Below are 110,547 nucleotides of genomic sequence, written 5' to 3'. Positions count from 1 at the left end.
GCGCTGCACGACCCCGCGGCCAACGCGTTGCCCGCGGCGGTGCTGATCGCGGCCTTCGTGGGGACCGGATCGTCGTTTCTGGCCTTTGCCGCCATCGCCGCCCGGCGCGGCGACCGGGCGGCGGCCTTTCCGACCAAGGGCATCTACTACCTTGGCGGCCTGACCGAGGGGTTCGAGACGATCGTCCTGTTCCTGGCGATGTGCCTGATCCCCGCATCCTTTCCGCTGCTGGCCTGGATCTTTGCCGCGGCCTGCGGCGTCACCACGATCCTGCGGTGGCACCAGGGCTGGACCGCGTTCCGGTAAAACCTGGGGCCGACCGGTCCGGCGCAGGTCCGAGGCTGTCACCCACAGCCGGCAGGCGGGGTGCAAAGCAAGCCTCAGGTGTGACGTTGGTCAGCAGATCGACGGCTCTGCCGCCAAGGTGAAACATAGGGTCAGTTTCGAGCCGCATGGTCGAACCCCTTCTTGGAAGGCCTGCCGCGGCCACGGCTGTGCCGATCCGACAGGGGCAGGTGCTTTCGATCCCGGGCTGCGGTGAAGACCGAGCCCGTGGCGCGTGACGGTGACGATCATGGCCCCGGGCTTTCCCTCTCCAGGGGATGTCACGCCGAACCAAGGCCATGTCATTGATGTGCCGGCCAAGATAAGCAGATCAGCATGCCACAAGGCAAATCATCGTCGCGGCTGGCTCCCTTCTGCCAGACGCGTGCCATGCAACCGCCAGACAGCACGGCGGGTGCTTTGAGATCCACTGCTTGCCGCATCCGCCCATCTTTCGCCCGCGGACCGGCATTCGCGACAGAAGGATCCGATCAGGGTCCGGCGGCCGGTTTATTACCGCCTTCACGGGATCACGGCGCAGGTCTCTGATCAGGGTGCCAGACGTGCGATCGCGCGGTCAAGGTGCGCGGCGCGGGCGGGGTTGGTGCCGCGTTCGGCCCGCGCGCGGACGCCTGCCAGATAGTCGGGCAGGTGCCGGCAGGCGCGGTAGTGCTGCATCATCCTCGGCAGGGTCGCCCGGCCGGTCGCGATGTCGCGCATCACGTCGCTGAGCACGCGGCCGTTGCGCAGCATCAGCGCCGTCTTGTGATCGGCATGGCGCAGCGGAACCCGCGTCACGTTCGGACCGTCAAAGCGCTGCACGTGGCGGCGGTCATGGTCGATCGCAGGGTCATAGAACAGCCAGACCTGGGACGCCCTGCGCGATTCGGCGGCGGCATCGGCGAACGGTCCGGTCCAGTCAGCCCGCTTGCCGGTCGGATAGCGCTGGTCCCATCCCGCCAGACGCGGCGACAGCGTCGACTGGGGCGAAAACGCGGCCACCCGGCATCCCGGCGCCAACGAGGCAAAGGCCGCCGCCCCATAGCCCCCCATCGACGTCCCGAACAGCGTCACCTGGTCGAACTGTTCGAAAAAGCCGCTGTCGCGCAGCGACATCAGATAGCGATGCAGCGCGGCGTCGCGGAACCATCCGGGCACATAGGACAGGATGCCCATATGCGACCAGCCCTCCTTGCGGATGAACTTGTAACCCCAGGGTTCGCGGGTCACCGGGTGTTCGCGCACCGACGCCAGATTGTCGAAGGACACCAGCAGATGTTCGCGCGACCGCGCCACATAGGTGCAGGCATAATTCGGCATCGAATGATAGAATCCGTGCGCCTGTCCCGACAGCCGCAAGTCGCTGAGCCATGCGGGCGCCGCGATCTGGGGCGCGCCGTCGGGGGTGGCGATGCCGGGCTGTTGGGGCGCGGCGTCGTGGCCCTGGGTGTCGTCATCGGTGTCGTCCCAGTCCTCCTCCGGTGGGGCATCCTCTTCGGCGGGTCGGGACAGGCGTTCGGCCCAGGCCGAATCCATCTCGGACAGGGCGGGGGGCGTCGCGGCCACGCCGAAGGGCACGGACCAGTCGAAGGCCAGGCCCTGGATCGGGCGCCCCTCGACGAAGGCGGTGATGATCCTGGCCGCCTGGGGGTCCTGATGCGCCAGCAGGCGGTCCAGCCGCCCCGCGAATTCGGTCACCGCCGCCGCATGGCGCGCCGCGACCTTGGGATGGCTGGCCAGGAACTCGGCGCGCCGCGCGCGGTGGGCCTGAACGAACGCCTGGTCAGGACCGGTATCGGCCATCGTGAAGTTCAGGCGCTGATACTGCTGGATGGTCATCCGCAGGTGGTCGGGCGTGACGAAGGGCAGCGTCCTGCCTGCCCCGGTGCGGCGCAGCAGGAACGTCTCGCGGTCCTGGGCCATGAAGGCGATGACATGCGCCAGGCCCAGCCCGGGCTGGTCGGGCATCGTCATCCAGCCCTTTTGCAGATAGCGGTCGGCCACGTCCTCGGCCGCGCCGTTCAACCAGGTCACGGGCTCCTTGCCGCGGGCGAACTTGGGCTTCAGCGTGGGGCGCGCGGGCTTCAGCCCCCGAGCCAGCTGCGGGCGAAAGATCGTGCGCAGGGGCGTGGCCACCGTCATCCTCCCTGCCGCCCCGCCGGTGCCGCGGCGAAAGCGCTCGACCAGCGGCAGATCGGCATAGCGGTTCTGACCCGACCCGCCCGCGACCTGAACGGTCAGCGACAGGAGGTCGGGGAACCGTTCCAGCCCCTGGGCCAGGTCGGCAAGGGTGCCGGCCCCGGTGTCGATCATGACGAAATCGTCCGATTCCAGCCACAGCAGGTGATCGTGGCGATCGCGCAGCGCCGTCTCCAGCGCCAGGTCCAGTGCGCGAATCTGGCGGGCCTTGTCATGGGCGATGCCGGGACGGGTCGTGGGCACGAAGTCGATCAGGCCTGCCGCGGCCAGGGCCTGGGCCAGCGCCGTGGCCTGCGCGTTGGCGCCGTCGCCGTGAACGGTGATGCTGCGAAAGCCCGCGTGACGGTGATGCAGCACCCAGTCCAGCAGGACCGGCGCGCTGTCGTTCATCAGCATGTGCAGCGCGATGTCCGGGCCGGCCGGGACGGGTTGAGGCTGCGGGGCGGTCTTGCGGGGCATGCGGGCGCTTTCGGTTGCGGCGTGGGTCAGGACGGGTGCGGCACGGGGGCGGCGGCGCGCGTCTCCAGCGCCTTGGCCATGCCGGGCCGGCCGTTGCGGGCCGCGATGTCGGACAGCCGCCGCAGCCAGGCGGTCCGGCCCCGCGCCTGCAGGCGCTGGCCAAGCGTGTCCAGGTACCACGGCTGAAGGCGCGACTGGCGATAAAGGGCGTGGAACGCCGCCGCATCCATCGTGCGCGTCGCAAGGCCGCGGACCACCGTGGACAGCATGTCGGTCTGGCGCAGCCGCAGCGCGGTCTTGTGGCCTGCCCGCGGAGTCCGCAGCCGCACGATGTTGTCCCCGGTGAACCGGTCCGCATGGGCGGCGTCCGCGGGTTCCGTCGGGTCATAGACCAGAAAGACCGTCCGCGCGGAGGCGGTCTGGGCCGCGGCATCGGCGAAATCGCCGCTCCAGTCCGCGGCGCGGCCGCTGGGAAAGCGCGCCTCCCACGGGACCAGGGCCGGGGACAGCGTCGACTGCGGGGAAAAGGCGATCACCTGCGCCCCCGGCGCGACCGAGGAGAAGGCGCAGGCCGCATAGGCCCCCATCGAGGTTCCCGCAAAGGTCACCGTCTGATAGCGCGCGAACAGCCCGTTGTCGCGCAGCTGGCGCAGATAGGCGAACAGCGTCGGATTGCGGAACCAGTTGGCGCGGAACGCGAAGATGCCCAGCTGGGACCAGCCCGACTTGCGCGCGAATTCGTATCCCCAGGCCTCGCGGTCGATCTGGTCCTGGCTCACTTGGGACAGGTTGTCGAAGCTGACGAACAGATGCGCCCGTTCGCGTTCGACGTGCAGCGCCGCGAACTCCTCCTCCGAATGGTAGAAGCCCCGGCGGTAGGGCGAGCGCCGCAGGTCGACCAGCCATTGCGGCGGCACCTCGGGGGCGGGTGGATCGGCGGGGGCGGCGGGTTCGGGCGTCTCGGGGATGGTGGCCCAGGGGGTCATCGACAGCAGCGGCATGGTCGGCACCGGCGGCCCATCGGGCAGCGGTGCCAGCAGGATGGCCGATGCGATCACCGGGCGCGCGGGCAGCTTGGCCGGGGGCGGCGGGGGCGGGGTGGCCGCGATCGACGCCTGCCGCGCGCGGCGCGCGGCCAGTTCGGCCTGGCGGCGTTCGGTCTCGGCCTGCAGGACCGCGGGGTCGAACAGGCGGGCGTGCTGGTCCGGCGCCTCGGCCAGCAGCTGTGCGGAGAGGACGTCGATCTGGCGGCGGAACCGGCCCACCGCCTCGGCATGTAGCGCGCCAAGGGCGGGCATCAGCCCGACCAGCTCGGCCCGCGCCTGCGCCACGCGGTCGGCCCATGCGGTGATGCCGGTCTCCTCGACCACATTCAGATTGTGCTGGTCATAGTAGTCGAAGTTGATCCGGTCGGCATCCGCACTGTTGGCGGTGCCGCGCCAGCGCTTCATCAGGAAGACCTCGCTGGCGCGGATCATGTAGTGGTTGACGTGGCACAGATCATACCCCGCCATCTTCGGGGAGGTGGTCCACCGCTGCCGCAGAAGGTCGCGGGTCACGTCCTCTCCCGAGCCGTTCACGATCAGCAGCGGATGCGCGGGCAGGCCATAGAAGTTCTTGAAGACCGGTCGGTGGACGCCCAGGTGCTGCACCGGCAGCGGTCGAAAGATGGTCTTGATGGCGAACTGGCTGTGCGTGAACGGAATGTCCGTGGGCGAGGCCATGGTGAACTGGCGGATCTGCAGCTCGTCCCTAAATGTGATCACGCCGCCATTGCCGAAGATGCGCCACTGCGCGGCGACCGCGTCGGTGCGGTCGGGCAGGGCCGCGAACAGCGCGTCCAAGGTGCCGTCGCCGGTGTTGACGTGAAAGAACTCGTCCCCGTCCAGCACCGCGATCCAGTCGCTGCCCGTCACTTCGGGCAGGGCCATGGCGCGGGCATAGGCACGGCGCTGCGGGTCGTCGGGCAGGCCGGCGATCAGGTCGCTGTTGTCGAAGTGGATGACGATCCCCGCCTGGTCCAGCAGCTGCAGCATCTGGTGCGTGCCGTCGGTGCAGTCGTTGGAATAGATGACGAAGCGGTTGAACCCGATCAGCCGGTGATAGCACAGCCATTCCAGAAGGAACGGCCCCTCGTTCTTGACGGTCGTGACGATGGTCCGCGTCGCGTTCGATTTCCAGCGGAACGAAAGATCGGGGGACAGGCTGTTCATGGCCGCACGGGTTTCCTGTGTCGTGACCCCGTCCATATCAGAGCGGCGCGGCTTCCTCAAAGGGATATGCCACCCTGCGGTTGTCGGCGCGCGCCCGGCCTGCCCCATGGCGTGCCCGCCTGCCGCGCGGCATGGCATCGGCCCAAATCCTGTGCGCTTTGTGCAACAGCGCCGCCCGCTGCGTCGTTATCCCCTTCACAGGATGCAAGGGGCGGCTTCAAGTCGGATCTGTGACGGCCCGCACGGGCAGCCCGGAAAGGGATGGTAGAGGCACATGGCATCGATTCTGGGGTTCCTGCAGCTGGCAGGCGCGGTGGCGCTGTTGCTGTTCGGTCTGGGACTGGTGCGCGACGGCATGGTCGAGGCCTTCGGCCTGCGGATGAAGCTGATCCTGGGCGCGGGCACGCGCACGGGGCTGCGGGCCTTCGCATCGGGGCTTGTCGCCACCTTGGGTCTGCAATCGTCGACGGCCACCGCCCTGCTGACCGCGTCCTTCGTCCAGCGAGAGATGATCGCCACCCGCCGCGCGCAGATCGTGTTGCTGGGCGCGAATGTCGGCACGGCGATGACGGCGGTGATCGTGTCGACCGACATCACCGCGGTTGCGCCGGTCCTGGTGCTGCTGGGTTACGGCCTGCGCCGCCGGGGCACGACGGTGACGTCGGGGGTGGGCACGGCGCTGATCGGCGTGGGGCTGATGCTGGTGTCGCTGACGTTGCTGGATCAGGCGACCGCGCCGCTGCGCGCCTCGCCGCAGATGGCCGCCTTCCTGCCGATGCTGGATCAGGCCTGGCCCGTGGCCCTGGCCTTTGCGGCGGGAATCGCACTTTTGTGTTCGTCATCGCTGGCGGCGGTGCTGCTGATCGGATCGCTGGTGCTGCCGCCCGACCTGACGGTGGTCATGGTGCTGGGCGCGAACCTGGGCGGCGCGATGGCACCGGTGCTGGCGGGGGCCACGCTGGACATCGCCGCGCGGCGGGTGCTGCTGGGTAACCTGACGGTGCGCGCCATCGGCTGCCTGATCGCGCTGCCGCTGGCGGGGCTGGCGGCGGACGCGCTGAATGCCATGCCCCTGGCCGTGGGGCCCTTGGCGGTCAGCGCCCACCTGGCGTTCAACCTGGCGCTGGCGGCGTTGATCTGGCCCTTCAACGGGCTGGTCTGCCGTCTGGTGGCGGTGCTGATGCCGCAGGACGCGCATGCGGCCTCGACCGCGCCGCGCTGGCTGGATGTGCAGGTTCTGGACGCGCCGCCTCTGGCCCTGACCGGCGCCCGGCGCGAGGTTCTGGACATCGGCGACAGCGTCGAGCGGATGCTGGCCCAGACCCGCGCGGCGTTCCGCAAGCACGATCCCGCCCCCCTGGCCGAGGTCCGCGCGATCGAGGATCAGGTCGACCGGCGACAGCAGCAGGTCAAGAACTATCTGTCGCGCCTGACCGGCGACGCGACCGAGGCCGAGCGTCGGCAGGCCATCGACATCCTGGATTACGTCATCAACCTGGAACATATCGGCGACATCATCGACCGGGGCCTGTCCCCCGAGGTGGCCAAGAAGATCGGCCTGGGCCTGCGCTTTTCGGGCGAGGGGTTCCGCGAACTGGACGCGCTGTTCCTGCTGACGCAGGAGAACCTGCGCATGGCGCAGACGGTGTTCATGACGCGCGACCGCGACATGGCCCGCCGCCTGATGGAGCAGAAGGTCACCATCCGCAACCTGGAACGCCAGTCCGCGCAACGCCACCTGATCCGCCTGCGCGAAGGCCAGACCGAAAGCCGCGAGACCTCATCCCTGCATCTGGACCTGCTGCGCGACCTCAAGCGGATCAATGCCCATGCGGTCTCGGTCGCCCATCCGATCCTGCAGGACGAAGGGCTGCTGATCGAAAGCCGGTTGCGCGGCAGCTAGGCCCGGGGCGCGCGCCAGCCCGCGCCGTCGCGGATGCCGGTCAGGTGCAGGTCCGCGTCCAGCAGGATCAGGTCCGCGGCGCGGCCCGGCGCGATGCGCCCGGCCTTGGCGCCGATCAGGCCGGCCGGGACCGACGTCGCCATCGCCAGCGCCTGCGCCGGGTCCGCGCCCGCCGCCACCGCGACGCGCACCGCGCGGTCCAGCCGCAGATCCGCGCCGGCCAGCGTGCCGTCCGCCAGCGTCAGCCGCCCGTCGCGCCGCAGGATGCGACGGCCCTGCAATGGAAATTCGGTCAGCGTGGTGCCCGCGACCGCCATGCAGTCGCTGATCAGGAACAACCCCCCAGGCCGTGCGCGCAGTGCGATGCGCAGCGCCGCCGGGTCGACATGGGTGCCGTCCGCGATGATCCCGGCCTGCGCATCGCCCGACAGGACCGCGCCGACCAGGCCGGGCTGGCGGTGGCCAAGCGGGCTCATGGCGTTGAACAGATGCGTGGCGCAGCGCGCCCCCGCCGCAAAGGCCGCCTGCGCCTGATCAAGCGTGCAGTCGCTGTGGCCAAGGCTGACGATGATCCCCGCCGCGGTCAGGGCGGCGATCTGGGCGGGGGTGGCGGCCTCGGGGGCAAGGGTCACCATCAGCGCGGGCAGGTCCGCGCGGGCGGCGATCAGGACGGCCATGTCGGCATCGGTCATCGGGCGGATCAGGGCTGCGTCATGCGCCCCGGCGCGGCGCGGGTCCAGATGCGGCCCCTCCAGGTGCAGGCCCAGAAAGCCCGGCGTGTCGACGCGGGCGGCGGCGATCCCGGCGGCCAGCACGCGCGCCGTAACCTCGGGTCCGTCGGTGATCAGCGTCGGCAGGATGCCCGCGCAGCCCAGATCACGATGCACCGCGCAGATGCGTGCCAAGGCTGCGGCGTCGGTTCCTGCGCCGACCATCAGCCCGGCGCCGCCGTTCACCTGAAGGTCGACGAAACCGGGGGCCAGGATGCCGGGCATCGGAACCACGCCTTCCGGGCGCGGCACGATGGCCTCGATCACCCCGTCGCGCAGCATCACCGCCATGTCGTCCAGCAGCTGCGCGCCGTCGAACAGGGTGGTGGCGGCCAAGGTCTGCAGGGTCATGGCGCCCAGGCCCGTGCCATGTCCAGCGCACCATCCACGCCTGTGCCGCGGGCGGGAACGACGGGCCAGTCCGCCGCCAGCGCCGTGGCATAGAAGGGGCCCAGCCCGCCGGTGCAGACCACCGGCAGGCGGTCGCCATCCTGCAGCACGCGCACCGCGTCGCCGATCTGGGCCACCGCCTGGTCCAGAATCGCACGGGCCGCGGGATCGTCCGAGGCGACCAGGCGCGGGGCCAGTTCCGCAAAGCGCGCGGGCGCGGCGCCGGTGCCGAAGGCGATGATCCCCTCGAACCCGCCGAATTCGTCGCGCAGAGCGGACAGCAGGGGCGTGTCCGGAACCAGCCCGTCTCCCGCCCGCATCGCCCGCGCCAGCAGGGTGCGGCCCAGGACGGCACCGCTGCCCTCGTCCCCCATCAGAAAGCCGCGCCCCCCAATCTGGCGCAGCTGGCCGCCGCGCTGGACCGCCAGCACCGACCCGGTGCCGACCGCGACCAGGATGCCGTCATCCGCGCCAAGCGCGCCACGCGCGGCGGTGACGGCATCGTTCACCACCAGGCTGCGCGCGAAGGGCAGGCGCGCCTGCATCGCGCGGGCCGCGTCCTGCATGCCGCCCCCGGCCAAGCCCAGCACCGCGGTCAGGTCCGCAGGCGAGGCGCCGGCCTGAGCCATCGCCGCCGTCGCCGCGGCCAGCACGCTGGTCACCGCGCCGAATGGATCGGAATTGATGTTTGCCGGCCCGCCCTGACCGCGGCCCAGCACGCGGCCCGCCGCATCGGCAATGGCTGCCCGGCAGCCCGTGCCGCCCCCGTCGATCCCCAGATACAAGCTCATCACGTCCCCATGTTTCGCCAGAGGGAACGCGACCGACGCGGAAATGAAAAGCCCCAAGGTCGGATCGTCCCGCCGGACAAGCAAAACCCCCGAAAACACGAGGTTTTCGGGGGTTTTGTTTTTGGTGCCCAGGAGAGGACTCGAACCTCCACACCTTGCGGCACACGGACCTGAACCGTGCGCGTCTACCAATTCCGCCACCTGGGCAGGTGGTATGAGCGGCTGATTAAAGCGAGTGCGGGGGGGCGTCAATGGGGGTCGTGAAAGTTTTTCGACAGTTTTTTGCCAAGACCTGCCAAGGCGGTGCGCGAAGCTGCCCGCGACCCTGCGCAGCCTTGCCCGGAACGCGCGTCGGGGGTAAGGATCACGCGACATTCGGCCTATCAGAGGGAGGCGAGACGCCCATGGCGAAACTGGTCACGATCTTTGGCGGATCGGGCTTTGTCGGCCGGCAGGTGGCCCGGCTGATGGCCAAGGAGGGCTGGCGCGTCCGCATAGCCGTCCGCCGCCCCGACGAGGCGCTGTTCACCCGCACCTATGGCGCGGTCGGGCAGGTCGTCCCCGTGATGTGCAACATCCGCGACGAAAACTCCGTCCGGGCTGCCCTGACCGGGGCGGATGCCGCGATCAACTGCGTCAACATCCTGAACGCGCAGGGCAAGAGCACCTTCAAGACCGTGTTCGAGACCGGCGCCGACAACATCGCCCGCCTGTCGGCGGAGATGGGCGTCGCGCGGCTGGTCCACATCTCGGGCCTGGGGATCGATCCCGAATCGGACAGCACGTACATCGCGTCGAAATCGCGGGGCGAGGCCGCGGTGCTGGCCGCGCGTCCCGATGCGGTCGTGCTGCGCCCGTCGGTGATCTTCGGTGCCGACGACAATTTCTACAATCGCTTTGCGGGCATGTCGCGGATGGGGCCGGTGATGCCCATCGTGGGCGGCAACACCCGGATGCAGCCGGTATTCGTGGGCGACGTCGCCCGCGCGGCGGTGATGGGCGCCACCGGCGCCGCCGCCCCCGGCATCTATGAGCTGGGCGGCCCCGAGATCCTGACCACGCGCCAGATCGTGGGGCAGGTGCTGTCCGCCGTCCATCGCCGCCGCGCGGTGGTGAACCTGCCGTTCCCGATCGCGCGACTGGCATCGGCCGCGATGGGCGTGGCGCAGGCGGTCACCGGCGGCCTGTTCACCAGCCCGCTGAGCCGCGACCAGCTGGCCCTGCTGCGCAAGGACAACGTCGTCACGCCCGGCGCCCGCGGTTTCGCGGATCTGGGCATCGTGCCCACGGCGGCCGGGTCCGTCCTGGACGACTATCTGGTGCGCTTCCGCCCGTCGGGCCAGTACGATTCGATTAAACGGTCGGCCAAGAACCTGCGCGAGCACTGATGGATCACAACACGATCGTCGCCGCCGCCCTCGGGGTTCTCGAGGGCCTGACCGAGTTCATTCCGGTGTCGTCGACGGGCCACCTGCTGCTGGCCGGTCATTTCCTGGGCTTCGATTCGCCCGCCCGGTCCTTCGAGGTGCTGATCCAGCTGGGCGCCCTGCTGGCGATCCTGGGCCTTTACGCCGCCCGGCTGGTGCAGGTGGTGCGCGACGCGCCCCACGATCCGGTCGCCCGGCGGTTCATCGGCGCCGTCCTGCTGGCCTTTGCCCCGGCGGCGGTGATCGGCGCGATGGCGCACGGCTTCATCAAGACGGTGCTGTTCGAGACGCCGATGCTGGTCGCGGTCATGCTGGTCCTGGGCGGCTTCGTCCTGCTGTGGGTCGACCGCCGCGCCGCCACCCCCCGCTATACCCGGGCCGAGGATATTCCTTTGTCGATGGCCTTCCGCATCGGCCTGTTCCAGTGCCTTGCCATGATCCCCGGCGTGTCGCGGTCGGGGGCCACCATCGTCGGTGCCCTGCTGATGGGCGCGGACAAGCGGTCGGCCGCCGAATTCTCGTTCTTCTTGGCGATGCCCACGATGCTGGGCGCCTTCAGCCTGGACCTGTGGCAGAATCGCGCGGTGCTGGATGCGGGCGCGATCAACGACATCGCCGTGGGCTTCATCACCGCCTTTCTGGCCGCCGTCGTGGTGGTGCGCTGGCTGCTTGGTTACGTGTCCCAGCACGGATACGGGCTGTTCGCATGGTGGCGCATCATCGTCGGAAGCCTTGCGTTGCTGGCACTTGCACTGGGTATGTAAGCAATGCTGACCTAATATCACGGGTGTGCGGACAAAAACTTGGCCCGCGCACCGAAAAAGTGGCTATTAGGTCAGTACTGCTGACTTTTCATCGCAAAAGCCTTGGTTTATTGCGGTTGCCGAAGTCCTTTCAGGGAAGGTAGCGCAGCCATGGCCACGCAGAAGATGCTGACATTCGTCTCGACCCCGCGCGAGATGCCCGAAAAACGCGCCGCTGCCGACCGCAGCGAGGATTTCCACGAGATCTATCGCGAATTCGCCGCAGCCAAGGCCGCCGAACAGTCCAGCCGCTGCAGCCAGTGCGGCGTGCCCTATTGCCAGTCGCATTGCCCGTTGCACAACAACATCCCCGACTGGCTGCGTCTGACCGCCGAGGGTCGCCTGGAGGAGGCCTATCGCGTCAGCCAGGCCACCAACACCTTCCCCGAGATCTGCGGCCGCATCTGTCCCCAGGACCGCCTGTGCGAGGGCAACTGCGTGATCGAGCAGTCGGGCCACGGCACCGTCACCATCGGCGCGGTCGAGAAGTACATCACCGACACCGCCTGGGACAACGGCTGGGTCCAGCCCTTCAAGCCCGCGCAGGAGCGTGCCGAATCGGTCGGCATCATCGGAGCCGGGCCGGGCGGCCTGGCCGCGGCGGACATGCTGCGCAAGCAGGGGTTCCAGGTCACGATCTATGACCGCTATGACCGCGCGGGCGGGTTGATGACCTATGGCATCCCCGGCTTCAAGCTGGAGAAGGACGTGGTGATGCGCCGCAACCAGCTGCTGGCGGACAGCGGCGTCGAGTTCGTGCTGAACTGCAACGTGGGCGAGGACATCAGCTTTGACGCGATCCGCGGCAAGCACGACGCGGTGCTGATCGCCACGGGCGTCTACAAGACCCGCGACCTGGACCTGGACAACGCCGATCACGGCGGGATCGTCCGCGCGATCGACTATCTGACCGCCTCGAACAAGGTCGAGTTCGGCGACGATGTTCCCGATTTCGACGACGGAGAGCTGAACGCCAAGGGCAAGCGCGTCGTCGTCATCGGCGGCGGCGACACGGCCATGGATTGCGTGCGCACGGCCATCCGCCAGGGCGCGCAGTCGGTCAAGTGCCTTTACCGGCGCGACCGCGCCAACATGCCGGGGAGCCAGCGCGAGGTGCAGAACGCCGAGGAGGAGGGTGTCGAGTTCGTCTGGCTGTCGGCCCCCGGCGCCTTTGCGGGCCACGTGACCGGCATCGCCGCCGAGGCGCAGGAGCGTGACGTCGACGGTCTGCCGCAGATCGCCTCGGTGCGCATCCAGAAGATGCGCCTGGGTCAGCCCGACGTTACCGGCCGCCAGTCGCCCGAGCTGATCGAGGGCGCCGATTACGACGAACCCGCCGACCTGGTCATCAAGGCCCTGGGATTCGAACCCGAGGACCTGCCCAAGCTATGGGGCGTGGACGGGCTGGAGGTCACGCGGTGGGGCACCATCAAGGCGAACTTCCAGACGCACCAGACCTCGATCCCTGGCGTGTTCGCGGTGGGCGACATCGTGCGCGGCGCCAGCCTGGTCGTCTGGGCGATCCGCGACGGGCGCGAGGCCGCGGACGCGATCGCGACCTTCCTGACGGGCGATGCCCGCATCGCCGCCGAATAGGGGCAGGGCGATGGCGCACCACCATGACACGGGGCGTGCAGCGTGCGGACGGCGGCACAAGGCAGCGGCGGCGCGGGCCGTCCCCGCTGTCGGGATCATGTCGGGCCTGTTGACGCGTCTGGTGCTGGCGGGCGGGATGCTGGCGGCGGGGCAGGCGGGGGCGGCCAGCTTCACGCCGCCCGCGGGCTGCACGCTGAACGTCACGGTGCAGAACCGCAGCTGCACCGTCAGCCAGTACTATACCTGCAGTGCCGATCCCCAAGGCTATCAGCACAGCGCCCATTTCGGGCGCGAGGGGCTGTACCACCTGTCCACCATCGACGCCGAGACGCGCTGGATCGAGAGCCAGAGCATGTCGTCCGGCCTGGTCGACCGGCTGGTCGAGGAGGCCGAGGACCATGCCAGCTTCAGCGAGCTGCTGGCCACGGGGCGCGATGATTTCGATTTCTGGACCCAGACCGATGACGGCCAGCGCCTGCACCACCAGGGCGCCGACACCCTGACCGGAGAGACCGTCACGATCGATGGCCAGGCACTGGAACGGACCCGCTTCCGGCTGACCACCCGCGACGCCGGCGGCGAGGTTCTGATCACCCGCGAGGGCAGCCAGTACATCAGCCGCGAGTTCAACCGCTTCTATGGCGGGACCGAGACCGGCAGCGACTGGACCGGCACCAAGACCGAGACCGACGACAGCCCCGTGCTGTTCACCTTTCCCGGCGAGGCCGGGTTCGGTTCCACAACCCCACAATTCGACTGCGATCAGTTGCTGACGCAGATCCCGCAGGAAAGGGCCGCATCATGACCATGGACTGGCAAGCACAGGAAGAAGCCCGCCGCGCATGGATGGACCAGAACAGCCTGTACCGCGAGGAGGACGAGCATTCGTCCTGCGGCGTGGGCTTCGTGGTCGATCTGGACGGCAAGGCCAGCCGCCGGGTCGTGCAGAACGGCATCGACGCGCTGAAGGCCATCTGGCATCGCGGCGCGGTGGATGCGGACGGCAAGACTGGCGACGGCGCGGGCATCCACGTCCAGATCCCGGTGCCGTTCTTCTATGACCAGGTGCGCCGCACGGGCCACGAACCCGATCAGAACAAGCTGATCGCGGTCGGCCAGGTGTTCCTGCCGCGCACGAACTTTGCCGCCCAGGAGGCCTGCCGGACCATCGTGGAATCCGAGGTCCTGCGGATGGGGCACTATATCTATGGCTGGCGCCATGTGCCGGTGAACACCGCCGTGCTGGGCGAGAAGGCGAACGCCACCCGCCCCGAGATCGAGCAGATCCTGATCCGCTGCGAGAAGGACATCGACCAGGTCCGCTTCGAGCGCGAGCTGTACATCATCCGCCGCCGCATCGAGAAGGCCGCCATCGCGGCGCAGGTGCGCGAGCTGTATTTCTGTTCGCTGTCCTGCCGGTCGATCATCTACAAGGGCATGATGCTGGCCGAGCAGGTCGCCGAATTCTATCCCGACCTGAAGGACGAGCGGTTTGAATCGGCCTTCGCGATCTATCACCAGCGTTACAGCACCAACACCTTCCCGCAATGGTGGCTGGCCCAGCCTTTCCGCATGCTGGCCCATAACGGCGAGATCAACACGCTGAAGGGCAACCTGAACTGGCTGCGCAGCCACGAGATCCGCATGGCATCGTCGGCCTTCGGCGACGCGGCCGAGGATATCAAGCCGATCGTGCCGGCCGGGTCGTCGGATTCGGCGGCGCTGGATGCGGTGTTCGAGGTTCTGGTGCGGTCCGGGCGGTCCGCGCCGATGACCAAGACGATGCTGGTTCCGGAAAGCTGGTCCAAGGCCACCACCGACATGCCAAAGGCCTGGGCGGACATGTACGCCTATTGCAACGCGGTGATGGAGCCGTGGGACGGCCCCGCGGCGCTGGCCATGACCGACGGGCGTTGGGTCTGCGGCGGCCTGGACCGCAACGGGCTGCGGCCGATGCGCTATGTCGTGACGGGCGACAACCTGCTGATCGCGGGCTCCGAGGTCGGCATGGTGCCGGTGGAGGAGACCGGCGTGCGCGAGAAGGGCGCGTTGGGACCGGGGCAGATGATCGCGGTCGATATGTGGGACGGCAAGCTGTACCACGACACCGAGATCAAGGACCGCCTGGCCGGCAGCCAGCCTTTTGGCGAGTGGATCGAGAAGGTCACCGAGCTGAACGACATCATGCGCGACCTGCCCGAGGTCGTGCGGTATCAGGGCGACGCCCTGCGCCGCCGGCAGAGCGCGGCCGGGTTCACCCATGAGGATCTGGAGCATGTCCTGGCCCCGATGGCCGAGGACGCCAAGGAATCCATCGCGTCGATGGGCGACGACACGCCCCCCGCGGTCCTGTCGAACCAGTACCGCCCGATGAGCCATTTCTTCCGCCAGAACTTCAGCCAGGTGACGAACCCGCCGATCGACAGCCTGCGCGAGACGCGGGTGATGAGCCTCAAGACACGCTTCGGCAACCTCAAGAACGTGCTGGACGAAAGCAGTGCCCAGACCGAGATCGTGGTGCTGGAGAGCCCGTTCATCGCCAACGGCGAATACGATGAGATGGTCAAGATGTTCGGCGACACCGTCACCGTCATCGACTGCACCTTCGCCGAAGGTGCCGGGCCGGACGCCTTGGGCGAAGGCCTGGCACGCATCCGCGCCGAGGCCGAGGATGCCGTGCGGTCGGGCGCGGGCCATCTGGTGCTGTCGGATGACGCGCAGGGCCCTGGCCGGGTCGCGATGCCGATGATCCTGGCGACCAGCGCGGTGCATTCCTGGCTGACCCGCAAGGGCCTGCGGACCTTCTGCTCGGTCAACGTGCGGTCGGCGGAATGCATCGACCCGCATTACTTTGCGGTGCTGATCGGCTGCGGCGCGACGACGGTGAACCCCTATCTGGCGCAGGATTCGATCGACGACCGGATCGCGCGCGGGCTGCTGACCGGGACCCTGGTCGAGAACATGCGCCGTTATCGCACGGCCATCGACGCGGGCCTGCTGAAGATCATGGCCAAGATGGGCATCTCGGTCCTGTCGTCCTATCGCGGCGGTCTGAACTTCGAGGCGGTGGGCCTGTCGCGCGCCATGGTCGCCGAATATTTCCCCGGCATGCAGTCGCGGATCTCGGGCATCGGCCTGCACGGGCTGCAGGCCAAGCTGGAGGCGCTGCACCAGGTCGCCTTCCGCACCGACAACGTGGACATGCTGCCGGTCGGCGGCTTCTACAAGCTGCGGCGGACGGGTGAAAAGCACGCCTGGGAAGCCAACACCATGAAGCTGCTGCAGGTGGCCTGCGAAAAGGCGTCCTATGACATCTGGAAGCAGTTCAGCGCCACGATGCGGACCAACCCGCCGATCCACATCCGCGATCTCTTGGACATCAAGCCCTTTGGCAAGCCGGTGCCGATCGAGGAGGTCGAATCGATCACCTCGATCCGCAAGCGCTTCGTGACGCCGGGCATGTCGCTAGGGGCGCTGTCGCCCGAGGCGCACATGACGCTGAACATCGCGATGAACCGGATCGGCGCAAAGTCCGATTCGGGCGAGGGCGGAGAGGACCCGGCGCATAGCCACCCGCTGCCCAACGGCGACAACCCCTGCGCCAAGATCAAGCAGGTCGCCTCGGGCCGCTTCGGTGTCACCGCCGAATACCTGAACGCCTGCGAGGAACTGGAGATCAAGGTTGCCCAGGGTGCCAAGCCCGGCGAGGGCGGCCAGCTGCCCGGCATGAAGGTCACCAAGCTGATCGCGCGTCTGCGTCACTCGACGCCGGGCGTGACGCTGATCAGCCCGCCGCCGCACCACGACATCTATTCCATCGAGGATCTGGCGCAGCTGATCTATGACCTCAAGCAGATCAACCCGCGCGCCAAGATCACCGTCAAGCTGGTGGCATCGTCGGGCGTGGGTACCATCGCGGCGGGCGTGGCCAAGGCCAAGGCCGACGTGATCCTGATCAGCGGCCATAACGGCGGCACGGGCGCCTCGCCCGCCACGTCGATCAAGTTCGCGGGTCTTCCGTGGGAGATGGGCCTGACCGAGGCGCATCAGGTCCTGGCCATGAACCGCCTGCGCGAGCGGGTGACGCTGCGCACCGATGGCGGTCTGCGCACGGGCCGCGACATCGTCATGGCGGCGATGATGGGCGCCGAGGAATACGGCATCGGTACCGCCGCGCTGATCGCGATGGGTTGCATCATGGTCCGCCAGTGCCAGTCGAACACCTGCCCGGTGGGCGTCTGCACCCAGGACGAGAAGCTGCGCGCCATGTTCACCGGGTCGGCGGACAAGGTGGTGAACCTGATCACCTTCTATGCCCAGGAGGTGCGCGAGATCCTGGCATCCATCGGGGCGCGCTCGATCGACGAGATCATCGGGCGGGCCGATCTGCTGACCCAAGTCAGCCGGGGTGCGGCGAACCTGGACGATCTGGACCTGAACCCGCTGCTGATCACCGTCGATGGGGCGGACAAGATCGTCTATGACCGCACCAAGCCGCGCAATGCCGTGCTGGACACGCTGGACGCCGAGATCGTCAAGGACGCCGCCCGTTTCTTCGAGGACGGCGAGAAGATGCAGCTGTCCTATGCGGTCCGCAACACCCACCGCACCATCGGGACGCGCACGTCGTCGCTGATCGTGCAGAAGTTCGGGATGCGCAACAACCTGCAGCCCGACCACCTGACGATCCGCCTGACCGGCAGCGCCGGGCAGTCGCTTGGCGCCTTCGCGGCCCCGGGGCTGAAGATCGAGGTCTCGGGTGATGCCAACGACTATGTCGGCAAGGGTCTGTCGGGCGGCACCATCGTGGTGCGGCCGCCGATGGCCAGCCCGCTGGTCGCGGCCGACAACACGATCATCGGCAACACGGTCCTCTACGGCGCGACGAACGGGCATCTGTTCGCGGCGGGCCGGGCGGGCGAACGCTTTGCGGTCCGCAACAGCGGTGCAAGCGTGGTGATCGAGGGCTGCGGGTCGAACGGCTGCGAATACATGACCGGCGGCGTGGCCGTCATTCTGGGCCGGATCGGCGCGAACTTCGGCGCGGGCATGACCGGGGGGATGGCCTATCTGTACGACCCCGAGGGGCTGGCGCGTGATTACATCAACCCGGAAACGCTGGTGATGTGCGCCGTGACCCAGGACCACTGGGAGGATCAGCTGAAGGGCCTGATCGAACGGCACCTCAAGGAGACCGGATCGCGTCGCGCCGACGAGATCCTGTCGAACTGGGACCGCGAGAAGGGCAACTTCCTGCAGGTCTGCCCCAAGGAGATGCTGCAGCACCTGTCCCACCCCATCGAGGCGGTGGACCAGACCCGCGCGGTTCCCGCGGAATGACATCCGGCGCGGCCCCCTTGCGGGGCCGTGCTGCGTTTCAGGGCCGGGCGGTACAGGTGACGGGGTCCGCGTCCGACATGGCGTCGGTGAACGTCACTTGGTCGCCCTTGGTCCACCATTCCAGCGCCCCGGAGACATAGCGCGCGCCCGATGCCGCGATCACGTTGACGAAGATCCGCGGGCCGTCCTCCAGCGTGACCAGCGCCAAGGCATCGTCCCCCGACGTCACATAGGTCACCGCCACCTGACGCCCGTCGTCGCAATCATGCGTGACGCTGGTCATGGTGGCATCGGGCGCCAGCGGCAGGGACAGCATCGGCTGTGCCAGCGCGGGGGCGGCAAGGGCCAGCAGCAGGGGCAGGATCGGCGCGGCATGTCGGGGCATGGCATCCTCGGGGCGGTTGTTCGCGGGCAGCGTGGCGCGGGGCCGCGCGGCTGGCAAGGTGCGCTTGACGCAAAGCGCCGCACCATGAGACATGCGGGCATGATCCTGCGCCGCGCCCACCCCTCCAAGACCGAACCGGCCCGATCCGCCCGCAGGCGCGGCAGGCCGATGTTCTGGCTGCGCTTTCTGGCGCTGCGGGCGGTGCTGGTGATGCTGGGGTCGGTGGCGATCTATGGCGTCGTGAACCCGCCGCTTACCTGGACGATGGTCGGCGCCGCGCGTCAGCACCCGTTGACCCCGCGCGAATGGACGCGGCTGGCGGACATCGCCCCCGTGATGCGCCGCTCGGTGGTCGCGGCCGAGGACGCGAATTTCTGCAGTCACTGGGGTTTCGACATGGTCGAGATCCGCAAGGTGGTCGCGTCGGGGTCGTCGCGGGGGGCGTCCACGATCACCCAGCAGACCGCCAAGAACGCGTTCCTGTGGCAGACGCGCAGCTGGCCGCGCAAGGCCGCCGAAACGATCCTGACGCCGCAGATCGAGGCCTTGTGGTCCAAGGCCCGCATTCTTGAAGTCTATCTGAACCTGGCCGAATTCGGGCCGGGCATCTTCGGCATCCATGCCGCGGCGCGCGACCATTTCGGCACCACCCCCGACCGGCTGACCCCGGTGCAGGCCGCGCGCCTGGCCGCCGTCCTGCCCAACCCGCGCCAGCGCAGCCCGTCGGGGCCGTCGGCGCGGTCGCGGGCCATCCTGGACGGGGCGGAGACGATCGCGCGGGACGGGCGGGCCGCCTGCTTCTGAGGGCTGCGGTTGAAAGCGGCGGGGTCGGGGCGTATCAACGGGGCGTTGCGACAATAAGAAGAAGGTCTCGAGCAGCCATGAACACCAACACGCAGACCACGCGACTGTACCACACCGCCCTGTCCCCGTTCTGCCGCAAGGTGCGGCTGGTTCTGGCCGAGAAAAAGATCGAGGTCGAACTGGTCGAGGAGCGGTACTGGGAGGGATCGCCCGATCTGAAGCGCCGCAATCCGGCGGGCAAGCTGCCGGTGCTGCGCTATCGCGGCAACCTGCTGGCGGAAAGCCAGGCGATCATCGAATACCTGGACGAGGCGGTGCCCGCCCCGTCGCTGATGCCGCAGACCCCGCTGGAGCGCCACGAGGTGCGCCGCCTGTGTGCCTGGTTCGACGACAAGTTCCATACCGAGGTCACCCAGCCCATCCTGAACGAGCGCGTCTGGAAGAAGATCACCCGGTCGGGGTATCCCGACAGCCGCGTGGTCAAGGACGGGCTGCGCGCGGTCAAGGACCACATCGACTATCTGTCGTCCCTGCTGGAGACGCGGCGCTGGCTGGCGGGCAACACGCTGAGCCTGGCGGATTTTACGGCGGCCGCGCATTTCTCGTGCCTGGATTACATCTCGGACGTGGATTGGGACCGGTCCGAGGGTCTGCGCGACTGGTATGCGACCATCAAGTCCCGCCCCGCGTTCCGGTCGGTCCTGGCTGACCAGGTGCCGGGCATCCATCCCGCTCCGCATTATGCCGAGCTTGACTTCGGCTGAGGGCGGGGGGGGCAGCCCCCCATCGCCTGACGGCGATCCCCCCCGGGGTATTTGGGCAAAGCAGAAGACCCGGATGCAGGCCGAGGCGCGCGCGGTGGGATTTGCCGCGATGGGCGTCATGCGCCCGGACGGCGTGCCGGAGCTGGCCGGGCGGCTGACGGATTTCGTGGCCCAGGGGCGGCACGGGCAGATGGGCTGGATGGCCGAACGCATGGGCTGGCGCGGCGATCCGGCGGCGCTGTGGCCCGAGGCGCGGTCGGTGGTGATGCTGGCCGAGCTGTACACCCCCGAGGGCGATCCGCTGGCGGTGCTGGATCAGCGCGACCGCGCCGCTGTCAGCGTCTATGCGCAGGGGCGCGATTATCACGACCTGGTCAAGAAGCGGCTGAAGCGGTTGGGGCGCTGGCTGCTGGAAACGGCGCCCGAGTCGGGGCACCAGATCAAGGTCTTTGTCGACACCGCGCCGGTGATGGAAAAGCCCCTGGCGCAGGCCGCGGGCCTGGGCTGGCAAGGCAAGCACACCAACCTTTTGTCGCGCGATCTGGGCAGCTGGTTCTTTCTGGGCGCGATCTTCACGACCATGCCGCTGCCACCGGACGCGCCGCAGGTCAGTCATTGCGGGTCCTGTCGCACCTGTCTGGACGTCTGTCCGACCGGGGCCTTTCCTGCGCCCTATCAGCTGGATGCGCGGCGCTGCATCTCCTACCTGACGATCGAGCACAAGGGGCCGGTGGACCCCGACCTGCGGGCGCTGATGGGCAACCGGATCTATGGCTGCGACGACTGCCTGGCGGTCTGTCCGTGGAACAAGTTCGCGCAGGCAGGCTCCGAGATGCGCTATCGCGGGATCATCGATGCGCCGCCGCTGGCGGAGCTGGCGGGACTGGACGACGCGGCGTTCCGGGCGCGGTTTTCGGGGTCGCCGATCAAGCGGATCGGGCGCGACCGCTTTGTCCGGAACGTGCTGTACGCGATCGGCAATTCCGGCGATGCCGCACTGGCACCCGTGGCGCGGGGACTGACCGGGGACGCCGATCCGGTCGTGGCCGAGGCCGCGTCCTGGGCCGCGGCGCGGCTGGCGCGCTAGAGCAGGAAGTCGTCGCCGTCCAGCGACAGCCGACCGTCCAGCCGGATCAGCATGTCGGCCTGTCGGTCGCCGTTCACGTCGATCAGCAGGTGCGTCTGCTGGCCCACATGCTCCCACCGCAGGGATCGCTGGCCCTGATGCCCGCCCGATCCGGCATAGGTCAGGTTCATCGCGCGCAGGTCCAGCAGATCCTCGCCCGTTCGGAAATCGGTGATCAGGTCGGGGGCACGGCGCGGGCTGTCCATCGCGCCGAAGAACCGGAACGTGTCGCGCCCCATGCCGCCCTGCATCACATCGCCGCCCGTCCCGCCGACCAGCACGTCGTTGCCCGGCCCGCCCAGCATCCGGTCCGCCCCTGGACCACCGCGCAGCAGGTCGTTGCCCGGCCCCCCGGACAGCCAGTCATTGCCCACACCCCCGTCCAGCGTGTCGTTGTGCCAGCCGCCGTTCAGGCGGTCGTTGCCCAGCCCGCCGACCAGCCAGTCCGCCCCAATGCCGCCATCCATGACGTCGTCGCCGGCATCCCCGAACATGCGGTCGTTGCCGGCCTCTCCGAACAGGCGGTCTGCCCCCGCGCCGCCGGACATGCGGTCGTTGCCGGCCCCGCCGCGAAGGATGTCATTGCCCAGATCGCCGTTCATCCAGTCGTTGCCGCCGCCGCCCAGCAGGGTGTCGTTGCCCATGCCGCCGGACATGACGTTGTTGCCGCCGCCCCCCATCAGCAGGTCGAACCCCGTGCCGCCGAACATGCGGTCATGCCCGGGGCCGCCGTTCATGCGGTCGTTGCCCGCCCCGCCATCCAGCGTGTCGTCGCCCGCTCCGCCCTGCAGGACGTCATTGCCAACACCGCCGATCAGGCGGTCGCGCCCGATCCCCGCGGTCAGCGTGTCATTGCCCGTGCCGCCGTCCAGCACGTTCCATCCGACCATCGAGATCAACAGGTCGTTGCCGTCCTCTCCGAACAGGCGGTCGTTGCCGGATCCGCCGAACAGGCGGTCGTCGCCCATGCCGCCGAACAGCATGTCATTGCCGCCCTCGCCGTTCAGGACGTCGTTGCCGCCATCGCCGTACAGCGTGTCCCAGCCCCAGCCGCCCCACAACGTGTCCTGGTCATCGCCGCCCCACAGCATGTCATTGCCGTCACCGCCCCACAGCACGTCATGCCCGGCACCGCCCAGCAGGCGGTCGCCCCCCGTCCCGCCGAACAGCGTGTCGTTGCCCTCGCCGCCGTCGAGCTGGTCGTCATCCTCGTTTCCCTCCAGGACATCGTCGCCGACCCCGCCCAGCAGGGTGTCGCGGCCGGTGCCGCCTGACAGGCGGTCTGTGCCGTCGCCCCCCTCCAGGTGGTCGTTGCCCACCCCGCCGATCAGCAGGTCATCGCCGCCATCGCCGAACAGCCGATCGTCGCCATCCCCGCCCAGAAGCGTGTCGCGCCCATCGCCCGCCTGCAGGCTGTCATGGCCTGCGCCGCCGTCCAGGTAGTCGATCCCGGCCCCGGCGATCAGCGTGTCATCACCGTTCCCGCCCAGAAGGCGGTTGTTGCCGGACAGATCCTCCAGCCAGTCGTTGCCCGCCTCTCCGGACAGCACGTCGTTGCCGTCGCCCCCCGACAGCCGATCGTTGCCTGATCCGCCATACAGCGTGTCGTTGCCCGAATCGCCATGCAGCGTGTCCGTTCCGTCGCCGCCATAGAGCAGGTCGTCGTCATCGTCGCCGTGCAGCAGGTCGTCGCCCGCATCCCCGAACAGCGTGTCGCGGCCCGGGCCGCCATGCAGGCTGTCATGGCCGTCGCCGCCGCGCAGATAGTCGTTGCCCGCCTCTCCGCGCAAGGTGTCGTCGCCCGCGCCGCCGGAGACGGTGTCGTTGCCCGCCCCGGCCATGATCTGTTCGCGCCGGGCCCCGCCGATCAGGTGATTGGCGTCCGCCGTACCGAAGATCCACAGCGCCTCGGTCGAGGGGGGCGGCACGGGGGGCGTCACCACGGGGTCGGTCTCGGGCGCCAGATAGTGGCCCACCGGGAACAGCGCGTTCGAGAAATCGGCCGCGGTCAGGCCGCGCCCGGTGCGGGTGGTGATGTCCAGGATGGTGTCGCCATAGATGATCATCACCCCGTTCGCCGTGGGGATGAAGCGCAGTTGCCAGACACTGCGGATGTTGCCCAGCATCGACATGTCCAGCCGGTCCACCGCGGGGTCATAGTCCAGGATGGTGATCCGCCCGGTCACCCGCGACGGCACGAAGATGTCGGCCCCCGCGCCGCCTACCAGGGTCACCGGGGCCGCGCCCGCGACCAGGATGTCGTTGCCGTCGCCCCCCTCGATCCGGGTGGTGGCGGCGCCGGCGACCAGCAGGTCGCCCCCGGTGCCGCCACGCGCGGTGCTCGCCCCCGCAGTGGCCGTGGCCCCGATCGGGCCGGGCTCGAAGACCAGTTGCGTCACGCCCGTCTCGGTCCCGGAACCGACGAACAGCAGGATGCGACCGTCGATCACCCGCGCCTCGATGTCGGTGACATCGGCCAGGGTCATCGCGTCGGTGTCGATGATGGTGGTCAGGTGCAGCAGCCGCCCGTCGGGCAGCATGGTGAACACGCTGATCCCGTCATCGGCCCCGCCTGCAAAGACGAAGGCCCGCCCGCCCAGGACCACGGTCTCCAGCGCGGTGGCGTTCTGGAACCGGGTCGACCCCTCGTCCAGGACGTGATCGACGGTGGTCAACCGCCCGTCGGCGGTCAGGCGGAACACGGTCAGCGTCCCGGACCCCGTCGCCGCCATCACCACATAGGTGCGGCCGCCGAACTGCACCGCGTCCACGTCGGATGGCACGTCATAGCCGGTGCCGCGGTCCGCCCCGTGCACCATGCCCGGCGTCAGCGCGCCCGACGCCGACACCAGATGCGTCGCGATGAAGTTCCCGTTCCCCGAGATCGAGATCAGGATCCGCTGCCCGTCCACGCTGACATCGGTGATCTTGTCCAGGTTCGCGTCGGTCGTGCCCGCCGGGGTGGCGATGGTGGCCTGGCCTGCCCGCACCAGCGCGCCGTCCGCGCCCATCCGGTGGGTAGTCAGCGTCAGCCCGCCGCCCTGCGCCGAATACAGCACCTGCGCCTGGCCCGTGTCCACCTGGCCCAGGGCCGTCACCTGCGGACCCAGGCTGGTGCCGAACAGCCAGCCAAAGGTCGACATCGCCCCGATGTCACCGCGCAGCGTCACGCCCAGGTTGCTGGCCCCACCCATCTGGCCCACGTGGATCAGCGTGTCGCCGCCCATGTGGATCGCGGTGATCTGCGGCGGTCCCTGATAGGTGAAGTCGGCCAGATAGGGGCGGGTGCGCAGCATGGTGATGGGGGCCGCGGGGTCGCTGATCGCATAGGTGCTGATCCCGCCCCGGACCTGGTTCGCCGCCACCAGCAGCAGGCGGCCGTCGGCCTCGACGATCTCGAGGTCGGTCAGATTGGACAGCCAGCGTTGTTCCGTGACGCCAAAGGTCGTCACGTGGCGATACACGATCATGGCAATACTGCGGGTTGTCCGGCCATCGGCGCCGGGAACAGGGGGCAGTTGTTAAGATGGTCTTAACCGCGCCGCCTGGCCAGTCTTGCTTGACGTGCATTTTAGGCAAAGGCCCGCGCCGGGGCGGGAACCCTCAGGCGGGCAGCGCCAGCGGCCCATAGAGGATCAGCCCCGGCTGGCTGGCCGGCCCGTCGCGCGACAGAAGATCGGCCAGCGACGCCACCGTTCCGGGCAGCAGGCGCTGGCCGGGATGGCCAACGGCCTCGGCCAGCAGGGCGGGGGTGTCGGGGGGCAGGCCGTGGTCGATCAGCCCCTGCGCCATCTTGGGAAAGCTGCGCTGGCCCATGAACACCACGGTCGTGGTCAGCGGGTCGGCCAGGGCGGCCCAGTTGATGTCGCCGGGCAGCTGGCCGGTGATGTCGGCACCGGTCACGAACTGCACCCGCCGCGCGGTCAGGCGCCGGGTCAGCGGCATGCCCATCGCCGCCGCCGCGGCACTGGCCGAGGTGACGCCGGGCACGATCTCCCACGGGATGCCGGCGGCGGTCAGGGCCACCAGTTCCTCCTCCAGCCGGCCGAAGATGCCGCTGTCGCCCGACTTCAGGCGCACGACGCGGCGCCCGGCCTGCGCATGCTGCACGATCAGTGCGTTCACGGCGTCCTGCTTGGCCGACGGGCGACCCGCGCGCTTGCCCACGGCGATCAGGTCGGCCTGCGGACCCGCATGGTCCAGCACCGGTCCCGATGCCAGGTCGTCGAACAGCACCACGTCGGCATGGGCCAGCCTGCGCGCGGCCTTCAGCGTCAGCAGGTCGGGATCGCCCGGACCCGCCGAGACAAGCGAGACGAAGCCGGGGGGAAAGCTGGGATCGGACAAGGGCTGTGGGCCTTATGGGCGGGCGGGGTTTCAGCTATACCACCCCGGCCCGGTGTGACAATGCCGCGCGTTTTCTTTGCCCGCGGCACGGGCGATGAAACCATATCGCCGCTGGCGCGTGATCATCCGGGCATCAAGGGAGAATGCGATGACGGTCATCTGTTGGTTCAGGCGGGTTCTGCGGCTGGACGACCACCCGGCGCTGGTCGCGGCCGCCGCCGCGGGCGCGGTGATCCCGCTGGTGATCCTGGACCCGCGCGAGGCAAGCGACCGGCCCGCCAGCGCGCAGCGCCAGGCGATGGCGCTGGGGCCGCTGGACCACGCGCTGCGCAAGATCGGCAGCCGGCTGATCGTGCGGCGGGGTGATCCGGCCAAGGTGCTGGAACAGGTCCTGCAGGAAACCGGGGCCGATGCGGTGCACACGACGGTGGGGTTTCCCTTCGCCTCAGACGACGGGCTGGCAGAGGTGGTGGAACGCGGCGGGGCGCGGCTGCATCTGCACGACCTGGCCGATCTGGTGCCGCGGGGGTCGGTGCTGACCGGGTCGGGCGGGGTCTACAAGGTCTTCTCTCCGTTCTGGAAGGCGGTGCGCCAGGTGGACATCGCGCCGCCCCTGGCGCCACCGTCGCTGTCCGCACCCGATGCCTGGCCCGACAGCGACGGCACCGACTGGCCCGAGGCCCGCGCTGCGATGGACCGGGGCTGGGATGTCATGGCCGCCCATGTCCGCGCCGGAGAGGAGGAGGCCCATGCCCGGCTGGAGGAGTTCATGTCGGGCGACGTCGCAGGCTACAAGCAGGACCGCAACCATCCCTGGCGTCCCCAAGCCACGTCGGGCCTGTCCGATGCGCTGGCCGTCGGAGAGATCAGCGCCCGGCGCATCTGGTCGCGCTGCCGCGGAGAGTTCGAGCAGGGCATTCCGGGGATCGAGCCGTTCCTGTCCGAGGTCTGCTGGCGCGAGTTCGCGCGCGAGCTGATGTTCGAGACGCCCGACATGGACCGCAGCTGCTGGCGCAAGGAGTGGAACGACTTTCCCTGGCGCGCCGACAATGACGACGCCGAGGCCTGGCGGCGGGGCCGCACCGGCGTGCCCATCGTCGATGCCGGGATGAGAGAGCTGTACGTCACGGGGCGGATGCACAACCGCGTGCGGATGATCACCGCCAGCTATCTGACGAAACATCTGCTGACCGACTGGCGCGTGGGGCTTGCGTGGTTCGAACATTGCCTGGCCGATTGGGACGCGGCGTCGAACGCCATGAACTGGCAATGGGTGGCGGGCTGCGGGCCGGATGCCTCGCCCTATTTCCGGATCTTCAATCCGGAGACGCAGGCCGAGAAGTTCGACGGCAAGAACCAGTACCAGGACCACTGGATGCGCCCCGACGCGCCCGGCGCGCGGGAATTCGCGGCGGCCATTCCGCGGGCCTGGGATCTGGACCTGACGAAACGTGCCATGCCGCGGATCTCGCTGGCCGAGGGCCGTGCCCGCGCCCTGACGGCCTATGAGGAGGTGAAATCGTGACGCGCGCGCTGATCCTGGGGGCGACGGGCGGCATCGGGCGGGCGCTGTCCGCGCGGTTGGAGGCGCAGGGGGCGCAGGTCACGGGCCTGTCGCGATCAGCCGACGGGATGGACCTGACACGGCCCGGAACGGTCGCGGAACACGCCGCGCGGCTGGCGGGGCAGTCCTTTGACCTGATCGTGAACACGACGGGCGCGCTGGTCATCGACGGGAACCAGCCGGAAAAGTCGCTGGACGCGGTCGATGCGGACGCCATGGCACGACAGTTCGCGCTGAACGCCACCGGGGTCGCGCTGGCGATCCAGGCCTTTGGTCCGCTGCTGGCGCGGGACCGGCGGGCGGTGTTCGCGTCGCTGTCGGCGCGCGTGGGCTCGATCGGCGATAACGATCTGGGCGGCTGGATCGGCTATCGCGCAGCCAAGGCGGCGCAGAACCAGATCATCCGCACCGCATCCATCGAATACCGCCGCCGGAACCGTCACGCGATCCTGGTTGCACTGCATCCGGGCACGGTCGAGACGCCGCTGACCGCGAAATACGCCTCCCGCTATCCAACCATCACCCCCGACCGCAGCGCCGAGGCGTTGCTGGCGGTGATCGACGGGCTGACGACCGACGATACCGGCAGCTTCTGGGACTGGAAGGGCGCGCGGGTGCCGTGGTGATCAGGTCAGATAGGGCGACGCGGCGCCCATGATCTGACGCCCGCCCGGCTTGACGAACGACCCCCAGGTGCCCGCGATGCGGCCCTGCGGGTCCAGCAGCACCTTGTTGAAGTTCCACTGCGGCACGAACCCCGTCTGGGCCCGCGCCCAGGCATAGAACGGGTGCACGTCCCCCTTGGCCACGTGCAGGATGTCGGTCATCGGCAGGGTCAGGCCGTATTGCAGCTCGCAATATTCCTTGGCCTCGGCCCCGCTGGCCAGTTCTTGGTTGAAATCGTCCGACGGCACGGCCAGCACCACCAGACCGCGTGGGGCATAGGCATCGTGCAGCGCCTGCATGTCGGCCAGCTGGCCCGCAAAGCCGCACATCGACGCGGTGTTGACGACCAGAACCGGGCTGCCGCGCCACTGCGCGGTGTCATAGCTGCCCCCGTCGACGGACGGAAAGGTGAAATGCGGCACGTCCTCTGCCCGCGCGCGGGTCAGGCCCAGGGCGGGCAGGGCGGTGGCAAGGGACAGGAAAAGGCGGCGTCTCATGGGCTTTCTCCTTGGGTGCGGGTCAACTCATCGGGCGGTGGCAAGGCGACCCGCCAGCGCGGCGGCGCCAAGGGTCGCGATCAGGATCACGGGCCAGTTTCCGGCGCCCCAGTTGGCGACGACGATCCCGGCCAGCGCCCAGATCACGGCCGCGGAATAGGCCCATTCGCGCGGACGCAGTGACTGGACCGCCAGCGCCAGCGCGCTGACCGCGATCAGGCATAGGATCGCGGCGGTCTGGGCCGACAGCCAGCCGTGACCGCCCAGCCAGATCCCCACCGACACGCCCGACGCCGCCGTCAACCAGCCCGCGTAAAGCGCGATGGGCCGCCCCTCCAGCCAGCGGTCGCGGCGACCGGCCCAGATCATCGCGACGATGGCGCTGACCAGCATCGCGATGATCATCAGCGTGGCCAGCCCCGGCAGGCGCTGCGCTACCGGCAACCAGAAGAACCCGATGACCAGGCTGACCAGCAGCGGCGCCCGCAGCGGCAGCCAGCCCTCGTCGTCGGCACGGCGCCACAGGCCGAAGGCGGCGCCGGCGATCAGCCACAGATAGATCAGTCCCCAGATCGAGAAGGCCCAGCCCGCGGGCTGGATCGGCGGGTCGGGCTGGGGAATCGGAAAGCGGTCGGGATCGTAGCCCGCAAAGCCCGGGAACAGCAGCGGAGAAACGGCAAAGCCCACCGCCGCCAGCAGGACCAGAAGGGCAAGGGTGCGGTTCGGCATGGGCAGGGCTTTCTGCTGGGGCGCGGGGTGCAGGTTGGCGCGTTGTGCGCGTTTGTCAACGTGCAGGGTGGCGCGGCGGTTGCCATGGGCGCGCGTTCGCGCCATGGATAGGGCCCCCGCATCCCGGCGCGACACCGCGCCGCAGCCCGATGGCCCGTGCAGACGATGAAGCTCAAGGATTTCGCCAAGCTGGTGGGCATGTCCGCGACCACGGTCAGCCGTGCCCTGAACGGCCACCCCGAGGTGAACGAGGCGACCCGCGCCCGCCTTGTCGCCGCCGCCCGCCAGCACGGCTATCAGCCCAACGCCCATGCGCGCTTTCTGGCGATGGGCCATGCCAGCACCATCGGCTGCGTGATCCCCATCGGCGGCCGGAACGAGATCGTGAACCCGATCTATGCCGATTTCCTGGCCGGGGTCGGCGAGGAATGCGCCCGCCGCCGGTTCGAAATCAACCTGACCGTCGTCCCCGAGGAGGATCAGCCCGACGCCTATCGCGCGCTGTCGTCCAAAGGTCTGATCGGGGGCGTGATCGTGCAGTTCCCGCGCCATGACGACCCGCGCCCCGCGCTGCTGGATCGGATCGGACTGCCTTATGTCGTGCATGGGCGGGTGACCGGGCATGACGGTCCCTACAGCTGGGTGGACGTGAACAACCTGCGAGCCTTTGAACGCGGGACGGGGTTCCTGCTGCAGCTTGGTCATCTGCGCATCGCGCTGCTGAACGGGGACGAACGGCTGGATTTCGCGCGCCGCCGCCGCGACGGATACCTGCGCGCGCTGCGCGATGCGGGCCATGCGCCGCGGCCCGCGCTGATGACCACCGGAGAGATGACGGCCGCCTATGGCTATGCCCAGGCCCGCGCGCTGCTGGCGGGCCCCGAGGCGCCGACCGCGTTCCTGTGCGCGGCCACGATGATCGCAACCGGCGTGCGCCAGGCGATCGAAGAGCGGGGGCTGGTCCTGGGCCGCGACGTGTCGGTGCTGACCTTCGATGACGACCTATCCTATTACGCGAACCGCGATGCGGTGCCGGTGTTCAGCGCCATGCGGTCGCCGGTGCGGGTGGCAGGGGCGCGCTGTGCGGCACTGCTGATCGACCGGATCACCGGCGGTCCCGGTGATCCGGTGCAGGAGCTGCTGGAGGCCGAACTGGTCGTCGGCCGGTCCACCGCGCCGCCGGCCTAGGGCATCGGCCCGTCGCCCGTCCGGGGCATCGCCGCGCGCAGGGCCGCGTCATGGCCGAACCCCAGGATCTGCCCCTCGGCCGCCAGATCGGTGATGCGGGGGTCGGGGGCCAGCATCGGCATCAGCGCGTCGCGGTCGTCCAGCGCGCGCAAGGTGCGGGCCAGCAGCCCCACCTGTGCCGCATCCAGGCAGGGCCAGCCCGCAACATCCAGCCGCCCCAGCATCGAGGGATAGACCTCGGCCAGCACCAGTTCCGCGTCCTGCCATGGCTGGAACGGCCAGACCGCCGTGCCCGCCCGCTGGCGCAGGCGGTTCAGCCAGGGGATGCCCGTCAGGCTCTGCGCGCCGACCGCACCCGCGCCGGCCAGTTGAAAGGGCGATTTTGGGCGCGGGCCTCCGGGAGCCGGGGTTTCCGTCACGCGGTGCGGTTTCAGGTCGGGATGGGGCGGGGGCCTCAGCCGCGGCAGGTCCGGCGTGGGCAGCCGCCGCCCGTCCCCCCAGAAGACCGGCGCATCCAGCGCCCGGTTCAGCCCCGCCGCCACATCACGATAGTTGCTGCAGTTGCGCGCGTCGTCGCTGTGCTGCGCGTCCAGGTGGTCCCACAGCGCCAGCGCATCGGCCCGCCCGGTGATCTGGCGCGCCAGCCCCGACGGATGGCCAAAGGCGAAATCCGCCCCGATCAACAGCCGGGTTCCCGGTTCGGCCAATCCCTGCAGCAGGTGGTGGGCCTCCATCCGGGTCGGCGGGTTGGCCAGCAGGCCGCGGTCGTCGCCGATCCAGATCGAATCGGCCCCTCGTGTCGGGCGTCCCGCCGCCGACCAGTCCAGGACCACGATCCGGTCAAAGCGCGGCAAGACGCGCCTCGGCCCGGGCCAGGTCGGCGGGGGTGTTGATGTTGGCAAAGACCGCGTCCGGCCAGACCGCACGCCCCGGCTGATGGCGTTCGGCAAAGCGGCGGACGCGGCGCTGATCCGCGGCCAGCGTCGCGGCCAGATCGTCGCGCAGCGCCACGGGCCACAGCCCGAAGGTCGGATGATCGCGCGGCCCCTGCGGATCGTCGCCCGCCGCCAGCGCAAGCCCCATGGGCCCCCGCGCCGCCCACAGCCGCGCCACCAGGTCCGGTGGCAGAAAGGGAGAATCGCCCGGCACGGTCAGCACATGTGCGGCCCCCAGGTCCCGCGCCCAATCCATCGCCACCAGCACCCCCGCCAACGGCCCGGGGCGGTCGGGCAGACTGTCGGGCAGCACGGGCAGACCGAACCGGGCAAAGCGCGCCGGATCGCCGTTGGCGTTCAGCGCCAGCGGCCCGGCCTGCGGGCGCAGGCGGTCCAGCACATGCGCCAGCATCGGCCGCCCGGCCAGCGCCATCAGGGGCTTGTCACCGCCGCCCATGCGGGTCGCGCGGCCTCCGGCAAGGATCAGGGCGGGGATGCGGGGGGGTGATGTCATGGCGCGACTGTGGCCCCGCCGCATCGGCGGCACAAGGCATCACCGCGTTTCCAATAGTTGACAGTTTTGCTTGGTGGGCCGATAACCCCCCGGACCGCCGCAGGCCCGACGCCCTTTCGCGCCCGCCTGCCCGACACCAACTGGATGCAAGGACCGCCATGACCCATCTGCCCAGACAGCCGCTTCGCGCGGGGCTTGCCGCACTTCTGGTCGCCGCGACGCTGGCCGGTGCAGGCCTGGCCCAGGACGTGCCGACAACCCAGAGCCAGCCAGAGGCTGCAGTTCCTGCCGCCCCGCAACCCGCCGCCGACGCGGCCGCACCGGCGGCTGCGCCCGACGCCGCGGCCGTCCCCAACGCCGCGACCCCGGATGACGCTGCAGCGGGTTTGCAAGCCCCGTTTCCGACGCAACCTGCCGCGCCGGGCCAGACCGCGACCCCTGCTGACCCTGCCGATGCGGCGCAACCGGTGCCGGTCGTGGCCGAACGCGACCCCGGCCTGCCGCATGACCTGTCGCCGATGGGCATGTTCCTGGCCGCGGACTGGGTCGTGAAGGGGGTCATGATCGGGCTGGCGGTGGCGTCGGTCATCACCTGGACGATCCTTCTGGTGAAGCTGATCGAGCTGTGGGCCGCCTCGCGCCGGGTCACGTCGGCCACGCGGCGCATCCAGGCCGCGCCGTCCCTGCCGGACGCCCTGGCCGGGATCGGGCGCCGCGGCGATCCGGTGTCGCGCATGATCCGCTCTGCCGCCGAGGAATACCGCCGGTCCGAACCGGCCCTGGCGCAGGCGGGCGATCACGGCATCAAGGAGCGCGTCGCCTCCCAGCTGGACCGGATCGAGGTCGCCGCCGGTCGCCGCATGGCGCGGGGCACGGGGGTGCTGGCCACCATCGGGTCGACCGCGCCCTTCGTGGGTCTGTTCGGCACCGTCTGGGGGATCATGAACAGCTTCATCGGTATTTCCGAATCGCAGACGACCAACCTGGCCGTCGTCGCGCCGGGCATCGCCGAGGCGCTGCTGGCCACCGCCATCGGCCTGGTCGCGGCGATCCCCGCCGTGGTGATCTACAACGTCTTTGCCCGCGCCGTCACCGGCTACCGGATGCGTCTGGGCCATGCCGCGGCGGGGGTCCAGCAGATGGTCAGCCGCGACCTGGACTTTCGCGGCCGCGGCCCTGCGGCGGGGGTCTAGGCCATGGCCGGAGGCATCCGCGACACCGACGACCTGGCCGACAACCACGAGATCAACGTCACGCCTTTCATCGACGTGATGCTGGTGCTGCTGATCATCTTCATGGTGGCCGCGCCCCTGGCGACCGTCGACGTGAACGTCGATCTGCCGGTGTCGAACGCGACCCAGGCCGAACGCCCCGAGCAGCCCGTCTATGTCAGCGTCAGGCCCGATCTGAGCCTGGCCGTGGGCGATGACGACGTGGCCCCCGGCGCGCTGGCCGCGGCCCTGACCGCGGCGACAGGCGGCGACCGCGAACAGCGCATCTTCCTGCGCGCGGACCGTGCGGTGGCCTATGGCGACCTGATGGGGGTGATGAACACGCTGCGCGACACCGGCTATCTGAAGATCGCCCTGGTGGGGCTGGACGCCGTGCAGGCCCCGCCCGAGGTCCCGGCCGTGCCTGCCGCGGGTGCCGCGCCATGAGCGGTCGCGCCCTGCGCATGCTGGGCGAGGGGGGGCTGTGGGCGGGTGCCTCGGTCCTGGTGCTGGCGGCGCATGTGGGGGCGGGGATCTGGATCATGGGGCGCGCGGATGCGGGCGCCCCGCCAGGCCTGCCCGATGCGGTCTTCGTCGACCTTGCCCCCGCGATGCCGCCTGCCGCCGACATGCCCCAGGGCGCGGAGGCTGCCGCCGGCTTGGACGCCCGTCCCGAAGTCGAGGCCGAGGAGGAGCCTTTGCCTGAGGAGCCGCAACCCGAACCCCAGGCCGAGCCCGAACCCGATCAGGTGGTCGAACCCATCGACCCGGCGACGCTGGACCTGCCCGATTTCCAGCAGTTCGCGCCCCCCGACATTCCGGTCCGGACGGCGCTTGCTCTGGACAGCTCGACCCGCCCGCAGCGGCGTCCCGAGCCGCAACCCGAACCCGAACCCCGCCGCGACCCGGAACCGGCGGCAGAGCGTCAGCCCGAACCGCAACGCCGGCAGGCGGCACAGGCCGCCGGGCAGCGCGGTCAGGCCGAGACCAGTCGCCCGGCGGGCAATGCCCAGGGCGGCGGGGCCTCACGGCAGGCTGCGGCCGATGCGGCATCGCTTTGGGGCGCGCAGGTCGGGGCCTGCATCCAGCGGCGCGCAACGCTGCCCCGGAACGTTCGTCAGGGGGGGCGGGTCAATCTGGCGCTGACGGTCTCGCGCAGCGGTGCCATCCAGGGTGTTGGCATCGCCGGATCGTCGGGAAGCCCGAATGTGGACCAGGCGGCGCTGACCGCCGCACAGCGCGCAGGCCGCTGTCCCGCAGCTCCTGCAGCGCTGACCGATCCGATCTATTCGTTTACGCTACCGATCCGCCTGGACGTCCCCTGATCGCAGGGCCGCGCAAGCCGCCCCCATCGAAGGGGCGTCTTGCGCCGGGGGCTGCGCCCCCGCGGTACGGTGCCGTGAGGATCGTCCCGTGCGATTCGTGGCCGGCGCGGGGGGGCCGGGGGGTGCAGCCCCCCGGGGCTCCGCCGGGCTGCAAGCCCGGCAGCGGCGCGTCAGACGTGGTGCAGGACCAGCGGGCGGCCCTGATGCGCGCCGACGCGGATGGGCGCGTCGTAGAGGTCCGACAGCACCGCCTCGGTCAGCACCTCGGCCGGGGTGCCTTCGGCAGACACGCGGCCGTCCTTCATGGCGATCACGTGATCGGCCCAGGCCGCGGCATAGTTGATCTCGTGCACCACCATCGCCACGCTGCGCCCGCCCTGATCGACCAGCCCGCGCAGCCGGCCCATCAGGGCGCGGGCATGGGCCATGTCCAGGTTGTTCAGCGGCTCGTCCAGAAGCAGCCAGTCGGTATCCTGCGCCCAGGCCATCGCGATATGCGCGCGCTGCGCCTGCCCGCCCGACACCTCGTCCAGGAACCGGTCGGCCAGATCGGCCAGGGCAAAGGTCTTCAGCGCCAGCCAGACCAGCGCGTGGTCCTGCGGACCCGGGCGGCCCTTGTGATGCGGCCAGCGGCCGAAGGCCACCAGCTCGGACAGGCGCAGGCGGCTGGCGATGGCGTTCTGCTGGCCCAGGATCGCCATGACCTGCGCCAGCCGGTCGGTCGGTGTCGTGGTCACGTCGTGGCTGGCCACGGTGACCCGGCCCTGCTGCAGCGGCTCCAGCCGTCCGATCAGGCGCAGAAGCGTCGACTTGCCCGCCCCGTTCGGGCCGATCAGCGCCGTCAGCCGACCCTTGGGCAGGGTCGTCGTGATGTCGTGCAGGATCGGCGTGTCGGCGATCGCGTGGCAGACCCCTTCGATCTGGATCATCGGATGCGCCCCTTCAGCAGCAGATACAGGAAGAACAGGCCGCCCGCGAATTCCACGACGACCGACAGGGTGGCGGCCTGGCCCAGCTGGCGTTCGAAGAGCCACTGTCCCCCCACCAGCAGGATCGCCGCCGACAGCGCCGCCGCGGGCAGCAGCGCCGCGTGGCGCGCGGTCCGCATCAGTCCATGCGCCAGCCCCGCCACGATGAGCCCGAAGAAGGCCACCGGCCCGACCAGCGCGGTCGAGACCGAGACCAGCACCGCGACCAGCCCCAGCACGCCCAGCACCATGGCGCGATGCGCCAGCCCCAGGGACACCGCCGGGTCGCGCCCAAGCGCCAGCACGTCCAGCCGCGCCGACAGTCGCCAGGCGACCAGCACGGCCGCTCCCGTGATCGCCGCCGCCCAGGGCAGCAGCGTGGCATCGACCCGGTTGAAGCTGGCAAAGCTGACCGATTGCACCACCGCGAATTCGTTCGGGTCCAGGATGCGGCCCAGAAACCCCGACAGCGACCGGAACAGCACGCCCAGGATCACCCCGGTCAGGATCATCCGCGGCAGGTCGCGCGCGCCGCGCAGCAGCAGCGTGCCGAACAGCAGGGCGGCCAGGGCGGTCATCACCGCGATCTCGGCCAGGAATTTCGGGCCCGCGGGCAGGGCGGTTAGGCCCGTGCTGCCCAAGGCCATCACAAAGCCCGTCTGCAGCAGCACATACAGCGCGTCGAAGCCCATGATCGACGGTGTCAGCACCCGGTTCGCGGCGACCGTCTGGAACAGGATCGTGGCGACCCCGATGGCGGTCGCCACGGTGACCAGCGCCGCCAGCTTGGTCCCGCGCAGGCCTAGGATGAAGCCGCGATTGCCGCCGCCCAGACCCTGCAGCATCCACAGCGCCGACAGCGCCGCCAGCAGCAGCGCCATCCCGCCCACCATGATCCGCGCCCGCCTATCCATGGGCGGGCTTCGACCGAGGGGGCCGGCGATGCAGCAGCCACAGGAACAGGACCGCGCCCAGCACGCCCAGGATGGTGCCGGCCGGCACCTCATAGGGGTGGATGACCAGGCGCCCCGCCAGATCGCAGCCCAGGACCAGCACCGCCCCGGCCAGCGCCACCACGGGCAGGGATGCGCGCAGGTTGTCGCCCATGATCCGCGCCACCAGGTTCGGCACGACCAGCCCCACGAAGGGGATCATCCCCACCGTGGTCACCACCATCGCCGTCACGACCGACACCACCGCCAGGCCCAACCGCATCACCGCGGCCGTGGACAGGCCCAGCCCCGTCGCCACCTGATCGCCCAGGCCCAGGATCGCGAAGCGGTCGGCCGAGAACCAGGCCAGCCCCGCCGCCGCGCCCGCGATCCACAAAAGCTCGTAGCGCCCCGAGATCACGCCCGAGAATTCGCCGCTCATCAGCCAGGTGCCGACATATTGCATCAGGTCGCTCTGCCAGCCGACGAAGGTCACGACCGAGCCCAGCACCCCCGACAGGACCAGCCCCGCGATGGGGACCAGCATCACCTCGCGCACGGGCAGGCGGCGGATGACGGCCAGGAACAGCGCGGTCGTGACCATGGCCGACAGGCTGGCCGCGACCATGCGCAGCCACAGCGGGCTGGTCGGCCAGAGGATGGTGATGGCCAGAAGGCCAAGCGCCGCGCCCTCGGCCGTGCCCGAGGTGTCGGGGCCGACGAAGCGGTTCCTGACCAGCGCCTGGATCAGCACCCCCGCCACCGACAGCGCGGCCCCGGTCAGCACCACCGACAGCGTGCGCGGCAGGCGCGATTCCAGCAGGACCAGCAGGGCCTGCGGATCGCTGAACGCCTGCGTCACGCGGATGTCGGCAGCGCCGACCGTCAGGCTGGCCAGCATCAGCGCGACCAGCGCCGATGCCAGGGCGGGCAGGGGGCGCATCAGTCCGCGAAGGCCTGGGTCAGCTGATCCAGCACCGCCATGGTCGAGCCGTAGCCCCCGGCCGAGATATAGGTCGCCGCCGGGTCCAGCTGGATCACGTGATCCTGCTGCCAGGCGGTCGTGCCCGCCACCAGGTCCGAGCGCAGCGTCTCCATCGCGCCCTGGCCGTCCTCGCCGATGGCGGCGCCGCGGTCGACGACCAGCAGCCAGTCGGGATCGGCCTGGGCGATGAACTCATGGCTGATCGCCTGGCCGTGGGTGGCGTCGTCCAGCCCCGGCACAGCCTCCTCCAGCCCGGTCGCGTCGAAGATCCAGCCAAAGCGCGACCCTGCGCCATAGGCGGACATCTTGGGGCCGTTGGTCATCACGATCAGCGCGGTGCCCTGGCCATCGGCGGCGGCACGCAGTTCGGCCAGCCTGGCGTCCAGGGTGGCGGTCATTTCCTCGGCTTGGGTGGTCTTGGCGAACAGCGCGCCATAGGCGTCGATCCGGGCGCGGGCATCGGCCAGAAGATCCGGGCCGAAGGTCATGTCGATGGCCGGCGCCACCTGCGACACCGCCGCCAGCTGGGTCGAGGAGCGGCCGCCGACGATGACCAGGTCGGGCGCCAGCCCCGCCAGCGCCTCCAGATCGGGTTCGAATAGGGTGCCGACGGGGGTGGCGCCCGCCGCCGCATCGCGCAGGGCGGGGACCAGGATGTTGTCGATGCTGCCCGTGGGCGTCACGCCCAGGGCGGTGATCGTGTCCAGCGCGGCCATGTCATAGACCGCGACGCTGTCGGGATTGTCCTGCAGGGTCACGGGTCCCTGGGCGGTATCGACGGTGACCTGGGCCAGGGCCGCGACCGGCGCGGTCATCAGGGCGGTGGCCAACAGGGCGGGCGATGCGATGCGGCGCATGGCGATCCTTTCGATCAAGGTTGCGCGTGGTGGCTGGATCCTGGCTGCACGCCGGGCGGGCTTAGCGCCGTCGCGCGCGCCGCGCAAGAATGTCAGGGTCTTTTTGTCGGAATATCGCGGCGAATTGTTGACTCAATCGCTTTGGCATCCTAGCTGCGGGGCATTCGCGAAAGGACATCCCATGCGCATGACTGCCGATTTTCCCACCGCCCGCGCCGCCGCGCTGACCGGCACGATGGCCAAGCATTTCGGTCACAAGATCCCGGTGACCCATGACAACCGCCTGGCGGTGCTGACCTTCGAGATGGGCGTGGCCCAGATCGAGGCGCAGGACGCGTCCCTGCGCCTGACGCTGGAAGCCGCGGATACTGAATCGCTGGAGGGTCTGCGCGCGGTGATCGAAAGCCACCTGATGCGGTTTGCGCATCGCGAGGAGCCCGCGCCCCCGGCCTGGACGCCCCCTGCCTGACCGGTCACGCGATTTTCGCTGGATTGGCGGGCCGGTTTCTGGTCGAAGGGGCGCCAAGCCGCGGGTCCGGGGACGGGCCGGGCGGCGCGCAATTCAGGCAGGACCGGCGATGAGCATCCATCTGTACCCGAACGACCTTCCCGACGATCTGGTGCTGGGCCCGGTCGTGGCCATCGACACCGAGACGATGGGCCTTGACCCGCGCCGCGACCGGCTGTGCCTGGTGCAGCTGTCGTCGGGCGACGGCGAGGCGCATCTGGTCCAGATCGACCGGGGCCAGACCGAGGCTCCGAACCTGACCAAGCTGCTGACCGACCCCAAGGTGGTCAAGCTGTTCCATTTCGGCCGTTTCGACATCGCCGCGCTGGAGAACGCGTTCGGGGTGGTCACCTCGCCCGTCTGGTGCACCAAGATTGCCTCGCGGCTGGTGCGGACGTTTACCGACCGGCACGGGCTGAAATACCTGCTGCAGGAGCTGGTGGGCGTCGATGTCAGCAAGCAGCAGCAGACCAGCGACTGGGGCGCGGCCGACCTGTCGGACGCGCAGCTGGAATATGCCGCGTCGGACGTTCTGCACCTGCACAAGCTAAAGGATGCCCTGGAAGAGCGGCTGAAGCGCGAGAACAGGCTGGGCCTGGCGCAGGCCTGCTTTGACTTTCTGCCCGCGCGTGCCCATCTGGACCTGCTGGGCTGGGGCGAAGAGGGCGACATCTTTCGCCACTGAGCGGGCAACGGGTATTTGAACAAAGAAGAAGGGTAGGGCGTGGCGGATTACATCGAGACGGCGCGACGGGTGATCGGGGTCGAGATCGCAGGGCTGGAGGCCCTGTCGGCGGGTCTGGGCCACGAGTTCTCGCGCGCGGTCGAGATGATCCTGGCGGTGCGCGGCCGGGTGGTCGTGTCGGGCATGGGCAAGTCGGGCCATGTGGGCCGCAAGATCGCGGCGACCTTCGCCTCCACCGGGACGCCCGCGCAGTTCGTGCACCCGGCCGAGGCCAGCCACGGCGATCTGGGCATGGTCACCGAATCCGACCTGGCGCTGGTCCTGTCCAACAGCGGCGAGACGCCCGAGCTGGCCGACCTGATCGCGCATACGCGGCGGTTCTCGATCCCGCTGATCGGGGTTGCGGCGCGGCCGCAATCGACGCTGATGCGGCAGGCGGACCTGGGGCTGGTGCTGCCCGCCGCACAGGAGGCCTGCGGCAACGGGATCGTGCCCACGACGTCGACCACGATGACGCTGGCCTTGGGCGATGCGCTGGCCATCGCGTTGATGGAGCATCGCAAGTTCACGCCCGAGCATTTCCGCACCTTTCATCCCGGCGGCAAGCTGGGCGCGCTGCTGGCGAAGGTGGGCGACCTGATGCACACCGACCTGCCGCTGGTCGGGCTTGATGCCCCCATGTCCGAGGCGCTGCTGGTGATCAGTCAGAAGGGCTATGGCGTGACCGGGGTCGTGGACGGGGACGGTGCGCTGGCGGGGATCATCACCGACGGCGACCTGCGCCGCCACATGCAGGGCCTGCTGGACCTGGACGCGCGCGCCGTGATGACGCCCGCGCCGCGCACCATCGGGCCCGGCGCCTTGGCCGAGGCCGCCCTGGCGCAGATGCAGGAGCGCAAGATCACCTGCCTGTTCGCGGTCGAGGACGGGCGCCCCCGCGGCATCCTGCACATCCACGACTGCCTGCGTGCGGGGCTGGTCTGACAATGTCGCGGACCCGCATCGTCCGCTGGCTGCGCGTGCTGCTGCCGCTGGTGGCGCTGGCGATGTTGTCGACGATGTTCCTGTTCAGCCGCGGTTCTGACGTGGAATCGCGCATTCCCTATGCCGAAGTCGATGCCCAGGCTGCGGCGCGTGACAACCGGATCGTCGCGCCCGAATACAGCGGGGTGACCGGCGACGGGGCGCAGCTGACCCTGCGCGCGGCGCAGGTCACGCCGGGCGGGTCCGGCGGGGCGGCGGGAGACGTGGCGCTGGACTGGCTGCGCCCCGACGGGCTGCGTGCCGATCTGACCGCGCCGCAGGGCGGGTTGCTGGACGGGCTGGTACGGCTGGAGGGCGGCGTGCGCATGACCACCAGCAGCGGCTGGCAGCTGGACACGCCGCAGATCGACGCGCGGACCGATACGTCGGTCCTCCAGGCCGACCGCGGGGTCGAGGCGCAGGCGCCCTTTGGCCGCATCACGGCGGGCCGCATGCGGCTGGCCCCTGCTGCGACCGATGCCGATGCCGGGGCCGCTGCGGTCGATTCGGCGGGCGACGGGGCTGCAGTCTTGAATTTCTCGGACGGCGTGCGTCTGATATACCAACCCTGACACCGGGCCGCTTTCCGCCCGAAGCCCTATCGAGGACCCGATGACCCTTCGCCCCCTGCTGATCGCGCTGGCGCTGGCCGCGCCGCTGCCCGCCTTGGCGCAGACCACCTTCGGGGGGATGCAGGCCGACACCTCGGCCCCGGTCGAGGTGTCGGCCGACAATCTGGACGTCAACCAGGCCGACGGCACCGCGCTGTTCACCGGCAACGTGGTCATCGGTCAGGGAGAGATGCGCCTGTCGGCAGACCGCGTCGCCGTGCAGTACGCATCCGGCGACCAGCAGCGCATCGACAGCCTGACCGCGACCGGCAACGTGACCCTGGTGTCTGGGGAGGACGCAGCCGAGGCCGCCGAGGCGGTCTATGACGTCGCCGCGGGGTCGGTCCTGCTGACTGGGGACGTGCTGCTGACCCAGGGGAGCAATGTGCTGGCCGGAGAGCGCATGACGGTCGACCTGGCGACGGGCGCGGCGCAGGTCCAGGGGCGCGTGCGGTCCGTCCTGCAGCCGGGGTCCAACTGATGACCGACCGTTCCGGGCTGGACGTGCGCGGCCTGCGCAAGTCCTATCGCAACCGCCCCGTAATCCGCGACGTGTCCGTCAGCCTGCAGCGCGGAGAAGTGGTGGCCCTGCTGGGCCCGAACGGGTCGGGCAAGACGACGTGCTTCTACTGCATCGCGGGGCTGGTCACGGCCGATGCCGGGCAGGTGCTGATCGACGGTCGCGACGTCACGCGCCTGCCGATGTTCCGCCGCGCGCGCATGGGCATCGGCTATCTGCCGCAGGAGATGTCGATCTTTCGCGGCCTGACGGTCGAGCAGAACATCATGGCGGTGCTGGAGGTGGCAGTCGACGACCCCCGCCACAGGCGCGACCGGCTGGAGGAGCTGCTGGCCGATTTCTCGATCACGCATCTGCGCGGGGCGCCGGCGCTGGCCCTGTCGGGCGGCGAACGCAGGCGGGCCGAGATCGCCCGCTGCCTGGCGTCCGATCCGGGCTTCCTGCTGCTGGACGAACCCTTTGCGGGCGTCGATCCCATCGCCGTGGGCGAGATCCGAACCCTGGTCCATGCGCTGAAGTCGCGCGGGATCGGCGTCCTGATCACCGATCACAACGTGCGCGAGACCCTGGGCATCGTCGACCGGGCCTATATCCTGCATGACGGGCATGTGCTGATGTCGGGCACGACCGACCAGATCGTGGCCGATCCGCGCGTGCGCGAGGTCTATCTGGGCGACAGCTTCTCGCTGTCCTGAGCGCGCGGAAATCCGATTCAGGGTCACGCCCCCGTGTGGGCCGTTGACAGTCGGCGCGCGCTGTCACCAAATTGAGATATGCGGGTGCGGAGATGCCGCCCCGTTCAACCCGTTCGCGCCCTTGCCGGCACCAGTGGCGGGCAGGCGCCGCGACGACGGGCAACCGGAGAGGAGTGACGATGCGCTATACCATCAGCGGAAAACACATCGATGTGGGTGATGCCCTCAGCACGCATGTAAAGACCGAACTGGGCGCCACGATCGAGAAGTACTCTCAGCGTCCGACCGATGCGGCGGTGACCTTTTCCAAGGACGCGCATCAGTTCATGTGCGATTCGGTCGTGCACCTGTCCACCGGCCTGAACGTGGCCGCGCGCGGGACGGATACCGACATCTATGCCGCCTTCGAGGCCTGCCGCGAGAAGATGGACAAGCAGCTGCGCCGCTACAAGCGCCGCCTGAAGGACCACCACAAGGAACGGCCCGAACCGGTTGTCTTCGGCGAGGCAGGCAGCTATGTGCTGGCCGCCGACGAGGATGCGTGGGAATCGCAGGATGACAGCCTGCAGCCGATCATCATCGCCGAAATGCAAAGCCGCGTGCCCACCCTGTCGGTCGGCGATGCGGTGATGCAGATGGAACTGTCGGGCACCCCTCTGCTGGTGTTCCGCAACGAGAAACACGGCGGCGTCAATGTCGTCCACCGCCGCGACGACGGCAACGTCGGTTGGATCGATCCGCGCGGAAACGGCTGACCGCACGTCCGCGTCCAGACGACGCGGGACGACGGCCGCACTGGATGCCGCCCCCCTGACAGCCATGTCCGGGGGGCGGACAGCTTGGGAAAGACAAAGGCGCCATGCAACTTGCTGAAATCCTCCGGCCCGGGGCGGTCCGTTCCTTGGGACAGGTCACCTCGAAGAAGCGGCTGTTCCAGGAGCTGGCCGATCTGGCCCATGCGGAATACGGGCTGAACGCCTCCGAGGTGCTGGATGCGCTGCAGGAACGCGAAAGCCTGGGGCCGACCGGGGTGGGGCAGGGCGTGGCGCTGCCGCATGCGCGGCTGCACGGGCTGGACAAGGTCGCGGGGCTGTTCCTGCGGCTGGACAAGCCGCTGGATTTCGACGCGGTGGACCGCCAGCCGGTCGATCTGATCTTTGCGCTGCTGGCCCCCGAAAGCAGCGGCGTGGACCACCTCAAGGCGCTGGCGCTGGTGTCGCGCACGCTGCGCGATCAGGACCTGCGCGCCAAGCTGCGCGCCAATGACGACCCCGTCGCGCTGCACGCGGTCCTGTCGGCGGCACAGGGGATCAAGGCCGCCTGAGCCTGCCTTTCGAACAACACTGTTCAAATCGCACCGGATCGGCCCTATAGTCCAGGGGGTGACACCCACGGGAGGGCTGACCATGACCAGACATCATGCCGACAAGCCGCGGATGCAGGGGGCGGCGCGCCTGCGCGAATTCCTGCGCCTGGATCGCGAGGGCGGGATGCACGGCGCCATCCGCGCCCTGCACGCGCGCCCCCACGCCCGGGCCGAGGACAGCCGCAAGGCCGCCGAATACGCCCGCATCGCGCGGGGTCACCTGACGTGACCCCGAGGGGGACCGCCCGCCGGGGCGGTCCCGCATTCAGGCCTCAGGCGCGGACCAGCGCCTCATAGCTTTCGGCCACGTCGCGGGTGATCTGGCCCACCTGGAAATGCCAGTCGCCGATCTGGCCCACGGGCGTCACCTCGGCCGCGGTGCCGGTCAGCCAGCATTCCTGGAACCCCTCCAGCTCGTCGGGGGTGATGCGGCGTTCGTGGACCGTATAGCCCTTGTCCTTCAGCATCTGCACGATGGTCTGACGGGTGATGCCGTTCAGGAAGCGATCGGCCAGCGGCGTGTGGACCTCTCCGTCCTTGACGAAGAAGATGTTGGCGCCGGTCGCCTCGGCCACGTAGCCCTCCCAGTCCATGAACAGCGCGTCCGAACAGCCCTTGGCCTCGGCCGCGTGCTTGGACATGGTGCAGATCATGTAGAGGCCCGCGGCCTTGGCGGCGGTGGGGATGGTCTCGGGGCTGGGGCGTTTCCACTTGGCCACGTCCAGTTTCGCGCCCTGCCATTTCGCGTCGCCATAATAGCTGCCCCATTCCCAGGCCGCGACGGCCATGCGGACCGGGTTGCGCGCCGCGGACACGCCCATGTCCAGGCCCGACCCGCGCCATGCGACGACGCGGACATAGGCGTTCTCGAAGCCGTTGGCCTTCAGCACGGCCTCCTTGGCGGCGTCGATCTCCTCGGCGGAATAGGGGATCGGCATGTCCAGCAGGCGGCCCGATTCGATCAGGCGCAGCGAATGTTCGTGGCCCTTGAAGATCTTGCCGTCATAGCACCGCTCACCCTCGAAGACCGAGCTGGCATAGTGCATCGCATGGGTCAGGATGTGTACCTTGGCGTCACGCCAGTCCACCAGATCCCCGTCCATCCAGATCTTGCCGTCGCGATCGTCGTAAGCCAGCATCATATGTCTCCATCCGCCGCCCGGTTTTTCGATTCTTGCGCCTGTCAGGGCGGATTTGGCATGTTTGTTACGCAAGATGCTTGACGGCTAGCAATCACGGATTAGAAAGTCAACAACGCTGCCATATCCGGGGCAGGTGACGAACAGAGGGTGCAGATGCAGGAAAAAGCGCGGATCCAGGCGATGATGGGCGAGGACCTGCTGTTCCTGACCGACGACCAGCTGCGCCGCGGGATCGAGGCGATGTTCTTTGCCTATCGCGCCTTCACCGCCGATCCGGACCTGATCCTGGCCGAGCTGGATTACGGCCGCGCCCATCACCGCGCGCTGCATTTCGTCAACCGCGATCCGGGGCTGACGGTCACCTCGCTGCTGGCGGTGCTGGGCGTGACCAAGCAGTCGCTGAACCGCGTGCTGCGCACCCTGATCGAGGACGGGCTGGTCGACAGCCGCATCGGCCGGCGCGACCGGCGCGAACGCCAGCTGCACCTGACGGCCAAGGGCACCGCCCTGGAACGCCGCCTGTCCGAGGCGCAGCGGGCACGGATGCGCGCCGCCTATCGCAATGCCGGGCCCCAGGCCGTGTCGGGGTTCCGCCAGGTTCTGGAGGCGATGATGGACCCCGAGACCCGGGCGCAGTATCAGGCGCTGAAGGATCTTCCCGAAGACCGCTGAGGCCGCCATGACGCATACCGACTGCCACCTGCTGATCGTCGACGACGACGAACGCATCCGCGCGCTGCTGGGGCGGTTCCTGCGCAAGAACGGATACATGGTCACCATGGCCCGTGACGCGGTCCAGGCGCGCCGCCTGCTGGCGGGGCTGGAATTCGATCTGATCGTCATGGACGTGATGATGCCCGGAGAGGACGGCCTGGCCCTGACGCGGGCGCTGCGCGAGCGCATCGACACGCCGATCCTGCTGCTGACCGCCAAGGGCGAGACCGAGGACCGGATCAGCGGGCTGGAAAGCGGCGCCGACGATTACCTGCCCAAGCCCTTCGAGCCGCGCGAACTGCTGCTGCGCATCGGTGCGATCCTGCGCCGGGTGCCGGTGGTCGAGGTGGCGCAGCCGAAATACCTGACGCTTGGCGCGCTGCGCTATGACACGGACAAGGGCGAGTTGTGGAACGGCGACGCGCCGCTGCGCCTGACGGGCACGGAAACCGCGCTGCTGCGCCGTCTTGCGGCCAGCAGGGGCCAGCCGGTCAGCCGCGCCGACCTGATCGACGACCTGGGCCGGGGCGGCGGCGAGGACGAGAACGGAGAGCGCGCCATCGACGTGCAGATCACCCGCCTGCGCCGCAAGATCGAGCCCGACCCGCGCGAGCCGCGCTTCCTGCAGACGGTGCGGGGCACCGGTTACATGCTGGTGGTGGACTAGGGCGGTCCGCGGCCCTAGCGTGCGGCGATGAACGATCAGGCCACATATCGGGGAATCACGCTGGACGGGGACAGCGCGCTGGCGCTGCTGGACTGGCAGCTGGAGATGGGCTGCGACGTGCCCATGCTAGATGCGCCGGTCGACCGGTTCGACCTGCCGACCCGCGTGGCGCCCGCGGCTCCTGTGCCCCAGGCCCCGCCGCCGCCCGCCGACGACGATCTGGCCGGCCGCGTGGCCCTGGCGCAGGCACTGGCCGACGGGGCCGGCACCCTGGCCGCGCTGGCCGAGGCCCAGCAGGGGTTTGACGGGATCGAGCTGAAGAAGGGCGCCCGCAATTTCTGCTTTGCCGATGGCAATCCCAAGGCCCGCGTCCTGATCCTCGGAGAGGCGCCGGGCGACGAGGAGGACCGGCAGGGCCGCCCCTTCGTGGGGCGCGCGGGACAGATGCTGGACCGCATGTTCGCGGCCATCGGGCTGTCGCGCGACGGGGTCGATGCGGAACGCGTTTTCTATGTCACGAACGTCCTGACATGGCGCCCGCCCGGCAACCGCGACCCCGAGCCCGATGAAATTGCCGTGAGCCTGCCGTTCCTGCGCCGCCATGTCGATCTGGTGGCGCCCGACCTGATCGTGCTGATGGGCAACATCGCCTGTCAGGCGGCGATCGAGAAACGCGGCATCCTGCGCCTGCGCGGCCAGTGGGTGCAGGCGTTCGGGCGGCCCGCGCTGCCCATGACGCACCCGTCCTATCTGCTGCGCAACCCTGCCGCCAAGCGCGAGGCCTGGGCGGACCTTCTGTCGCTGCAGGCGCGGCTGGAATCGCTTTCCGTTTAGGTTTCGTTTGCCCATCATGCGCTATCCCGGCCATCCCATAGATGGACCATCCGCATGCGTTTCCTGTCCCGCAGCCTTCTGGGGCTGTTCCTGACCTTCCTGACGCTGGCCCTGCTGATACTGGCCGCGGGGATCCTGTGGCGTGCGGTGACGCCGGACGGGGACGGACCCGCGGTGCGCGCCCCTGCCGAACAGGTCTATGCCGCGCGGCTGGTCACGGTCGCGCCGGGGGTGGTCCAGCCGCAGATGCAGGTGTTCGGCCAGGTCCTGTCGCGACGCAATCTGCAACTGCGCGCGGGTGCCGGGGGCCGCATCGTCCAGCTGGACCCCGCCTTGCAGGAGGGCGGCACGGTCGTCGCGGGCCAGCTGCTGGCGCGCATCGACCCGTCCGCCGCACAGGCGGCGCTGGACAGCAGCCAGGCCGAACGCGCCGACGCCCAGGGCGTGCTGGAGGATGCGCGCCGCCGCGTCGACATCGCGGCCCAGGACGTGGCCGCGGCGGACCGCCAGGCCGAACTGCGCGCCGCCGCGGTGACGCGGCAGGAGCAGCTGGCCGACCGCGGCCTGGGCACCAGCCTGGACCGCGAGACCGCCGAACTGGCCGCATCCACCGCCAGCCAGACCGTGATCGCCGCCCGCGCCGCCCAGGCCGACGCGCAAAGCGCCGTGACCGCGGCCGAGAACGCCCTGCGCAGGGCCGAGATCGCCGTGACCGAGGCCCGCCGCGCGCTGGCCGACACGGAACTGCGCGCGGGCTTCGACGGGCGCGTCACCGCCGTCACCGCGGTCGAGGGCGCGCTGGTCGGCGTGAACGAACAGCTGGCCACGATCATCGACCCCGCGGCGCTGGAACTGCAGATCCCGCTGTCGCTGGACCAGTTTGGGCGCCTGCTGGGCCCGGACGGTGCCCTGCTGGACCGCGAGGTGACGGTGACGCTGGACGGCAGCGCCGGCGCGGTGGTCGCGCAGGCGCGGCTGGACCGGGCGGCGGCCTCGGTCGCGGAAGGGACGGCGGGGCGGGTGGTCTATGCCCGGCTGGTCCAGGGTGCGCAGGCGCTGCGCCCGGGCGATTTCGTGACCGCGCGCATCGCCGAACCGGCGCTGTCCGACGCGGCGATCATCCCGGCGGCGGCCCTGGGGTCGGATGGCGGCGTGCTTGTCGCGGGGGCGGACGGCCGCCTGCAGGCGACGCCCGTGACGGTGCTGCGCCGGCAGGGCGACGATCTGATCATCGCGGTGCCGGCCGACCTGGCAGGGGCGCGCATCGTGGCAGAACGCGCGCCGCAGCTGGGCACCGGCATCCGCGTCCGCGACGCCGCCGCCCCCGTGCCCGCGCAGGGGCCCGATCAGCGGGCGCAGGGCCGGGGCCCCACCCGTGGATAGGCGCCCGGGCCTGATCGGCACCTTCGTGCGCCATGCCACGCTGGCCAACCTGCTGCTGGCGGTGATGGTGGTGGCGGGCCTTTATTCCGCGCCGCGCCTCAGGGCGCAGTTCTTTCCCGACACGGTCGTCCAGCAGATCCAGGTGGCCGTCCGCTGGGACGGGGCCGGGGCGGATGATGTCGACCGCTCGGTGGTCGGCGTGCTGGAACCCGCGCTGATCGCGGTTGAGGGCGTGTCCCTGACCGAAAGCCAGTCCAGCCAAGGCAGCGCCCGCATCACCCTGGAGTTCGAGCCGGGCTGGGACATGTCCCGCGCCACCGGCGAGGTCGAAGCCGCCATCGCCGCCGCGGGCGACCTGCCCGAGGGCGCCGAGGACCCCGAGGTCACGCGCCGCGCCTGGCGCGACGCGGTCACCGACGTGGTGATCTCGGGCCCTGTGGGCCTGGACCAGCTGGGCCGCATCGCGGACGACCTGACCAACCGCCTGTACGCCCGTGGGGTGACGCGGCTGTCCGTCACCGGCCTGTCCGCCCCCGAAACCCTGGTCGAGTTGCGCATGGCCGACCTGGTGCAGCACGACATCACGTTGGACCAGATCGCGGCGACCATCGCCGCCGCCGCCGCGCCCACGCCTGCGGGCGACGTGGCATCGGGCATATCGCGCGTGCGCACGGGGGCCGAGACGCGCACCCCCGAACAGGTCTCGGCTCTGGTCCTGACCGCGCTGCCCGACGGGACGCAGCTGACCATCGGTGACGTGGCGCAGGTGCGCGACACGGGCATCGACCGGGGCGTGGCCTATTTCGTCGACGGCAACCCGGCGGTCACGGTGTCCGTCCAGCGCAGCGCATCGGGCGACGCGATCGGCATGCAGCAGGACGTGCAGGCGGCCGTCGACGCGCTGGCGCCGACCCTGCCGCAGGGGGTCACGGTGGAACTGGTGCGGGCGCGGGCCGAACAGATCTCGGCCCGGCTGTCGCTGCTTTTGGACAATGCGCTGATGGGGCTGGGGCTGGTCCTGGGCCTGCTGTTCCTGTTTCTGAACGCCCGCACCGCGATCTGGGTCGCGGCGGGCATCCCGGCGGCGCTGCTGGCGGCGGTGGCGATGATGTACGCGGTCGGCATGACGATCAACATGATCTCTCTTTTCGCGCTGATCCTGACACTGGGCATCATCGTGGACGACGCCATCGTGGTGGGCGAACATGCCGACTATCGCGCCCGCAAGCTGGGCGAGCCGCCGCTGATCGCCGCCGAACGGGCGGCGGGTGCGATGGGCGCGCCGGTGATCGCATCGACCCTGACCACGATCATCGCCTTTGCCGGGCTGGTGCTGATCGGCGGACAGTTCGGGTCGCTGGTGTCGGACATCCCGCTGACGGTGATCCTGGTGCTGGCGGCTTCGCTGATCGAATGTTTCCTGATCCTGCCCAACCACATGGCCCATGCGCTGGCCCATCACGGCAAGGACCGCTGGTACGACCGGCCGTCGGTCGTCGTGAACCGCTGGCTGGACCGGTTCGTGACGGGCGTTCTGCGCCCGCTGGCGCGTCTGGTGCTTGTCGCCCGCTATCCGGTGCTGGCGCTGGTCATGGTGGGCTTTTCCTGGTCCACGGCGGCGCTGATCAGCGGGTCGGTGCCTTGGCGGTTCTTCGATTCGCCCGAACAGGGCAGCGTGTCGGGCAATTTCGCCATGCTGGAGGGTGCCACCCGCGACGACACCCTGCGCGTCATGGGACTGGTGCAGGACGCGGTGGACCGGGTCGCGGCCGAATATGAGGCAGAATACGGCATCAGCCCGCTGACCCATGTGATGACCCAGGTCGGCGGCAATGCGGGCCGTCCCCTGCCGGGGGCCGAGACCAAGGACGCCGACCTGCTGGGCGCCGTCCAGATGGAGCTGATCGACCCCGATTTCCGCCCCTATTCCAGCTTCGAGCTGGTCGCCGCCTTGCAGGAGGCCATGCCCACCGACCCCCAGCTGGAGACGATCAGCTTTCGCGGCGGGCGGTCGGGGCCGGGGGGCGATGCCATCTCGGTGCTGATGACCGGTGCGGATGCCGCAACGCTGAAGGCCGCCGCCGAGGCGCTGAAGGCGCGGCTGGCCGAGGCGCCCGAGGTCTCGGCGCTGGAGGACAGCCTGGATTACGACAAGGACGAGCTGGCGCTGCGCCTGACGCCCCAGGGCGAGGCCCTGGGCTTCACCACCGACGGGCTTGCGCGCGAGCTGCGCCAGCGCCTTGGCGGGATCGAGGCCGCAACCTGGCCCGAGGGCACCCGCACCGGCGCCATTACCGTGGAACTGGCCGAGGATGACCGCCGCGCCGATTTCCTGGACCGGATGCAGATGCGCACCGCGTCCGGGGCCTGGGTGCCCTTGGGCGACATCGTGTCGGTCAGCACAGAGGCGGGCTTCTCGGTCGTCCGCCGCGAGAACGGCGAGCGGATGATCGAGGTCACCGGCGACATCTCGGGCGACGATCCGGCGCGGGCGGCGGCGATCACCGCCGACCTGCAGACCCGCCTGCTGCCCGACATCGCCGCGCAGTTCGGTGTGACCTATGACGTCACCGGCCTGGCCCAGCAGGAGCGCGCGTTCCTGTCAGAAGCTCTGATCGGATTCGCGCTGGCGCTGACCGGCATCTACATGGTGCTGGCGTGGATTTTTGCCAGCTGGACGCGGCCCCTGGTGGTGATGTCGGTCATCCCCTTCGGGCTGATCGGCGCGGTCTGGGGGCATGCGGCCTGGGGCCTGCCGCTGAGCCTGTTTTCCGTGGTGGGCCTGATCGGCATGTCGGGGATCATCATCAACGATTCCATCGTGCTGATCTCGACCATCGACGAATACCGGGCCACCCGGGCCCTGCGGCCCGCGATCGTCGATGCGGTCGCCGACCGGTTCCGCCCCGTGCTGCTGACCACGGCCACCACGGTCCTGGGCCTGGCCCCGCTGTTGTACGAACGTTCGTCGCAGGCGCTGTTCCTCAAGCCCACGGTGGTCACGCTGGCCTATGGGCTGGGGTTCGGGATGGTGCTGGTGCTGCTGGTGGTGCCGGCCGTGCTGGTCGCGGGCGACGATCTGGCCCGCGCCCGCCGGGCCTTTCGCCGCAGCCTGCGGGCCGGGCCGGTGCGTGGCGTGATGCGCGGCGCGGTGGTCGCGGCCGTTGCGGGGCTGGTGCTGATCCTGGGGCCGGTGACGGTGCTGCCCGCGATGGGCCTGGCCGCGCCCGGCTGGTGGCCGGGGGCGGGGGGCGCGCTGCTGGCCTATCTGGCGACGCTGGCGGCGATCATGGCGGGGGCAACCCTGGCGCAGGTCCGGCGGGGGCGCTGCGCGGGGACCTAGTCCGCGGCGCACCCGGTGGTTTCGGTCGCCCGTCCCCCATCGGCGGGGATCACCGTCAGGCGCAGCGCGTCATGGTCCAGATCGAAGGGCTTGCCCGAGGGGGCGACCATCTCGACAACCGCCTGGGGGCCCGTGGGTCCGGGCAGGATGTCCGCCGCCGAGACCCAGACCTGCGGATTGTCGGTCAGTTCCACCGCGGCCAGCGTGGCCGGGCCCTGCGGCAGGTCCATCGCGACGCGCAGCCCGTCTGCCAAGGGCGTCACCTCGCAGGCAGGGTTGCCGTCCAGGCGCTGCGGCTCCGCCGCAAGGGCGCTGGCGATCACCGGGTCCGACTGCGTGCCCACGGGCGGCGCCCGCAGTTCAAGGTGAACCGGGACGCAAATGTTCTCGCACAGGCCCAGATCGATCTGGGCGGCGATGTCGACGGGCTTGCCGGGGTCCTGCGGATGGGCGGTCAGCGGCAGCACGAGGCGGTCGTGATAGCCCATCTCCAGCGTCTCTCCGGACCGGATGGCCTGGGGCGCGGGCCAGTGCAGGGTGACATGGGACAGGTTCCGTGACCCCGCCCAGTCCAACTGGGGCGGCAGGCCGGTGTCGCCGGGGCTGCGCCAGTAGGTCTTCCAGCCCGGCTCCAGCAGCAATTCCAGCGCCAGGATGCGGGCGCCGCCGGGCTCGGTCCATCCGGGCAGCAGCTGTGCGCCGCGCAGGCCGGGCGGCAGGTCGTCCTGGGCGATGGCGGGTCCGGTCAGGACAAGCGCCAGGGCGGTGGCAAGAAGCGGGCGGGGGAAATGTGTCATGCCCTTGTCCTAGCGCCCGCGCAGCGGGGGCGGAAAGTCACAATTCCGCGCAAGCCTTGCAACATCCCGCCCCAGTGCCGATCTGTCATGAAAAGGAGACATGATGACCAGCATCACCGGTGATTCCGCCCAAGACCGCAACCTGACCGGCAAGATCCTGATCGCCATGCCCGGCATGAGCGATCCGCGTTTCGAGCGGTCCGTGGTGCTGGTCTGCGCGCATTCCGACGAGGGGGCGATGGGGCTGGTGCTGAATCGCCCGCTGCCCGAGATCGGCTTTGGCGATCTGCTGGACCAGCTGGGCATCGAGGCCGAGGAGGATGCGCGGCCGATCGAGGTACGCTTTGGCGGCCCGGTCGAGCCGGGCCGGGGATTCGTGCTGCACAAGGTGGCCGAGCACGGGCAGGACCCCGAGGGTCGCTTGCGGATCGGTCAGGCGCTGGCGATGACCACGACGCGCGACATCCTGGTGGAACTGGCGCAGGGCTATGGTCCGGACCCTGCGGTTCTGGCGCTTGGCTATGCAGGCTGGGGGCCGGGGCAGCTGGAGACCGAGATGCTGGCCAATGGCTGGTTGACCGGAGATGGCGCCGAGGACCTGATCTTCGATCTGTCGCACGAGGACAAGTGGCAGCGCGCGCTGCGGGCGCAGGGGATCGATCCGTCGCTTTTGTCGGCGGCGTCCGGCCGCGCCTGAGCTTTGCGTCCCGCGCGGTGCCGGGGGGTTCAACCCCCCGGACCCCCTGGGGCGGAGGACGCCTTGCGGTGTTTTCGTAACCAATGAATGATTGCGACCTCCGGGGGGTCCGGGGGGCGGAGCGCCCCCGGCCACCGCGGGACGCAATCGATCACGCCAGTTCGGGGAAGAACCGGTCGGAAGGGGTAAAGATCTCGCATCCGTCGGCCGTCACGCCGATCGAATGTTCGAACTGCGCCGAGAGCGACTTGTCGCGCGTCACCGCCGTCCAGTCATCGGCCAGGACCTTGGTTTCCGGGCGGCCCAGGTTGATCATCGGCTCGATCGTGAAGAACATGCCCTCCTCCAGCACCGGCCCTTTTCCCGGGCGTCCGAAATGCAGCACGTTGGGCGGCGAATGGAACACCCGCCCGATCCCGTGCCCACAGAAGTCGCGCACCACCGACATTCGCCGTTCCTCCGCATAGGTCTGGATGGCCGCGCCGATGTCGCCGAAGGTCGCGCCGGGGCGCACGGCCTCGATCCCCTTCATCAGCGCGTCATGGGTCACCTGCAGCAGCCGCTGCGCCTTGAGCGACGGCTTGCCCGCCACATACATCCGGCTGGTGTCGCCGAACCAGCCGTCCAGGATGACCGTCACGTCGATGTTCAGGATATCGCCGTCCTTGAGGCTCTTGTCGCCGGGGATGCCGTGACAGACCACGTGGTTCACGCTGATGCAGCTGGCGTGCTGGTACCCGCGATAGCCGATCGTGGCCGAGGTCGCGCCCAGCTCCGTCACCCGGCCCCGGATGAAATCGTCCAGCGCGCCGGTGGTGACGCCCGGTGCGACCATCGGCCCCACCTCGTCCAGGATCCGTGCGGCCAGGGCGCCCGCCGCCCGCATGCCTGCGAAATCCCCGGGCATGTGCAGGCGGATGCCTTCCCTCGTGATACGGCCTTCGTCCATCGCTGATCCTTTCTGTCTGCCGCCCTAGATAGAGACGCGCGCCCACTTGTTCCAGCCCCGGCTGCGGGCATAGATGAGGCGCGACACCCAAGGGAGAGCCTGATGCAGTCCGACAACCCCACAGCCGCCATCCTGGTCATCGGCGACGAGATCCTGTCCGGCCGCACCCGCGAAGGGAACGCCCATCACCTGGCCCAGGTGCTGACCGCGACCGGCATCGACCTCCAGGAGATCCGCGTCGTGGCCGACGACACCGACCGCATCGTGGATGCGATCCGCGCACTGGACCGGACCCTGGGCGGGGCGTACGACCTGCTGTTCACCTCCGGCGGCATCGGGCCCACGCATGACGACATCACCGCCGATGCCGTGGCCGCCGCCCATGGCACCACGGTCGAGGTCAACCCCACCGCCCGCGCCCTGCTGCAGGAGCGCTGCGACCGCATGGGGGTCGAGCTGAACGAGAACCGCCTGCGCATGGCCCGCATCCCCGTAAGCGCGACGCTGATCGACAATGCCGTGTCGGCCGCGCCCGGCTTCTCCATCGGCGCGACCCATGTGATGGCGGGCGTCCCCGAGGTCTTCCGCGCCATGGTCGCCTGGTTGATCCCGCAGCTGCCCGTGGGCCGCCCGGTGCAATCCCTGACCGTCGAGGTCCGCCGCGGCGAAAGCGAGGTGGCCGAGGACCTGAAGGCCGTCGCCGCCGAATACGCCGACCTATCCCTGGGGTCGTATCCGTTCCGCGACGATACGGGCTGGGGGACGAACCTGGTCGTGCGGGGCCTGGATGCCGCCCGCGTCGATCAGGCCATGGCCGCTCTGCGCGGACGCATCGGGTTGTGAGGCCCGACCCCGATCTGGCCGCCGCCTTCGAGGCGACGTGGCCCGCGTTTGACACCGTCCGCTGCGGCGGCTTCCTGGTCGGGCGGGGCGCAGGGGCGGGCGGGCGCGTCAGCTCGGCCATCGCGGTCGGTCCGTGGGGCGATGCCGACATCGACGCCGCCTGTGCGCAGCACGCCGCATGGGGCCAGCCGCCGCTGTTCCGTGCGTGGGACGATGAGACTGACCTGATCGCCGCCCTGACCGCGCGGGGCTTGGGCGCGCATATCCCGACCCAGGTCATGGCCGCACCCATCGCCGCGCTGACCCACCGGCCAATCCCGCCCGTGACCGCCTTTGCCATCTGGCCCCCCTTGGCGATCCAGCGCCAGATCTGGGGCGCGGGCAACATCACTCCCGCAAGACAGGCCGTGATCGACCGCGTGCCCCTGCCCAAGGCCGCACTTTTGGGCCGCATCCGGGACCGCGCCGCAGGCGCAGGCTTCGTCGCGTTGCATGACCGCACCGCCATGGTCCACGCCGTCGAAGTCCTGCCTGCCTTCCGCCGCCAGGGTCTCGCCGGCTGGATGATGCGCCAAGCCGCCGCTTGGGCCCAGGATCTCGGTGCCACACGCATCGGCCTGGCCGTCAGCCGCGCGAATACCGCAGCCCATGCCACTTATGCCAGCCTCGGCTTCACCGCCGCCGGCAGCTACGCCTATTACGGCCCCGCCGCCTGAGCCACCGGACCGACCGCGCCCGGACCGCAGGTCCGGGCGCCACCGACGGCCGCGACCCCGGCCCGTCAGGGCCGGTCAGGCGAGGCCGTCCGCCCCGCTCACAGTTCGGTCCGCAGCTCCCACAGGTCGGGGAACAGCACCACGTCCAGCATCCGCCGCAGATAATTCACCCCCGACGTGCCCCCGGATCCGCGCTTGAAGCCGATGATCCGCTCCACCGTCGTCACATGGTTGAACCGCCAGCGGCGGAAGTAATCCTCGAAATCCACCAGCTTCTCGGCCAGCTCATACAGCTCCCAATAGCGGCCCGGATCGCGATAGACCTCGGCCCAGGCCGCCCGCGCCGCCGCGTCCGGCGCATGGGGCGCGTCCAGCACGGTGCGCGCCGCCACGTCGAACCCCGCCGCCCTCAGCCGCCCCAGAACTTCGTCATAAAGCGACGGCCGCGCGGCCTCCGCCCGCAGCGCCTCGGCCAGGTCGGGACGATGCGCATGGGGCGCGATCATCGCCATGTTGCGGTTGCCCGCGACGAACTCGATCATCCGGTACTGATGCGACTGAAACCCGCTGCTTTCGGCCAGCGCGGGGCGAAAGGTCGAATATTCCGACGGCGTCATGGTGCGCAGCACGTCCCAGGCCGAATTTAGCTGCTCCATGATCCGCGCCACGCGGGTCAGCATCTTGAAGGCGGGCCGCAGATCGCCCGCGGCAATCCGTTCCCGCGCCGCCCCCATCTCCAGCAAGGCCAGCTTCATCCACAATTCGGACGTCTGGTGCTGGATGATGAACAGCATTTCGTCATGCGCATCCGACAGCGGGTGCTGCGATGTCAGCAGCCGGTCCAGCCCCAGATAATCGCCATAGGACATGCGCCCGTCGAACGACATGCGCGCGCCTTCCTGTGCAGGGTCGATACTCATTGCTTCAGCCTGAACCTCTGGATCTTGCCGGTCTGGGTCTTGGGCAGGGCCGCGCAGAAGACCACCCGGCGGGGATATTTGAAGGGCGCGATCACGTCCTTCACATGCCGCTGCAACCGCTCCGCGGTCGCGGTGTCGGGCGCGACGCCGGGGGCCAGCACCACATGCGCCTCGACGATCTGGCCGCGCTCCGGGTCCGGCACCCCGATCACCGCGCATTCCAGCACGTCCGCGTGCGCCAGCAGCGCCGCCTCCACATCCGGCCCGGCGATGTTGTAGCCCGACGACACGATGATGTCGTCGCAGCGCGCCGCGAAATGGAACCGCCCGTCTTCATCCTGCCAGAAGGTGTCGCCGGTCAGGTTCCAGCCGCCCTGCACATACTCTGCCTGCCGCGCATCGTTCAGATAGCGGCAGCCGGTCGGCCCGATCACCGCCAGCCGCCCCATCTCTCCGCGCGGCACCTCCTGGCCCGCATCGTCCACGATCCGCGCGCGATAGCCTTGGACGGGCCGCCCGGTGCAGCCCGGATGGCTGTCGTCCAGCCGGTTGGTCAGGAAGATGTGCAGCATCTCGGTCGCGCCGATCCCGTCCAGCATCGGCTTGCCCGTGCGGTCGTGCCAATCCTGCCAGATGGGCGCGGGCAGGGTCTCTCCGGCGCTGATCGCCACGCGCAGGCTGGACAGGTCCGCCCCATGATCCATCGCGCGCAGCATCACCCGGTACGCCGTGGGCGCGGTCACGCAGATCGTTGCGCGGTGGCGTTCGATGATCTCGATCATGTTCGGGGGCGAGGCGTTCTCCAGCAGCACCGCACTGGCCCCGAAACGCAGCGGGAACACCGCCAGCCCGCCCAGACCAAACGTAAATGCCAGCGGCGGCGACCCCACGAAGACATCGTCCGGCGTTACCCCCAGAACCTCGCGCGCATAGCCGTCGGCGATGATCAGCAGGTCGCGGTGGAAATGCATCGTGGCCTTGGGTTCGCCCGTCGACCCCGAGGTCATCCCCAGCAGAGCCACGTCATCCCGCCCGGTCCGCACCGCCTCGAACCGCACGGGCTTGGTCAGCGCCGCCCGGTCCAGCTCCGCATCATGGTTCGCGGTGCCGTCGAACCCCACCACCGTGGTCAGCGTGGCCGAGCCCTTGGCCGCCGCCACCAGCTCATCCATCAGCCGCGTGTCGCACAGCGCATGCGTCACCTGTGCCTTGTTGATGATCTGGGACAGCTCCTTGGCGCGCAGCATGGGCATGGTGTTCACGACCACCGCCCCCGCCTTGGTCGCGGCCAGCCAGCAGGCGACCATCGCGGGGTTGTTGGCCGACCGGATCAGCACCCGGTTGCCCGGCCGCAGCCCGTAATCCGCGACCAGCGCATGGGCCAGCCGGTTGGTCCAGTCCGACAGCTCCTTGTAGGTCCGCGCCCGCCCGTTGCCGACCAGCGCGACCCTGTCCCCGAAGCCGCGATCGACCATGCGGTCGGTCAGTTCCGCACCTGCGTTCAGCCAGTCGGGATAGTCGTATCCGGACAGGTCGATCCGCGGCCAGGCCTCCTGCGGGGGCAGGTTGTCGCGCGTGAAGCTGTCCTCGTGCCCGCTTGGTCCCAGCATGATCATCCCCCTATTCCGGCACCACGGCCGTGGCCTCGATCTCGACCTTGGCGCGGTCCTCGACCAGCGCCACGACCTGCACCAGCGCCATGGCCGGATAATGCCGCCCGATCACGTCGCGATAGGCCGCCCCGACCTCGCGCAGCGCGCCCAGGTATTCGTGCTTGTCGGTGACGTACCAGGTCAGCCGCACCAGATGCTCGGGCCCCGCGCCGCCTTCCGCCAGGACCGCCACGATGTTTTCCAGCACCTGCCGGACCTGCCCCGCGAAATCGTCGGTCTGAAAGACCTGATCGGCGTCCCAGCCCACCAGCCCGCCGGTAAAGATCATCCGCCCCCGCGCCATCACACCGTTTGAATAGCCCGAGGCGCGCTTCCACGTCGCCGGATGCAGGGGTTCATGCATGATGCGCCTCCAGGGTCTGTCGCATGGCGTCGGGCCAGGGCGAGGGGGTGAAATCGCGGTCCATCCAGACCACCGTGGTCCGCGCCTCGACCCGGTCCTCGCCGCGCACCAGGAAACGCGCGCTGGACCGGCCGAGATGCTCGACCACCAGCGTCCAGTCCAGCCGGTCGCCAAGCTGCGCGGGCTTGCGGAACGCCATTTCCAGCGCGACGGTGGGCATCCCCTGGCCCGCCGCCATCATCGGGCCAAAGCCATGCCCCACGACCTCCAGAAAGAAGTTCTCCACCATGTGGTTCACCATCTCCGCATAGCGGGGATAGAAGACGATTCCGGCCGGGTCGCAGTGGCAGAACTCGATGGGAATGGTACGGGTATAGGTCATGCGCCCTCCAGGATGCTGCGGGCGATGACGACGCGCTGCACGTCGCTGGCCCCCTCGTAGATGCGCAGGGCGCGGATCTCACGGTACAGGCTCTCGACCGTGCTGCCCGTCCGCACGCCGTCGCCGCCATGCAGCTGCACGGCCTGGTCGATGACCTCCTGCGCGATCTCGGTGGCGTACAGCTTGGCCATTGCCGCCTCCCGCGTGATGCGGGGCGCGCCCTGGTCCTTGGCCCAGGCCGCGCGATAGATCAGCAGGGCGGCGGCGTCGATCTTCAGCGCCATATCGGCCAGATGCCCCTGGACCATCTGCAGCTCGGCCATCGGCGCGCCCTGGATCTGGCGCGAGCGCACGCGGGCCAAAGCCTCGTCCAGCGCCCGACGCGCGAAGCCCAACGCCGCGGCCCCCACCGTGGGGCGGAAATGATCCAGCACCGTCATGGCGATGCGGAACCCCTGTCCCGACTGCCCGATCAGCGCATCCCCCGGCAGCCGCACCCCCGTCAGGCGCAGATGCGCCAGCGGATGCGGGGCCATCACGTCGATGCGGCTGACCACCTCCAGCCCCGGTGTCTCCACAGGCAGCAGAAAGGCCGACAGCCCCCGCGCGCCCGGGGCCTCCCCGGTCCGCGCGACGATCACATAGACATCCGCGATCCCGCCGTTGGAGATATAGGTCTTTTCCCCGTCCAGAACCCACCCGTCGCCATCCCGGCGCGCCGTGGTCGCCAGCCGCGCGACGTCCGACCCGGACGCAGGCTCGGTCAGCGCGAACCCCGAAATCGCCCGGCCCGCCCGCGTCCGCTCCAGCCATTCTCGCTGAACCGGGCTGCCGAACAGCGTCACCGCCCCCATGCCCAGGCCCTGCATGGCAAAGGCGAAATCCGCCAACCCGTCATGGCGCGCCAAGGTCTCGCGGATCAGGCACAGCGCGCGCACGTCCAGCGCCTCGCCCCCCGAATGCGCCAGCCAGCCGCCATCGCCAAGCGCCCGCACCAGCCCCCGGCAGGCCCCGTCCACATCGCCGTGATCCACCGGCAGCGCGCCTGCGGCCCAATCCTCCAGCCCCTGGGCCAGCACGCGATGCCTGTCCTCGAAGAACGGCCAGTCCAGAAAGCTGCGATCCATCTTCTTCTTCACCCAAATATCCCGGGGTCCGGGGCAGAGCCCCGGTTCCCTCAATTGCCCTCGAAGACCGGCGTCTGTTTGGCGACGAAGGCCCGATAGGCCCGCTCGAAATCGCGCGTGGTCATGCAGATGGCCTGGGCCTGCGCCTCGGCCTCGATCGCCTGATCCAACCCCATGGTCCATTCCTGCAACAGCTGCGTCTTGGTGATGCCATGCGCCCAGACAGGCCCCGCCGCGATGCTTCGCGCCAGATCCATCGCCGCGGCAAAGACGTCGTCATGCAGGCTGTTCCAGAACCCCCACCGCTCGCCCTCCTCGGCGCGCAGCACGCGGCCCGTATACAGCAGCTCCGCCGCCCGCCCCTGACCCACGATCCGCGGCAGCATCGCGCAGGCGCCCATGTCGCAACCCGCCAGCCCCACCTTGGTGAACAGGAACGCAGCCTTGGCCGAGGGCGCGGCCAGTCGCAGGTCGCTGGCCATGGCCATGATCGCGCCCGCGCCCACGCAGATCCCCTCGACCGCGGCGATCACCGGCTTGCCGCAATGGATCATCGCGCGCACCAGCTCCCCGGTCATGCGGGTGAAGGCCAGAAGCTGCGGCATCTCCATGCCGACCAGCGGGCCGATGATCTCGTGCACGTCGCCGCCCGAACAGAAATTGCCGCCATTGGAGGCCAGCACCACCACATCCACGTCCGACGCATGGGCCAGCTGCCGAAAGCAGGCGCCCAGTTCGGCATAGCTGTCGAACGTCAGGGGGTTCTTGCGCTCGGGGCGGTTCAGGCGGATCACCGCGATGCGGTCCGTGACCTCCCACAGGAAATGTTCGGGCGCCAGATCGGCCATGGGGACGGGTTTCATTCGGGCCTCCCGGCGCGGGACAGGATGTCGCGCAGCGCCTCCAGATCGGTTTCGGACAATCGGCCCAGGATCGCGTCGACCTCGGCCTCATGGCCCAGGGCCATGATCTCGAACGCCTCCAGGCCTTCGGGCGTCAGGCGCACGCGAATGCGGCGTCGGTCGCCGTTCTCGGCCTCGCGGCGGACCATGCCGTCGGCCTCCAGTCGGTCGACGACCGCCGTGGCATTGCCGTTCGACACCAGCAGCAGGCGCGACAACTCGGACATGGTCACGCCCTCGCGCCTGCGCCACAGCGCCGCCATCACGTCGAAGCGGGGCAGGGTCGTGCCATGCGCGCGGCGCAGATAGTCGCGCAGATGGTTCTCGGCCCCCCGCGTCACGCCCAGAAGGCGGATCCAGGTCTTCAGCCGCCGCTTGGACAGGTCGGTCATGCGCTCTCGCCTCCGTCCAGGACGATGGCCTGGCCGTTCACCCCCGCCGCCGCGTCCGAGGCCAACCACAGCGCCGCGCCGGTCACCTCGGCGGGCGCGATCAGGCGGCCCTGCGGGTTGCGGGCGGTCAGCGCAGCCAGTGCCGCGTCGCGGTCGCGCCCCGTCTTGGCCATGATCCCGTCCAGCGTGCGGCCGGTCATCTCGGTGTCCAGATAGCTGGGGCAGATGGCGTTGGCGGTGATCTGTTTGGCAGCCACCTCCAGCGCGATCGACCGCACCAGCCCCATCACCCCATGCTTGCTGGCCGCATAGGCCGAGGCATAGGCCGCCCCCCGCAGCCCCGCCGCCGAGGATACCGCAATCAACCGCCCCCCCGGTCCCATCTGCGACAGCGCCTGCCGAAAGGTCAGGAAGACCCCCGTCAGGTTGACCGCCATGATGCGGCTGAACTGGTCCAGAGTGGTGCGAGCAAAGGGCGCGGCCTCGGCGATGCCGGCATTGGCGATGACCACCTGGCAGGGGCCGGCCGCATCGAAGATGCGCCGCACCTGATCCTCGTCGCTGACATCGCCCGGCACGGCGCGGATCAACCCGCCCGCCACGGCCTCCAGTTTCGCGGTGTCGCGGCCGGTGATGACGACCTCATGACCTTGGGCGGCAAAGGCCCGGGCCATGTCGGCGCCGGTGCCGCTGCCGCCGCCGGTGATCAGGACGCGGGTCATGCGCGGATCTCCTCGGCCTGCTTGGCGGCCAGTCGCCGCGCCTGATCGCGGCCCGCGTGATAGGGCAGGGGCCAGTCCGCCCCGTCGCCAAGCGCCGTCGCCGCATGCAGCGTCCAATAGGGATCGGCCAGATGCGGTCGCCCGATGGCCACCAGATCGGCGCGCCCGGCCAGCAGGATGCCGTTGGCCTGATCTGCATCGGTGATGTTGCCCACCGCCATCGTGGCCAGCCCCGCCTGGTTGCGGATGCGGTCCGAGAACGGCGTCTGGAACATCCGCCCATAGACCGGCCGCGCCTCGGGCGTCGTCTGCCCGGCCGACACGTCGATGATATCCGCCCCCGCCGCATGGAAGGCCTGCGCGATGGCGACCGATTCGTCAGGCGTCACGCCGTCCTCGGTCCAGTCCGTGGCCGAGATGCGCACCGACATCGGCCTGTCTTGGGGCCAGACGGCGCGCATGGCGGTGAACACCTCCAACGGCCAGCGCAGGCGGTTCTCCAGGCTGCCGCCATAATCATCCGTGCGCCGGTTCGACACCGGCGACAGGAAGCCCGACAGCAGATAGCCATGCGCCGCATGCAGCTCGATCATGTCGAAGCCCGCGGCATCCGCCATGCGGGTCGCGGCCACGAACTGTTCGGTCACTGCCTCCATATCAGCGCGGGTCATCTCCTGCGGCACGGCATTGTCGTCGGACCACGGCAGGGCGGAGGCCGCCATGATCGGCCAGTTGCCCTCCGCCAGCGGCTGGTCCATCCCCTCCCACCCGATGCGGGTGGAGCCCTTGCGGCCCGAATGGCCGATCTGGCAGCAGATCCTGGCATCCGTCTCGGCATGGATGAAATCGGTGATCCGCCGCCAGGCCGCCTGATGCTCGGGCGCGTAGAGGCCCGGACAGCCCGGCGTGATGCGGCCTTCGGGGCTGACACAGGTCATCTCGGTAAAGACCAGGCCCGCGCCGCCCTTGGCGCGTTCGCCGTAATGGACCAGGTGCCAGTCGGTCGGGCAGCCGTCCTGCGCCTTGTACTGCGCCATGGGCGAGACGACGATGCGGTTCTTCAGCGCCATGTCGCGCAGGCGGAAGGGCGCGAAGATCGGCGCGCGGCCCGGCTGGCCGCCGGCCTGCCGTTGGAACCAGTCCTCGGCCTCGCGCACCCAACCCGGGTCGCGCAGGCGCAGGTTCTCATGGCCGATGCGCTGGCTGCGGGTCAGCAGGGAATAGGTGAACTGGATCGGGTCCAGGTCCAGGTAACGCTCGACCTCCTCGAACCATTCCAGGCTGTTTCGGGCGGCCGATTGCAGGCGCAGAACCTCGACGCGCCGCTCCTCCTGATAGCGTTCGAAGGCGCGGGGCAGGTCGGGTTCGGAATGCAGGTAATCGGCCAGCGCGATGGCGCTGTCCAAGGCCAGCCGCGTGCCGGACCCGATCGAGAAATGCCCCGTCGCCGCCGCATCGCCCATCAGCACCACATTCTCATGATACCAGCGGTCGCAGATGACGCGGGGAAAGTTCATCCAGACGGCCGAGCCGCGCAAATGCGCCGCGTTCGACATCAGGTCATGCCCGCCCAGATGGTCCTTGAAGACGTCGCGGCAGGTCTCGACGATCTGCTCTTTCGTCATGCCCTCGAAGCCCATCGCGTCCCAGGTCTCCTGCGAACATTCCACGATGAAGGTCGCGGTGTCGGCGTCGAAGGAATAGACATGCGCCCATAGCCAGCCCTGCGGCCTCTTTTCGAAGATGAAGGTGAAGGCGTCGTCGAATTTCTGTTTCGTGCCCAGCCAGACGAACTTGCAGCGGCGCATGTCGATGTCGGGGCGGAACACGTCCGCATATTCCGTGCGGACCTTGCTGTTCAGCCCGTCGCAGGCGACGACCAGGTCATAGTCGTGGCGATAGGTTTCGGCGGTCTGGAACTCGGTCTGGAATTGCAGGGTGACGCCCAGCTCCCGGGCCCGCTCCTGCAGCAGGATCAGCAGCTGCCGCCGCCCGATCCCCGCGAAACCATGCCCGCCCGAGACCTGCCGGTGGCCGTCGCGGATGACGGCGATGTCGTCCCAATAGATGAAATGGTCGCGGATCGCCTGGGCCGAGGGCGGGTCGTTGCGTTCCAGCCGCGACAGGGCGTCGTCGGAGAGCACCACGCCCCATCCGAAGGTGTCGCCTGCGCCGTTGCGCTCCAGCACGGTCACGTCATGCGACGGATCGCGCAGCTTCATCGAGATCGCGAAGTAAAGGCCCGCAGGCCCGCCACCCAGACAGAGAATCTTCATCCCGTGCCACCTCCTGCGCTGCAGGCTGGCACGGGTCCGAAATCATTTCAAGCTTGAAACTTCTCTGGCGATGGAGGCTGCGATCATCGCGGGCACTTCGGGCGCGAGGCCCACCGGGTCCAGACGCGGGCCGGTGAAGCCCGCCTGATCCAGCGCCTGCGGCAGGTCGTCCAGCACATGCTCCGCGCGCAGCGCGAACATCGGCAGGCTGATGGCACGATCCAAGCCGCGGGCGGCGTCGGCGATGAAGGGCTCCTGTTCGACGAAGCCCGCGACGACGCGGGCGAAATGCGGCGCGATGCGGGCGGCCAGTGCCATGGTGATGTCGTGGCTAGCCTGCCCACGCTGCGATCCATGCGCGGAGAGGAGCAGGGTCGTATCTGACAGCGCCCAGCCCTGGGCGTCCGCCGCCTGGCGCGCCTTTTCGACGACCAGCGCGTCGAGGCCGGGATCGGTGCCGAAGGGGCGCATGATATGCGCGCCCGGTGCGCCGGCCTGGGTCAGGCGGCGGGGCAGTTCGACGCCGGTGAACCAGCCCTCGGCCATGAACATCGGATAGATGATGCAGTCGCTGCGGCAGGTGCGGGGCAGGGCGTCGGGGTCGGCGAGCGTCGCGCCCAGGACCTCGACGCCGGGGGCGTGGGCCGCGACCTGGGCGGCCAGCGCCTCGATGGCGGCCTGCTGGGGTGCGGGGTCGCCGGGCTGGCCATGCGAGACGATGACGGCGCGCGACAGGGTCTGCGGCTGATCGGCGTCATGGAAATACTGGGCCAACGCCTCGGGCATGGGGAATTCGGCCAGGGCGCGGGCGCGGGCCTCGGCCGACATCTTGCGGGCGGTCTTCTCGATGATGCGGGGGATCTTGTGGTCGGGCTGTTCGGCCATGAAATCGCCCAGATACCAGCGGATGAAGGTGAAGCAGATCACGTCCTCCAGCGCCTGCACCTGGGGGTCGCGCTTGAGGCCCTGTTTGGTCAGCATCTTGCGGGCGCGGTCGATGTCATCGGCGTCATAGCCCGCATCGGCCATGATGCCGGCGATGCGATCCGCGTGACGGCGGCCCTGTTCCTGGCGCCAGGCCAGATAGCCGGGGCGGTTCATCGGATAGTCGGCCCGCGGCAGCAGCCAGCGTTCGACATGCTGGCCGCGGCAGGCGATGCGCAGAACGTCGTCGGCGTCTGGGAACAGGCGCTGCTGTTCCGCCGTCATGCGCTGGCCATAGAGGAGGTTCGCAGGCTTGCCGTCGTCCAGGTTCGGGTCCTGGGCATTGGCGGCATCAATGGCGGTGAAGGCATGGTCGAGGCGGGTCATCGCGGGCTCCGGCTGGTTCGGGGGGAGTGTGCGCGGGGCGCGCGCGGGTGGCAAGCGGGCAGGGGGGCGCTGCCCCCCGTCCTGTGGACTCCCCCCGGGGTATTTGGGCAAAGGAGAAATCTCAGGGCAGGGCGAAGAGGTCGGGGATGTCCCGACGGTCGCCCAGAAGGATCTGTGCGGTCAGGTCGGCGATCAGCGGGGCCATGCCGAAGCCGATCTTAAAGCCGCCATTGACGATCAGGTGGCCGGGGCGGCCGGGCCACGGGGCCAGCACCGGCGCGCGCGAGCGGGCGCGGGGGCGCAGGCCGGCCCAGATGTCGAGGACGGGTGCATCGGCCAGCGCCGGGCAGATCGCGACGGCGCGGGCCAGCAGGTCCTGGGCCTGATGGTCGGGGTGTACGGTGTCGTAGGTGTTTTCCGAGGTCGAGCCTATGGCCGTGGTGCCGTCCGCATGGGGCACGATATGCAGCCCGTCGGCAAAGATTTGAGGGCTGTCAGGGGCGGCGTGGGAGAGGAGCAACGACTGACCCTTGACCCCTTGGCCGATCTTGCGGTCCAGCGCGCTGTTCAGCGCCACAAGTCCCGGCGTGCCCGTGGCCCAGATCGTGGGGGTGTGGCCATCGGGGGCCGGCGTATGTTCATGGATCTGGCCGCCCCCGGCGCGGATCGCAGCGGCCAGGGCCTGCAGGGCGGCGCGGGGGTTCAGGCGGGCCGTCAGCCCGTCGGTCAGCCACAGGCCGGTGGGGCTGGGCGGGATCAGCGGGCCGTGCGGATCGCGGGTCAGCGCCATGCCCATGGCAGCAGGCCACTGGCGCGCGGCGGCCGCGATGCGGTCGGGCAGGCGGGCGGCGGTATCCATGTCGGGAACGGGTTGCAGGCGGCAGGTGCGGGCGTAACCCGTAGGCAGGCGGGAGGCCTGTTCGACGCTGGCCCAGAAGGCGGGGGCGGCCAGAAGGCTGTCCAGCTGCAGCTGTTTCTTGATGTTCCAGGGGTCGGGCGCATGGGGGGCCAGGGCGCCCACATGGCCGCCCGAGGATCCTGCGCCGATGGTCGCGGCCTCGAACACGGTGACCTGCGCGCCGCGCTGGACCAGCGCCCAGGCACAGGCCAGCCCGAAGACGCCGGCCCCCGCCACATGGATCACCCTTGCCAAAGCCGCGTCCTTTCCCGACAGATGCGTCATGAGCGACCTAACCCATCCCCGCCCCGATGACGAGCCTGCGCTGGACTGGCGCGATGGGGGCGTTCCCGTGTCACAGCAGTTCGACGACCCCTATTTCAGCTTGGGCGGCGGGCTGGAGGAGACGCGGCACGTCTTCCTTGCAGGCAACGACCTGCCCGCACGGCTGAGGCCGGGGTTCCACGTGGCCGAGACGGGGTTCGGCACCGGTCTGAACGCATTGGCGCTGGCGCAGGTGGCGACGGTGCCCGTGCGGATGACCAGCTTCGAGGCCTTTCCGATGAGCCGCGCCCAGCTGGAGCAGGCGCATGCCGCCTTTCCCGACCTGTCGGCGCTGGCGGCGCAGCTGCGCGACGGATGGGGGCAGGGGGTGATCCGCGTGGGACAGGTCGCGCTGACCGTGGTCCTGGGCGATGTGCGCCGGACCTTGCCCGCGTGGCGGGACGCGGCGGATGCGTGGTTCCTGGACGGGTTCTCTCCGGCCAAGAACCCGCAGATGTGGGGCGCGGACGTGATGGCCGAGGTGGGCGCGCATACCGCGCCGGGGGGCACGTTCGCCACCTATACCGCCGCGGGCCATGTCCGCCAGGCGCTGTCGGATGCCGGGTTCGAGGTCCTCCGCAGCCCCGGTTTCGGGCGCAAGCGCCACATGAGCCGGGGGCGGCTGAGGACGTCGGACGGCTGAATCCGCGGTCCCGCACTGGCAATCGGGGCGGGCAGGGCCTATCTGCGGGACCGGACAGCTGTGCGCGAGGCGCGCCAAGGTCCCCGAACTCACCTACAGGAGAGGCGCATGGGCGCGATCATCGACATCGACCACCTGTCCAAGGAATATGGCAGCGGCACCAAGGCGCTGGACGACGTGACCCTGTCCATCGACGAGGGAGAGATCATCGCCCTGCTGGGCCCCAACGGGGCGGGCAAGACCACGCTGATTTCGATCATCTGCGGGTTGGTGGTGCCGACCGGCGGCACGGTCCGCGTGGGCGGGCACGACATCCGCACCGACTGGCGCGCCGCGCGCAAGCTGATCGGCCTGGTCCCCCAGGAGATCGCGCTGGAACCGTTCGAGAAGGTCATCAACTGCGTCCGCTTCACCCGCGGGCTGTACGGCATGCCCCCGGACGAGGCCTATATCGAGCGCATCCTGCGGTCGCTGTCGCTGTGGGACAAGCGCGACGCCGCCACGCGGGAACTGTCGGGCGGCATGAAGCGCCGCGTGCTGATCGCCAAGGCGCTGTCGCACCAGCCCAAGGTGCTGTTCCTGGACGAACCCACGGCGGGCGTCGACGTCGCCCTGCGCCGCGAGATGTGGCAGGTCGTGGGCGATCTGCGCCGCGAGGGCGTGACGATCATCCTGACCACCCATTACCTGGAGGAGGCCGAGGAGATGGCCGACCGCATCGGCGTCATCGCCAAGGGCAGCCTGCTGCTGGTCAAGCCGACCAGCGAGCTGATGGGAGAGTTCGGCAAGAAGACCCTGTCGATCGAGCTGGACCAGCCTTTGGCCGCGATCCCCGGCGATCTGTCCGGGCGCGGGCTGTCGCTGTCGGATGACGGGCGGCGGCTGTCCTTCGAATACGACACGCGGGCCGAACGCACCGGCATCGCGCGCCTTCTGGGCGATCTGGCCGCGCGCGGCATCACCGTGCGCGACGTGTCCACGCGGCAATCCAGCCTCGAGGACGTCTTCCTTTCCCTGGTCTCCGAGGACGCGGCATGAGCATCAACTGGTTTGGCGTCTGGTCCATCTTTCACCACGAGATGATGCGGTTCTTCCGCACCATCTGGCAATCGCTGGCCTCGCCCGTTCTGTCCACGGTGCTGTACTTCGTCGTCTTCGGCGCGGCCATCGGCGGGCGCATCCAGTCGGTCGAGGGGGTCGAATACGCGGCCTTCATCGTGCCCGGCCTGATGATGCTGACCGTGCTGCAGCAGGCCGTCAGCAACGCAAGCTTCGGCATCTATTTTCCCAAGTTCAGCGGCACGATCTATGAATACCTGGTGTCGCCCGTCGGCTGGATCGAGGTGACGATGGGCTTCGTCGGCGCGGCGGCGGTCAAGTCGATCCTGATCGCGCTGGTGATCCTGCTGACCAGCTTCGTCTTCGTCGGCGTCCACATCCTGCACCCGTTCTGGATGGTGGCCTTCCTGGTCCTGTCGTCGATCGGCTTCAGCCTGCTGGGCTTCATCATCGGGCTGTGGGCCAAGTCGTTCGAACAGCTGCAGATCGTGCCGATGATGGTCATCATGCCGCTGGTCTTCCTGGGCGGCGCCTTCTATTCGGCCAGCATGCTGCCGCCCTTCTGGGAGGGCGTGGCCAAGCTGAACCCGGTCCTCTACCTGATCTCGGGGTTCCGCTGGTCGTTCTTCGGACTGGCCGACGTGCCGGTGGGGGTGTCGCTGGTGGCGGTGGGGATCATGGTCGTGATCTGCCTGGCCATCATCCGCTGGATCTTTGCCACCGGCTGGCGCCTGCGCGACTAGGGGCGCAGGCTGCCGCAGATCCGCGCCTGCGGGTCCAGGCGCACGTATTCGCGGGCCGAGATGATCTTCATCTCCATCGAGCGGTTCCAGCCCCCGAACCACCGCTCGCGGATGCCGCCACGATAGAAGTTGCCCATGATCTGATCGACATAGGGCGGGATGATCTGGGTGCCCTGGATGCGCGGCGCGTGAAACCCGATCCGCGCCTGCGGCCCCAGGCAGGCATTGGGCATCGTCGTCAGGATCGTGCAGGCCGACCGGCAATATCCGCGGATGCGCACCGTGCGGCCCGACGATGCCAGCTCCTGCCGGGTCTGCACCATCTCCAGCACGTTGCCGCCGCGGTTGTTCCACACGTCGATGAACTCTCCCGCGCGCTGGATGCCTTGCGGCTGCTGGGCCAAAGCGGGGGTCGCGACCGTCAGGGCGGCGGCAAGGATCAGGGCAAGGCGGCGGGGTTTCATCATGGCGACATCTGGTCCTTTTTTCGGGCGGTGGTGAAATCACGTTCCGGCGACGACGGGCATCGGGAACGCGCATTGCCGTGAACCGGTTGCCCGCGGGGGACGTTGGGCCCGCGAACCCATATCGGAGAAGCCTATGTTCCGCCTGCTCAAGCTGTTTGCCATCTTCAAGATGATCCGTCGTTTCATGGGCCGCCGCTGACCGCGGAACGGACTTTCCCCGCGATCCAGAATCGCTTATGTGCGGCGGATGCAGCAGAACCCGCCCGAACTTCGCCCCGACCTTGCGCGTGCGCGCATCCCGGATGACCGCCGTGACGGTCAGCCGACCATCGGCATGGTCAGCCTTGGCTGCCCCAAGGCCTTGGTGGACAGCGAACGCATCCTGACGCGCCTGCGGGCCGAAGGCTATGCGATCAGCGCCGATTACCATGGTGCGGATGCCGTGGTGGTCAACACCTGCGGGTTCCTGGACAGCGCCAAGGCCGAGAGCCTGGATGCCATCGGCGAGGCGCTGCGCGAGAATGGCCGCGTCATCGTCACAGGCTGCCTGGGGGCGGAACCGGATTACATCACCGGCGCGCATCCCAAGGTGCTGGCCGTGACCGGTCCGCATCAATATGAACAGGTGCTGGACGCGGTCCATGCCGCCGTGCCGCCGCAGCCCGATCCGTTCATCGACCTGCTGCCCGCCAGCGGGGTCAGCCTGACGCCGCGCCATTACAGCTATCTGAAGATCTCGGAAGGCTGCAATCACAAGTGCAAGTTCTGCATCATCCCCGACATGCGCGGCCGTCTGGTCAGCCGCCCGGCCCATGCGGTGGTGCGCGAGGCCGAGCGCCTGGTGCAGGCCGGGGTGCGGGAACTGCTGGTCATCAGCCAGGACACCAGCGCCTATGGGCTGGACCTGAAGCACGCGACCGACCGGGGGCACCGCGCCCACATCACCGATCTGGCGCGCGATCTGGGCAGCCTTGGGGCCTGGGTGCGGCTGCATTACGTCTATCCCTATCCGCATGTGCGCGACCTGATCCCGCTGATGGCGGATGGCCTGGTGCTGCCCTATCTGGACATCCCGTTCCAGCACGCCCACCCCGACGTCCTGCGCCGCATGGCGCGCCCGGCGGCGGCGGCCAAGACCTTGGACGAGATCGCCGCCTGGCGCGACATCTGCCCCGACATCACCCTGCGCTCGACCTTCATCGTGGGCTATCCCGGGGAGACCGAGGCAGAGTTCCAGACCCTGCTGGACTGGCTGGACGAGGCGCAGCTGGACCGCGTAGGCGCGTTCCAGTACGAAAACGTCAAGGGCGCGCGGGCCAACGACCTGCCCGACCACGTGCCTGCCGAGGTCAAGCAGGACCGCTTTGCGCGGTTCATGGAGAAGGCCCAGGCCATCAGCGCCGCCAAGCTGGAGGCCAAGGTCGACCAGCGCATCCAGGTGATCGTCGACGAGGTCGACGAGCGCGGCGCCACCTGCCGCACCAAGGCCGACGCCCCCGAGATTGACGGAAACCTGTTCATCGACGAGGGGTTTGACGCCCTGTCGCCGGGCGATATTGTGACCGTGACGGTGGACGAGGCGGGTGATTATGACCTTTGGGGAACACTTGAGCGCTGACGCCCTGTCGCGCCTGGTCACCACGCTGACGATCAGCCCGGCCTTCGATCCCCAGGGCCAGCCCCGCAAGCCTGGAGCGCTGTGCATCGGTGCGCAGAAGGCCGGGACCAGCTGGCTGGCCCAGATGCTCGGCCAGCATCCGCAGGTCTGGATCCCGCCGTTCAAGGAGGTGCAGTATTTCAACCATCTGCACATCCCCGAACACCGCCGCTGGATCGCCTGGCATTACCGCAACAAGCCGCAGGAGATCCGCGACCGCCACAAGGCGCGCAAGGTCGAGCTGCAGCCCGAGCTGGACGCCTATCTGACGGCCATCACCAGCGGCAAGATGTTCCACAACCAGTGGTACAAGCGCGTCTTCGCCCCCGCGCCCGAACACGCGATGCCGATGGATTTCACCCCGGAATATTCCGGCCTGCCGGACGAGGGGGTGCAGGCGGTCCGCGACCTGCTGCCCAAGGCGCGCGTGATCTATCTGATCCGCCACCCCGTCGATCGCGCCATATCGCAGCTGCGCATGAACCTGCGCCGGGAAAAACGCGTGCCCGTGACCGAGGCCGACTGGCTGGCCGAGGTCGCGAACCCGGTCCTGGACGAACGCGGCGACTATGCCGCCTATCTGCCGCGCTGGCTTAGGCGCTATCCCGACATGCTGGTCCTGCCCTTCGGTCGGATCGCGCGCGCGCCGCACCGGGTGATGGACGCGGTCGAGGCGCATCTGGGGCTGGGCCCCTGCTTCTACGCCAACCTGACGCAGAAGGTGTTCGCAAATCCCGACGGCCCGATGCCGCCCCCCGCGGCCATCGCCGCGCTGGTGGCGCGCCTGGCCCCCCAGATGGACGCCCTGCGCGACATCATGGGCGGCGATTTCGTGGACGAGGTGCGCTGATCTTCCATCGGACGCCCGTTTCCCTTACAAAGCGGCAAATTCACAGGAGTTTCCGATGGCGTCCTATCAGTTCGTCTACCACATGGACGGCGTGTCCAAGACCTATCCCGGCGGCAAGAAGGTGTTTGAGAACATCAAGCTGAACTTCCTGCCGGGCGTCAAGATCGGCGTCGTCGGCGTCAACGGATCGGGCAAATCCAGCCTGATGCGCGTGATGGCCGGCATCGACAAGGATTTCACCGGAGAGGCCTGGGCCGCCAAGGGTGCGACCGTCGGCTATCTGCCGCAGGAGCCGCATCTGGACGAAAGCCTCGACGTGCGCGGCAACGTCATGCTGGGGGTCGCGGCCAAGCAGGCCAAGCTGGACCGCTATAACGAGCTGGCGATGAACTACTCGGACGAGACCGCCGAGGAGATGTCCGCCCTGCAGGACCAGATCGACGCCGAGAACCTGTGGGACCTGGACAGCCAGGTCGATGTCGCGATGGAGGCCCTGCGCTGCCCGCCCGACGACGCCGATGTCAGCACCCTGTCGGGTGGCGAACGCCGCCGAGTCGCGCTGTGCAAGCTGCTGCTTGAGGCGCCGGACATGTTGCTGCTGGACGAACCGACCAACCACCTGGACGCCGAGACCATCGCCTGGCTGCAGAAGCACCTGATCGAATACAAGGGCACGATCCTGATCGTCACCCACGACCGCTATTTCCTGGACGACATCACGACCTGGATCCTGGAGCTGGAGCGCGGCCGCGGCATCCCGCACGAGGGGAACTATTCCTCGTGGCTGGACGCCAAGGCCAAGCGCGTGGCGCAGGAGGCCCGCGAGGACAAGTCCAAGCAGAAGGTCCTTGAGAAGGAACTGGAATGGATCCGCGCCGGCGCCAAGGCCCGTCAGGCCAAGCAGAAGGCCCGCGTCAACGCCTATAACGAGATGGCCAACAAGACCGAGAAGGAGCGCATCACCAGCGCCCAGATCATCATCCCGAACGGCGAGCGCCTGGGCGGCAAGGTGATCGAGGTCATCGGCCTGAAGAAGGCGATGGGCGACAAGCTGCTGATCGAGAACCTGGACTTCACCATCCCGCCCGGCGGCATCGTCGGCGTGATCGGTCCGAACGGCGCGGGCAAGTCGACGCTGTTCCGCATGCTGACCGGCCAGGAGCAGCCCGACGAGGGCACGATCACCCTGGGCGAGACGGTGCAGCTGTCCTATGTCGACCAGTCGCGCGACGCGCTGGGCGACAACCACAACGTCTGGGAGGAGATCAGCGGCGGTGCCGAGCTGATCGCCCTGGGCGACGCGACGATGAACAGCCGCGCCTATTGCAGCGCCTTCAACTTCAAGGGCAGCGACCAGCAGAAGAAGGTCGGCACCCTGTCGGGCGGCGAACGCAACCGCGTGCACATGGCCAAGCTGCTGAAATCGGGCGGCAACGTGCTGCTGCTGGACGAACCGACCAACGACCTGGACGTCGAGACGCTGCAGGCGCTGGAGGCGGCGCTGGACGATTTCGCGGGCTGCGCGGTGATCATCAGCCACGACCGCTTTTTCCTGGACCGTCTGTGCACGCATATCCTGGCATTCGAGGGCGACGCGCATGTCGAATGGTTCGAAGGCAACTTCGAGGCCTATGAGGAGGACAAGATCCGCCGCCTGGGCCCTGATTCGGTGAACCCCAAGCGCGTGAAGTACAAGAAGTTCACGCGCTGATCGCACCTGTTGTGGCAATGAAAAAGGCGGCCCCCGCGGGGGCCGCCTTTCGCATTCGAACCGTTTCGATCAGAACCGGAACGAGGCGCGCACCTGCACCATGTCGGAATCGATGTCGAAACCCGACACGTCGTTGACGTCGTCGAAGTCCTGGCGGGTGTATTCCGCGCCCAGGGTCATGCGCTCGGTGACCTTGAAGTCGGCGCCGATGCCATAGGTGAAGGCGGTTTCGGACAGGTCGTCCGTTTCGACGTGCGCAGCGCCCAGAGAGACGTAGGGCATGAAGCGGCCCAGGTCATAGCCCGCGCGGCCGCGCAGCCGGACCAGGTCGCCTTCGCCGGCCTCGTCCAGGTCGATGCGGTTGTAGTCCAGCTCGCCGCCCAGGACGAACTGGCCGAAATCGCGGTTGTAGCCGCCGTGGACGCCGTAGGCATCGAAGTCCAGCGAGTCGGCGTCGCTCAGGTCGGCATCGCCCTGGCCGTACTGCAGACCGGCATAGAAGCCGGTCCAGTCGGACACGGGTGCCGCGACGGGGGCGACGACGGGTGCGGGGGCGGGCTCGACCACGGGGGCGACATAGCCGCCGGCATGGGCGGTGACGGCGAACAGGCTTGCGCCCAGGGTTGCGAATGCAAGTTTCATGATGGGGGTCCTTCTCAGTCTGATGACGGGGCAGACCTAACCGTCTGACCCTGCTGCCGAAAGGTTGACGCCCGGAATGCCCGTGGGCGGCGTTGCATGGTCGCAACCACAGGCTTGTGAACCCGCGTGAGCGACGCCAGCCGAACCCGGGCGTGGGGCCGCACAGGGGGCCTGTGCCGATCACGACCTGCCGCCAAAGCCAGGGCGCTCAGGCCGAGACGCGCGGTTCACCGCCTGCGCGGACCTTGTCGAGGCAGTGCGCCTGTCAGGATGTGACCTGCCGGGCCCCGCCGCAGGACCGCTTGCCGGTCATGGCCGGATTGGTCGGAAGGGGGGCATCGGGGGTGCGGGCGTCCTGGGGGGAGGGGATCACGATGGGCGCGGGCGCCGGGGCCTGGGGCGGTCCGGTCTGGGCCAAGGCCGCAGGGGCGGTCAGGGCACCCAAGAGCAGCGCGGTCAGGAACGATCGGGGCATGGGACAGTCCTTTCGCAGGGGACGACTGTCTCAGGGTGCGCCCGAATCACGCTTCCGCAAAGCGGAAAAACCGATGGTATCAGCGCGTCTTTCCGGAAAAACCCGGCGGGCGGCGGGCGATCCAGGCCCAGAACGGGGCCAGGTCGGGATGGGTGCGCAGCGCCTCGACCGTGTTCACGTTTCGCGCCAGCTCCGTCTCGCGCAGGGTCTTGTGGATCGTCTTGTGGCAGATGTGGTGCAGCAGCACCGTAGGGCCCCCCTTGCCGCCGCGCAGCTTGGGGATCAGGTGATGGCGGCTTTGCGGCACGTCGGGCGGGATCGGGCGCAGGCACAGCGGGCAGACCGGGTCGGGGTCTGACGCCATCGTGACCTCTGGTTCGGTATATCTGGATTTACGCATCTGTCCGCCGTCGGTTAGGCCGAAGGACATCTGACCCCGGACCCGCCGAAAGGACAAGCCATGCCGACCCGCCGCTTTCTTCTGGCCTCTGCCGGCGCCTTCGCGGCGATGCCCGCCTTTGCGCAGGACCGCCCCAACCCGATGCCCGATGAGTTGCGCCAAGCGCTGGAACGCGACCCGACCGCACCGGTGCTGGGCAATCCCGACGGCAACATCACCCTGACCGAGTTCTTCGATTACAACTGTCCGCACTGCAAGACGATGCTGCCGCTGATGTCGGAACTGGTCCGGTCGGACCCACAGCTGCGGGTGGTGCTGCGCGAATGGCCGGTCTTCGGTCCCGGATCGGAATTCGCGGCGCGCGCGTCGCTGGCGACGCTGCCCACGGGCAACTACTGGCGGCTGCACGCCGCCCTGCTGGGCATGCGCGCCCGCGCCGAGGAGGCGACCGTGATGCGCGCCGTCCGCGATCTGGGCCTGGACGAGGCCGCGATCCGCACAGGCATGCAGGCCGATACCGTCGAGCGCCACATCACCTACAGCCACCTGCTGGGCGACCACATGGGGCTGATGGGCACGCCAAGCTTCATCTGCGGGGACGAGGCCGCGTTCGGCGCGATGACGCTGGAGGAGCTGCGCGCCCTGGTCCAGCGCGGACGGCGGACGATGGGGGTCTAGTCCCCCGCCGGGTCGCGCCGCCCCCACGCGGCGTCCTGCATCTCGCGCAGGCGGGATGCGGTGCGTTCGAACTCGAAGCTGCCTTCGCCCTCGTTGTACAGCTGTTCGGGCTGGTCCGCGCCGCTGGCGATCAGCCGGACCCGCGCCTCGTAAAGCGCGTCGATCAGCGTCACGAAGCGCTTGGCCTCGTTATAGTTCGACGCCGACAGCCGCGGCACGCCGTCGATCAGCAGCACGTCGACCGCGCGTGCCACTGCCAGGTAATCCGCGGGCCCAAGCGGCTTGCCGCACAGGTCCCAGAAGCTGGACCGCGCCGCGCGCCCGACATGGGCGGGCAGGGTGACCTGGCGCCCCTGCACGGTCAGGACCAGCGGTTCGGGCGTAGCGTCGCCGGTCAACTCGGCCCAGACGGCGTCCAGTTCGGCCCGTGCCGCCGCATCGGCGGGGGCGAACCAGACCTGACCGCCCTGGCGGTTCTGGCGATAGTCGGTGCGGCTGTCCAGGCAGACCACCTCCATCCGCTGGCGGATCAGCGCGATGAAGGGCAGGAACAGCTGGCGGTTCAGCCCATGCTTGTACAGGTCGTCCGGTTCGCGGTTCGACGTTGTGACCACCGTCACCCCCTGGTCGAACAGAACCTGGAACAGCCGCCCCACGATCATCGCGTCGGCGATGTCGGTGATCTGCATCTCGTCAAAGCACAGCAGGCGGACCTGCGCCGCCACGGCCTCGGCCACGGGGCGGACGGTGTCCTGCTCGCCGCGCTTGCGCGCCTCGTTCAGGCCGGCCTGGATCTCCTGCATGAATTCGTGGAAATGCACCCGCCGGGTGGGAATGTCGCCGGCCGCGTCGGCCATCAGGTCCATCAGCATGGACTTGCCACGCCCCACGCCGCCCCACAGATACGACCCCTGCACCGCGGGCACCGGATCGGGGCTGCCCACGCCCAGAAAGGCCCGCCACGCCGATCGCGGCTTCTGCGGCGGTGCCGCCTGCAGCTGATCCAGAACGCGGTCCATGTGCGGCAGCACCGCTGCCTGCGCGTCGTCGTGGCGCAGCGCGCCCGATGCGATGCGCTGGCGGTAAAGATCGCTGACCTTGCCCATGGCGTGCCCCTGTCCTGTGACCGATGCACCCCTGCCACGGCGCGGCCCGTGCCCGCAAGGGTCTGCGGCCTTGACCACCGCGGCGTCCCCGTGCGACGCCCGACGCGATCCCCGCTGACGAAGGTGCGCCGATGACCGACCTGCCGATCCTGTTCGTGATGGCCGCCCAGCCCGAATACGGCCCGGCCCTGCGCGCGCGCATCCAGCCGCTGATGACCGGCATCGGCCCGATCGAGGCCGCGGTCCAGCTGACCGCCGCGCTGGCCCGCATGGACCGGCTGCCCCGGCTGATCGTGTCGCTGGGGTCGGCCGGGTCCGCGCGTCTGGCCCAGACCGAGGTCTATCAGGTGGGCGCCGTCGCCTGGCGCGACATGGATGCCAGCGCGCTGGGGTTCGCGCGGGGCTGCACGCCGCTTCTGGACCTGCCGCGGGTGATCGACCTGCCGCACCGCATCCCCGGCCTGCCGGTGGCCAGCCTGTCCACCGGCGCCGACATCGTCAGCGGCCCCGCCTATGCCGCGATCGAGGAGGACATGGTCGACATGGAGACCTTTGCCCACCTGCGCGCCGCCCAGAATTTCGGCGTGCCGCTGATCGGGCTGCGCGGCATCTCCGACGGGGCGGCCGATCTGGGCGGGATGGACGACTGGACCCGCTATCTTCAGGTGATCGACGGCAAGCTGGCCGCGGCGGTGGACCTGCTGCACAAGGCGCTGGCGCAGGGGCGGCTGGTCCTGTGACAGGGCGCACGCTTGTCCTTGGGGCGGCGGCCCCCTAAACCGGGGCGGCAACGGACAAAGACGGGCAAGCATGGCACGCGGCGCAAGCAATCTGGAAGACCGGCCCACCAGCCGGCGGGTGGGGGCGCTTGGCGCGCTGTGGCCGTTCGTCCGGCCCTATCGCGGGCAGATGGTGCTGGCGCTGGTGGCGCTGGTGCTGACATCGGCGATCAGCCTGATCCTGCCACTGGCCGCACGCCGGGTGGTCGACAATTTCGACGACGGCGCGGGCCTTCTGGACAAGTATTTCGGCGCGGCCCTGATGATTGTGGCGCTGCTGGCCCTGGGCACGGCGGCGCGGTACTTCTTCGTGACACGGCTGGGCGAACGGGTCGTGGCCGACATCCGCAAGGCCGTCTATGCCCGCGTGATCACCCTGTCGCCCGCTTTCTTCGAACGCGTGATGACAGGGGAAATCCTGTCGCGCATCACCACCGACACCACGCTGATCCAGTCGGTCGTGGGGTCGTCGCTGTCCATCGCGCTGCGCAACATGCTGATCCTGGCGGGGGGCATGGCGATGCTGGCCTGGACCTCGGTCAAGCTGATGGGACTGGTGCTGCTGATCGTGCCCGCCATCCTGATCCCGATCATCGTGCTGGGACGCCGCCTGCGCGCCCTGTCGCGCGCCAACCAGGACTGGATCGCCGCATCCTCGGGCACAGCGTCCGAAACCCTGCTGGCCGCCCAGACCATCCAGGCCTATACCGCCGAGGCGCGCAGCATGGTGCGTTTTGACGACGTGACCGAACAGTCCTATGTCGTGGCCCGCACCCGTATCGGCACCCGCGCGGTGATGACCGCCATCGTGATCTTCCTGATCTTTGCGGGCGTGATCGGCGTGCTGTGGGTCGGTGCCCGCGACGTCCAAGACGGGGTGATGACCGCGGGCCAGCTGGTGCAGTTCGTCATCTATGCGATCCTGGTCGCGGGCGCGGCTGGCGCCCTGTCCGACATCTGGGGCGAACTGCAACGCGCCGCCGGGGCGACCGAACGCCTGGCCGAACTGCTGTCCGCGACGGACACGCTGACCGATCCGGCGCGCCCGGTGCCCCTGCTGCTGCCCGTGCGCGGAGAGATCGTGCTGGAGGGGGTGGCCTTCAGCTTTCCCTCGCGTCCCGACGCCCCGGCCCTGCACGGGATCGACCTGACCATCCGGCCGGGGGAGACCGTGGCGCTGGTCGGCCCGTCTGGGGCGGGCAAGACGACCGTGATCCAGCTGATCCAGCGGTTCTGGGACCCGCAATCGGGTCGCGTGACGATGGACGGCACCGACCTGCGCCAGCTGGCGCGCGTCGATCTGCGCAGCCATATCGCGCTGGTTCCCCAGGACCCGGTGATCTTTGCCGCATCCGCCGCCGACAACATCCGCCTTGGCCGCCCCGACGCGACCGACGCGCAGGTGCAGGCCGCGGCGCGCGCGGCGCATGCGCATGACTTCATCGAGGCCCTGCCGCAGGGATATGACACCGCATTGGGCGAACGCGGCGTGATGCTGTCCGGCGGTCAGCGCCAGCGCGTGGCCATCGCCCGCGCGATCCTGCGCGACGCGCCGGTCCTGCTGCTGGACGAGGCGACCAGCGCGCTGGACGCGGAATCCGAATCGCTGGTCCAGGCCGCCGTCAGCCGCCTGGCCGAGGGGCGCACGACCGTCGTCGTGGCGCACCGCCTGGCGACGGTCAAGAAGGCCGACCGGATCGTGGTCCTGGATCAGGGCCGGATCGTGGCCACCGGCAGCCATGACGAACTGGTCGCGCAGGGCGGGCTCTATGCGCGCCTGGCGCGGATGCAGTTCACCGACGGGCCGGGCGACAGGCCGGCCGACCCCGCCTAGCGCGGGGCGGCCAGCACCATCGCCCAGAACACCGTCCGCCCGTCCGCCGCCAGCGCCTGGCCGATGCCCACATGGCGCACCCGCGCATGCAGCATGTTCGACCGGTGCCCCGCCGACCGCGCCCAGCTGCGCATCGCAGCGCCCGCGTCGCGCTGGCCCGCTGCGATGTTCTCGGCCACGACAGAGGCGGCATAGCCCGCCGACCGGGCGCGCGCCTTGACGCCCCCGCCGCCCCGATGGCTGAGCCTGCCGCGGGCGGCCATCTCGCACGCCTGGCGGGTCGCCGCGGCCGTCAACGCGGGATCGACCGTCACCGCGCCCAGCCCGGCCTGGGCCCGCATCTGGCTGACGGAGGACGCAATGGCCTGGCTGGCCCGGGGCGGGGGCGTGGCGCAGGATGTCGACGCATGGGCCGGCCATGCGCCGGCCACGATCAGCGCCAGCGCGGCGATGCGGTTGAAATGTCGGGTCATCCGATCCTCGTCTTTGTGGTCATCCGAACGGGTCGGGCCGCAGGTCATGCCCGCGGCCTAACGGGGGGCCGCATAGACGGCGGCCCAATAGGTCGTGCGCCCGTCCTGGGACGTCGCCTGTCCCACGCCGAAATCGCGCACCTGCGGCAGCATGATGTTGGCGTGATGACCCGGCGAGGCCGTCCATTCCGACAGCACCCGCGGCAGCGAGAATGGCCCCGCGGCGATATTCTCGGCCGAGACGGTGGGCTGATAGCCCGCCTGCTTCAGGCGCACGGCGGGTCCGGTGGTGGTGCTGCCCAGATGGGTCATTCGCCCGCGCTGCGCCATGTCGCAGGCATGGCGCGCCGCGACCCGGGCCAGCCGGGCGTCGGCGCGCAGTGGCGTCAGGCCGGCGCGGGCCCGCGCGCGGTTGCTCACCTGCGCGGCCATCGCGTTCCGGTCCGGCGCCGTCACGCCGCATTGCGCGGGTCCGGGCGGGCCGACTTGGACCGCGTGGGGGTCGTGTCCCACCGGCGCCTGCGGGGTGGCCGCGCATCCCGCCAGCAGCGCCGCGCCCAGGATCATCAGCGATCCCCGTCCGTATCCTGTCCAGTTCGTCATGCCCTGCGGTGACCCCGTTTCCAAGCGCGCCTTGGTTCTTATAGCCGCCCCGGGTTAACAAGCGCTTTCGCCCCGATGCGGCCCTGGCGCCCCGGTTTGGCGGAACCGTGCCGACATGGCGGTCGTTCGGTGGCGGAACATCACAAGGACCTTTGCACATGGCCATCTGGGATTTCGTGAAAGACGCGGGCAAGTCGGTCTTCGGCAAGGCCGAGGCCGCCACGCCCAAGCCCGCCGCCGCGGCCCCTGCCGCAGCCCCCGCCGCCGCGCAGCCCGCGGCCCAGGACGACACCCAGTGCAAGGTCGCGGCGTTGAAGGCCGAACTGCGCGCCCTGAACCTGGACGGCGACGACGTGCACCTTCGCCTGCGCGGCGACACGGTGGTCGTCGAATCCAAGGGCGCCGACCGCGAGACGCTGGAAAAGCTGATCCTGGCCGTCGGCAACATCGAGGGCATCGCCAAGGTCGAGGCCGACCTGCCCGCCGACGCCCCCCAACCCGTCTTCCACACCGTGAAGAAGGGAGAGACCCTGTCCGCCATCGCCAAGGAGCACTTGGGCAACGCGAACAAGTACGCCGCGATCTTCGAGGCGAACCGCCCGATGCTAAGCGATCCCGACAAGATCTATCCGGGCCAGGTCCTGCGCATTCCCGCCGCGGACTGACCACCCCGGTCGGACCGTCATGACGCCGCGTCGGCCATCGGTTGACGCGGCGTTTTCACATGCGGCGGACCGGTCGGGACTTGCCCCGCCCGGCCTTGTCGGACCATCCTTACCCGCAGGGAGGGGCCGCAGCCGATGCGGCCCGACAGCAGGGGGACCAGATGGGCAAGTTCGGCAGCTATGCGGACCGCGACAGGATCGAACAGGAAGGCAGCTTTGACGCGCGCGGCCTGCCGGTCACGATCTATGAATTCCTGTCGCGCACGGCCGAGCGGTTTCCGCAGCGGCCCGCGATCTCGTTCCAGCTGCTGTCGGGGCCCAAGGATCACGCCGTTACCCTGTCCTGGCAGGACCTGCTGGAACGCGTGACCGAAACCGCCAACCTGTTCCGCAGTCTGGGCGTGGGGCCGACCGACACCGTCGCGTACCTTCTGCCCAACAGCATAGAGACGCCGGTGGTCCTGCTGGCCGGGGCCACGGCGGGGATCGTGAACCCGATCAACCCGCTGCTGGACGCCACCCAGATCGCCGGCATCCTGCGCGAGGCGAATGCCAAGGTGCTGGTCACGCTGAAGGCCTTCCCCAAGACCGACGTGGCGCAGAAGGCCGCCGAGGCGGTGGCCCAGGCCCCGAACGTCACCCATGTGGTCGAGGTTGACCTGAACCGCCATCTGCGCGGCCTGAAACGCTTTATCGTGCCGCTGATCCGCCCCAAGGTGAAGGTCCGGCACAAGGCCAAGGTCCTGGATTTCGAGGCCGCCACCAGCGCACGCAAGCACACCGCCCTGGAATTCGACGACCCCAAGGCCGACCGCGTCGCGGCCTATTTCCACACCGGCGGCACCACCGGCACGCCCAAGGTGGCCCAGCACAAGTACAGCGGCATGATCTATAACGGCTGGCTTGGGGGGACGCTGCTGTTCGACGAGACCGACGTGCTGATGTGCCCGCTGCCGATGTTCCATGTCTTTGCGGCCTATCCGGTGCTGATGTCCTGCATCGCGTCCGGCGCGCATGTGGTGATGCCCACGCCTGCCGGATACCGGGGCGATGGGGTCTTCGACAACTTCTGGAAGCTGATCGAACGCTGGCAGGCGACGTTCCTGATCACCGTGCCCACGGCCATCGCCGCGCTGATGCAGCGTCCGGTCAACGCCGATGTGGGCAGCCTGAAGACCGCCATCTCGGGTTCGGCGCCGCTGCCGATCGAGCTGTATAACCGCTTCAAGGCGGCCACCGGGGTGGAGATCGCCGAAGGCTACGGCCTGACCGAGGCCACCTGCCTGGTCAGCTGCAACCCGGTGGACGGGCTGAAGAAGGTGGGCTCGGTGGGCATCCCGCTGCCGCACACGCATGTCCGCATCCTGAACCACGACGATGCGGGCCGGGTGCACGAATGCCCCACCGATGTCGTCGGAGAGATCTGCGTCGCCAATCCCGGCGTCTTCCCCGGCTCGACCTATACCGAGGCAGACAAGAACCATAAGCTGTTCGCCGACGATCGGTACCTGCGCACGGGCGATCTGGGCCGGATCGACGCGGACGGCTATCTGTGGATCACCGGGCGGGCCAAGGACCTGATCATCCGCGGCGGCCACAACATCGACCCCGCCGAGATCGAGGAGGGGATGCTGTCGCACCCCGCCGTCGCGTTCGCCGGCGCCATCGGCCAGCCCGACGCCTTCGCGGGCGAACTGCCCTGCGTCTATGTGGAACTGGTTGGCGGAGCCACGGTGACCGTGGACGAACTGGCGGCCCATGCCCGCGACCACATCCATGAACGCGCCGCCGTCCCCAAGCATATCGAGATCCTGTCGGAGCTGCCCAAGACCGCGGTCGGCAAGATCTTCAAGCCGGACCTGCGCCGCCTGGCCATCAGCCGCGTCTATGACGCCGCCCTGCAGGGCACCGGCGCCCGCGTGGTCGAGGTGCGCGAGGACAAGAAGCGCGGGTTGGTCGCCCGCCTGTCGCGCGAGGGCAACGTCGCCGAGGATCAGGTCCGCGAGAGGCTGGGCCAGTTCACGACGCCCTGGGACTGGGCGTGACGGCGGGGACCGGGGGCCGTCAGGCGCCCCGGTCCTGTTCGTCCTTTGCCCACAGATAGCCGATGAAGGCGCCCTTGATCAGGCGCAGCAGCACAAGTGTCATCACCGTGGTGATCAGCCCGGTGACCGCCAGCAGCGTCGCGGGTTCGGGGCGCCAGACGTTCCAGATGATGCCGAACAGCGGGATCAGCACCAGCAGCATCACCGTCATGGTGAAGAAGGCCGGCCCGTCCGCCGCCGGATAGCGGGACAGGGGCGCCTGGCAATGCGCGCAGACCGGGTTCACCTTCAGATAGCCCTGCATCAGCTGCCCCTCTCCGCAGGAAGGGCAGCGGTTCATGACGCCCCGCAGGATGGCGGCGCGGCTGTCTCGGATCTGGGTCATGGGCTGTCCTTGGGTTCGGGCGTGGCCTAGCCGTTGTCGCGTAGGATGCGCCCGGCCAGATACAGGGATCCACAGATCAGGATACGCGCGCCGGGGTGGCGGCTCACCAGCTGTTCCACCGCCTGCGCGGCATCCTGGGCCACATGCGCGGTCATGCCGATCTGGCGCGCGGCGGCGGCGGTCTGGGTGGCAGGCAGGGTGTTCGGCTCTCCGGGGATGTCGATGGCGGTCAGGCTGGCGGCGTGGTCGGCCAGCGGACGCAGATAGCCCGCGACATCCTTGGTGTTCAGCATGCCGCAGACCAGATGCGTGGGGCGCGCGGGCATCGCGGCCAGGGTCGCGGCCAGCGCCTGCCCGCCCGCCGGGTTGTGCCCGCCGTCCAGCCACAGCTCTGCCCCCTGGGCCAGATCGACCAGCGGACCGTGGCGCAGGCGCTGCATCCGGGCGGGCCATTCGGCCTGCGTGACGGCGGCGCGGGCCTGCGCGTCGGTGGCACCAAGCGCGCGCAGGGCGGCCAGCGCGGTGCCCGCGTTCTGGACCTGGTGCGGGCCGATCAGCTTCGGGCGGGGCAGGTCCCACAGCCCGTGATCGTCCTGGAACACCATGCCGTCGCGTTCGGGCTGGATCATCCAGTGCTGGCCATGTGCGACGATGGGCGCGGACAGGCCCATGGCGCGCGCCTCGATCACGCGCAGGGCATCGTCGTCCTGGGGGCCGACGATGACGGGGACGCGGGGCTTGATGATGCCGGCCTTTTCGGCGGCGATCAGGGGCAGCGTCTCTCCCAGGTACTGGGTGTGGTCGATCGAGACCGGCGTGATGACCGTCAGGCGCGGTGCGTCGATGACGTTGGTCGCGTCCAGGCGCCCGCCCAGTCCGACCTCCAGCAGGGTGAAGTCTGCGGGGGTGCGGGCGAAGGCCAGGAAGGCCGCGGCGGTGGTGATCTCGAAGAAGGTGATGGGCTGGCCGTCATTCGCGGCCTCGACCTGGGCCAGCAGGTCGGCCAAGGCGTCGTCCTCGATCAGGGTGCCCGCCAGGCGGATGCGTTCGCGAAACTGCGCCAGGTGCGGCGAGGTATAGGCATGGACCCGCGCCCCCCCGGCTTCGAGCCCCGCGCGGATCATCGCTTGCGTGCTGCCCTTGCCGTTGGTGCCCGCGATGTGGATCACCGGGGGGATGGCACGTTCGGGGTTGCCCAAGGCCGCCAGAAGGCGGTGCATTCGGTCGAGCGACAGGTCGATCACCTTGGGGTGCAGCGCCATGAGGCGCGACAGGATCGCATCGGATGTGGTCATGTCATGCACCGGGGGCCAGCCCCCGGACCCCCGGGGTATTTCGACAAAGAAGAATTACTCGGCCGGGGCCGGCGCAGGCGTGGGAGCCGGCGCCGGGATCGGGTCGTTGACCGGTTCGGGCGCTGGCAGGTCGGCGCGGGTGGGGGCGGGCAGGCCGCCCAGCATCCGCAGGATCGAGACCAGTTCGTCGCGCAGCTTGCCGCGATGGGTCACGCGGTCCAGCATGCCGTGTTCCAGCAGGTATTCGGCGCGCTGGAACCCTTCGGGCAGCTTCTCGCGGATCGTCTGTTCAATCACGCGCGGGCCGGCAAAGCAGATCAGCGCGTTGGGTTCGGCGATGTGGATGTCGCCTAGCATGGCATAGCTGGCGGTGACGCCGCCCGTGGTCGGGTGGGTCAGCACGACGATGTAGGGGATGCCGGCCTCGCGCAGCATCTCGACCGCGACGGTGGTGCGGGGCATCTGCATCAGGGACAGGATCCCCTCCTGCATGCGGGCGCCGCCCGCTGCGGAGAAGAGGATCATCGGCTTTCGAACCTTGATCGCCCGTTCGGCGGCCGCCACGATCGCATTGCCCACATACATGCCCATGGACCCGCCCATGAAGCTGAAGTCCTGGCCCACGGCGATGACCGGGGTGCGGCCGATCTCTCCCTCGGCGACCAGCATGGCCTCCTTTTCGCCGGTGGATTTCTGCGCAGCCTTCATGCGGTCGGGGTATTTCTTCTGGTCGCGGAACTGCAGCGGGTCTGCGATGGGCTCGGGGACCTTGACCTCGACGAAGGCGCCGCCGTCGAACAGCGCACCGAAGCGGTCGCGCGGCGTGATCGCCATGTGGTGATCGCAGTTCGTGCAGACGTTCAGGTTGTCCGACAATTCGCGGTGGAACAGCATCGTCCCGCATTCGGGGCATTTCGTCCACAGGTTCTCGGGGACTTCGCGCCGCGAGAACAGCGAGTTGATGCGCGGGCGGACGTAGTTCGTGATCCAGTTCATCGCGAATGGCCTTGGCTGTTTCAGGCCCCCAGATAGGGCCCCACGCGGGGAATTGCAATTGCCGGGGGGGCGGCTGATGATGCCGGGCATGTGGACGACCCTGTTCTTTTTCACGCACACGACCCTGTCGCTGGTGATCATCGCCCGCGTGCTGCTGCGTCCCAGGGTCGAGCCCTCGGTGCGGCTGGCCTGGATCATGGTCGTCGAGGCAGTGCCGCTCTTGGGGATCGCGGCCTATCTGCTGTTCGGAGAGGTCCGCATGAAGCAAGCCGAGGTCCAGCGCATGTCCGACGTGCGCGACCGCCTGACCGGCCTGCGCACCGCCGTGCCCGCCGTCCGCGCCGACCGGTCCGACCCCGCGGGCCCGATCATCGCCGCGAACGAGGCGGTGGGCGGCATGCAGGCCGTCCAAGGCAACAGCCTGCAGCTGCTGGAGGAGAGCGACGGGGCGATCGACGAGCTGGTCGCGGCCATCGATGCGGCGACCGACCACGTGCATCTGCTGTTCTACATCTGGCTGCCCGATGCCAGCGGCACCAAGGTCGCCCAGGCCCTGTGCCGCGCCGAGGATCGCGGCGTGCAATGCCGTGTCATCGTCGACGCCCTTGGGTCGCGGTCGCTGGTCCGGTCGGAGCTGTGGGACCGGATGAGCCAGGCGGGCGTGGAATGCGTCACCGCCTTTCCCTGGGGCCTGCCCTTCATCAGCATCCTGTTCCAGCGTCTGGACCTGCGCAACCACCGCAAGATCCTGGTGATCGACAATGCCGTGGCCTTCACCGGCAGCCGCAACTGCGCGGACATGGCGTTCGCGATCAAGGCGCGCTTTGCCCCTTGGGTCGACATCCTGGTTCGGGTCGAGGGACCGGCGGTGCGCCAGCTGCAGGGCGTCTTCCTGTCGGACTGGATGAGCTATACCGGCCGCGATCTGGGCCCCATGCTGCAGCCGGTGGCGCCGGTTGCCGATCCCGGCGTCGCGGCGCAGGTGGTGGCCACCGGCCCCGACCTGCGCGCGGGCAGCGTGTCGGACTGCCTGTCCGCGATGCTGCATGCGGCGCGCGACCGGGTGGTGATCACCACGCCGTATTATGTCCCCGACGATGCGCTGGACGCGGCGATCCGGGCGGCGGCGCGGCGCGGGGTGCAGGTCACCATGATCCTGCCCGCCCGCAACGACAGCCTGATCGTGGGGGCGACCAGCCAGGGCTTCTATTACGGGCTGCTGGCCGCCGGGGTCCGGCTGATGCTGTTCCGCGACGGCCTGCTGCATTCCAAGATCCTGACCGTGGACGGGCGCATGGCGATGATCGGCAGCGCGAACCTGGACCGTCGCAGCTTCGAGCTGAACTATGAGGTCAACATGGCGGTCTATGATCCGGAATTCGTCGGGCTGCTGGATGCGCGGCAGGCCAGCTATGTCGCGCGGGCCGACGCGATCACGCTGGACCAGGTGCGCGCCTGGTCGCCGTGGCGGCGCATCCGCAACAACGCGCTGGCGCTGGCATCGCCGCTGCTGTGATCACAGGGGCAGGGCGGTCGTGTATTTCGTCTGACGCAGCACGAAATGCGTCACCGTGCTGCGGATGATGCCCAAGGACAGCATCCGGCGCATCAGGAAATGTTCCAGCCCCTCGGGGTCGGTCGCTACGATCTTCAGCTGATAGTCGAAGGTGCCGGTGATGGTCGCGCATTCCAGGATCTGCGCCTCGGTCTGCACGAAGCGGTCGAACCGCGCCAGCGTCGCCTCGGTATGGTCCAGCAGCGACACCTGGACATAGGCCAGGGCATGCAGCCCGGCCTTGGCCGGCGGGACCAGCGCCACCTGCCGGTCGATCACCCCGGTTTCGATCAGCCGCCGCAGCCGCCGCCACGCGGGCGATGTCGACAGGCCCGCCGCATCGGCCAGCCCCTGGGTCGACAGGGTCGCGTCCTGCTGCATCAGGCGCAGGATGCGGCGGTCGGCGTCGTCCAGATCGGGCATCGGTTTCCCCTGTTTCGACAGTCTGCGAAATGATGTGCCGCCAAAGCCGGATGGACAACCCATTCCGGCAAGGTTTTTCCCCCGCATCCGGTAATCTGGACCGCAGAGGAGGACGTGCCATGCCGAAATCGACCGAATACGCCGCCAAGGTCGCCGATGACCGGGGTTTCATCGCCTATGATGCCGAGGAGGATGCCGTCTGGCGCGACCTGATGGCCCAGCAGTTGCCCGCCGTGCGGGACCGGATGGCCTCGCCCTATCTGCGGGGTCTGGACCTGCTGGACCTGCCGCAGGACCGCGTGCCGCAATGCCCCGAGGTGTCGGCCAAGCTGGGCGCGCTGACCGGGTGGCGGGTGGAACCCGTGCCGGCGCTGATCGGGTTCGGGCGGTTCTTCGGCATGCTGGCCGACCGGACGTTCCCGGCCGCCAGCTTCATCCGCAAGCGCAAGCATTTCAACTATATCGAAGAGCCGGACATCTTCCACGAGATTTTCGGCCACACCCCGCTGCTGACCGATCCGGCCTTTGCCGCCTTCAGCCAGGCCATCGGCGCGGCGGGAACGCGCTGCGACAAGGCCGATTATGCCTGGCTGATCCGCCTGTATTGGTTCTCGATCGAATTCGGGCTGATGCGCGAGGATGGCCAGCTGAAGGCCCTGGGGTCGGGGCTGGCCAGTTCGGTCACCGAACTGCCATGGGCCATTTCCGGACAGGCGGAACAGCGGCCCTTCGACGTGATCGACATCCTGCGCACGCCGTATCGGATCGATATCCACCAGCCGGTCTATTTCGTGATAGACGATCTGGACGACCTGTTCGCCGCCGCCCGGCGCGACCTGTTGGCCGACATCGCCCAGGCCCGCGCCCTGGGGCTGCACGCACCGAAATACCCGCCCAAGACCGCCGCCTGAAAGGACCGATGCCATGACCACCTGCGATCTTGCCGCCCGCGACTGCGAACCCTGCAAGGGGGGCGTGGCACCGCACGACCCGGCGACCGCCGCCACCATGCTGACCCGGCTGACGGACTGGACCCTGTCGGACGATGGCACCGCCATCACCCGGCGCTTCACCTTCAAGGGATTCGCCAAGGCGGTGGAGATGGCGAACCTGGCCGCATGGCTGGGCAACAAGCAGGGCCACCATCCCGACATCGCCTTCGGCTGGGGCTATTGCACGGTGACCTTCACCACGCACGAGGCCGGCGGGCTGACCGACAACGACTTCATCTGCGCCGCCCGGCTGGACGCGCTGGTGGCCTGAACGGCACGCGTCAGGGTTGTCCGGCGGCCCGTCACGGTCTATCCCCAAGGCCAGGGGTTTCCAGCATACGGGCCGTGCCGCATGACGAATCGTCGCCTTGTCCGGGATGACCGGCACCAGACCGGGGGTCGCGTCCATGTCGCGCCATGAGACCAGCTGGCTGTCGCGCCGCCGGCGCGGCCACGCGGCCCGGCAATGGTCGCGGATGCTGAAATCGGTCACGCGCCGCGACCGGCCCCTGGATCCCGACCTGCGCGACGAGGCCCGCGACCTGCATCAGGTGCTGTCGCGTCTGCTGCACGCGGCCGACGCGCGCAGCGTGGGCGCCCGCGATTCCCTGTCGCGCATCGATCTGCCGGCGGGCACCGACTGGCGCTGGCGGCCCCAGATCCTGCAGGCGCGCCATGCCGCCCCCGCGCTGATCGCCCCGGAAGCGGGCCGATGGCTGTCCCCCGAGGTGGCGCTGTTCCACGACTGCGCCGAACGTGCGCTGATCCTGCGGCAGGTGCGCAACCGCCGCGCCACCGACCTGTCCGATTACGGGCTGGCGCTGGAGGTGATGGGGTTTTCCGGCAGCTTCCTGTCGTTCTCGCTGTCGCTGCCGGTCGAGGCGCTGCGTGATCTGGGCGGGCATCACATCATCCGGCTGGACGCGACACTGCAGGCGGAACGCCCCATCGCGGTCTATGCCCGGCTGAACATCCAGCAGGGTCCGAACACCGAAACCATGCTGCGCAAGATGGGCGAGCCGATCGAGGGCCGCCACTGCGACCGCATCGTTGAGTTCGACCTGGGCTATGCCGAACTGTCCGCCCGGTCGGTCGAGAAGGCATGGCTGGACCTGATCTTCGAGGCGCCCTTCATGAACGCGGTCGGCCTGCGCGACGTGATCCTGTCGCGCCATCCCCGCGCCCAGATCTGAGGATATGGCCATGCCGCATTTCGACAATCACGGTCTGAAGGGCGGCGTCTGGCGCGGCGCGCTGACGGGCATCGACGCACCCGGCATCCGGGTCGTACTGATCCAGCACGCCGAGGTCCTGGCCGAGGCGCGCGTGACCGCCGACGGCCCCGGCCGCTGGCTGGTCGAGGCGGACCTGCCGGCCCAGGTCCTGTCGGACGGGGTGCAGACGCTGCTGCTGAAGACGGCGGCGGGGCCGGGACCGGACAGCGGGCCGGACGGGCATGTCCTGGCGCGGCTGTCGCTGATGGCGGGCCAGCCCCTGGACGAGGATCTGACCGCCGAGATCGCCGCCCTGCGGGCCGAGCTGGAACTGGTCAAGCGAGAGCTGCGCCGCTTTGCCGCCGACCTGACGGGGCGCTAGGTCCCGTCACTCGGCCGTCATGGTTCCTTGCGAAAAGCGGGGGGCGTGGCTATATCGCGGCTTCGCGACCCGCCCCCCGTGTTTCTTGACGTAAGGTTGACCATGACCCTGCCGCAGACGCCGCATTACCTGATCGACATGGCCCGTCTGCGCGCCAACATGGAAAAGGTCGCCCATCTACGCGAGGCGTCGGGCGCCAAGGCACTTCTGGCGCTGAAATGCTTTGCCACCTGGTCGGTCTTCGACCTGATGCGCGACTACATGGACGGGACCACGTCCTCGTCGCTCTATGAGCTGCGCCTGGGGCATGAGACCTTCGGCAAGGAGACCCACGCCTATTCCGTGGCCTGGGCCGATCACGAGATCGACGAGGCGGTGGGTTACGCCGACAAGATCATCTTCAACAGCCTGTCGCAGCTGGATCGCTTCGGCGCCAAGGCCGCGGGCATCGCGACCGGCCTGCGGCTGAACCCGCGCTTTTCGACCAGCGGCTTCGATCTGGCCGACCCGGCGCGGCCGTTTTCCCGCCTGGGCGAAGGCGAAGTGGAGCGGCTGGAATCCGCGCTGGACCGCATCAGCGGCGTGATGATCCACTACAATTGCGAGAACGGCGACTTCGACCTGTTCGACCGCCAGCTGACCCGGATCGAGGACGAGTTCGGTGCCATCCTGAAGCGTCTGGACTGGGTGTCTTTGGGCGGCGGCATCCACTTCACCGGCGAGGGCTATCCGCTGGACCGGCTGGCCGACCGCCTGAAGGCATTCCAGGACCGCTTCGGCGTGCAGGCCTATCTGGAGCCCGGCGAGGCCAGCATTACCAACACCACCACGCTGGAGGTCAGCGTCCTGGACATCATCGACACCGGCCGTCAGGTGGCGATCGTGGACAGCTCGACCGAGGCGCATATGCTGGACCTCCTGATCTATCGCCAGGACGCCCGCCTACCGCAGGAGGGTGACCACCGGTACCAGATCGCGGGCAAGACCTGTCTGGCGGGCGACATCTTCGGAGAGGCGGGCTTTGACCGGCCCCTGCAGATCGGTGACCGCGTTAGCATCCAGGATGCGGCCGGATACACGATGGTCAAGAAAAACTGGTTCAACGGCGTCGCCATGCCCGCCATCGCGCGCCGCGAGGAGGACGGAACGATCCGCACCGTCCGCAGCTTCGGTTACGACGAATACAAAGGCAGCCTGTCCTAAGGCCACCCATCCTCTGCCACCTGAAGGAGACAGAATTGGCGAAGAAGAACGTGCTCATCATCGGTGCGGGCGGCGTGGCGCAGGTCACGGCCCACAAGGTCGCGCAATGGGCGGCCGAGTTCGGCGACCTGCACATCGCGAACCGCACGCAGGCCAAGGCCGACGCGATCATCCAGTCCTTGCGCGAGAAGGGTCATGACATGGCCTGGACCAGCCACGCGCTGGACGCCATGGACGCGGACGCGGTCGAGGCGATGATCCGGCAGGTGGATGCGGGCATCGTCATCAATGTGGGCACGGCCTTCATCAACATGACCGTCCTCGAGGGCTGCATCCGCGCGGGCGCCGCCTATATCGACACGGCGATCCACGAGGATCCGGCCAAGATCTGCGAGACGCCGCCTTGGTACGGCAACTACGAATGGAAGCGCCGCGAGGACGTGGCCAAGGCGGGCATCACCGCCATCCTGGGCGCGGGCTTTGATCCGGGCGTGGTCAACGCCTATGCGCGCCTGGCTGAGGACGAGTATTTCGACAAGGTCGACAGCATCGACATCGTGGACATCAACGCCGGATCACACGGCCGCTGGTTCGCCACGAATTTCGACCCCGAGATCAATTTCCGCGAGTTTACCGGCACGGTCTATTCCTGGCAGAAGGGTGCCTGGCAGGAGAACCGCATGTTCGAGGTCGGCCGCGAATGGGACCTGCCCGTGGTGGGCAAGCGCACCGCCTATCTGTCCGGCCATGACGAGGTCCACAGCCTGTCGGCCCGCTATCCGCAGGCCGACGTGCGGTTTTGGATGGGGTTCGGAGAGCATTACATCAACGTCTTCACCGTCCTGCAGAAGCTGGGCCTGCTGTCGGAACAGCCGGTGAAGCTGGCCGACGGCACCGATGTGGTGCCGCTGAAGGTGGTCAAGGCCGTGCTGCCCGACCCGGCAAGCCTTGCCCCCGACTATGAGGGCAAGACCTGCATCGGCGACCTGGTCCGCGGTACCCGCGACGGCAAGGAGGCCGAGGTCTTCATCTACAACGTCGCCGACCACAAGGAGGCCTTCGAGGAGGTCGGAAGCCAAGGCATCAGCTATACCGCGGGCGTGCCGCCGGTCGCGGCGGCGATCCTGATCGCGCGCGGTCCGTGGGACGCGGGCAAGATGGCCAATGTCGAGGATCTGCCCGCGCGACCCTTCCTGGAACTGCTGGGAGAGATGGGCCTTCCCACCCGCGTCATCGACGCATCGGGCGATCATCCGGTCTGATCCAGGCCGATCCGGAATAACGTGAACGCGGCGGTTCGGAACATCCGGGCCGCCGCCTGCGTTTGCGCAGCACACGGGTGCCACCGGCGTTGGGGAACGCGGCGCCCGCATCGGGGGTTCGACATGCCAGGTCCTGAAGGACATCTTTTTCCACGGTTTTCACAACGTGCCGACAGCAAGGTCCCGGTTCTGGCGAACTGGGCCGTTATCGGCATCTTTCTGGTCATGGCCTTCGCCGCCATCGCCGCGGGGCGCGATTTCCTGATGCCCGTCACCATGGCGATGCTGCTGTTCTTCGTCTTCACGCCCCTGCGCCGATTTGCCGAACGCCGCGGCATCCCGGATGCGGCGACCGCTGCGGGCATCACCCTGTCGATCCTGCTGGCCGTGGGGGTCATCGCCTATGCCGCCAGCGGCCCGCTGAGCCGGGCGATGAGCAACATGCCCATCATCAGCGCGCAGCTTGAGCAGAAGTTCGACAGCGTCCGCGACAGCCTGTCGGACCTGCGCGAGGCCGCCGCACGCATCGACGAGGCGCAAAATACCGATCCCGGCCCCGAGGAACCCCCCGCCATCCGCATCCAGCAGGAGGGCGAGACGACCCTGGGCACCGTCATGCACATGGCGCCGCTGCTGATGGGGCAGGTGCTCTTCACGCTGATCCTGCTGTTCTTCCTGATCGCGTCCGGCGACCTGCTGTATCTGAAGATCGTTCAAAGCTTCGACCGCATGCGCGACAAGCGCGGCGCCTATCTGGCCCTGCGCCAGATCGAGGATTCGCTTGGCAACTATCTGGGCGCCATCACCATCATCAATGCGGGTCTTGGCCTGGCGGTGGGGCTGACGATGTGGGCCTGGGGGATGCCGGGCCCGCTTCTGTTCGGGATCGGGGCGTTCCTACTGAACTTCATCCCCTATCTGGGGGCGATCACCGGGGTCGCCATATCGGGCATCGTGGCGCTGGTGGTTATGCCGGGGCTGTTCTGGCCGGCGATGGTCGCCGCAAGCTATCTGGGCCTGACATCGCTGGAGGGGCAGATCATCACGCCTTACTTCGTGTCGCGGCGACTGCAGATGAACACGGTCGTGGTGTTCCTGGGCGTCGCGCTGTGGGCCTGGCTGTGGTCGGTCATCGGGATGATCATCGCGGTGCCCGTGCTGGTGGTGATCCGCGTGCTGGCCGAACACATCCCCGGGTGGGAGAAGTTCGGCAACTTCCTGGCCGGCGACGAACCCCCGGCCCTGACCGACGAGGACGAGGACGAGGCCCGCGAACTGGTCGAGGCGGGTGCCGCCGCCGAGGATGGCCCCGCCGCCCGCGCGGTCACGGCCGAACTGGTCGCGACCCACGACGCCACCGATGCGCCATAGAAAAACGGGCCGGCGATCGCCGGCCCGTTTTCAATTGTCGTGGGCGTAAGGCTCAGCCTGCGGGCAGGGTGGGCGCGATCTCGTTGACGGCGGCCTCGATCTGTTGGCAGGTCGCCTCGACGGTGCTGCCGCGCTCTTCGACGGCGTCGGCCAGGGACACCTCGGTTCCGCCGACGGACACGGTGCCTTGGGCGCCCTTCTCCTCGGCGGCGCTGCCGACGGCCTCGTCACCGCCCTGCAGCAGACCGACCAGCTTGCCCTGGGCCTCGACGGCCTCGGCACCGGTGAAGCCCTGCTCCTGGCAATACTGCAGGATGCCCAACTGATTGCGCGCGGCCTCGTAGGTGGTGCCGGGATCGGCGGGGGCGGCCTGCGCGGGGGCGTCCTGTGCGGGCGCTGCGGCATCCTGGGCGACAACGGCGGCGGGCAGCAGGCCCAGACCCATGGCGAATGCGATCTTGCGGATCATGTCGTTTCCTTTTTTTGCGTACCCGGTGGTGATCCGGGCAACGTCGGCAGGACGCTAGACCGAGCGATCGGGAATGACCCGATCCGCACCGTCCATGGCCGCCATACCGGCAAGACCCTGCCTGAAACCCGCCCTGGGATCGCCGGATCTGGGCAGGTTCCGGCGCAGGCTGTCGGCTGCCGATCACATCGGCACACGAAATCATCAGCAGCCCCCGTGACACGGGCGTGATTGAACCGTTCGTCCGCCCAGAGGTTGGGTCCGTGACAGCGGCATCGACCGCAGCGAATCACAGGAGAGTACGATGACCAATCCGATCGCATCCTTGAGGCTGGGCGGCGCGGCCGCCGTCCTGACCGCCCTGATGGCGACGGCGTCCCTGGCCCAGACCGCCGTGCCGACCGAGGGGATGACCACCATGGAGGAGGTCCAGTTCCCGACCCTTGACGGTTTCGCGACCGATCAGGAGGTCATCGACAGCCTGTCCGCCCAGGGCTACGAGAATGTCGTCGTCCTGCGCGGCCCCGAGACGCTGATCGTCAGCGGGGAACGCGGCGGCCTGCCGACCGAGCTGATCTTCAGCGCCACGGACGGGACGCTGCTGATGGTCGACGGGATCGAGCCGGTGACCGACGGCTGATCCGATGATCCCTTTTTGAACAGGCCGGGCCATGTGCCCGGCCTTTTTCATGGGTCACGATGCGTCGGGATCCTGCGCCAGCCGGTCCAGCGCCGCGGACAGGGCGGCCGCGTCCGGTCCAAGCTCCTGCAGCAGGCGATCCTGGAACGCTTGCGCGACCTGGCCCAACCGGTCCATCAGATCACGCCCCTGCGGAGTCAGTTCCAATGCGATCAGGCGGCGGTCGCCCGCATGGTCAGATTTAGCGACCAAACCCGCCTGTTCCAGCCGCGTCGCCGCCCGGCTGACGACCGACTTGTCCAGGCTGACGCGGGTATGGATGTCGCGGACGCTGACGGAACCGGAATGGTTCAGATGCGCCAGCACCCGCCATTCGGGAATCGTCAGCCCGGCCTCGGCCGCATAGAGGCGGGCGAAGCGGCGGCTGACCTGCTGGGCCGCGACGGCCAGGCGATAGGGCAGAAAGTCGTCCAAGTGAAAGGCCATGATCCCCTCCGGTCCGGATCAGATGGCCCGAAAGCGGGGCAGGGGGCAACCGCCCGTCACACCAGTCCCAGCATCAGCGGCACCGCGATCAGCGTGGCGAGGGCGGCGGTCTGGACCAGCAGCATGGCGATGGCGGCGGCGCCGACCTGCGCCATGCGCGCCAGCGCGGTCTTCATGCCGACGGCGGCCACGGCGGCGACCAGCAGGGCCCGCGACAGGGTCGAGGCGGCATCGGTCACAGGCAGCGGCACCAGATGTGCCGAATTCGCCGCCGCCAACACCAGAAACACCAGCACGAAGCCCGGCAGCAGCGGCGGGCGCGCGGCCCCCGCGGGCGCGGCACGGCGCAGGACCAGCGCCGCGATCAGCACGACGGGCGCCAAGAGCGTCACGCGGATCAGCTTGACCACGGTGGCGATGTCGCCTGTCTCCTCGGAGACGGAATAGCCCGCGCCCACGACCTGGGCCACGTCATGGATCGTGGCACCCAGGAACAGGCCGGTCTGGTGCTGGTCCAGGCCCAGGCCCGCCGCCAGCATCGGATAGACGATCATCGCGAAGGTCGACATGACCGTGACGGTGATCACGGTAAAGGACAGGTCGCGTTCCGCGCTGTCGCGCGCGGGCAGGACGGATGCGATGGCCATCGCCGCCGATGCCCCGCAGATCGCCACCGACCCGCCGGTCAACAGGCCAAAGGCGCGGTCCTGGCCCAGCCTGCGCGCCAGCGCGACCGATCCCAGGATCACCGCCGCGACCGATCCCGCGACCAATGCCACGAAGGGCCAGCCGATCGCGGCGACCATGTCCAGCGACACCCGCAGGCCCAGCAGCGCGACCCCCGCGCGCAGCAGGGTGCGGGCGGCAAAGTCGATGCCGGGACCGGCGCGGTCGTCCTCGGCCAGGAAATGCAGCGGCATGCCCAGCAGGATCGCCATCAGCATCACCGGCACGCCGTAATGGCCGGACAGGAACTGCGCCGCCATGGCGACGGTGACGGCCAGCATCAGGCCGGGCGCCAGGGCGCGCGCGCGGGCGGCAAGGGGGATGGCGGTGCGGGTCATGGGCGTCCAAGGGGGCCGGGTCGCGGCCCCCGGCAGGGGTTACTGGATGTCGCGGGCGCGTTCCTCGGCCAGCGCGGTCTCGGCCTGGGACACGGCCTCGCGGAAGCTGGCCAGGATCTCCTCGCCGCCGTCGACATTGCTGGTGAACCAGTCATAGACCGGGGCCGCGGCCTCGGTGAAGGCGGCCTTCTCCTCGGCCGTGGGGACATAGACCTCGCCGCCGCCGGCGCGGAACTCCTCATAGGCCGCGATGGACTTGCGTTTGGGCGAGGCGAAGGTCGCCTGCTGCAGCTGGGCGAACCCGTCGACCACGATGGCGCGCATGTCCTCGGGCATCTCCATGAAGCGTTCGTTCGACATCCACCACATCGCGCCCATGTAGGCGTGGCCGTCCAGCGTCAGGTATTGCAGCCCGGCTTCGGGGAAACGCATCGACATGATGTCGGTGATGCCGTTCGCGGTGCCCTCGACCACGTTGGTCTGCAGCGAGGTGAACAGTTCCGCCCAGGGGATCGGCGTGGGCGAGGCGTCCAGCGCGCGCACCAGCTCTTGCGGCAGGTCGGCCACCACGGTGCGCATCTTCAGGCCCGACAGGTCGGCGGGCGTCTGGATGCGGCGCTTGGTGTTGGCGAAGTTGCGCCAGCCGCCGGTGTTGCCGATCGTCATCAGCCGCAGCATCCCGCCCGAATCCTCCAGCGTCATGTCGCGCAGCTGGCGGGTGAAATCGCCCGTCAGGACGCGTTCGGCCACCCGGTCGTCGGCCATGATGTAGGGCAGGTCCAGGACCTGCAGATAGGGAAACAGCCCCGCCGCCCCGTCCGAGGTCGAGATGTAGACGTCGATCGAGCCGTCGGCCACGCCCTGTAGGCATTCCGCGCCGTTCGAGCAGAGCTGCGTTCCCATGAAGATCTCGACCGCGATGGCGCCGTTGGAGGCCGCCTCGACATGCGACTTGAAGACCTGCAGGCCGTCGAAATCCTCGTCGTTCTCGTTCGAGTTGGCCACGGCGCGCAGGGTATAGTCCTGGGCCATGACGGGGGTGGCCAGCGCCAGGGCGGCGGCCAGGGTCAGTGCGGGTTTCAGCATGGTATCCTCCCTTGGTGGTCTCAGTCCGCAAAGCCGGTCAGGCGCGGGATGGTCATGGAAATGGCCGGGACATAGGTGATCAGGAAGATCACCAGCACCTCGACCAGCAGGAACGGCAGGATGGCGCGGGCGATGGTCATGACCTTTTCGCCCGACACCGCAGAGGCCACGAACAGCACCAGCCCCATGGGCGGCGTGGCCAGGCCCACCGTCAGGTTGACGCACATGATGATCGCGAAATGCACGCTGTCGACGCCCATGCCGGTGAAGACCGGCCCCAGGATCGGCGCCAGGATGATGATCGCGGGACCCGCGTCCAGGAACATGCCGACGACGAACAGGAACAGGTTGATCATCAGCAGCAGGATCAGCGGGTCGGCGGTCAGCGTCAGGATCCAGTCGGCCATCATCTGCGGCGTCTGCGACAGCGAGATCACCGTCTTGAACGACATCGCCGCCCCCACCAGCAGCAGCACCACCGCCGAGGTCAGCGCCGCGCGGCCCAGGACGTCCGGCAGTTCCGCGATCTTCATCGTGCGCAGCACGAACAGGCTGATGACCAGCGCATAGACGGCGGCGACGGCGGCGGCCTCGGTGGGCGTGAAGACGCCGCCCAGGATGCCGCCCAGGATGATGACCGGGGTCATCAGCGGAAAGAACGCCTTGAGGCTGGCCTGTCCGCGCTGGCCCCAGCTTTGGCGCGGCGCGGCGATGGGAAAGTCGTAGCGGTCGGCCATGACCTTGACCGCGATCATCAGGCCCACGCCCACCAGGATGCCGGGCACGATGCCCGCCAGGAACAGCGCCGCGACGCTTTCGCCCATCACATAGGCATAGATGATCATGATCCCCGACGGCGGGATGATCGGCCCGATGACCGAGCTGGCCGCGGTGATCGCGGCGGCGAAGCGGCGGGTATAGCCCTGCTTCTCCATCGCCGGGATCAGCATGGACCCAAGCGCCGAGGTGTCGGCCACGGCCGATCCCGACAGGCCCGCGAACAGCATCGACGACAGGATGTTCACATGCGCCAAGCCGCCGCGGAAATGCCCCATCAGGGCCTGGGCGAATTCGACCAGGCGCAGCGTGATGCCGCCGCGGTTCATCAGCTCGCCCGCCAGCATGAAGAACGGGATCGCCATCAGCGGAAAGCTGTCCATGCCGTTGTAGAGGTTGCGGTACAGCAGCGTCAGGTCGCGTTCCTGTCCGTTCAGCATCAGCAGGATGCCCGGCGCCGCCAGCATCCCGAAGAACACCGGCAGGCCGATCAGCAGAAAGGTCAGGAACAGCGGCAGAAACAGGATCAGCATCACTCGGCCCCCCGCAGGCCAGCATCCAGCCCCTCGATCGGGGGCAGGTCGCGGGCGCCGCCCAACTGCGCCAGGATGCGCAGGATCAGTTCGACATTCACGGAAATCAGCAGCATCAGGCCGACCGGGATCGACGCCATCATCCAGGACCGCGGCACCCGGTACCAGTCGCTGAAATCCAGCGACGTGGGCAGGAACAGCGATGCGCTGGCAAAGCGCCCGCCCAGGCCCGTCACCTCGCGCCAGCCGATCTGCACCGCGACAACCAGCACCACCAGCGACACGACCAGCAGGACCAGGTTCAGCAGCCGCGCGGCCGTCGCGGGCAGCATGGCGGGAAGAAAGTCGATCGCGACGAACCCCCCGCGCCGGAACGCGGTCGGCGCCATCAGGCCGGTCATCCACAGCATGCAGAACCGCGCGGCCTCGTCCGGCCAGGCCAGGGCGCTGTTGAAGCCATAGCGCGCGACGACCTGCACGATGGTCACCACGACCATCAGGCCGATGGCCACGATGCCCACCGCGCGCCCCGCGCGCAGCAGCTGTTCGTTGATCCGGGACAATGGCCGGACAAGGCCCGTCAGCAGGCGCATCTTGGGTGTCTCCTCCCCCGTTTCGTGGCGGTGCCGGGCCTCCTCCTGCCCGGCGCCGCGGTCGGTCAGCCTCTGGCGATCCCGGCGATCTGCCCGCCGAAGAAGGCCAGCGGATCGCCTTCGGTGATCTGGGCGTGCAGGACGCGACCGACGATGATCATGTGGTCGCCCGCCTCGTGCATGGCGAACAGGTTGCAATCGAACCGGGCCAGGCAGCGGTCCAGCACCGGCACGCCATGCGCGTTCGCGGACAGGCCCGCATGGTCCAGCGCGTTGCGGTTGCGCGCGACTGTCCAGGCCAGGTCGGCCTGGTCGGCGGCCAGCACGTGGATGGCGAAATGGCGGGCCTGCGCAAAGACCGGAAAGCGGGAGCTGGCCAGCGCCGGCGACCACATCACCAGCGGCGGGTCCATCGAGATGGACGAGAAGCTGTTGGCGGTCATCGCCGCGCAGCCGCCCTCGGTCGCGGCGGTCACCACCGTGACACCGGTCGCGAAGCGGCCAAAGGCATCGCGCAGCAGCCGCCCGTTCTGCGGATCGGGAACGAAGCTGTGCGGGATCGGTCGCGTCATGGCACCTCTTGCCCAAGGGCTGCTTGGTAAAGGCGGAACCACTGCACGCGGTCCAGCCGGACCTTTTCGGCATCGGCGATCCGGGCGATCCGTGCAAGCGAATTGGTGCCCATGACCGGCAGGATGGTCGCGGGGTGGCGCAACAGGAACGCAACAGCCACCGCCGCGCGGTCCACGCCGAATTCCGCCGCCAGCGCGTCCAGTTCAGCGGCGACGGGTCCGTGGCCGGTCATCAGGCTGCCGCCGCCCAGGGGCGACCAGGCCATGACCGGGTCGCGGCGGCGCTGATGAAAGGCCAGGTCGCCGTTGGTGAAGGGCTGGATCGCGGCCAGCGACACCTCGATCTGGTTGGTGACCAACCGGGTCTGCATCGACCCCTGCAGCAGTTCCACGTCCCAGGGACGAAAATTCGACACGCCCACCGCGCGGACCTTGCCCGACGCCACCAGCGCGTCCAGCGCCGCGCCCGTGTCGTCGGGGTCCATCAGCGGGTCGGGGCGGTGGATCAGCAGCAGGTCGATCCGGTCCGTGCCCATATCGCGCAGCGACGTGTCAACCGCGGCGCGGATGTGGTCGCCGGATGTGTCGTAATGCTTGCAGGCCGCGTCGGCGTATTTGCCGATCGGTGCGATGATGTCGCATTTCGTGACGATCTCGATCCGGTCGCGCAGGCCGGGGCTGGCACGCAGGGCGGCGCCCAGGATGCCTTCGGCGGTATAGGCGCCATAGATGTCGGCCTGGTCCATCGTGGTGATGCCCTGGTCCAGGCAGGCCTCGATCTTGGCCTGGACATGGGCGGGCGAGGTGTCGGCATCGTCGCCGATCCGCCACATGCCATAGACCAGCCGCGACAGGCTCAGATCGTCGGTCAGCGTCACACGGTTCATCTCAGCGCCTTTCGCCGGTGCCCAGGGGCGTTGCGGGGGTGGTGTCGGGCACGCGGCCCCAGACACGGTTCAACTGGCAGGTATTCATCTGCGGCAGGACGCGGCTGCCGAAATGGCAGGCCTCGTCCTTGTGGGGATAGCCCGACAGGATGAAGGCGCGAATGCCCATGCGACGCAGCTCCTCCAGCTTGGTCAGGACCTGGTCGGTCGATCCGACGATGGCCGCGCCGCAGCCCGACCGCGCCCGGCCCACGCCGGTCCACAGGTTGGGCTCGATATAGCCCTCCAGATCCGCCAGCTCTCGGTTGCGCGCCTGGCGGCTGACGCCGAGCGAGCCCGCGTCCAGCGCGCGTTCGCGGATCAGCCGACCCTGGTCATCGTCCAGCTGGCTGACCAGGTCGCGGGCATATTCGCGGGCCTCGGCCTCGGTGTCGCGGACGATCACATGGGCGCGAAAGCCGTAATCCAGCGTGCGGCCGTATTTCTCGGCCGCGGCATGGGCGGCGCGCATCCGGTCGGCGATGTCCTCGGTCTTTTCGGGCCACATCAGATAGACGTCGCAATGCTGGCCGCACAGGTCCAGCGCATCGGGGGAATACCCGCCGAAATACAGCATCGGCCCGCCCGTCTGATAGGGCTGGACGGGATCGGTGGTCAGGCCGCTGAAATCATAGACCTGACCCTGATAGTTGATTTCGCCCTGCGTCCAGGCCTGCTTCAGGATCTCGACCACCTCGCGACTGCGCTGATAGCGGAAGGGGCTGGGCTCCTGCTGGCCGGGGAAATCGCTGCTGATGATGTTGACCGTCAGGCGGCCCTCCAGCATGTGGTCCAGTGTGGCGATGGTGCGGGCCAGCATGATCGGCTGCATCTCTCCGCAGCGGACGGCAGCCAGCATGTTGATGCGTTGGGTGATCGGCGCGCATCCCGCGACGAAGGACAGCGTGTCCTGTCCGACCTGATAGCTGGACGGGCACAGGATGTTGCCGAAACCCTGCCGTTCGGCGGTGCGCACGATGTTAGAACAATGCGCCCAGGACGACCGCAGCGACCCGTCGGGCACGCCCAGATGGCGGTAATCGTCGGAACACAGCGCCGCGAACCAAGCGACCTCGACGGCATCCAGATCGGCTGAGGTGACGGGGACGACGGTCATGGTTTCCTCCCGGGACGGCGTCGGATTTCCCTTTGCATAGCGTCCCCCATCGTGTAAATCAATGGTGTATCAATTTACCGGGGGACGGTCGTGGCAGGGGCAGGCGAACATCGGTCGGACGCGTTGCCGATCCACCTGCAGATCACCGAGATGATGATTCGCGACATCGCCGCGGGTCGTCTGGTCGATGGCCAGAAGCTGCCGCCCGAACGCCAGATGGCCCAGGCGCATGACACCACCGTGCGGACCCTGCGCAAGGCGCTGGCCGAACTGGAGGCGCAGGGCCTGCTGGACCGTCGGCAGGGATCGGGGAACTACATCCGGGCGGGCGAACCGACGCGGGCGGTCTATTCGATGTTCCGGCTGGAACATGCGCAGGGCGGGGGCGGGCTGCCGCGCGCGCGTCTGCTGTCGGTCGGATCGCATCCCAAGGATGCCGGCCAGCCCGCCTATGGCAGCGCCGATCACGGCACCCGGTTCCGGCGCCTGCGGTTCCTGGACGACACCCCCATCGCGGTCGAGGAGATCTGGCTGGACGGCGGGGCCGGGGCCATTCCCCCCGAGATGGTCCAGGATTCGCTGTACCTGACCTATAAGCGGGCGCTGAAGCTGTGGATCACCCGGGCCGAGGATCGCGTCGGCCTGGGCATTGTGCCCGACTGGGCGCCGCCCGATTTCACGCCCCGCCCCGGCAGCACGACCGCCTTCATCCAGCGCCTGTCCTGGGCGCAGACCCAGGACGCGGTCGAATTCTCGCGCACCTGGTACGACACCGACCGCGCGCTCTATGTCCAGCGCCTCGTCTAAGGAGATCCCATGACCATGCAAGACAGCCGCGTGATCACCTATGGCGTGATCGGCTGCGGGATGATGGGCCAGGAACACCTGCGCAACATCGCCCTGCTGCCCGGCACCGCCATCGGTGCCATCTTCGAACCCGATGCCACCATGCGCGCCCGCGCCGCGGCGCTGGCCCCCGGTGCGCGCATGGTCGACAGCGTGGCCGACCTGCTGGCGCATCCGGGGCTGGACTGCCTGCTGATCGCCAGCCCGAACCACCGCCATGTCGAACAGCTGCAGGCCGTGGCCGCGCACAGGCCGCTGCCGGTGCTGGTGGAAAAGCCGCTGTTCACCCAGGCGTCGGACGCGGCGGCGGTGGCGGAATTGGCCGCACGGCACGCGGCGCCGGTCTGGGTCGCGATGGAGTACCGCTACATGCCCCCCGTCGCCCGGCTGCTGGAGATGGCCCAGGAGGCCACCGGCGGCATCCGCATGCTGAGTATCCGCGAACACCGCTATCCGTTCCTGTCCAAGGTCGGGCAGTGGAACCGCTTTAACCGCTACAGCGGCGGGACGTTCGTCGAGAAGTGTTGCCATTTCTTCGACCTGATGCGGCTGGCGCTGGGGTCTGACCCGGTCCGCGTGATGGCGACCGGCGGGCAGGCGCTGAACCACCTGGACGAGGTGCATGACGGCCGGACGCCCGACATCTTCGACCACGGCTATGTCGCGGTGGACTTTGCCGACGGCACCCGCGCCATGCTGGAGCTGTGCATGTTCGCCGAAGGATCGCGCTGGCAGGAGGAGATCAGCGCCGTGGGCCCCCGCGGCAAGATCGAGGCCTTCGTGCCCGGTCCCACGCGCTTCTGGCCCGCGCATCTGGGCGATCCGCCCGTGGCGCAGGTCGTCGTGTCGCCCCGCGAACCCCGCGGGCCGCAGGTCCACGTGATCCCCGTGGACCCGACGCTGCTGGATGCGGGGGATCACAACGGCTCGACCTTCTATCAGCACCGGGGGTTCTTGGAACTTGTCCGCGGCCAGCGCGACCGCCCCGACGTCAGCGTCCAGGACGGCATCTGGGCCGTGCGCATGGGGCTGGCGGCGCAGACCGCGATGATCAAGCGGCGCGTCGTCGAATTGTGACGACCCGCACAGCGGATGTGCGGCCAAGGCAGTGCCGCGCATCCGCGAAACGCGCTATCAGGGGAAAAATCCGCATCGAAGGCCCCCCATGCGCCAGAACACCAAAGCCAGCTATGGCAGCGTCGCCCGCAGCCTGCACTGGCTGACCGCCCTGATCATCCTGTCCAACATCGCCCTAGGCCTGTGGGCCGAACGCATCCCGCTGGAGCAGATGGCGCTCAAGGTGCAGGTGTTCTCGTTCCACAAGACGCTGGGTCTTGCGGCGCTGGTCGTGGCGCTGGCGCGCATCGGCTGGGCGCTGACCCAGACGCGCCCCGCCCCCGTCCACCCCGAACGCCGGCTGGAGACCCTGCTGGCCGAGGCGGTGCATTGGACGCTTTATGGGTCGATGGTGCTGGTGCCGGTGACGGGCTGGATCGAACATGCCGCGACCGACGGGTTCGCGCCGATCCTGTGGCCCCTGGGGCAGGGGCTGCCGCTGGTGCCGAAATCGCCCGCCCTGGCGATGGTCATGGCCCAGGTGCATCACGTCTTTGCCTTCTTGCTGATCGGGTCGGTGGTCCTGCATGTGGCGGGCGCCATCAAGCATGCGGTGATCGACCGCGACGGGGTGCTGGGCCGCATGACGCGGGGCGTGCCCGCGGGCCGGGGCATCGCCGCCCGCCACGCGCTGCCGGCGCTGGTCGCGGTGGCGGTCTTCGGGGCGGGGGCGGCCTATGCGCTGGCCACCGCGCCGCGCGACGCGGCCCCGGTGGCGACGCTGGAACAGGCGGCGTCCGAATGGCAGGTCACCGACGGTGAACTCGGCTTTGCCGTGCGCCAGATGGGATCGACCGTGACCGGCAGCTTTGCCGACTGGACGGCGGCGATCACGTTCGACCCGGACAGCGGCACGGGCGCCGTGACGGTGACCATCAACATGGACAGCGTCACCATCGGCACCGTCACCGACCAGGCCAAGGGAGCCGAGTTCTTCGACGTGGCCGCCCATCCCACCGCGGTCTTCGAGGGCACGATCCGACCCGAGGGCGCGGGCTATGTCGCCGAAGGACCGCTGCGCCTGCGCGACCAGCAGATGCCCGTCACGCTGCCCTTCGATCTGACCATCACGGACGGCGTCGCCGTGATGCAGGGGCAGGCCGTGATGGACCGCCGCGACTGGCAGGTGGGGGCGGGATATGCCGACGAAAGCACGGTGGGGTTCGAGGTGGACCTGACCGTCGCGCTGACCGCCACACGGTGATGTGCGCTGGCTGACAGCCCCTGTTCGCGCATCGCTAGTTGCCCCACGGGCCGCTTCCAAGGATGGTGCCCCCACAACAAACGGAGATTCCGATGCTGAAAACGACCGCCCTGACCGCCGCTTTCGCCCTCGTCGCCGGTGCCGCCCTGGCCGCGCCCGAAACCTACAGCCTGGACACCTCGCACAGCCAGATCGTGTTCGACTACAGCCACCTGGGCTTCTCGACCACGACGGGCATGTTCGGCGACATCACCGGCACGATCATGTTCGACGCCGAGGACCCGGCCGCATCCTCGGTCGAGGCGACGTTCCCCGTCGCTTCGCTGATGACCGGCTTTGCAGGCCGTGACGAGCACTTCCTGTCGCCCGACTTCTTCGGCGCCGAGGGTGCCGCCCCCGAGGTGACCTTCAAGTCCACCGGCATCGAGGTCACCGGCGACACCACCGCGCTGATCACCGGCGATCTGACCCTGAACGGCGTCACCAAGGAGGTCGTGCTGGACACCACGCTGAACCAGCAGGGCACCCACCCGATGGAGAACAAGCCCTGGCTGGGCTTTGACGCGACCACCACCCTGCTGCGCAGCGACTTCAACGCCGGCATGTTCGCCCCCGCCGTGTCCGACGAGGTCGAGGTCCGCATCTCGGTCGAGGCGATGCCGGCCGAATGATCGCCGATCCGGCGTGACGACAGGGGCCCGTGGCATCGCCGCGGGCCCTTTCGCATGTCGCCGATCCGATAGCCGGGTCGCGGCCGGCATGGTTGACTGGTCTGCGCGAATCACCGCTGGATCGGAAGACCGCCGCATGATCGTCAGGACCACCCTTGCCCTGCTGGCGGCGCTGCCGCTGGCCGCCTGCGTCGGTGACGACCTGACCGGCCCCGCCGCCACCGCCTGCCGCGCGGCAATCGCGGCCCAGGTGGGCAGGGGCCTGTCCGCCGTCACCGTCGTCACCATGACCGAAACGCAGGCAGGCGCCGAGGTCCAGGCGGCCGTCACCGGGGCCGAGGCGCCATGGACCTGTCGGACCGACGCAGCCCATCGCGTGCTGGACGTGATGTATTCCGGCAGCGAGGGGGCTTTGTGACTGCAAAACAATTATATGGCCGCAGACCACCTGGGGCAGGATTCGCAAGATTGCATCTGGGGGATGACTGGTAGCGGAGGAGGGACTCGAACCCCCGACACGCGGATTATGATTCCGCTGCTCTAACCAACTGAGCTACTCCGCCACGAGTAGCGGCGATCTAAAAGACTGGCGCAGGGCCGTCAAGCGGGTTTTGCCAAAAAGCGCGCGCAGAGCGTTCGGGGCGCGCTAGATCTGCAGGCCCGCGCAGCGCGCGGTGTTGCGGATGTGGTCGCGCATATGCGCCTGCGCCGCGTCGGGATCGCGCCGTTCCATCGCGGCCAGGATGGCACGGTGTTCGGCGATGGACTGCGCCATGCGATCGGGGTCGGTGTTCGGGATCGGCTGGCGCTGCGTTTCGGTCAGCAGCTGGCTGACGGTACTGTAAAGCGTGGCCAGCATCCGGTTCGGGCAGGCCTGCGCGATGCCCTGATGCATGGCCAGGTCCGCGTCCACATGGGCGACCAGGTCGCCCTGCGCCCAGGCCTGCTCGAACTGGGCGGCGGCCGATTGCAGGCCGGCCAGCGCATCGGGGGTGATGGCGGATGCGGCCAGCCGCGCCAGCTCTCCCTCGATCAGCAGGCGGGTCTGGAACACCTCGCGCAGATCGTGGGCATCGTCATAGCGCCATGTCGTCTGCGCGGGCCGCGTTGCCGGGTCCATCACGAAGGTCCCCCGCGCGGGCAGGGTCTGGACCAGGCCCAACGTCTCCAGCGTCAGCAGCGCCTCGCGCAGCGACGGGCGCGACACGTTCAGCTGTTCCGACAGCACCCGCTGCGACGGCAGTCGCTCTCCGGCCTTGAGTTCGCCCGACCGGATCATCTCCTGCAGGCGACGCGCGATGGTCTGCGTCACCGGTCCCTTGTCCCACATCACCCTCGCATTGCCCTTTCCGTCGGCATCGTGTCCGCCATCCATCTGCACAGGAACCACGACCATTGCAAACCGGATCGGCCCGTGGCTTGATACTGGTCAGACCGGTTTGGCCGGTCAATCCAGAATCATAAAGACGGGGAGATGATCATGCACGGAAAAAGGATGCGCCGCACGGCGATGGCACTGGTGCTGCTTGCCGGTTCGGCCCTTGCCGCCTCGGCACAGGAGACCCTGACGGTGGGCGCCAACATCGGCAACGTCCCGTGGGAGTTCCAGGACGATGCCGGCCAGTTCGTGGGCTTCGAGATCGACCTGGTCGCCGCCGTGGCCGAACGCATGGGCGCCGAGGTCGAGACGGTGAACATTCCCTTCAACGGGCTGTTCTCTGCCGTGCAGTCGGGGCGGATCGACATCGCGACCAGCTCCATCACCATCACCGACGAACGCCTGGAATCGGTGACCTTCGCCCAGCCCTATTACGACAGCGACCAGTCGCTGACCGCCCTGGCCGAGGGGCCGAAATCGCTGGCCGAGATGAAGGACAAGGTCGTGGGCGTCGACACCGGATCGACCGGCGACATGTGGGCGACCGAGAACCAGGCCGAATACGGGTTCGCCGACATCCGCCGCTATGAGGGGCTGGCGCCCGCGATGCTGGACCTGCAGGCGGGGCGGATCGACGGGTACGTGTCGGACATCCCGGCGCTGCAGTACTACGTCAAGGACAAGCCGCAGCTGGCCGTCGTCGAACGCATCCCGACCGGAGAGAAGTATTCGATGATGTTCGCCAAGGACGCCGAACTGGCGACGGAGGTCAACACCATCCTGGACGCGCTGAAGACCGAGGGCGTGGTGGCCGAGCTGCACGAGAAATGGTTCGGCGTCGCCCCCGATGCGGAGTCGTCCACCGTCACCGTTCTGCCGATGCCGACGCTCAACTGATCCGACAGCCGGGTCCGGGCCCGTCCCGGACCCGAAGGGATGCACATGGATATCTTCGACACCTTCCTGAACGCCGAGGTGATGCGGCGGACCTTTCCCATGCTGCTGCAGGGTCTGTGGATCACGCTGCAGCTGGGGGCGGCCAGCATCGTCGCGGGGCTGGTGCTGGGCCTGGGGCTGGCGATGGCGCGGCTGTACGGGCCCGGCCCGGTCCGGTTCGTGACACGGCTCTATATCGACATCTTCCGGTCGATCCCGCTGCTGGTGCTGCTGATCATCGTCTATTACGCGCTGCCCTTCGTGGGCCTGCGCCTGTCGCCCTTCGCATCCGCCATGAGCGCGCTGACGCTGGTGTCGGGCGCCTATACGGCCGAGATCTTTCGCGCCGGCATCGAGGCGATCCCCAAGGGCCAGTTCGAGGCCTCCGCCGCCCTGGGCCTGAACGGCCGCCAGACCATGACCGAGGTGATCCTGCCGCAGGCGGTGCGGATCGTCATCCCGCCGCTGACCAACAATTCGATCAACGTGGTCAAGGACACCGCGCTGGCATCGGTCGTGGCCATGCCCGACCTGCTGAAGCAGGCGACGCAGGCGCAGGCCCTGGCCGCGAACCCCACGCCGCTGATCGTGGCGGCGGTGATCTATATCGCGTTCCTGTGGCCGCTGGTCGCGCTGGTGTCGCGCATGGAACGCCGCTTTGCGGCACGGAGGCGCTGAGATGGCCGGTTTCGTCAGCATCCGCAACCTGCGGAAGTCCTATGGCAGCTTCGAGGCCCTGCGCGGCATCGACCTGGACGTCGCCAAGGGCGAGGTGGTGTGCATCATCGGCCCGTCGGGGTCCGGCAAATCGACCCTGATCCGCTGCATCAACCGCCTGGAGGGGTTCGACCCCGCAAGCGAGATCCGCGTTGACGGCACCCCCGTCACCACCGGCCGCGCGCTGGCCCGCGTGCGTGCCGAGGTCGGTATGGTGTTCCAGTCCTTCAACCTGTTCCCGCATCTGACGGTGCGTGAAAACGTCATGCTGGCGCCCCGCCGCGTGCGCCGCACCACGCGGGCGGATGCCGCGGCCCAAGCCGACCGCCTGCTGGCCCGCGTGGGCATTTCCAGCCAGGCCGACAAGTACCCCGAGCATCTGTCCGGCGGCCAGCAGCAACGCGTGGCCATCGCCCGGGCGCTGGCGATGGAGCCGCAGGTGATGCTGTTCGACGAACCGACCAGCGCGCTGGACCCCGAAATGGTGGGCGAGGTGCTGGACGTCATGCGCGATCTGGCCCGGACGGGCACCACCATGATCGTCGTCACGCACGAGATGGGATTCGCGTCCCAGGTGGCCGACCGCGTCATCTTCATGGATGCGGGCCAGATCGTCGAACAGGGACCGCCCGCGCAGGTGCTGTCCGACCCCCAAGAACCACGCACGCGCAATTTCCTGGGCGCCGTGCTGAACCACTGAAGGACGACCCCGATGACACAGCTGGACATGGCC

General features: G+C 69.0%; 112 protein-coding genes and 2 tRNA genes (2 of these 114 only partly in view). 62 read left to right on the top strand and 52 right to left on the bottom strand.

The genetic code is table 11. From position 1 onward, the window contains the following. Positions 1-306, top strand: partial view of a CDP-alcohol phosphatidyltransferase family protein gene (locus tag PRL19_RS03190; RefSeq protein ID WP_252930013.1) — the 3' portion only. Its footprint begins 300 nt before the window's first position; the window shows 306 of its 606 coding nt (coding positions 301-606); the start codon falls outside the window, past its left edge; it ends in the stop codon at positions 304-306. 567 nt (positions 307-873) lie between these two features. On the opposite strand, the gene PRL19_RS03185 is transcribed toward PRL19_RS03190, so the two are convergent. Together PRL19_RS03185 and PRL19_RS03180 are read right to left on the bottom strand one after the other, a co-directional pair. Further along, positions 874-2,982: an alpha/beta hydrolase family protein gene (locus tag PRL19_RS03185; protein WP_273743841.1), complete on the bottom strand. Its 2,109-nt coding sequence runs from the start codon at positions 2,980-2,982 to the stop codon at positions 874-876. Between the two features lie 26 nt (positions 2,983-3,008). Next, complete coding sequence (locus PRL19_RS03180) at positions 3,009-5,195, bottom strand: glycosyltransferase family 2 protein (RefSeq protein WP_273743840.1); 2,187 nt, start codon at positions 5,193-5,195, stop codon at positions 3,009-3,011. Positions 5,196-5,469: 274 nt separating this feature from the next. On the opposite strand from PRL19_RS03180, the gene PRL19_RS03175 reads away from it, so the two are divergent. Further along, positions 5,470-7,098, top strand: coding sequence for a Na/Pi cotransporter family protein (locus tag PRL19_RS03175; protein ID WP_273743839.1), 1,629 nt, complete (start codon positions 5,470-5,472; stop codon positions 7,096-7,098). Here the strand turns inward: PRL19_RS03175 and nagA are convergent. The 3 genes from nagA to PRL19_RS03160 form a co-directional block, all read right to left on the bottom strand. Continuing rightward, the gene (gene nagA / locus PRL19_RS03170) at positions 7,095-8,219 is read right to left on the bottom strand and encodes an N-acetylglucosamine-6-phosphate deacetylase (protein WP_273743838.1); all 1,125 of its coding nucleotides are present in this window, start codon (positions 8,217-8,219) and stop codon (positions 7,095-7,097) included. The genes PRL19_RS03175 and nagA overlap by 4 nt on opposite strands. Beyond that, positions 8,216-9,049, bottom strand: coding sequence for a glucosamine kinase nucleotide-binding domain-containing protein (locus PRL19_RS03165; RefSeq protein ID WP_273743837.1), 834 nt, complete (start codon positions 9,047-9,049; stop codon positions 8,216-8,218). The genes nagA and PRL19_RS03165 overlap by 4 nt, the downstream gene beginning before the upstream one ends. A gap of 122 nt (positions 9,050-9,171) precedes the next feature. Continuing rightward, positions 9,172-9,256, bottom strand: a tRNA-Leu gene (locus PRL19_RS03160). A gap of 197 nt (positions 9,257-9,453) precedes the next feature. Here PRL19_RS03160 and PRL19_RS03155 point away from each other — a divergent pair. From PRL19_RS03155 to gltB, 5 genes are all read left to right on the top strand, one after another. Further along, entirely contained in the window at positions 9,454-10,437 is a 984-nt protein-coding gene (locus tag PRL19_RS03155) for a complex I NDUFA9 subunit family protein (protein WP_045982535.1), read from the top strand. Beyond that, entirely contained in the window at positions 10,437-11,240 is an 804-nt protein-coding gene (locus PRL19_RS03150; RefSeq protein ID WP_420704408.1) for an undecaprenyl-diphosphate phosphatase, read from the top strand. The genes PRL19_RS03155 and PRL19_RS03150 overlap by 1 nt, the downstream gene beginning before the upstream one ends. Before the next feature lie 150 nt (positions 11,241-11,390). Further along, positions 11,391-12,875, top strand: a complete 1,485-nt coding sequence (locus tag PRL19_RS03145; protein ID WP_045982537.1) for an NAD(P)-dependent oxidoreductase — start codon at positions 11,391-11,393, stop codon at positions 12,873-12,875. 97 nt (positions 12,876-12,972) lie between these two features. Next, positions 12,973-13,680, top strand: coding sequence for a hypothetical protein (locus PRL19_RS03140; RefSeq protein WP_273743836.1), 708 nt, complete (start codon positions 12,973-12,975; stop codon positions 13,678-13,680). Between the two features lie 2 nt (positions 13,681-13,682). Further along, a complete protein-coding gene (gene gltB / locus PRL19_RS03135; RefSeq protein ID WP_273744443.1) occupies positions 13,683-18,215 on the top strand; it encodes a glutamate synthase large subunit in 4,533 nt (1,510 codons plus the stop codon). A gap of 37 nt (positions 18,216-18,252) precedes the next feature. Here the strand turns inward: gltB and PRL19_RS03130 are convergent, their stop codons facing one another. After that, positions 18,253-18,693: an MliC family protein gene (locus PRL19_RS03130; RefSeq protein WP_273743835.1), complete on the bottom strand. Its 441-nt coding sequence runs from the start codon at positions 18,691-18,693 to the stop codon at positions 18,253-18,255. Here PRL19_RS03130 and mtgA point away from each other — a divergent pair. From mtgA to queG, 3 genes are all read left to right on the top strand, one after another. Next, positions 18,685-19,404, top strand: a complete 720-nt coding sequence (mtgA, locus tag PRL19_RS03125; protein WP_273743834.1) for a monofunctional biosynthetic peptidoglycan transglycosylase — start codon at positions 18,685-18,687, stop codon at positions 19,402-19,404. The genes PRL19_RS03130 and mtgA overlap by 9 nt on opposite strands. A gap of 77 nt (positions 19,405-19,481) precedes the next feature. Beyond that, entirely contained in the window at positions 19,482-20,168 is a 687-nt protein-coding gene (gene fzlA / locus PRL19_RS03120) for an FtsZ-binding protein FzlA (RefSeq protein ID WP_045982541.1), read from the top strand. Positions 20,169-20,241: 73 nt separating this feature from the next. Continuing rightward, positions 20,242-21,255: a tRNA epoxyqueuosine(34) reductase QueG gene (gene queG / locus PRL19_RS03115; protein WP_273743833.1), complete on the top strand. Its 1,014-nt coding sequence runs from the start codon at positions 20,242-20,244 to the stop codon at positions 21,253-21,255. Here queG and PRL19_RS03110 read toward each other — a convergent pair. After that, positions 21,252-24,764, bottom strand: coding sequence for a calcium-binding protein (locus PRL19_RS03110; protein ID WP_273743832.1), 3,513 nt, complete (start codon positions 24,762-24,764; stop codon positions 21,252-21,254). The two genes, queG and PRL19_RS03110, sit on opposite strands and share 4 nt — an antisense overlap. 133 nt (positions 24,765-24,897) lie before the next feature. Further along, a complete protein-coding gene (gene cobA / locus PRL19_RS03105) occupies positions 24,898-25,641 on the bottom strand; it encodes a uroporphyrinogen-III C-methyltransferase (RefSeq protein ID WP_046001212.1) in 744 nt (247 codons plus the stop codon). Between the two features lie 148 nt (positions 25,642-25,789). Between cobA and PRL19_RS03100 the strand changes: the two genes are divergently transcribed. Then, on the top strand, positions 25,790-27,166 hold the full coding sequence (locus PRL19_RS03100; protein ID WP_273743831.1) for a cryptochrome/photolyase family protein: 1,377 nt from the start codon (positions 25,790-25,792) through the stop codon (positions 27,164-27,166). Next, a complete protein-coding gene (locus PRL19_RS03095) occupies positions 27,163-27,831 on the top strand; it encodes an SDR family NAD(P)-dependent oxidoreductase (protein WP_273743830.1) in 669 nt (222 codons plus the stop codon). Before PRL19_RS03100 ends, PRL19_RS03095 begins: the two co-directional genes overlap by 4 nt. On the opposite strand, the gene PRL19_RS03090 is transcribed toward PRL19_RS03095, so the two are convergent. Both PRL19_RS03090 and PRL19_RS03085 read right to left on the bottom strand, forming a co-directional pair. Next, positions 27,832-28,368, bottom strand: a complete 537-nt coding sequence (locus PRL19_RS03090; RefSeq protein WP_046001215.1) for a glutathione peroxidase — start codon at positions 28,366-28,368, stop codon at positions 27,832-27,834. It lies immediately after the preceding gene. 27 nt (positions 28,369-28,395) lie between these two features. Beyond that, positions 28,396-29,202, bottom strand: coding sequence for a tryptophan-rich sensory protein (locus tag PRL19_RS03085; RefSeq protein WP_337960267.1), 807 nt, complete (start codon positions 29,200-29,202; stop codon positions 28,396-28,398). 60 nt (positions 29,203-29,262) lie between these two features. On the opposite strand from PRL19_RS03085, the gene PRL19_RS03080 reads away from it, so the two are divergent. After that, the gene (locus PRL19_RS03080) at positions 29,263-30,285 is read left to right on the top strand and encodes a LacI family DNA-binding transcriptional regulator (protein ID WP_046001216.1); all 1,023 of its coding nucleotides are present in this window, start codon (positions 29,263-29,265) and stop codon (positions 30,283-30,285) included. On the opposite strand, the gene PRL19_RS03075 is transcribed toward PRL19_RS03080, so the two are convergent. Both PRL19_RS03075 and mobA read right to left on the bottom strand, forming a co-directional pair. Next, the gene (locus tag PRL19_RS03075; protein ID WP_273743829.1) at positions 30,282-31,139 is read right to left on the bottom strand and encodes a hypothetical protein; all 858 of its coding nucleotides are present in this window, start codon (positions 31,137-31,139) and stop codon (positions 30,282-30,284) included. The genes PRL19_RS03080 and PRL19_RS03075 overlap by 4 nt on opposite strands. Then, complete coding sequence (gene mobA / locus PRL19_RS03070; RefSeq protein ID WP_148910875.1) at positions 31,126-31,734, bottom strand: molybdenum cofactor guanylyltransferase MobA; 609 nt, start codon at positions 31,732-31,734, stop codon at positions 31,126-31,128. The genes PRL19_RS03075 and mobA overlap by 14 nt, the downstream gene beginning before the upstream one ends. A 158-nt stretch (positions 31,735-31,892) precedes the next feature. Between mobA and exbB the strand changes: the two genes are divergently transcribed. From exbB to PRL19_RS03055, 3 genes are read left to right on the top strand one after another with little or no spacing between them, the layout of a single operon-like run. Next, entirely contained in the window at positions 31,893-32,927 is a 1,035-nt protein-coding gene (gene exbB, locus PRL19_RS03065; protein WP_273743828.1) for a tonB-system energizer ExbB, read from the top strand. A gap of 3 nt (positions 32,928-32,930) precedes the next feature. Beyond that, positions 32,931-33,392 (top strand): TonB system transport protein ExbD, encoded by a 462-nt coding sequence (gene exbD, locus PRL19_RS03060; protein WP_217845336.1) that lies wholly within the window; start codon positions 32,931-32,933, stop codon positions 33,390-33,392. Beyond that, positions 33,389-34,270, top strand: coding sequence for an energy transducer TonB family protein (locus tag PRL19_RS03055; RefSeq protein ID WP_273743827.1), 882 nt, complete (start codon positions 33,389-33,391; stop codon positions 34,268-34,270). The genes exbD and PRL19_RS03055 overlap by 4 nt, the downstream gene beginning before the upstream one ends. 170 nt (positions 34,271-34,440) lie before the next feature. On the opposite strand, the gene PRL19_RS03050 is transcribed toward PRL19_RS03055, so the two are convergent. From PRL19_RS03050 to PRL19_RS03035, 4 genes are read right to left on the bottom strand one after another with little or no spacing between them, the layout of a single operon-like run. Continuing rightward, the gene (locus PRL19_RS03050) at positions 34,441-35,199 is read right to left on the bottom strand and encodes an iron ABC transporter ATP-binding protein (protein ID WP_273743826.1); all 759 of its coding nucleotides are present in this window, start codon (positions 35,197-35,199) and stop codon (positions 34,441-34,443) included. Continuing rightward, the gene (locus PRL19_RS03045) at positions 35,196-36,152 is read right to left on the bottom strand and encodes an iron chelate uptake ABC transporter family permease subunit (RefSeq protein ID WP_273743825.1); all 957 of its coding nucleotides are present in this window, start codon (positions 36,150-36,152) and stop codon (positions 35,196-35,198) included. The genes PRL19_RS03050 and PRL19_RS03045 overlap by 4 nt, the downstream gene beginning before the upstream one ends. Then, on the bottom strand, positions 36,145-37,113 hold the full coding sequence (locus PRL19_RS03040; RefSeq protein WP_273743824.1) for an ABC transporter permease: 969 nt from the start codon (positions 37,111-37,113) through the stop codon (positions 36,145-36,147). Before PRL19_RS03040 ends, PRL19_RS03045 begins: the two co-directional genes overlap by 8 nt. Beyond that, positions 37,113-38,012, bottom strand: a complete 900-nt coding sequence (locus PRL19_RS03035) for a siderophore ABC transporter substrate-binding protein (protein WP_273743823.1) — start codon at positions 38,010-38,012, stop codon at positions 37,113-37,115. Before PRL19_RS03035 ends, PRL19_RS03040 begins: the two co-directional genes overlap by 1 nt. Positions 38,013-38,193: 181 nt before the next feature. On the opposite strand from PRL19_RS03035, the gene PRL19_RS03030 reads away from it, so the two are divergent. The 9 genes from PRL19_RS03030 (at position 38,194) to PRL19_RS02990 (ending at position 43,649) form a co-directional block, all read left to right on the top strand. Continuing rightward, entirely contained in the window at positions 38,194-38,481 is a 288-nt protein-coding gene (locus tag PRL19_RS03030) for a DUF2218 domain-containing protein (protein WP_273743822.1), read from the top strand. Positions 38,482-38,590: 109 nt separating this feature from the next. Next, the gene (locus PRL19_RS03025) at positions 38,591-39,205 is read left to right on the top strand and encodes a ribonuclease D (protein ID WP_127897359.1); all 615 of its coding nucleotides are present in this window, start codon (positions 38,591-38,593) and stop codon (positions 39,203-39,205) included. A 39-nt stretch (positions 39,206-39,244) separates the two neighbouring features. Next, positions 39,245-40,189, top strand: coding sequence for a KpsF/GutQ family sugar-phosphate isomerase (locus tag PRL19_RS03020; RefSeq protein WP_273743821.1), 945 nt, complete (start codon positions 39,245-39,247; stop codon positions 40,187-40,189). Between the two features lie 2 nt (positions 40,190-40,191). Next, entirely contained in the window at positions 40,192-40,800 is a 609-nt protein-coding gene (locus PRL19_RS03015; protein WP_273743820.1) for a hypothetical protein, read from the top strand. A 40-nt stretch (positions 40,801-40,840) separates the two neighbouring features. Continuing rightward, positions 40,841-41,320: a lipopolysaccharide transport periplasmic protein LptA gene (gene lptA / locus PRL19_RS03010; RefSeq protein WP_273743819.1), complete on the top strand. Its 480-nt coding sequence runs from the start codon at positions 40,841-40,843 to the stop codon at positions 41,318-41,320. Further along, positions 41,320-42,054: an LPS export ABC transporter ATP-binding protein gene (gene lptB / locus PRL19_RS03005; RefSeq protein WP_127897355.1), complete on the top strand. Its 735-nt coding sequence runs from the start codon at positions 41,320-41,322 to the stop codon at positions 42,052-42,054. Before lptA ends, lptB begins: the two co-directional genes overlap by 1 nt. 179 nt (positions 42,055-42,233) lie before the next feature. Next, positions 42,234-42,809, top strand: a complete 576-nt coding sequence (gene hpf / locus PRL19_RS03000) for a ribosome hibernation-promoting factor, HPF/YfiA family (protein WP_045984022.1) — start codon at positions 42,234-42,236, stop codon at positions 42,807-42,809. Positions 42,810-42,913: 104 nt separating this feature from the next. Beyond that, the gene (locus PRL19_RS02995; RefSeq protein WP_046001228.1) at positions 42,914-43,378 is read left to right on the top strand and encodes a PTS sugar transporter subunit IIA; all 465 of its coding nucleotides are present in this window, start codon (positions 42,914-42,916) and stop codon (positions 43,376-43,378) included. Between the two features lie 82 nt (positions 43,379-43,460). Beyond that, positions 43,461-43,649: a hypothetical protein gene (locus tag PRL19_RS02990; protein WP_273743818.1), complete on the top strand. Its 189-nt coding sequence runs from the start codon at positions 43,461-43,463 to the stop codon at positions 43,647-43,649. A gap of 43 nt (positions 43,650-43,692) precedes the next feature. Here the strand turns inward: PRL19_RS02990 and PRL19_RS02985 are convergent, their stop codons facing one another. Then, entirely contained in the window at positions 43,693-44,559 is an 867-nt protein-coding gene (locus tag PRL19_RS02985) for a branched-chain amino acid aminotransferase (protein ID WP_369799449.1), read from the bottom strand. A gap of 156 nt (positions 44,560-44,715) precedes the next feature. On the opposite strand from PRL19_RS02985, the gene PRL19_RS02980 reads away from it, so the two are divergent. The 5 genes from PRL19_RS02980 to PRL19_RS02960 are packed head-to-tail and all read left to right on the top strand — an operon-like array spanning position 44,716 to position 51,503. Next, a complete protein-coding gene (locus PRL19_RS02980) occupies positions 44,716-45,234 on the top strand; it encodes a MarR family winged helix-turn-helix transcriptional regulator (protein WP_046001230.1) in 519 nt (172 codons plus the stop codon). A gap of 7 nt (positions 45,235-45,241) precedes the next feature. Beyond that, entirely contained in the window at positions 45,242-45,943 is a 702-nt protein-coding gene (locus PRL19_RS02975) for a response regulator (protein WP_046001231.1), read from the top strand. Between the two features lie 27 nt (positions 45,944-45,970). After that, positions 45,971-46,777, top strand: coding sequence for a uracil-DNA glycosylase (locus PRL19_RS02970; protein WP_273743817.1), 807 nt, complete (start codon positions 45,971-45,973; stop codon positions 46,775-46,777). Between the two features lie 54 nt (positions 46,778-46,831). Next, a complete protein-coding gene (locus tag PRL19_RS02965; protein ID WP_273743816.1) occupies positions 46,832-48,160 on the top strand; it encodes an efflux RND transporter periplasmic adaptor subunit in 1,329 nt (442 codons plus the stop codon). Further along, positions 48,153-51,503, top strand: coding sequence for an efflux RND transporter permease subunit (locus PRL19_RS02960; RefSeq protein ID WP_273743815.1), 3,351 nt, complete (start codon positions 48,153-48,155; stop codon positions 51,501-51,503). The genes PRL19_RS02965 and PRL19_RS02960 overlap by 8 nt, the downstream gene beginning before the upstream one ends. On the opposite strand, the gene PRL19_RS02955 is transcribed toward PRL19_RS02960, so the two are convergent. Beyond that, positions 51,500-52,300 carry a protein-disulfide reductase DsbD domain-containing protein gene (locus PRL19_RS02955; protein WP_273743814.1) on the bottom strand — a complete coding sequence of 267 codons (801 nt, stop codon included), beginning with the start codon at positions 52,298-52,300 and terminating at the stop codon, positions 51,500-51,502. The two genes, PRL19_RS02960 and PRL19_RS02955, sit on opposite strands and share 4 nt — an antisense overlap. A 100-nt stretch (positions 52,301-52,400) precedes the next feature. Here PRL19_RS02955 and PRL19_RS02950 point away from each other — a divergent pair, with 100 nt between their 5' ends. Further along, entirely contained in the window at positions 52,401-52,997 is a 597-nt protein-coding gene (locus PRL19_RS02950) for a YqgE/AlgH family protein (RefSeq protein WP_240542462.1), read from the top strand. 151 nt (positions 52,998-53,148) lie between these two features. Here the strand turns inward: PRL19_RS02950 and map are convergent, their stop codons facing one another. Further along, a complete protein-coding gene (gene map, locus PRL19_RS02945; protein ID WP_127897348.1) occupies positions 53,149-53,946 on the bottom strand; it encodes a type I methionyl aminopeptidase in 798 nt (265 codons plus the stop codon). A 102-nt stretch (positions 53,947-54,048) separates the two neighbouring features. On the opposite strand from map, the gene PRL19_RS02940 reads away from it, so the two are divergent. Together PRL19_RS02940 and PRL19_RS02935 are read left to right on the top strand one after the other, a co-directional pair. Continuing rightward, the gene (locus PRL19_RS02940; protein WP_273743813.1) at positions 54,049-54,789 is read left to right on the top strand and encodes a competence/damage-inducible protein A; all 741 of its coding nucleotides are present in this window, start codon (positions 54,049-54,051) and stop codon (positions 54,787-54,789) included. Further along, a complete protein-coding gene (locus PRL19_RS02935; protein ID WP_273743812.1) occupies positions 54,786-55,505 on the top strand; it encodes a GNAT family N-acetyltransferase in 720 nt (239 codons plus the stop codon). Before PRL19_RS02940 ends, PRL19_RS02935 begins: the two co-directional genes overlap by 4 nt. A 98-nt stretch (positions 55,506-55,603) precedes the next feature. Here the strand turns inward: PRL19_RS02935 and PRL19_RS02930 are convergent, their stop codons facing one another. From PRL19_RS02930 to PRL19_RS02875, 11 genes are all read right to left on the bottom strand, one after another. Continuing rightward, positions 55,604-56,425: a tryptophan 2,3-dioxygenase gene (locus PRL19_RS02930; RefSeq protein ID WP_273743811.1), complete on the bottom strand. Its 822-nt coding sequence runs from the start codon at positions 56,423-56,425 to the stop codon at positions 55,604-55,606. Next, complete coding sequence (locus tag PRL19_RS02925; RefSeq protein WP_273743810.1) at positions 56,422-58,035, bottom strand: benzoate-CoA ligase family protein; 1,614 nt, start codon at positions 58,033-58,035, stop codon at positions 56,422-56,424. The genes PRL19_RS02930 and PRL19_RS02925 overlap by 4 nt, the downstream gene beginning before the upstream one ends. A gap of 10 nt (positions 58,036-58,045) precedes the next feature. Beyond that, positions 58,046-58,441, bottom strand: coding sequence for a RidA family protein (locus PRL19_RS02920; protein WP_273743809.1), 396 nt, complete (start codon positions 58,439-58,441; stop codon positions 58,046-58,048). Continuing rightward, on the bottom strand, positions 58,434-58,823 hold the full coding sequence (locus PRL19_RS02915) for an acyl-CoA thioesterase (protein ID WP_273743808.1): 390 nt from the start codon (positions 58,821-58,823) through the stop codon (positions 58,434-58,436). The genes PRL19_RS02920 and PRL19_RS02915 overlap by 8 nt, the downstream gene beginning before the upstream one ends. Then, positions 58,820-59,950, bottom strand: a complete 1,131-nt coding sequence (locus PRL19_RS02910; RefSeq protein WP_273744440.1) for an acyl-CoA dehydrogenase family protein — start codon at positions 59,948-59,950, stop codon at positions 58,820-58,822. Before PRL19_RS02910 ends, PRL19_RS02915 begins: the two co-directional genes overlap by 4 nt. A 50-nt stretch (positions 59,951-60,000) precedes the next feature. Further along, entirely contained in the window at positions 60,001-60,813 is an 813-nt protein-coding gene (locus tag PRL19_RS02905; protein ID WP_273743807.1) for an enoyl-CoA hydratase family protein, read from the bottom strand. After that, complete coding sequence (locus tag PRL19_RS02900; protein WP_046001243.1) at positions 60,810-61,244, bottom strand: MarR family winged helix-turn-helix transcriptional regulator; 435 nt, start codon at positions 61,242-61,244, stop codon at positions 60,810-60,812. The genes PRL19_RS02905 and PRL19_RS02900 overlap by 4 nt, the downstream gene beginning before the upstream one ends. Further along, a complete protein-coding gene (locus PRL19_RS02895) occupies positions 61,241-61,966 on the bottom strand; it encodes an SDR family NAD(P)-dependent oxidoreductase (protein ID WP_273743806.1) in 726 nt (241 codons plus the stop codon). The genes PRL19_RS02900 and PRL19_RS02895 overlap by 4 nt, the downstream gene beginning before the upstream one ends. Then, the gene (locus PRL19_RS02890; protein ID WP_273743805.1) at positions 61,963-64,242 is read right to left on the bottom strand and encodes a bifunctional salicylyl-CoA 5-hydroxylase/oxidoreductase; all 2,280 of its coding nucleotides are present in this window, start codon (positions 64,240-64,242) and stop codon (positions 61,963-61,965) included. Before PRL19_RS02890 ends, PRL19_RS02895 begins: the two co-directional genes overlap by 4 nt. Positions 64,243-64,284: 42 nt before the next feature. Continuing rightward, the gene (locus PRL19_RS15720; RefSeq protein ID WP_373945958.1) at positions 64,285-65,553 is read right to left on the bottom strand and encodes a DUF4202 family protein; all 1,269 of its coding nucleotides are present in this window, start codon (positions 65,551-65,553) and stop codon (positions 64,285-64,287) included. Between the two features lie 121 nt (positions 65,554-65,674). Continuing rightward, the gene (locus PRL19_RS02875; protein WP_273743804.1) at positions 65,675-66,706 is read right to left on the bottom strand and encodes an NAD(P)/FAD-dependent oxidoreductase; all 1,032 of its coding nucleotides are present in this window, start codon (positions 66,704-66,706) and stop codon (positions 65,675-65,677) included. A 28-nt stretch (positions 66,707-66,734) separates the two neighbouring features. Between PRL19_RS02875 and mnmC2 the strand changes: the two genes are divergently transcribed. The 3 genes from mnmC2 (at position 66,735) to PRL19_RS02860 (ending at position 69,220) form a co-directional block, all read left to right on the top strand. Then, positions 66,735-67,418 (top strand): tRNA (5-methylaminomethyl-2-thiouridine)(34)-methyltransferase MnmC2, encoded by a 684-nt coding sequence (gene mnmC2 / locus PRL19_RS02870; RefSeq protein WP_148910904.1) that lies wholly within the window; start codon positions 66,735-66,737, stop codon positions 67,416-67,418. 108 nt (positions 67,419-67,526) lie between these two features. Next, positions 67,527-68,456 (top strand): ABC transporter ATP-binding protein, encoded by a 930-nt coding sequence (locus tag PRL19_RS02865; RefSeq protein ID WP_217845358.1) that lies wholly within the window; start codon positions 67,527-67,529, stop codon positions 68,454-68,456. Positions 68,457-68,458: 2 nt separating this feature from the next. Further along, entirely contained in the window at positions 68,459-69,220 is a 762-nt protein-coding gene (locus PRL19_RS02860) for an ABC transporter permease (RefSeq protein WP_045983333.1), read from the top strand. Here the strand turns inward: PRL19_RS02860 and PRL19_RS02855 are convergent. Then, on the bottom strand, positions 69,217-69,687 hold the full coding sequence (locus PRL19_RS02855) for a hypothetical protein (protein ID WP_239441348.1): 471 nt from the start codon (positions 69,685-69,687) through the stop codon (positions 69,217-69,219). The genes PRL19_RS02860 and PRL19_RS02855 overlap by 4 nt on opposite strands. Positions 69,688-69,934: 247 nt before the next feature. On the opposite strand from PRL19_RS02855, the gene rimO reads away from it, so the two are divergent. From rimO to ettA, 3 genes are read left to right on the top strand one after another with little or no spacing between them, the layout of a single operon-like run. Then, positions 69,935-71,305 carry a 30S ribosomal protein S12 methylthiotransferase RimO gene (gene rimO / locus PRL19_RS02850; protein ID WP_273743803.1) on the top strand — a complete coding sequence of 457 codons (1,371 nt, stop codon included), beginning with the start codon at positions 69,935-69,937 and terminating at the stop codon, positions 71,303-71,305. Beyond that, entirely contained in the window at positions 71,295-72,194 is a 900-nt protein-coding gene (locus tag PRL19_RS02845; RefSeq protein ID WP_273743802.1) for a sulfotransferase family protein, read from the top strand. Before rimO ends, PRL19_RS02845 begins: the two co-directional genes overlap by 11 nt. A 55-nt stretch (positions 72,195-72,249) precedes the next feature. Next, entirely contained in the window at positions 72,250-73,905 is a 1,656-nt protein-coding gene (gene ettA / locus PRL19_RS02840; RefSeq protein WP_045983314.1) for an energy-dependent translational throttle protein EttA, read from the top strand. Positions 73,906-73,974: 69 nt separating this feature from the next. Here ettA and PRL19_RS02835 read toward each other — a convergent pair whose 3' ends face one another. The 3 genes from PRL19_RS02835 to PRL19_RS02825 all read right to left on the bottom strand — a co-directional run bounded on the left by PRL19_RS02835 (position 73,975) and on the right by PRL19_RS02825 (position 75,422). Beyond that, on the bottom strand, positions 73,975-74,547 hold the full coding sequence (locus tag PRL19_RS02835; RefSeq protein ID WP_046001250.1) for an outer membrane protein: 573 nt from the start codon (positions 74,545-74,547) through the stop codon (positions 73,975-73,977). 265 nt (positions 74,548-74,812) lie between these two features. After that, positions 74,813-75,022, bottom strand: coding sequence for a hypothetical protein (locus PRL19_RS02830; RefSeq protein WP_273743801.1), 210 nt, complete (start codon positions 75,020-75,022; stop codon positions 74,813-74,815). A 79-nt stretch (positions 75,023-75,101) separates the two neighbouring features. Next, complete coding sequence (locus PRL19_RS02825) at positions 75,102-75,422, bottom strand: HNH endonuclease family protein (protein ID WP_232303365.1); 321 nt, start codon at positions 75,420-75,422, stop codon at positions 75,102-75,104. A gap of 60 nt (positions 75,423-75,482) precedes the next feature. Between PRL19_RS02825 and PRL19_RS02820 the strand changes: the two genes are divergently transcribed. Then, entirely contained in the window at positions 75,483-76,100 is a 618-nt protein-coding gene (locus PRL19_RS02820; protein WP_273743800.1) for a DsbA family protein, read from the top strand. On the opposite strand, the gene zapE is transcribed toward PRL19_RS02820, so the two are convergent. Continuing rightward, entirely contained in the window at positions 76,097-77,206 is a 1,110-nt protein-coding gene (gene zapE, locus PRL19_RS02815) for a cell division protein ZapE (protein ID WP_273743799.1), read from the bottom strand. The two genes, PRL19_RS02820 and zapE, sit on opposite strands and share 4 nt — an antisense overlap. Positions 77,207-77,337: 131 nt before the next feature. Between zapE and PRL19_RS02810 the strand changes: the two genes are divergently transcribed. After that, positions 77,338-77,946: a 5'-methylthioadenosine/S-adenosylhomocysteine nucleosidase gene (locus tag PRL19_RS02810; RefSeq protein WP_045983308.1), complete on the top strand. Its 609-nt coding sequence runs from the start codon at positions 77,338-77,340 to the stop codon at positions 77,944-77,946. Between the two features lie 70 nt (positions 77,947-78,016). Further along, on the top strand, positions 78,017-79,819 hold the full coding sequence (locus tag PRL19_RS02805; RefSeq protein WP_273743798.1) for an ABC transporter transmembrane domain-containing protein: 1,803 nt from the start codon (positions 78,017-78,019) through the stop codon (positions 79,817-79,819). On the opposite strand, the gene PRL19_RS02800 is transcribed toward PRL19_RS02805, so the two are convergent. Both PRL19_RS02800 and PRL19_RS02795 read right to left on the bottom strand, forming a co-directional pair. After that, a complete protein-coding gene (locus PRL19_RS02800; RefSeq protein WP_164871356.1) occupies positions 79,816-80,292 on the bottom strand; it encodes a CAP domain-containing protein in 477 nt (158 codons plus the stop codon). The genes PRL19_RS02805 and PRL19_RS02800 overlap by 4 nt on opposite strands. Before the next feature lie 57 nt (positions 80,293-80,349). Then, positions 80,350-80,895 (bottom strand): CAP domain-containing protein, encoded by a 546-nt coding sequence (locus tag PRL19_RS02795; protein ID WP_273743797.1) that lies wholly within the window; start codon positions 80,893-80,895, stop codon positions 80,350-80,352. A gap of 158 nt (positions 80,896-81,053) precedes the next feature. Between PRL19_RS02795 and lysM the strand changes: the two genes are divergently transcribed. Together lysM and PRL19_RS02785 are read left to right on the top strand one after the other, a co-directional pair. Continuing rightward, complete coding sequence (gene lysM / locus PRL19_RS02790; RefSeq protein ID WP_273743796.1) at positions 81,054-81,560, top strand: peptidoglycan-binding protein LysM; 507 nt, start codon at positions 81,054-81,056, stop codon at positions 81,558-81,560. A 161-nt stretch (positions 81,561-81,721) separates the two neighbouring features. Beyond that, entirely contained in the window at positions 81,722-83,605 is a 1,884-nt protein-coding gene (locus tag PRL19_RS02785; protein ID WP_273743795.1) for an acyl-CoA synthetase, read from the top strand. Positions 83,606-83,624: 19 nt separating this feature from the next. Here the strand turns inward: PRL19_RS02785 and PRL19_RS02780 are convergent, their stop codons facing one another. The 3 genes from PRL19_RS02780 to accD are packed head-to-tail and all read right to left on the bottom strand — an operon-like array spanning position 83,625 to position 86,281. After that, complete coding sequence (locus tag PRL19_RS02780) at positions 83,625-83,990, bottom strand: DUF983 domain-containing protein (RefSeq protein ID WP_045982397.1); 366 nt, start codon at positions 83,988-83,990, stop codon at positions 83,625-83,627. A 26-nt stretch (positions 83,991-84,016) separates the two neighbouring features. Further along, complete coding sequence (locus PRL19_RS02775; protein ID WP_273743794.1) at positions 84,017-85,285, bottom strand: bifunctional folylpolyglutamate synthase/dihydrofolate synthase; 1,269 nt, start codon at positions 85,283-85,285, stop codon at positions 84,017-84,019. Between the two features lie 54 nt (positions 85,286-85,339). Then, complete coding sequence (gene accD / locus PRL19_RS02770) at positions 85,340-86,281, bottom strand: acetyl-CoA carboxylase, carboxyltransferase subunit beta (RefSeq protein ID WP_045982399.1); 942 nt, start codon at positions 86,279-86,281, stop codon at positions 85,340-85,342. A 76-nt stretch (positions 86,282-86,357) separates the two neighbouring features. Here accD and cls point away from each other — a divergent pair, with 76 nt between their 5' ends. Beyond that, positions 86,358-87,797: a cardiolipin synthase gene (gene cls, locus PRL19_RS02765; protein WP_232303367.1), complete on the top strand. Its 1,440-nt coding sequence runs from the start codon at positions 86,358-86,360 to the stop codon at positions 87,795-87,797. Here the strand turns inward: cls and PRL19_RS02760 are convergent, their stop codons facing one another. Next, on the bottom strand, positions 87,798-88,259 hold the full coding sequence (locus PRL19_RS02760) for an Lrp/AsnC family transcriptional regulator (protein ID WP_045982401.1): 462 nt from the start codon (positions 88,257-88,259) through the stop codon (positions 87,798-87,800). Between the two features lie 119 nt (positions 88,260-88,378). Here PRL19_RS02760 and phhA point away from each other — a divergent pair, with 119 nt between their 5' ends. The 7 genes from phhA (at position 88,379) to PRL19_RS02725 (ending at position 94,683) form a co-directional block, all read left to right on the top strand. After that, entirely contained in the window at positions 88,379-89,170 is a 792-nt protein-coding gene (gene phhA, locus PRL19_RS02755) for a phenylalanine 4-monooxygenase (RefSeq protein ID WP_217845365.1), read from the top strand. A gap of 13 nt (positions 89,171-89,183) precedes the next feature. Continuing rightward, on the top strand, positions 89,184-89,522 hold the full coding sequence (locus PRL19_RS02750; protein ID WP_139599215.1) for a 4a-hydroxytetrahydrobiopterin dehydratase: 339 nt from the start codon (positions 89,184-89,186) through the stop codon (positions 89,520-89,522). Positions 89,523-89,658: 136 nt separating this feature from the next. Then, entirely contained in the window at positions 89,659-90,444 is a 786-nt protein-coding gene (locus PRL19_RS02745; protein ID WP_217845367.1) for a DUF6478 family protein, read from the top strand. A gap of 10 nt (positions 90,445-90,454) precedes the next feature. Further along, the gene (locus PRL19_RS02740) at positions 90,455-90,847 is read left to right on the top strand and encodes a hypothetical protein (RefSeq protein WP_046001261.1); all 393 of its coding nucleotides are present in this window, start codon (positions 90,455-90,457) and stop codon (positions 90,845-90,847) included. Positions 90,848-90,955: 108 nt separating this feature from the next. Beyond that, complete coding sequence (gene nspC, locus PRL19_RS02735) at positions 90,956-92,050, top strand: carboxynorspermidine decarboxylase (protein ID WP_273744439.1); 1,095 nt, start codon at positions 90,956-90,958, stop codon at positions 92,048-92,050. A 35-nt stretch (positions 92,051-92,085) separates the two neighbouring features. Continuing rightward, positions 92,086-93,312, top strand: a complete 1,227-nt coding sequence (locus tag PRL19_RS02730) for a saccharopine dehydrogenase family protein (RefSeq protein ID WP_273743793.1) — start codon at positions 92,086-92,088, stop codon at positions 93,310-93,312. A 123-nt stretch (positions 93,313-93,435) separates the two neighbouring features. Beyond that, positions 93,436-94,683, top strand: a complete 1,248-nt coding sequence (locus PRL19_RS02725) for an AI-2E family transporter (protein WP_127897319.1) — start codon at positions 93,436-93,438, stop codon at positions 94,681-94,683. A 52-nt stretch (positions 94,684-94,735) separates the two neighbouring features. Here the strand turns inward: PRL19_RS02725 and PRL19_RS02720 are convergent, their stop codons facing one another. Next, a complete protein-coding gene (locus PRL19_RS02720) occupies positions 94,736-95,152 on the bottom strand; it encodes a pore-forming ESAT-6 family protein (protein WP_046001265.1) in 417 nt (138 codons plus the stop codon). A gap of 304 nt (positions 95,153-95,456) precedes the next feature. Between PRL19_RS02720 and PRL19_RS02715 the strand changes: the two genes are divergently transcribed. Continuing rightward, positions 95,457-95,792 (top strand): hypothetical protein, encoded by a 336-nt coding sequence (locus PRL19_RS02715; RefSeq protein WP_273743792.1) that lies wholly within the window; start codon positions 95,457-95,459, stop codon positions 95,790-95,792. 54 nt (positions 95,793-95,846) lie between these two features. Here PRL19_RS02715 and PRL19_RS02710 read toward each other — a convergent pair whose 3' ends face one another. From PRL19_RS02710 to PRL19_RS02675, 8 genes are all read right to left on the bottom strand, one after another. Then, positions 95,847-96,278: a MarR family winged helix-turn-helix transcriptional regulator gene (locus PRL19_RS02710; protein WP_273743791.1), complete on the bottom strand. Its 432-nt coding sequence runs from the start codon at positions 96,276-96,278 to the stop codon at positions 95,847-95,849. Positions 96,279-96,334: 56 nt separating this feature from the next. Beyond that, the gene (locus tag PRL19_RS02705; protein ID WP_273743790.1) at positions 96,335-97,342 is read right to left on the bottom strand and encodes a YeiH family protein; all 1,008 of its coding nucleotides are present in this window, start codon (positions 97,340-97,342) and stop codon (positions 96,335-96,337) included. A gap of 39 nt (positions 97,343-97,381) precedes the next feature. Further along, positions 97,382-98,428, bottom strand: a complete 1,047-nt coding sequence (locus PRL19_RS02700; RefSeq protein WP_217845372.1) for a TRAP transporter substrate-binding protein — start codon at positions 98,426-98,428, stop codon at positions 97,382-97,384. A gap of 20 nt (positions 98,429-98,448) precedes the next feature. Next, positions 98,449-99,738 (bottom strand): TRAP transporter large permease, encoded by a 1,290-nt coding sequence (locus PRL19_RS02695; protein ID WP_045982414.1) that lies wholly within the window; start codon positions 99,736-99,738, stop codon positions 98,449-98,451. Further along, entirely contained in the window at positions 99,738-100,331 is a 594-nt protein-coding gene (locus PRL19_RS02690; RefSeq protein WP_217845373.1) for a TRAP transporter small permease, read from the bottom strand. Before PRL19_RS02690 ends, PRL19_RS02695 begins: the two co-directional genes overlap by 1 nt. A 65-nt stretch (positions 100,332-100,396) precedes the next feature. Then, on the bottom strand, positions 100,397-100,903 hold the full coding sequence (locus PRL19_RS02685) for a flavin reductase family protein (RefSeq protein WP_273743789.1): 507 nt from the start codon (positions 100,901-100,903) through the stop codon (positions 100,397-100,399). Continuing rightward, positions 100,900-101,790: an aldo/keto reductase gene (locus PRL19_RS02680; protein ID WP_127897314.1), complete on the bottom strand. Its 891-nt coding sequence runs from the start codon at positions 101,788-101,790 to the stop codon at positions 100,900-100,902. The genes PRL19_RS02685 and PRL19_RS02680 overlap by 4 nt, the downstream gene beginning before the upstream one ends. A 1-nt stretch (position 101,791) precedes the next feature. Further along, positions 101,792-102,946 (bottom strand): LLM class flavin-dependent oxidoreductase, encoded by a 1,155-nt coding sequence (locus tag PRL19_RS02675; RefSeq protein WP_273743788.1) that lies wholly within the window; start codon positions 102,944-102,946, stop codon positions 101,792-101,794. Between the two features lie 90 nt (positions 102,947-103,036). Here PRL19_RS02675 and PRL19_RS02670 point away from each other — a divergent pair, with 90 nt between their 5' ends. From PRL19_RS02670 to PRL19_RS02650, 5 genes are all read left to right on the top strand, one after another. Next, a complete protein-coding gene (locus PRL19_RS02670) occupies positions 103,037-103,753 on the top strand; it encodes a GntR family transcriptional regulator (protein ID WP_394226778.1) in 717 nt (238 codons plus the stop codon). 9 nt (positions 103,754-103,762) lie between these two features. Further along, positions 103,763-104,869 carry a Gfo/Idh/MocA family oxidoreductase gene (locus PRL19_RS02665; RefSeq protein WP_420704407.1) on the top strand — a complete coding sequence of 369 codons (1,107 nt, stop codon included), beginning with the start codon at positions 103,763-103,765 and terminating at the stop codon, positions 104,867-104,869. An 88-nt stretch (positions 104,870-104,957) separates the two neighbouring features. Continuing rightward, positions 104,958-106,112: a cytochrome b/b6 domain-containing protein gene (locus tag PRL19_RS02660; protein ID WP_273743787.1), complete on the top strand. Its 1,155-nt coding sequence runs from the start codon at positions 104,958-104,960 to the stop codon at positions 106,110-106,112. Positions 106,113-106,204: 92 nt separating this feature from the next. Further along, positions 106,205-106,783, top strand: coding sequence for a YceI family protein (locus PRL19_RS02655; protein WP_187427299.1), 579 nt, complete (start codon positions 106,205-106,207; stop codon positions 106,781-106,783). Between the two features lie 136 nt (positions 106,784-106,919). Continuing rightward, positions 106,920-107,201: a hypothetical protein gene (locus PRL19_RS02650; RefSeq protein WP_273743786.1), complete on the top strand. Its 282-nt coding sequence runs from the start codon at positions 106,920-106,922 to the stop codon at positions 107,199-107,201. A 68-nt stretch (positions 107,202-107,269) separates the two neighbouring features. Here the strand turns inward: PRL19_RS02650 and PRL19_RS02645 are convergent. Together PRL19_RS02645 and PRL19_RS02640 are read right to left on the bottom strand one after the other, a co-directional pair. Further along, a tRNA-Met gene (locus tag PRL19_RS02645) sits at positions 107,270-107,346 on the bottom strand. A gap of 83 nt (positions 107,347-107,429) precedes the next feature. Continuing rightward, complete coding sequence (locus PRL19_RS02640) at positions 107,430-108,113, bottom strand: FadR/GntR family transcriptional regulator (protein WP_273743785.1); 684 nt, start codon at positions 108,111-108,113, stop codon at positions 107,430-107,432. Positions 108,114-108,278: 165 nt separating this feature from the next. On the opposite strand from PRL19_RS02640, the gene PRL19_RS02635 reads away from it, so the two are divergent. The 4 genes in view from PRL19_RS02635 to PRL19_RS02620 are tightly spaced (at most 45 nt apart) and all read left to right on the top strand, a layout consistent with a single transcriptional unit that may run on beyond the window. Further along, complete coding sequence (locus PRL19_RS02635) at positions 108,279-109,058, top strand: ABC transporter substrate-binding protein (RefSeq protein WP_273743784.1); 780 nt, start codon at positions 108,279-108,281, stop codon at positions 109,056-109,058. 45 nt (positions 109,059-109,103) lie between these two features. Next, the gene (locus PRL19_RS02630; protein WP_273743783.1) at positions 109,104-109,775 is read left to right on the top strand and encodes an amino acid ABC transporter permease; all 672 of its coding nucleotides are present in this window, start codon (positions 109,104-109,106) and stop codon (positions 109,773-109,775) included. A gap of 1 nt (position 109,776) precedes the next feature. Beyond that, a complete protein-coding gene (locus tag PRL19_RS02625; RefSeq protein ID WP_127899191.1) occupies positions 109,777-110,514 on the top strand; it encodes an amino acid ABC transporter ATP-binding protein in 738 nt (245 codons plus the stop codon). A gap of 12 nt (positions 110,515-110,526) precedes the next feature. After that, positions 110,527-110,547: the 5' portion of a cysteine desulfurase-like protein gene (locus PRL19_RS02620; RefSeq protein ID WP_273743782.1), read on the top strand. The gene runs 1,209 nt beyond the window's last position; only the first 21 of its 1,230 coding nucleotides appear in the window; its start codon is at positions 110,527-110,529; its stop codon lies off the right edge, out of view.

Source organism: Paracoccus marcusii (assembly GCF_028621715.1).
Lineage (GTDB): Bacteria > Pseudomonadota > Alphaproteobacteria > Rhodobacterales > Rhodobacteraceae > Paracoccus > Paracoccus marcusii.
This window is presented reverse-complemented; position numbering and strand designations above follow the sequence as displayed.

Bases quoted from the DNA above. Each gene is read 5' to 3' on its own strand.
- phhA (WP_217845365.1), top strand. From the start codon at position 88,379: ATGCCGAAATCGACCGAATACGCCGCCAAGGTCGCCGATGACCGGGGT.
- PRL19_RS03165 (WP_273743837.1), bottom strand. From the start codon at position 9,049: ATGAGCTTGTATCTGGGGATCGACGGGGGCGGCACGGGCTGCCGGGCA.
- PRL19_RS02705 (WP_273743790.1), bottom strand. From the start codon at position 97,342: ATGACCCGCACCGCCATCCCCCTTGCCGCCCGCGCGCGCGCCCTGGCG.
- PRL19_RS02695 (WP_045982414.1), bottom strand. From the start codon at position 99,738: ATGCTGATCCTGTTTCTGCCGCTGTTCCTGACCTTTCTGCTGATCGGC.
- PRL19_RS03185 (WP_273743841.1), bottom strand. From the start codon at position 2,982: ATGCCCCGCAAGACCGCCCCGCAGCCTCAACCCGTCCCGGCCGGCCCG.
- PRL19_RS03035 (WP_273743823.1), bottom strand. From the start codon at position 38,012: ATGCGCCGCATCGCATCGCCCGCCCTGTTGGCCACCGCCCTGATGACC.
- lysM (WP_273743796.1), top strand. From the start codon at position 81,054: ATGGCCATCTGGGATTTCGTGAAAGACGCGGGCAAGTCGGTCTTCGGC.
- PRL19_RS03155 (WP_045982535.1), top strand. From the start codon at position 9,454: ATGGCGAAACTGGTCACGATCTTTGGCGGATCGGGCTTTGTCGGCCGG.
- PRL19_RS02665 (WP_420704407.1), top strand. From the start codon at position 103,763: ATGACCATGCAAGACAGCCGCGTGATCACCTATGGCGTGATCGGCTGC.
- PRL19_RS15720 (WP_373945958.1), bottom strand. From the start codon at position 65,553: ATGACCCGCCTCGACCATGCCTTCACCGCCATTGATGCCGCCAATGCC.
- PRL19_RS02865 (WP_217845358.1), top strand. From the start codon at position 67,527: ATGGGCGCGATCATCGACATCGACCACCTGTCCAAGGAATATGGCAGC.
- PRL19_RS02810 (WP_045983308.1), top strand. From the start codon at position 77,338: ATGACCGACCTGCCGATCCTGTTCGTGATGGCCGCCCAGCCCGAATAC.
- PRL19_RS03080 (WP_046001216.1), top strand. From the start codon at position 29,263: ATGAAGCTCAAGGATTTCGCCAAGCTGGTGGGCATGTCCGCGACCACG.
- PRL19_RS02995 (WP_046001228.1), top strand. From the start codon at position 42,914: ATGCAACTTGCTGAAATCCTCCGGCCCGGGGCGGTCCGTTCCTTGGGA.
- PRL19_RS02965 (WP_273743816.1), top strand. From the start codon at position 46,832: ATGCGTTTCCTGTCCCGCAGCCTTCTGGGGCTGTTCCTGACCTTCCTG.
- PRL19_RS02895 (WP_273743806.1), bottom strand. From the start codon at position 61,966: ATGACCCGCGTCCTGATCACCGGCGGCGGCAGCGGCACCGGCGCCGAC.
- PRL19_RS02740 (WP_046001261.1), top strand. From the start codon at position 90,455: ATGCCGCATTTCGACAATCACGGTCTGAAGGGCGGCGTCTGGCGCGGC.
- PRL19_RS02775 (WP_273743794.1), bottom strand. From the start codon at position 85,285: ATGACCACATCCGATGCGATCCTGTCGCGCCTCATGGCGCTGCACCCC.
- PRL19_RS03045 (WP_273743825.1), bottom strand. From the start codon at position 36,152: ATGGATAGGCGGGCGCGGATCATGGTGGGCGGGATGGCGCTGCTGCTG.
- PRL19_RS02715 (WP_273743792.1), top strand. From the start codon at position 95,457: ATGACCAATCCGATCGCATCCTTGAGGCTGGGCGGCGCGGCCGCCGTC.
- PRL19_RS02760 (WP_045982401.1), bottom strand. From the start codon at position 88,259: ATGCCCGATCTGGACGACGCCGACCGCCGCATCCTGCGCCTGATGCAG.
- rimO (WP_273743803.1), top strand. From the start codon at position 69,935: ATGCAGCAGAACCCGCCCGAACTTCGCCCCGACCTTGCGCGTGCGCGC.
- ettA (WP_045983314.1), top strand. From the start codon at position 72,250: ATGGCGTCCTATCAGTTCGTCTACCACATGGACGGCGTGTCCAAGACC.
- PRL19_RS02925 (WP_273743810.1), bottom strand. From the start codon at position 58,035: ATGCTGGGACCAAGCGGGCACGAGGACAGCTTCACGCGCGACAACCTG.
- PRL19_RS02955 (WP_273743814.1), bottom strand. From the start codon at position 52,300: ATGACACATTTCCCCCGCCCGCTTCTTGCCACCGCCCTGGCGCTTGTC.
- lptB (WP_127897355.1), top strand. From the start codon at position 41,320: ATGACCGACCGTTCCGGGCTGGACGTGCGCGGCCTGCGCAAGTCCTAT.
- PRL19_RS03150 (WP_420704408.1), top strand. From the start codon at position 10,437: ATGGATCACAACACGATCGTCGCCGCCGCCCTCGGGGTTCTCGAGGGC.
- accD (WP_045982399.1), bottom strand. From the start codon at position 86,281: ATGAACTGGATCACGAACTACGTCCGCCCGCGCATCAACTCGCTGTTC.
- PRL19_RS02825 (WP_232303365.1), bottom strand. From the start codon at position 75,422: ATGCGTAAATCCAGATATACCGAACCAGAGGTCACGATGGCGTCAGAC.
- PRL19_RS03100 (WP_273743831.1), top strand. From the start codon at position 25,790: ATGACGGTCATCTGTTGGTTCAGGCGGGTTCTGCGGCTGGACGACCAC.
- PRL19_RS02820 (WP_273743800.1), top strand. From the start codon at position 75,483: ATGCCGACCCGCCGCTTTCTTCTGGCCTCTGCCGGCGCCTTCGCGGCG.
- cls (WP_232303367.1), top strand. From the start codon at position 86,358: ATGATGCCGGGCATGTGGACGACCCTGTTCTTTTTCACGCACACGACC.
- PRL19_RS02650 (WP_273743786.1), top strand. From the start codon at position 106,920: ATGATCGTCAGGACCACCCTTGCCCTGCTGGCGGCGCTGCCGCTGGCC.
- PRL19_RS02675 (WP_273743788.1), bottom strand. From the start codon at position 102,946: ATGACCGTCGTCCCCGTCACCTCAGCCGATCTGGATGCCGTCGAGGTC.
- PRL19_RS02915 (WP_273743808.1), bottom strand. From the start codon at position 58,823: ATGACCTATACCCGTACCATTCCCATCGAGTTCTGCCACTGCGACCCG.
- PRL19_RS02800 (WP_164871356.1), bottom strand. From the start codon at position 80,292: ATGACCCGACATTTCAACCGCATCGCCGCGCTGGCGCTGATCGTGGCC.
- PRL19_RS02780 (WP_045982397.1), bottom strand. From the start codon at position 83,990: ATGACCCAGATCCGAGACAGCCGCGCCGCCATCCTGCGGGGCGTCATG.
- gltB (WP_273744443.1), top strand. From the start codon at position 13,683: ATGGACTGGCAAGCACAGGAAGAAGCCCGCCGCGCATGGATGGACCAG.
- PRL19_RS02975 (WP_046001231.1), top strand. From the start codon at position 45,242: ATGACGCATACCGACTGCCACCTGCTGATCGTCGACGACGACGAACGC.
- PRL19_RS03090 (WP_046001215.1), bottom strand. From the start codon at position 28,368: ATGAGACGCCGCCTTTTCCTGTCCCTTGCCACCGCCCTGCCCGCCCTG.
- fzlA (WP_045982541.1), top strand. From the start codon at position 19,482: ATGAACACCAACACGCAGACCACGCGACTGTACCACACCGCCCTGTCC.
- PRL19_RS02745 (WP_217845367.1), top strand. From the start codon at position 89,659: ATGTCGCGCCATGAGACCAGCTGGCTGTCGCGCCGCCGGCGCGGCCAC.
- PRL19_RS02985 (WP_369799449.1), bottom strand. From the start codon at position 44,559: ATGCTGGCTTACGACGATCGCGACGGCAAGATCTGGATGGACGGGGAT.
- map (WP_127897348.1), bottom strand. From the start codon at position 53,946: ATGGACGAAGGCCGTATCACGAGGGAAGGCATCCGCCTGCACATGCCC.
- PRL19_RS02785 (WP_273743795.1), top strand. From the start codon at position 81,722: ATGGGCAAGTTCGGCAGCTATGCGGACCGCGACAGGATCGAACAGGAA.
- PRL19_RS02855 (WP_239441348.1), bottom strand. From the start codon at position 69,687: ATGATGAAACCCCGCCGCCTTGCCCTGATCCTTGCCGCCGCCCTGACG.
- PRL19_RS02970 (WP_273743817.1), top strand. From the start codon at position 45,971: ATGAACGATCAGGCCACATATCGGGGAATCACGCTGGACGGGGACAGC.
- PRL19_RS03030 (WP_273743822.1), top strand. From the start codon at position 38,194: ATGCGCATGACTGCCGATTTTCCCACCGCCCGCGCCGCCGCGCTGACC.
- PRL19_RS02720 (WP_046001265.1), bottom strand. From the start codon at position 95,152: ATGATCCGCAAGATCGCATTCGCCATGGGTCTGGGCCTGCTGCCCGCC.
- PRL19_RS03180 (WP_273743840.1), bottom strand. From the start codon at position 5,195: ATGAACAGCCTGTCCCCCGATCTTTCGTTCCGCTGGAAATCGAACGCG.
- PRL19_RS02750 (WP_139599215.1), top strand. From the start codon at position 89,184: ATGACCACCTGCGATCTTGCCGCCCGCGACTGCGAACCCTGCAAGGGG.
- PRL19_RS02680 (WP_127897314.1), bottom strand. From the start codon at position 101,790: ATGAACCGTGTGACGCTGACCGACGATCTGAGCCTGTCGCGGCTGGTC.
- exbB (WP_273743828.1), top strand. From the start codon at position 31,893: ATGACCCATCTGCCCAGACAGCCGCTTCGCGCGGGGCTTGCCGCACTT.
- queG (WP_273743833.1), top strand. From the start codon at position 20,242: ATGCAGGCCGAGGCGCGCGCGGTGGGATTTGCCGCGATGGGCGTCATG.
- PRL19_RS02830 (WP_273743801.1), bottom strand. From the start codon at position 75,022: ATGCCCCGATCGTTCCTGACCGCGCTGCTCTTGGGTGCCCTGACCGCC.
- PRL19_RS02700 (WP_217845372.1), bottom strand. From the start codon at position 98,428: ATGCTGAAACCCGCACTGACCCTGGCCGCCGCCCTGGCGCTGGCCACC.
- PRL19_RS02655 (WP_187427299.1), top strand. From the start codon at position 106,205: ATGCTGAAAACGACCGCCCTGACCGCCGCTTTCGCCCTCGTCGCCGGT.
- PRL19_RS02905 (WP_273743807.1), bottom strand. From the start codon at position 60,813: ATGAAACCCGTCCCCATGGCCGATCTGGCGCCCGAACATTTCCTGTGG.
- PRL19_RS02835 (WP_046001250.1), bottom strand. From the start codon at position 74,547: ATGAAACTTGCATTCGCAACCCTGGGCGCAAGCCTGTTCGCCGTCACC.
- PRL19_RS03055 (WP_273743827.1), top strand. From the start codon at position 33,389: ATGAGCGGTCGCGCCCTGCGCATGCTGGGCGAGGGGGGGCTGTGGGCG.
- PRL19_RS02685 (WP_273743789.1), bottom strand. From the start codon at position 100,903: ATGACGCGACCGATCCCGCACAGCTTCGTTCCCGATCCGCAGAACGGG.
- PRL19_RS02920 (WP_273743809.1), bottom strand. From the start codon at position 58,441: ATGCATGAACCCCTGCATCCGGCGACGTGGAAGCGCGCCTCGGGCTAT.
- PRL19_RS02940 (WP_273743813.1), top strand. From the start codon at position 54,049: ATGCAGTCCGACAACCCCACAGCCGCCATCCTGGTCATCGGCGACGAG.
- PRL19_RS03040 (WP_273743824.1), bottom strand. From the start codon at position 37,113: ATGCGCCCCCTGCCCGCCCTGGCATCGGCGCTGGTCGCGCTGATGCTG.
- PRL19_RS02900 (WP_046001243.1), bottom strand. From the start codon at position 61,244: ATGACCGACCTGTCCAAGCGGCGGCTGAAGACCTGGATCCGCCTTCTG.
- PRL19_RS02710 (WP_273743791.1), bottom strand. From the start codon at position 96,278: ATGGCCTTTCACTTGGACGACTTTCTGCCCTATCGCCTGGCCGTCGCG.
- PRL19_RS02725 (WP_127897319.1), top strand. From the start codon at position 93,436: ATGCCAGGTCCTGAAGGACATCTTTTTCCACGGTTTTCACAACGTGCC.
- PRL19_RS02950 (WP_240542462.1), top strand. From the start codon at position 52,401: ATGATGACCAGCATCACCGGTGATTCCGCCCAAGACCGCAACCTGACC.
- PRL19_RS02805 (WP_273743798.1), top strand. From the start codon at position 78,017: ATGGCACGCGGCGCAAGCAATCTGGAAGACCGGCCCACCAGCCGGCGG.
- hpf (WP_045984022.1), top strand. From the start codon at position 42,234: ATGCGCTATACCATCAGCGGAAAACACATCGATGTGGGTGATGCCCTC.
- PRL19_RS03130 (WP_273743835.1), bottom strand. From the start codon at position 18,693: ATGTCTCATGGTGCGGCGCTTTGCGTCAAGCGCACCTTGCCAGCCGCG.
- exbD (WP_217845336.1), top strand. From the start codon at position 32,931: ATGGCCGGAGGCATCCGCGACACCGACGACCTGGCCGACAACCACGAG.
- PRL19_RS03015 (WP_273743820.1), top strand. From the start codon at position 40,192: ATGTCGCGGACCCGCATCGTCCGCTGGCTGCGCGTGCTGCTGCCGCTG.
- PRL19_RS03175 (WP_273743839.1), top strand. From the start codon at position 5,470: ATGGCATCGATTCTGGGGTTCCTGCAGCTGGCAGGCGCGGTGGCGCTG.
- PRL19_RS02980 (WP_046001230.1), top strand. From the start codon at position 44,716: ATGCAGGAAAAAGCGCGGATCCAGGCGATGATGGGCGAGGACCTGCTG.
- PRL19_RS03145 (WP_045982537.1), top strand. From the start codon at position 11,391: ATGGCCACGCAGAAGATGCTGACATTCGTCTCGACCCCGCGCGAGATG.
- PRL19_RS02625 (WP_127899191.1), top strand. From the start codon at position 109,777: ATGGCCGGTTTCGTCAGCATCCGCAACCTGCGGAAGTCCTATGGCAGC.
- PRL19_RS03050 (WP_273743826.1), bottom strand. From the start codon at position 35,199: ATGATCCAGATCGAAGGGGTCTGCCACGCGATCGCCGACACGCCGATC.
- PRL19_RS02795 (WP_273743797.1), bottom strand. From the start codon at position 80,895: ATGACGAACTGGACAGGATACGGACGGGGATCGCTGATGATCCTGGGC.
- mnmC2 (WP_148910904.1), top strand. From the start codon at position 66,735: ATGAGCGACCTAACCCATCCCCGCCCCGATGACGAGCCTGCGCTGGAC.
- PRL19_RS02660 (WP_273743787.1), top strand. From the start codon at position 104,958: ATGCGCCAGAACACCAAAGCCAGCTATGGCAGCGTCGCCCGCAGCCTG.
- PRL19_RS02630 (WP_273743783.1), top strand. From the start codon at position 109,104: ATGGATATCTTCGACACCTTCCTGAACGCCGAGGTGATGCGGCGGACC.
- PRL19_RS02930 (WP_273743811.1), bottom strand. From the start codon at position 56,425: ATGAGTATCGACCCTGCACAGGAAGGCGCGCGCATGTCGTTCGACGGG.
- PRL19_RS02890 (WP_273743805.1), bottom strand. From the start codon at position 64,242: ATGAAGATTCTCTGTCTGGGTGGCGGGCCTGCGGGCCTTTACTTCGCG.
- PRL19_RS03085 (WP_337960267.1), bottom strand. From the start codon at position 29,202: ATGGCGCGAACGCGCGCCCATGGCAACCGCCGCGCCACCCTGCACGTT.
- PRL19_RS03110 (WP_273743832.1), bottom strand. From the start codon at position 24,764: ATGATCGTGTATCGCCACGTGACGACCTTTGGCGTCACGGAACAACGC.
- PRL19_RS02640 (WP_273743785.1), bottom strand. From the start codon at position 108,113: ATGTGGGACAAGGGACCGGTGACGCAGACCATCGCGCGTCGCCTGCAG.
- PRL19_RS03025 (WP_127897359.1), top strand. From the start codon at position 38,591: ATGAGCATCCATCTGTACCCGAACGACCTTCCCGACGATCTGGTGCTG.
- nagA (WP_273743838.1), bottom strand. From the start codon at position 8,219: ATGACCCTGCAGACCTTGGCCGCCACCACCCTGTTCGACGGCGCGCAG.
- lptA (WP_273743819.1), top strand. From the start codon at position 40,841: ATGACCCTTCGCCCCCTGCTGATCGCGCTGGCGCTGGCCGCGCCGCTG.
- PRL19_RS02990 (WP_273743818.1), top strand. From the start codon at position 43,461: ATGACCAGACATCATGCCGACAAGCCGCGGATGCAGGGGGCGGCGCGC.
- PRL19_RS02635 (WP_273743784.1), top strand. From the start codon at position 108,279: ATGCGCCGCACGGCGATGGCACTGGTGCTGCTTGCCGGTTCGGCCCTT.
- mobA (WP_148910875.1), bottom strand. From the start codon at position 31,734: ATGACATCACCCCCCCGCATCCCCGCCCTGATCCTTGCCGGAGGCCGC.
- zapE (WP_273743799.1), bottom strand. From the start codon at position 77,206: ATGGGCAAGGTCAGCGATCTTTACCGCCAGCGCATCGCATCGGGCGCG.
- PRL19_RS02910 (WP_273744440.1), bottom strand. From the start codon at position 59,950: ATGGATCGCAGCTTTCTGGACTGGCCGTTCTTCGAGGACAGGCATCGC.
- mtgA (WP_273743834.1), top strand. From the start codon at position 18,685: ATGAGACATGCGGGCATGATCCTGCGCCGCGCCCACCCCTCCAAGACC.
- PRL19_RS03140 (WP_273743836.1), top strand. From the start codon at position 12,973: ATGTCGGGCCTGTTGACGCGTCTGGTGCTGGCGGGCGGGATGCTGGCG.
- PRL19_RS02690 (WP_217845373.1), bottom strand. From the start codon at position 100,331: ATGCGCCTGCTGACGGGCCTTGTCCGGCCATTGTCCCGGATCAACGAA.